This window comes from Streptomyces sp. NPDC034085 (assembly GCF_055575555.1).
This window is the reverse complement of record NZ_JBVISL010000002.1, coordinates 756598-869305: the sequence shown is the minus strand read 5'-3', so window position 1 is coordinate 869305 and position 112708 is coordinate 756598. Positions and strand designations below refer to the sequence as shown.

Genomic DNA, 112708 nt, shown 5'->3' with positions numbered 1-112708 from the left:
CGACACGGCCGAGTACGCGCAGCGGGTGCGCACGGAGGCGACGGACGCCCTGGCGGCGTCCGAGCGCGACGCGGCGCGGACCCGGGCGGACGCCCGGGAGGACGCGAACCGGATCCGCGGCGAGGCGGCGGAGTCCCTGGAGGCCTCGCGCGCCGAGGGCTCCCGGATCGTGGCCGAGGCGCAGGCGGAGGCCGAGCGGCTCACCGAGGAGACCCTGGCCGCGAACGCCGCCACCGTCGGCGACGCCCAGGCGGAGGCCGAGCGGCTCACCGCGGAGGCCGCCGAGGCGGCGGAAGCCGCCCGGGCCGAGGCCGCGGGCACCCTGGACGAGGCGCGCGCGGAGGCCAACCGGCTGCGCAGCGAGGCCGCGGAGCAGGCGGACCGGCTCATCACCGAGGCGGCGTCCGAGGCGGAGCGCCTCACCGAGGAGACCCGTGCGGCGAACGCCGCCATGGTCGGCGAGGCGGTGGCGGAGGCCGAGCGGCTGACGGCCGAGGCGGCGCGGGTCCTGGAGGAGGGCCGGGCGCGTGCGGAGGCCCTGAAGGCGCAGGCGGCCGACACCCTGGCCGCCGCCGAGCGGGACTCGGCGCGGATCCTGGTGGACTCCCGCGCGGAGGGCGACCGGCTCATCGAGGAGACCCGCGCGGCCAACGAGCGTACGGTCGGCGAGGCCGCGGCCGAGGCCGACCGGCTCGTCGCGGAGGCGGCGCGGACCCTGGACGAGGCCCGTGCGGAGGGCGGCCGGATCATCGGCGAGGCGACCGCCGAGGCGGAGCGCGTCACGGCCGCGGCGAACGAGACGCTGGCCACGGCCGAGCGGGACGCCGAGCAGACGCTGGACGAGGCGCGCGCCGAGGGCAACCGGCTGCGCACCGAGGCCGCGGAGCAGGCGGACCGGCTCATCACCGAGGCGGCGTCCGAGGCGGACAAGCTCACCGAGCAGACCCGCCGGGACAACGAGCGCACGGTCGGCGAGGCGGCCGCCGAGGCGGAGCGGCTGCGCGCGGAGGCGGCCGAGGCGCTGGCCTCGGCGCAGGAGCACGCGACGCGCACCCGGTCCGAGGCGGAACGGGTCAAGGCGGAGGCGGCCACCGAGGCGGAGCGCACCCGCACGGAGGCCCGTACGGAGTCCGAGCGGCTGCTGGACGAGGCCCGCGAGGAGGCCAACAAGCGCCGTACCGAGGCCGCGGAACAGGTGGACCGGCTCATCACGGAGGCCGCGGCCGAGGCCGACAAGCTCACGTCGGAGGCGGCCCGGCAGGCGCTGGCCGCCACCACGGCGGCCGAGGAGCAGGCCGACGCGATGGTCGACGCCGCCCGCAAGGAGGCGGCGCGCATCACGTCGGAGGCGACCGTCGAGGGCAACTCCACGGTGGAGAAGGCCCGTACGGACGCGGACGAGCTGCTGGTGGGGGCGCGTACGGACGCGGCCGCCATAAGGGAGCGGGCGGAGGAGCTGCGGGCCCGCGTCGAGTCCGAGGTGGAGGAGCTGCACGAGCGCGCCCGCCGGGAGTCGGCCGAGCAGATGAAGTCGGCCGGCGAGCGCGTGGACAAGCTGGTCCGCGCGGCGACCGAGCAGAGCGCGGAGGCGGAGGCGAAGGCCAAGGCGCTGGTGTCGGACGCGAGCAGCGAGGCGAGCAAGGTCCGCATCGCGGCCGTGCGCAAGGCCGAGACGCTGCTGAAGGAGGCCGAGCAGAAGAAGGCGGAGCTGGCCCGGCAGGCCGAGAGCGCCCTCGCGGAGGCGAAGGCGGAGGCGGAGCGGCTGGTCGAGGAGGGCCGTCGTGAGCTCGAGGTGCTGGTGCGCAGGCGCGAGGACATTCAGGCGGAGATCTCCCGTGTCCAGGACGTTCTTGAGGCGTTGGAATCATTCGAGGCACCTTCGGGTGGCGGAAAGCCCGTTGTGGGTGGTCAGGGCGCGGGGGGCGTGAAGGCCGGCGCAACAGCGGGTTCCACTCGTTCGGGTGGTAAGGCGTCAGAGGGGTAGTCAGAACACAGGATGTGTGCTTCTGAGGGAGGTCAGGCGAAGGAGTGACAAGCATTCCGTCGCCTTGCCACTCAAAAGGGGTGTCATTGTCCAGGGCAAACCCGGATTGACTCGATGACACGCCGCCCGGGCGCCTAGGATTCCCCTTAACACCTCACGTAGCACCTCATCGGTCTCATTCGACAGGAACCCCATGAGCGACACTTCCTCCCCCTTCGGCTTCGAGCTCGTGCGGCGTGGTTACGACCGCGGTCAGGTGGACGACCGCATTACCAAGCTGGTCTCCGACCGCGACAGCGCCCTTGGACGTATCAACTCTCTGGAAAAGCGGATCGAGGAGCTGCACCTCGAGACGCAGAACGCCCAGGCCCAGGTGAGCGACGCGGAGCCGTCGTACGCCGGTCTCGGCGCCCGGGTCGAGAAGATCCTGCGGCTGGCCGAGGAGGAGGCGAAGGACCTGCGCGAGGAGGCCCGTCGCGCGGCCGAGCAGCACCGTGAGCTGGCCGAGTCCGCTGCCCAGCAGGTCCGCAACGACGCCGAGTCGTTCGCGGCCGACCGCAAGTCGAAGGCGGAGGACGAGGGCGTCCGCATCGTCGAGAAGGCCAAGGGCGACGCCGCCACCCTGCGCGCCGAGGCCCAGAAGGACGCGGCCTCCAAGCGCGAGGAGGCCGACGCCCTGTTCGAGGAGACCCGCGCCAAGGCCGCCCAGGCCGCCGCGGACTTCGAGACCAACCTGGCCAAGCGCCGCGAGCAGTCCGAGCGCGACCTGGCCTCGCGTCAGCAGAAGGCGGAGAAGCGCCTCGCCGAGATCGAGCACCGCGCCGAACAGCTGCGCCTGGAGGCCGAGAAGCTCCGTACGGACGCCGAGCGCCGCGCCCGCCAGACGGTGGAGACCGCGCAGCGTCAGGCCGAGGACATCGTCGCCGACGCCAACGCCAAGGCGGACCGCATCCGCAGCGAGTCCGAGCGCGAGCTGGCGGCGCTGACCAACCGCCGCGACTCCATCAACGCCCAGCTGACGAACGTCCGCGAGATGCTGGCGACGCTGACGGGCGCGGCCGTGGCGGCCGCCGGCTCCCCGATCGACGACGAGCCGGTGAGCCGGGGCGTCCCGGCGCAGCAGAGCCGCTAGTACGCCCACGCGTACGCCGCGGTCCGCGCACGGGCAGCGGATCCGGCACATCAGGGGCCGTACACCGCCTTCTTGAGGTGGCGTACGGCCCCTGGCCGTTCTAGCGTGGCCGCATGATCGAGCTCGAGGGCCTCACGAAACGATTCGGCGCGAAGACCGCAGTGGACCATCTCGACTTCCGGGTCAGACCGGGGATGGTGACCGGCTTCCTCGGCCCCAACGGGGCGGGCAAGTCGACGACCATGCGCATGATGCTCGACCTCGACAGGCCCACCAGCGGGACGGTCCGCATCAACGGGAAGCACTACCGGGAGATGCCGGAACCGCTGAAGCACATCGGGGCGCTGCTCGACGCGAAGGCGATGCACGGCGGGAGAAGCGCCTACAACAACCTTCTCTGCCTGGCCCAGTCGAACCGGATCCCGCGGCGGCGGGTGGACGAAGTGCTGGATCTGGTCGGCCTGACGGCGGTGGCGGGGAAGAAGTCGAAAGGATTTTCGCTCGGAATGGGCCAGCGGCTGGGAATCGCCGCCGCGCTGCTGGGTGATCCGGAGATCCTGATGTTCGACGAACCGGTCAATGGTCTGGACCCGGAGGGAATTCTCTGGATCCGCAATCTCATGAAGGGCCTGGCCTCGGAAGGAAGAACGATCTTCGTGTCCTCCCACTTGATGAGCGAAATGGCCCTGACCGCGGACCATTTGATCGTCATCGGACGGGGAAAGCTCCTCGCCGACTTGTCGATGGCCGATTTCATCCAACAGAACTCCCGCAGTTACGTACGGCTGCGCTCACCGCAGCAGGAACGGCTCAAGGACGTGCTGCACGAGGCCGGGATCGACGCGATCAGCGTGCCCGCCACCGGCGTACTGGAGATCGACGGGGTCGGGCCCGAGCGGCTCGGCGAACTGGCCGCGCAGCACCGGATCGTGCTGCACGAACTCAGCCCGCAACGGGCGTCACTGGAGGAAGCGTTCATGCGCATGACGGCGGACTCAGTCGAGTACCACGCCCACGCGCCCGGCGCCCCCGTACCCGCGCCGGCGGGTCCCGCGTGGGGCACGGGCGTCGAGACCGGCCGCAAGGGCGGCGAGTGACCATGGCCTACGCCGCAGTCCTCCGGTCCGAGTGGACCAAGATCCGTACCGTCGCCTCCACCAGCTGGACCCTCGCCACCGCCCTGCTGGTCACCGTCGCCATCGGCGCCGGGCTGTGCGCGGTCGTCAACGCGACCTTCGACGACATGCCGGAGACGGCACGGGTCACCTTCGACGCCACGCAGATGAGCTTCTCCGGCATGCTCCTGGGCCAGCTGGCGGTGCTCGTCTTCGGCGCGATGGTGGTCGGCAGCGAGTACGGCACCGGCATGATCCGCACCTCCCTCGCGGCCGTGCCCCGCCGCGGCGCCCTGCTGCTGGGCAAGCTGACCGTGGCGACCGCCCTGGCCCTGGTGGTCGGCCTGGCCACCGGCTTCCTGTCCTTCTTCCTCGGCCAGGCCCTCCTCGGCGACCACGGCACCGGACTGGGCGGGGAGAACGTCCTGCGCGCGGTGACCGGCGTCGGCCTGTACCTGGCACTGCTCGCCGCGTTCGCCATCGGCGCGTCGATGATGCTGCGGAACTCGGCCGCCTCGATCTCGCTCCTGATCACGTTCGTCCTGATCCTGCCCATCGTCCTCAGCGTGGTCGACGCGACCCGCAAGATCGCCTCCTACCTGCCCAGCCAGGCCGGATCCGCGATCATGCAGACCGTGTCCGCCTCCGCGGACGGCCAGGACGTGCCCTACGGCCCGTGGGGCGGACTCGGGATCATGGCGCTGTGGTCGCTGGCCGCGGTGGCCGGCGGATACCTCACGCTGGTGAAGCGGGACGCCTGACAGGTCCGTCGTGAGACGGACGTCCCGCGTACTACGGGACATCCCCGGGTCGGATCTCAGGGGCAGCTCAGGGATCCGGCCCGGGAGGGAACCACGGGGGCCTCGATATCCTCTTAAGGCGTACGCGGGCGAGAGCCGTCCCGGCGGGCAAGGGGCAGAAGGATGATCGAGGCAGTCGGCCTGACCAAGCGCTTCGGCGCCAAGACCGCCGTCGACCGGTTGTCCTTCCAGGTCAAGCCGGGTCACGTCACGGGCTTCCTGGGGCCCAACGGCTCCGGCAAGTCCACCACCATGCGCATGATCCTCGGCCTGGACCGGCCCACCTCGGGCCGCGTCACCATCAACGGCCTCCCCTTCCGGGAGCTGCCGAACGCCCAGCGGCACGTCGGCGCCCTGCTCGACGCCAAGGCCGTGCACGGCGGCCGCAAGGCCCGTACGCACCTGCTGGCCATCGCCCAGCTCTCGGGGATCCCCGAGAAGCGGGTGGACGAGGTCCTCGGCGTGGTCGGCCTCAAGGACGCCGCCCGCCAGCGTGCGAAGGGCTTCTCGCTCGGCATGGGCCAGCGGCTCGGCATCGCGGCCGCCCTGCTCGGCGACCCGCAGGTGCTGCTCTTCGACGAGCCGGTCAACGGCCTCGACCCCGAGGGCATCCTCTGGGTCCGCAACCTCATGCGGCGGCTGGCCTCCGAGGGCCGCACCGTCTTCGTCTCCTCGCACCTGATGAGCGAGATGGCGCTGACCGCCGACCACCTGATCGTGATCGGCCGGGGCCGGCTGCTGGCCGACATGAGCACCCAGGACTTCATCACGCACAATTCGGCCGGATTCGCGCGGGTGCGCGCCGCCGGCGGGGACCCCGCGGGGCGCCGGACCCTGGGCGCCGCGCTGACGAAGGCCGGCGGCCGGGTCCTCCAGGAGCCGGACGGGGCGCTGCGCGTCACCGGGCTGGAGCTGCCCCGCGTCAGCGACGTCGCGCATGAGGCCGGCGTGCGGCTGTGGGAGCTGTCCCCGCACCGGGCCTCGCTGGAGGAGGCCTACATGCGGATGACCCAGTCGTCCGTCGAGTACACCTCCACCGAGGACCCCCGCGCCGAGCTGTGGGAGCCCGAGCCGCTGACCGTGCCGGAGTGGGAGGAGGCGGAGGAGGCTGCCGCCGTCCCCGCCGAGGCCGCCGCGAGTTTCTACGCCCCTCCGCCGCCCGGGTCCGGGAGGCCCTTCCTGATGCCGGGGAGCGCGGCGGACCTCGCCCGGGCCACCCCCGACGACAGCTCCGACACCGCGCCGGCCGACCTCGCGGGCGCGGCCACGACCATCCCCGAGGACCCCCGATGACCCCCACCCCCGCCGGCCCGCCCGCGGTGAGCGCGGAGCAGCCGGGGACGTACAGCTCGCCGCTGCCCACGCCGCGGCCGCACCTGGGCCACGCCGTGGCCTCGGAGTGGACCAAGCTGACCTCGGTGCGCTCCACCCTGTGGACGCTGGGCTCCCTCGTGGTCCTGGTCGTCGGCGTCGGCATGGTCGCCGTCCTGCAGACCTCGGCCCGCGACTACGAGAACATCCCCTTCACCGGTCCCGCCCTCTTCGGCCTGATGGCCGGCCAGGTGAGCGTGATCGTGCTCGGCGTGCTGACGATCTCCTCCGAGTACGGCACCGGCCTGATCCGCACCACCTTCACCGCCGCGCCCGAGCGGCTGCGCGTGCTCACCGCGAAGTACCTGGTGTTCGGCGCGGTCGCGTTCGCCGTCACGCTGTGCTCGGTGGCGTTCGTCGGCCTCTGGGCCGCCCTGCTGCACGGCGGGCCCGCCGCCGGGGCGCACGGCTCGCGCGAGTGGGCGGGCGCGCTGGCCGGCTCCCTGTACGTGACCCTGCTGGGCCTCCTCGCCCTCGCGGTCGGTGCGCTCGTACGGCACTCGGCGGGCGGGATCGCGGTCATGCTCGGCGTGGTGACCATGCCGCCGGTGCTCGGGGCGATACTGACCGCCTGGCCGGCCACCTCGGGTGTCGGCGGGCTGGTGCTGCGCTACAACGCCCCGGTGGGCCTGATCCAGCTCTTCGGGCTGCAGGGCGTCGACATGGAGGGGCAGGCAGCCCCCAGCGCGACGGCCCAGCTGCTGCTGCTGGTCGCGCTCACGGCGGGAGCGGTGGCCGCCTCGTACGCCGTGGTCCGCCGCCGCGACGTCTGACTTCCCACAGCCGCCTAGTAGCGGGGCGCGTTGCGGGACCGCTGCACCTTGGAGGTGCGGCGGTCCTTCGCGTTCCAGCAGGCCTTGTGCCAGTGCCGCCGGTCGTCCACTCCGCCGTACTCGGGCCACGCCACCACGTGCGGGGTACCCGAGGGGATCTCCTGGTCGCAGCCCGGGCAGCGGTAGCGCTTGCCCGCCGCGGCGGCCCCCGCGACCTGCCGGACCTTCCACTCTTCGCCCAGGTACTCCTCGGTGCGCTCCAGCCCGAACCGGTCGAAGCCGGCGCCGGGTCGTTCGTCCGGAGTCTCGCCGCCCCGGGGGCGGTTGTGGCGCGGTGACACGTATACCTCACGAAGGGGCGGGGGACGGTGACTTTCTCCCAGACTACGCGCAGCGAACCCGGGTACCCGCAGGGTGGCTGGTGGAGGCCCGCCTCCCGTGGGAACTGGCCCGACAATCTCAATAACTTTCCTGTCAGGCCGTGCCTTTGGCACGTGTCAGACGTTGTTGCCAGCAGACGTTGATGCCATCAACGAGTCGGTCCACCTGGGGGAGGCCGCGTCAGCCGCGAGGAGGCTAAGGGCGATGATGCGCGTAGGAGCGTTTGTACTGGCGGCCCAGTTCCCGGGCCAGGGGCAGGGGGAGGCGCTGCACCGGGCGGTGCGGACCGCCGAGGTGGCCGAGGAGGCGGGGCTGGACTCCGTCTGGCTCGCCGAGCACCACTTCGTCCCGTACGGGGTCTGCCCGTCGGCGGTGACCCTGGCGGCCCTGCTGCTCGGCCGGACCCGGCGGCTGCGCGTGGGCACGGCGGTCAGCGTGCTGCCGAACACGCATCCGGTGGCCCTCGGGGAGCAGGCGGCCCTGCTGCACGTCACCTCCGGCGGCCGGTTCACCCTCGGGGTGGGGCGCGGCGGGCCGTGGGTCGACCTGGAGGTGTTCGGGGCCGGGCTGGAGGCGTACGAGGAGGGCTTCCCCGAGGACCTGGACCTGCTCCGGCGCTGGCTGGCCGAGCCCCGGGTGGGGGCGGCCAGCGCGCGGCACGCCTTCCGGGAGGTGCCCGTCGTACCGAGCCCGGCCCACGCGCTGGACGGCGACGGGACAGGGCCGGAAGTGATCGTCGCCTGCACCTCCCCGGCGTCGGTGCGGCTGGCCGCGGAGCGCGGACTGCCGATGCTGCTGGGCATGCACTGCGGGGACGAGGAGAAGGCCGAGCAGGTCGCGCTGTGGCGGCGTACCGCGCTGGAGCACGGCCACCCGCCCGAGCTGGTGCGTGCGGCGGGGCACGTGTCGGCCGGGGTCTGCCAGCTGGCCGACCGCACGGCCGACGCCCGCGAGACCCTGCTGAAGGCGATGCCGGGCTGGTTCCGCCAGGGCCTGGACGCCCACGTGACGGTGGACGGCCGACGGCGCACGATGCGCGACCCGCACGCCTACACGGAACTGCTGTGCTCGCTGCACCCGGTGGGGAGCCCCGCAGTGGCCGCGGACAGGCTGGCGGCGACCGCGGAGCGGACGGGCATCACCCGCTTCGCCCTGCTGACGGAGGGCTCGGGCGACCTCGCCGCCACGGAGGACAACGTCAAACGCCTCGGCGCGGAGGTCCTTCCCCTGCTGGTGTGACCCCGGACGGGGCCTGGGGCTGCCGCTCCTGTGTCAGTCGCACCTCCCGCGACACGGAGCGGCAGCGCAGTACCGGTCCTGCTAGCAGTCCCGAAGTTCCGGGGACTGGTTGAGCAGCTGGCCGCGGATCGACGTGAACTTGGCCAGCCGGTCGTCCACCGAGGAATCCAGCGGGAACACCGCCAGCCGGTGACAGTTCTGGAATGCCAGGCGCACCCCGAAGTGCCGCTGCAGCGCACCGCGTATCGCGTCACTCGCGAGCGCGCGCAGCAGCTGCCCGCGCGCCTGCTCGTCCGGCGGCGGCGTCTGGTTGTCGGCGAACTCTCCGCCCTCAACCTCCAGCTGGGCCACCAACGAGCTGATCATCTCCCATGCGAAGGGCAGGGAGGTCCGGACGCAGTCGACGAAGGCGGCTTCGTCGACCTCGCCTCGCTCGGCCTGTTCGAGTAGGGCCGGTGAGACGTCGAGCGACATGGGTTCTCCTCTCGTGACCCCGGCAGTTTGGGCTGGCGGAGTCCTACGGGCAGGGAGGGAGGCGGCGACGCAGCGTGCACGCTCGACAACCTCCCGCTCACCACGGTAGGCGCCCACCGGGTGCCGCACCAGGAGAATGCGCATACAACGCGCCATCGGCGAACGGGGCTTTCAGGGGCGAATCGCGTGGAGGCCCGTCGGTCGAGTAGCGTTGCCGACCATGCGTCTCGTCATTGCCCGCTGCTCCGTCGACTACGCGGGCCGGCTCACCGCCCATCTGCCCTCGGCACCCCGTCTGATCCTCGTGAAGGCCGACGGCAGTGTCTCGATCCACGCGGACGACCGGGCGTACAAACCGCTCAACTGGATGTCGCCTCCGTGCACCCTCAAGGAGGGGAGCGGGGACGAGGCGAACGTCTGGACCGTGGTCAACAAGGCGGGCGAGAAGCTCATCATCACCATGGAGGAAGTCCTCCACGACTCCTCCCACGAGCTGGGCACCGACCCGGGCCTCATCAAGGACGGCGTCGAGGCGCACCTCCAGGAGCTGCTCGCCGACCGCATCGACACGCTGGGCGAGGGCTACACGCTGATCCGGCGCGAGTACATGACGGCGATCGGGCCGGTCGACATCCTGTGCCGGGACGCCTCCGGCGCGACGGTGGCGGTGGAGATCAAGCGGCGCGGGGAGATCGACGGCGTCGAGCAGCTGACCCGGTACCTGGAGCTGCTGAACCGCGACCCGCACCTGTCGCCGGTGCGGGGCGTGTTCGCGGCGCAGGAGATCAAGCCGCAGGCGCGGGTGCTGGCGCACGACCGGGGGATGGACTGCGTGGTCCTCGACTACGACGCCCTGCGCGGCATCGAGGACGACAAGCTCCGCCTGTTCTGATCCCTTCGAACGGCTCGTCGCCGCCCCGGTCCCCCGAACTCCGGCTCGGGGGACCGTTGTCGTACGCGTCCGCTGCGCGGGGCCTGCCCCTCCCCGCGGGGACGGCCGGCCGTGGGCGTCGGAGCGGCGTCAGATCGTCGTCGGGGACTGGGCCGCCGTCGGGGACTGGGCCTGCGACGAGGTCGTCGGGGTGGTCGGCACCGACGCGCTCGGCTCCGGGCTCGGCGAGGCCGGCGGTGACGTGACCGGGGGCTCCGGATCGGGTTCCGGCTTCGGGGTCGGCGGGGTCGGCTGCGGCGCCGGCGGGGTCGGGTGCGGCTGGTGCGGGCCCGGTGTGCGGGCCGGCGGGGGCGTCGGGTGGGTTGCGGTCCCACCCCCGCCCCCGCCCCGGGCCGGGTCGGCGGGAGCCGCCGGCGCGGCCGGATCGGGCGCCGGATCGTCTCCGCCGCTCCCCGGCACCTGCGGCGGGGCCACCGCCGGCGCGTCCGGGGTCGAGGACACGGCGGGCGCCGCCGGCTGCTCCGCCTCGTCCCCCGCGGTCAGCGCCAGGCCGACGACCGTGCCGAGCGCCACCACCGTCAGCGCCCCGGCGGCGGCCAGCAGCACCGTCTTGCGCCGCTGGGCCGGACCGGGCCCCGGACGGCCGGCCAGGGGCAGGGGCGCGGGCCCCGGAGCCGGCCGGAACGCGTCCGCGTACATCTGGGAGAGGGACGCCGGCGGCCCGGCCGCCGGCTTCCCGATCACCGGGGTCACCTGGGTGACGGCCTCCGACCCCCCGCGAGCCGGAGTCGGAGCCGCAGCCACAGCCGCAGCCGCGGCCGGCAGGGCCGGCGGGGGCTCCAGCCGCAGCGGCGGCGAGGTCTCCGCCCCCAGCGCCTCCCGGTCGGTGACGAGCGCCAGCGCCCGCCGCCCGGCGACGGTCCCCCGCTTGTCGGCGAGCGCCCCCCGCAGCCCGATCGAGGCCTCCAGCTCGGCCCGTGCCCGCTCCAGGCGCCCCTCGCACAGCGCGAGCACGCCCAGCTCGTGGTGGAAGTACGCCTGCTCGGCGACCTCCCCCGCCTTCCGCGCGGCCTCCGCACCCGAGCGCAGCACCCGCTCCCACGCCTCCCAGTACGGCGCCGCCGCGAGGGCCGGGGCGGCCGTGCGGGCCAGGAGTACGGCGGCCACCACGTCGGCGCCGGCCAGCGCGGCCAGCACCGCGTCCGCCTCCGCCGCGACCCGCTCCGGGGTCACCGAGGCGTGCCCGGTCCACCAGGCGTAGTGCCGGGCGGCGGTCCGGGCCTCCTCGGCGGCGCTCTCCCCGTACCCGGCCTCCTCCAGCTGCCGCGCGACCCCCTCCGCGAGCCGGTAGCGCGGCCCGACGGGGGTGATCAGCCCGCAGCCCAGCAGTTCCGCGACGGCGGCGTCGGCGTGCGTGTCCCCGACCAGCGCGGGCAGGTGGGCGTGGTGCGGGAGTTCCCCGCCGAGCGCGCAGGCGATGCGCAGGGCGGCCCGGGCCGACTCGCTCATGCGGGAGGCCAGCAGCTCGGCGGGGGCCGCGGCCTGCGCCAGGGTGGGCAGCGGCACGTGGGCCGGGTCGCGGGGGCGCTCCTCGAAGACCCCGGGCTCCTCGTCCTCGTCGTCGGCCGCGGTGCGGTTCAGCTCGTCGCGCTGGCGCAGCAGCGCGGCGGCCTGGACGAAGCGCAGCGGCAGGCCCTCGGAGGCGAACCGCAGGTCCTCCGCCCAGGCCGTCTCCTCGTCGGTCAGCGTCCTGCCGACACCGGCTTCGAGCAGCCGTACGCAGCCGGCCCGCCCGAGCCCGCCGAGGCGGACCTCCTCCAGGTGGGGGTCGTCGGACGCGGCCGCGGCGTCGGGGGTGGCGGCGAACAGGTAGGCGCATTCGGGGGTGGCGCGCAGCAGCTCGTCCAGGGCCGCGCCGCCCAGTTCCAGGTCGTCGAGGATGACGATCGCGCCGATCTCCGCCACCGACTCGAGGAGCCGCGTGCGGTCGGGGCGCTCGTCGCGGGTCTCGTACACGGTGGCGTAGAGGGTGTGGAGCAGCTCGGCGGGCTGCTGCTGACCGTGGCCGTTGAGCCGTACGACGCCGTCGGGCGCGAGGTCGGCGCAGGCGGCGGCGACCGCGTCGAGGAGGGCGGAGCGGCCGGATCCGGCGGGTCCGGTCAGCCGTACGGAGCGGCCGCGCCCCAGCAGCCGTACCAGCCGCTCCCGCTCCTCGGCGCGCTCCAGGAGCGGCAGGGCGGGAACGGGCGGCCCCGGCAGTGCGGGCGGACGCGCGGCGGCGGCACGGTCGGCCCGCGCGGCGGCGTCGCGCTTGGCGGGGCGGCGTGCCGCGTCCTCGCGGGCGCCGGGCCGCAGGGTCTCGATCTCGCTGCCGTCGACGGGGTTGACGGTGAGGGTGAACTCGCCGGTGGTCAGGGTCACCACGCGGGCCGGTGCCGGGGGCTGGGCCGCCGGCGCCCCGGCCGGGGACCGGCCCGCGGCCTGTTCGTCCTGGCCGGGCTGCCCCTGTGTACGGTCCATGACCAAGTCCCCCGATCGCGTCGCGCGCCGCCGCCGTCTTCGCCGTCTTCGTTGTGCCCGGCGCCCGCTCACGTCGTTGTCGCCACCGGTCCGGTTTCCGCCCGAACTTTAGATCGTGGCAGGTCCGGCCGGAACCGCAGGGGTGCCTTCACCACCGGACCGTTACGATTCCTGCCGATCCCCCGGCCGACCCTAATCCTTGCGGCCGGTCACGGCCACGGTCACACCGAGGCCGATCATCGCGAGCCCGCCGGCCCCGCCGACGAGGGAGAGCCTGGGCGGCGATCCGGCGAACCAGTCGCGGGTGGTGGCGGCGGCGAGTCCCCACGCGCTGTCGGACACGACGGCGATGAGGTTGAAGACCAGGCCGAGCAGGAGCATCTGGAGCACGACGTGCCCCCGCTCCCGGTCGGCGAACTGGGGCAGCACCGCGGCGAAGAAGACGAGGGTCTTGGGGTTGGCCACGCCGACCACGAAGCCCTCCCCCAGGGTCCGCAGGCCGCCGTGCGCCCGGGGGGCCGCCTCCGCGACGGCGGCATGCAGGGATCCGCGGCCGCGGAGGGCCTTGACGCCCAGGTACACGAGGTAGGCGGCGCCGGCCAGCTTCAGGGTGGTGAAGACGAGGACGGAGCGCTCGACGACGGTCCCGACGCCCAGGGCCACGGCCGCGACCAGTACGTAGCCTCCGAGGGTGTTCCCGGCCACGGTGGTCAGTGCGGCCCGGCGGCCCTGTGCGAGCGCCCGGCCGACGACGAAGAGCACGCTGGGGCCGGGGATCACGATCAGCAGGAAGGACATGGCCGCGAAGGCGAGCAGTCTGTCGGTGGACACCATGGGCCCATGTAAGCGGAGGGTGCACGGGGCCGCAGTCCCTTTTCGCCGGCCCCGCTCACACCCGGGGCAGGGTCTCCGCTTCCAGTCCGCCCTCGATCGCGAGGATGCGGTGCAGCCGGGTCGCGACGAGCAGCCGCTGCATCCGGTCGGGCACCCCGCGCAGGACCAGGCGCCGCCCGGTGCGGCCGGCCCGCCGGTGCGCGCCCATGATGACGCCGAGTCCCGTCGCGTCCCAGGAGTCGAGTCCGGTCAGGTCGAGCACGAGGTCGCCGTGGCCGTCGTCGAGGGCGGTGTGCAGGACCGTACGGGCGTCCGCCGCGCTGCGCACGTCGAGGCGGCCCCCGACAGCGAGTTCGGCGTGGTCGCCCCTGATGTGCATGTCTGCTCCCCGGCTTTACTGCGTACGTGTGGTCCGATTGGTCCGTGGTCGGCAACTCTCACTGCAACTGACTGCCGCGCGGGCGGTGAAGTTGCCGACCGTGAGCGAACCGATACCTAATTCACCCCGTAGGGTGCGGGGATTCGAACGGTCGTGCTCAGTGCTTGTAGAACCCCTGGCCGCTCTTGCGGCCGATGTCGCCGGCGTCGACCATGCGGCGCATCAGCTCCGGCGGCGCGAACTTCTCGTCCTGGCACTCGGTGTAGATGTTGCTGGTGGCGTGCAGCAGGATGTCGACGCCGGTCAGGTCGGCGGTGGCCAGCGGGCCCATGGCGTGGCCGAAGCCCAGCTTGCAGGCGGTGTCGATGTCCTCGGCGGTGGCCACGCCCGATTCGTACAGCTTCGCGGCTTCCACGACCAGCGCGGAGATCAGGCGCGTGGTGACGAAGCCGGCGACGTCGCGGTTGACGACGATGCAGGTCTTGCCGACGGACTCGGCGAAGGCGCGGGTGGTGGCGAGGGTTTCGTCGCTCGTCTTGTAACCGCGGACCAGCTCGCAGAGCTGCATCATCGGGACGGGCGAGAAGAAGTGGGCGCCGACGACGCGCTCGGGGTGCTCCGTCACGGCCGCGATCTTGGTGATCGGGATGGCGGAGGTGTTGGAGGCCAGGACGGCGTCCTCGCGCACGATCTTGTCGAGGGCGCGGAAGATCTCGTGCTTGACCTCGAGCTTCTCGAAGACGGCCTCGACGACGATGTCCACGTCGGCGACCGCGTCGAGGTCGGTGGTCGTGGTGATCCGGGCCAGGGCCGCCTCGGCGTCCTCGGCGGTCATCCTGCCCTTGGAGACGAACTTGTCGTACGAGGCCTTGATGCCGTCGGTGCCCCGGGTCAGCGCGGCGTCCGTGACGTCCCGCAGGACGACGTCCCAACCCGCCTGAGCGGAGACCTGAGCGATCCCGGAACCCATCAGTCCCGCGCCGATGACGGCGAGCTTCCCAGCCACTGCACACCCCTCGTTGTTCTCAGTACGACCCGGCCTCGTAGCCTCTCCGGCGGAGACTAGCGTCGTTGAGCGGCCGAGTGACCGCGAAGTAACACGCGTCACGTCTCAGATGACGGACATCACACCGGTACGGCCCACCAGGCGTGCGCAGCCTCACAGTTCACCCGCCGCCGGCCTCCCGTGGCGCTCCGCGGACTGCCGGGAAGCGGGCGGCTCCGCCCGGAACTCCCGGGGCGGGCCCGTCTACGCTGGCGGCATGGTGAACCTGACGCGCATCTACACCCGTACCGGCGACAAGGGCACGACCGCCCTGGGCGACATGAGCCGTACGCAGAAGACGGACCTGCGGATCTCCGCGTACGCGGACGCCAACGAGGCCAACGCCGCCATCGGGACGGCGATCGCGCTGGGCGCGCTGCCGGAGGAGGTCGTGAAGGTCCTGGTCCGCGTGCAGAACGACCTCTTCGACGTCGGAGCGGACCTGTGCACCCCGGTCGTCGCGGATCCCGAGTACCCGCCGCTGCGTGTGGAGCAGTTCTACGTGGACCGGCTGGAGGCGGACTGCGACGTCTTCAACGAGCGGCTGGAGAAGCTCCGCAGCTTCATCCTCCCGGGCGGCACCCCCGGCGCGGCCCTGCTGCACCAGGCCTGCACGGTGGTCCGCCGGGCGGAGCGCTCCACGTGGGCGGCGCTGGAGGTGCACGGCGAGGTGATGAACCCGCTGACGGCCACCTACCTGAACCGTCTCTCGGACCTCCTGTTCATCCTGGCCAGGACGGCCAACAAGGAGGTCGGCGACGTGCTCTGGGTGCCGGGCGGGGAGCGCTAGCGGACCCCTCTAGCGCCCGCTGCCGGCGGGTTCGGCGTCCTTGCCCGCCGGGGCCTTGCGCGGCCAGATCGAGTAGGTCGCGGCGATCAGGGCGTGGATGCCGAGCACCCGCAGGGCGGCGGACTGCCACGCCTGGAGCCCGCTGGTGTCGGCGGCAACGCCGACGTACCAGATGCCGGCCTGGAGCAGTCCGATCGCCACCAGGACGCCGGCCAGGGTCCGGGCCCACAGCTTCCACTCGTGGACCGCGCGGGCCTTGCCGTACCCGGCTCCGGGCGGCTTCGGGCCGCCGGCGAACCGGTGGGCGGCGTGCCGGTCGAGCCACTTCACGGTGTAGTGCCCGTAGCCGGCGGTGTAGCCGATGTAGAACGCCGCGAGGCCGTGCCTCCAGCCGGGCTCGCCGCCGTTCTTCAGGTCGACGAACGACACGACCAGCAGCACCAGCTCCAGCAGCGGCTCGCACAGCAGCACGGCGGCTCCCAGCCTGGGCATCCCGGCGAGGTAGCGCAGCGCCAGGCCGCCCGCCAGCAGAACCCAGAAGCCGACCTCGCAGGTGATGATCAGCCCGACGAGCATGACCCCTCCCCCTTTCCTCGCGCGGATTGCCTCCAGCCTTCCGGCCGCGGCGCCCCGCCGCGTCGTCTGCGGTGACGAGAGCGGGCTGCATCCTTCGATGTAGCGCCGTGTCCGCCCCCGTGGCGACGCCGCGCCGCCGCCGAGCGTGTTGGATGGGGGCGTGCTCCCGAAGATCCCCCGCCCGCACCGCGACGACGTCCTGCTCGCCGTGACCAGCGTGCTCGCCGGCCTGCTGCTGTGGGCGCTCGGCGTGCACAGCACGCCCGGCCGGCACGTGCTGCCCGACTGGGCGGTGCTGGTCCCGCTGCTGGTGCTCGGCTCCCTGGAGCTGCTGCGCCGCTCCATGCCGAACGTCACCCTGTCCGTCGGCACCGCCGCCGTGGTCGCGGACCAGTTCACCCTGGGCAGCATCGCCTCCGTCATCATCTTCACCGACCTGATGTACGCGGCCGTGGTCTACGGCAAGCCCGCGATGGCCCGGCGGCTGCCGGTCAGCACCGGTCTGATCACCGTGGCCGTCACCATCGGGTCCCTGGTGTGGCTGCGCACCCCGCAGGCCCTGCTCATCGGCGTGATCACCGGCATCGTGAGCTTCGGCCCGGCCCTGACCGGCGCCACCCTGCGCAACCACCGGGAGGCCGCCGAGGCCGCCCGGCTGCGCGCCGAGCAGACGGCGCTGCTGGCCGAGATGGACCGTACGCAGGCGGTGGCCGCCGAGCGCGCCCGGATGGCGCGGGAGCTGCACGACATGGTGGCCAACCACCTGTCGGCGATCGCCATCCACTCCACCGCCGCGCTGTCCATCGACGCGCCCGCCACCAGCCGCGAGGCGCTCGGGGTGATCCGGGAGAACAGCGTGCAGGGGCTGGCGGAGATGCGGCGGCTGATCGGGCTGCTGCGCGCTGCCGGGGCGGAGCAGGAAGCCGTCGCGGTGCCCTCCCTGGACGGCCTGGACGCCCTGCTGGGGCAGGCCCGCGCCAATGGTTCGGCGAGCGGGCTGGACTTCGTCCTGGCGGACGAGAGGGCTCCGGGGCCGCCGCTGCCGGCGCCGGTGGAGCTGGCGGCGTACCGGATCGTGCAGGAGTCGCTGACCAACGCCCTCAAGCACGCGGCCCCGGGCACGGTCCGGGTCCGGGTGGGGCACGGCGGCGGGCAGCTGCGGGTGGCGGTGGACTCCCCGTACGGGGAGCGGCCGGGCCCGCGCGCCCCGGGTTCCGGGGCGGGGCTGATCGGCATGCGGGAGCGCACGGAGCTGCTGGGCGGGACGTTCGCGGCGGGCGCGTCGGGCGCGGTGTGGCAGGTGCGGGCGGCTCTGCCCGCCGAGGAGAGGGCGGTGCGGTCGTGACCTTCAGGGTCGTCGTGGCGGAGGACCAGCGGGCGGTGCGGGCCGGCCTGGTTCTGATCCTGCGCAGTGCGGGTGACATCGAGGTGGTGGGCGAGGCCGCCGACGGCGAGGAGGCGGTACGGCTCGCGGAGGAGCTGCGGCCGGATCTCGTCCTCATGGACGTGCAGATGCCACGCCTGGACGGGGTGTCGGCGACCCGCCAGGTGGTGGAGCGGGGGCTCGCCGACGTGCTGGTGCTGACCACCTTCGACCTCGACGAGTACGTCTTCGGGGCGCTGCGGGCGGGGGCAGCGGGGTTCCTGCTGAAGGACGCGGAGGCCTCGGAGCTGATCGCGGCGGTGCGGACGGTGGGGCGCGGGGAGGGGTTGATCGCCCCGGCGGTGACCCGCCGTCTGATCGCCGAGTTCGCGGCTCCGAAGGCCGTGCGCGCCGCCCCGGTGCGGCCGGAGGCGGCCGCGGCGGTGGAGTCGCTGACGCGGCGCGAGCGGGAGGTGCTGGGGGCACTGGGCGAGGGGCTGTCGAACGCGGAGATCGCCGTACGGCTGGAGATGGCGGAGGCCACGGCGAAGACCCACGTCAGCAGGTTGCTGGGGAAGCTGGAGCTGCGCAGCCGGGTGCAAGCGGCCGTGCTGGCCCAGGAGTTGGGGATCCGGTCGGGCGGCGGAGGTGAGGTCTGGACCTCTTGACGCTTGGTCCAGACCTTTCTAGTCTCACGGCATCACTGTGGTGAGCGTGCCATGACAAAAGATCGCGCGAGGCGTGCTCACGGGCGGCGCAGGTCCCACCCCCATGTGCCAGGTCGGCCCCACGACCGGCACGGACCTACGGAGGAGCACCCTTGAGCACAGCACCCCCACGACGCAACCGTCTGTTCCGAAGGCTGGCCGCCACCGTGGCGGCCCTCGCCCTGCCCGTCGCCGGCCTCGTCGGCCTGGCCGGCCCGGCGCAGGCCGCCGCCTCGGCGACCGCGACCTTCACCAAGGTCTCCGACTGGGGTTCCGGCTTCGAGGGCAAGTGGACGGTGAAGAACACCGGCACCACCACCCTCAGCAGCTGGACCGTGGAGTGGGACTACCCGGCCGGCACCCGGGTCACCTCGGCCTGGGACGCCACCGTCACCAGCTCGGGCAACCACTGGACGGCCAAGAACGTCGGCTGGAACGGCACCCTCTCCCCCGGCGCCACCGTCAGCTTCGGCTTCAACGGAACCGGCTCCGGCGCCCCGGCCGGCTGCAAGGTCAACGGCGGATCCTGCGAGGGCGGCACCACCCCCGCCGACAACCCGCCCTCGGCCCCCGGCACCCCCACCGCGACCGGCGTCACCGAGAACGCGCTGACCCTGTCCTGGGCGGCGGCCACCGACGACAAGGGCGTCAAGAACTACGACGTCTACCGCAACGGCAGCAGGCTCACCACCGTCACCGGCACGACCTTCGCCGACAGCGGCCTGACCAAGGGCACCGCGTACACCTACGCGGTCACCGCCCGCGACACCGCCGACCAGACCGGCCCTTCCTCCGGCGAGCTGTCGGTGACCACCCCGGGCGGCACCACCGAGCCCCCGGACCCGGGCCCGGGCTCCAAGGTCAAGCTCGGCTACTTCACCGACTGGGGCGTCTACCAGCGCAACTACCACGTGAAGAACCTGGTGACCTCCGGCTCCGCGGCCAAGATCACCCACATCAACTACGCCTTCGGCAACGTGCAGAACGGCAAGTGCACCATCGGCGACGCCTACGCCGACTACGACAAGGCCTACACCGCCGACCAGAGCGTCGACGGGGTCGCCGACACCTGGGACCAGCCCCTGCGCGGCAACTTCAACCAGCTGCGCAAGCTGAAGGCCAAGTACCCCCACATCAAGATCCTCTACTCCTTCGGCGGCTGGACCTGGTCCGGCGGCTTCGGCCAGGCCGCGGCCAACCCCGCCGCCTTCGCCCAGTCCTGCCACGACCTGGTCGAGGACCCGCGCTGGGCGGACGTCTTCGACGGCATCGACATCGACTGGGAGTACCCGAACGCCTGCGGGCTGTCCTGCGACACCAGCGGGGCCGCCGCCTTCAAGAACCTGATGTCGGCCCTGCGCGCCAAGTTCGGCGGGTCCGCCCTGGTCACCGCGGCGATCTCGGCCGACGGCTCCAACGGCGGCAAGCTCGACCTCGCCGACTACGCGGGCGCCGCCCCGTACGTCGACTTCTACAACGTCATGACGTACGACTTCTTCGGCGCGTGGGACGCCAAGGGCCCGACCGCCCCGCACTCCCCGCTGACCTCCTACGCCGGCATCCCGATCGCCGGCTTCAACTCCGAGGCCGCCATCACCAAGCTCAAGGGCAAGGGCATCCCCGGATCCAAGCTCAACCTCGGCATCGGCTTCTACGGCCGCGGCTGGACCGGCGTCACCCAGGACGCACCCGGCGGCACCGCCACCGGACCGGCCCCCGGCGCCTACGAGCAGGGCATCGAGGACTACAAGGTGCTCAAGAGCAGCTGCCCGGCCACCGGCACCGTCGCCGGCACGGCCTACGCCAGGTGCGGCAGCAACTGGTGGAGCTACGACACCCCCGCCACCATCGCCGGCAAGATGACCTGGCTGAAGAACCAGGGCCTCAGGGGCGCCTTCTTCTGGGAGTTCAGCGGCGACACCGCGAACGGCGAACTGGCCGACGCCATCCACACCGGGCTGCGGTGACCGCGCGCGACCGGTCACAGACCTCCCGGTGAACACGGAAGCCGGGGAGGCGGGTCCGTCCCCCGCCTCCCCGGCTTCTCCCGTGCGCGACGCCCGGGGTCAGGCCACGTTCGCCCCCCCCGGACTTCGTCCGGGGGGGACGCCCGTCCAACGGGGTGAGGAATTTCAGGCGACATTCACCCTCCCCCAGACTTCGTCCGGGGGGACCCCCATCCAACGGGGTAAGGAATCTCAGGCGACATTCACCCGTTGGCCGGGCGGCGCGGCCTCCAGCCACGCCAGGAACCCGGTCAGCGCGTCCTCGCTCATCGCCAGCTCCAGGCGGGTCCCCCGGTGGGAACAGCCGAGCACGACGGCGTCGGACAGCAGGGCCAGCTCCTCCTCACCCTCGGGCGCGCGGCGCGCGAGGACCTCGATGGAGGAGCGCTCCAGCAGCCGGCGCGGCCGCGGGGAGTACGAGAACACCCGGAACCACTCGATCCGGTCACCGCTGTAGCGGGCGACCCCGTACACCCAGCCCTTGCCGGAGACGTCGGGCTCCTCGGCCACGCCCCAGCGCAGGCTGCAGTCGAAGGTCCCGCCGGACCGCTGGATGAGTCTGCGGCGCAGCCCGAACACGAAAAGGCCGATCACCACCAAGGCTACGACCAGGCCGCTCACAAGCAGAGCGAGGAGCATCTTCACCGACCTCCTCGCTCATCGAAGTACCGCACACGACCGTGCCCATCCCCGGACGGGTCCGAGGGCGGACCTACATCGCCTCAGCCGCGACCCGGTCCGGAAAATTCCGGACCCGACCGCGGCTGAGGTATCAAACTATTCGGTACGGGGCTCAGTGCCCCGCCACCGCGCGCAGCCGGACATCGGCGCGACGTTCGGCGGCCGCGTCGGCCTCCGACTTCGCGCGCTCCAGTGCCCGCTCCGCCCGCTGGACGTCGATCTCGTCCGCGAGCTCGGCGATCTCGGCCAGCAGGGACAGCTTGTTGTCCGCGAACGAGATGAATCCGCCGTGCACCGCGGCGACGACAGTGCCGCCCTCGCTGGTACGGATGGTCACCGGGCCCGATTCCAGCACACCGAGAAGCGGCTGGTGACCGGGCATGACGCCGATGTCGCCGGACGTGGTGCGGGCGACGACCAGGGTGGCCTCGCCGGACCATACATTGCGGTCCGCCGCGACCAGCTCGACGTGCAGCTCAGCAGCCAAGGTGGCTCCTCGGGTCACCACCCGGCGGGTCAGCCGGGTGTTGGGTCAAATTCTAATGGGCGTACGGAGAGGGACGGGACGCACCCGCCCCTCTCCGTCTAAAACGACGAACCGGGAGCGCTCCTCGCGGAGCGCTCCGGATCAGGAGACGCCCAGCTCCTTGGCGTTGGCCTTCAGGTCCTCGATGCCACCGCACATGAAGAACGCCTGCTCGGGGAAGTGGTCGTAGTCACCGTCGCAGATCGCGTTGAACGCGGTGATCGACTCGTCGAGCGGAACGTCCGAACCGTCCACACCGGTGAACTGCTTCGCCACGTGGGTGTTCTGCGACAGGAAGCGCTCGACGCGACGGGCACGGTGGACGACGAGCTTGTCCTCCTCGCCCAGCTCGTCGATACCGAGGATCGCGATGATGTCCTGGAGGTCCTTGTACTTCTGCAGGATCCCCTTGACGCGCATCGCGGCCGCGTAGTGGTCCGCCGCGATGTAGCGGGGGTCCAGGATGCGGGACGTGGAGTCCAGCGGGTCGACGGCCGGGTAGATGCCCTTCTCGGAGATCGGACGGGAGAGAACCGTCGTCGCGTCGAGGTGGGCGAAGGTGGTCGCCGGCGCCGGGTCGGTCAGGTCGTCCGCGGGGACGTAGATCGCCTGCATCGAGGTGATCGAGTGACCGCGGGTCGAGGTGATGCGCTCCTGGAGGAGACCCATCTCGTCGGCCAGGTTCGGCTGGTAGCCCACCGCGGAGGGCATGCGGCCGAGCAGGGTCGACACCTCGGAACCGGCCTGGGTGTACCGGAAGATGTTGTCGATGAAGAAGAGCACGTCCTGCTTCTGCACATCGCGGAAGTACTCCGCCATGGTCAGACCGGCCAGGGCGACGCGCAGACGGGTGCCCGGGGGCTCGTCCATCTGGCCGAAGACGAGCGCCGTCTTGTCGATGACGCCGGAGTCGCCCATCTCCTCGATGAGGTCGTTGCCCTCACGGGTACGCTCACCGACACCCGCGAACACCGACACACCGTCGTGGTTGTTGGCGACGCGGTAGATCATTTCCTGGATCAGAACGGTCTTGCCGACACCGGCACCACCGAACAGACCGATCTTTCCACCCTTGACGTACGGGGTGAGGAGGTCGATGACCTTGACGCCGGTCTCGAACATCTCGGTCTTCGACTCGAGCTCGTCGAAGCTCGGGGCCTTGCGGTGGATCGGCCAGCGCTCGGTCACCTCGGCGTTGGCCTCGGGGTAGTTGAGCACCTCACCCAGGGTGTTGAACACCTTGCCCTTGGTGAAGTCGCCGACGGGGACGGTGATGCCCTCGCCCGTGTCGGTCACCGGGGCCTGGCGGACCAGGCCGTCGGTGGGCTGCATCGAGATGGTGCGGACCATGCCGTCACCCAGGTGCTGGGCGACTTCCAGGGTCAGCGTCTTGAGCGCGCCGTCCTCGGCCGGGTCGGCGACCTGGACCTTCAGCGCGTTGTAGATGTCGGGCATCGCGTCGACGGGGAACTCCACGTCGACGACCGGGCCGATGACCCGGGCGACGCGGCCCGTGGCGGCGGCCGTCTCAACAGAGGTCGTCATTACTTGTCACTCCCCGCGGTCGCGTCGGCCATGGCGCTGGCGCCACCGACGATCTCGCTGATTTCCTGGGTGATTTCGGCCTGGCGGGCCGCGTTGGCAAGCCGGGAGAGGCTCTTGATGAGGTCCCCGGCGTTGTCGGTGGCCGACTTCATCGCGCGGCGGCGGGCGGCGTGCTCGGAAGCGGCCGACTGCAGCAGCGCGTTGTAGATCCGGCTCTCGACGTAGCGCGGCAGAAGGGCGTCGAGGACGTCCTCAGCCGACGGCTCGAACTCGAACAGCGGAAGGATCTCGCCCTTCGCACCGTCCTCCTCCGCAGCCTGGTCGAGGCTGAGCGGCAGCATCCGGCCGTCGACCGCGTTCTGCGTCATCATCGACACGAATTCCGTGTAGACGATGTGCAGCTCGTCGACGCCGCCCTCGGCCGTGTCCAGCTGGATGGCCTCGATCAGCGGCGCCGCGACGCGCTTGGCGTCGGCGTAGGCCGGGCTGTCGGTGAAGCCGGTCCACGAGTCCGTGACCTTGCGCTCACGGAAGCCGTAGTAGGCGACACCCTTGCGGCCGACGATGTAGCTGTCGACCTCCTTGCCCTCAGCGCGCAGCCGCTCGGTGAGCCGGTCGGCCTGCTTGATGGCGTTCGAGGAGTAGCCGCCGGCCAGACCGCGGTCGCTCGTGATGAGCACGATCGCGGCGCGGGTCGGCGCCTCGACCTCGGTGGTCAGGGCGTGCTTGGTGTTCGAACCGGTCGCCACCGCGGTCACCGCACGGGTGAGCTCGGTCGCGTACGGCATCGACGCCGCCACCTTGCGCTGCGCCTTGACGATGCGCGAGGCGGCGATCATCTCCATCGCCTTGGTGATCTTCTTGGTCGCCGTGATGGCACGGATGCGACGCTTGTAGACCCGGAGCTGCGCTCCCATGAGTCAGGTCCCTTCCGTCGTCACTTGGAGACGTTGACGGCCGGAACGTCCTCGCCCAGGAGCTTTCCGTCCGAGGTCTCGAACTGGCGCTTGAAGGCGGCGATCGCGTCGGCGATCGAGCCCAGCGTGTCGTCCGACATCTTGCCGCCGTCGGCGATGGAGGTCAGGAGGTCCTTGCGCTCGCGGCGCAGGTGCTCCAGCAGCTCCGACTCGAAGCGGCGGATGTCCTCGACCGGGACGTCGTCCATCTTGCCGGTGGTGCCGGCCCAGACGGAGACGACCTGCTCCTCGACGGGCATCGGCTGGTACTGGCCCTGCTTGAGCAGCTCGACCATGCGCTTGCCGCGCTCCAGCGAAGCCTTCGACGCGGCGTCCAGGTCGGAACCGAAGGCGGCGAACGCCTCCAGCTCGCGGTACTGGGCGAGGTCCACGCGCAGACGGCCGGAAACCTGCTTCATGGCCTTGTGCTGGGCGGAGCCACCGACGCGGGAGACCGAGATACCGACGTTCAGCGCCGGGCGCTGGCCCGCGTTGAACAGGTCGGACTCCAGGAAGCACTGGCCGTCGGTGATGGAGATGACGTTGGTCGGGATGAACGCCGAGACGTCGTTGGCCTTGGTCTCGACGATCGGCAGACCGGTCATCGAGCCGGCACCCATGTCGTCGGAGAGCTTCGCGCAGCGCTCCAGCAGGCGGGAGTGCAGGTAGAAGACGTCACCCGGGTAGGCCTCGCGGCCCGGCGGGCGGCGCAGCAGCAGCGACACGGCGCGGTAGGCGTCGGCCTGCTTCGACAGGTCGTCGAAGATGATCAGGACGTGCTTGCCGGCGTACATCCAGTGCTGGCCGATGGCGGAACCGGTGTACGGCGCCAGGTACTTGAAGCCGGCCGGGTCGGACGCCGGGGCGGCGACGATCGTCGTGTACTCGAGCGCGCCGGCCTCTTCCAGGGCGCCGCGAACGGACGCGATGGTCGAGCCCTTCTGGCCGATGGCGACGTAGATGCAGCGGACCTGCTTGTTCACGTCGCCCGAGCGCCAGTTGTCGCGCTGGTTGATGATCGTGTCGACGGCCAGAGCGGTCTTGCCGGTCTGACGGTCACCGATGATCAGCTGACGCTGGCCGCGGCCGATCGGCACCATCGCGTCGACGGCCTTGTAGCCGGTCTGCATGGGCTCGTGCACCGACTTGCGGACCATGACGCCCGGGGCCTGCAGCTCGAGGGCGCGGCGGCCTTCGGTCGCGATCTCGCCGAGGCCGTCGATCGGGTTGCCGAGCGGGTCGACAACGCGGCCGAGGTAGCCCTCGCCGACGCCTACGGAGAGGACCTCACCGGTGCGCTGCACCGGCTGACCCTCCTCGATACCGCTGAACTCGCCGAGGACGATCGCACCGATCTCGCGCTCCTCGAGGTTGAGGGCGAGACCGAGGGTGCCGTCCTCGAACTTCAGCAGCTCGTTCGCCATGGCGGAGGGCAGACCCTCCACCTTCGCGATGCCGTCGCCGGCAACGCTGACCGTTCCGACCTCCTCGCGCGAGGCCGCGTCCGGCTGGTACGACTGGACAAAAGTCTCCAGTGCGTCCCGGATCTCCTCCGGCCGGATCGTGAGCTCCGCCATCTGGGTTCCCTGCTCTCCTTGTTGGGCCTGAAGCTTCTTAGGGGTCTGGGGGTGACCCCCAGGAATCTTCTGCAAGTTCTGCACGGCCCAACCGGGCCGCTAGGAATGCTTTGTATCTGTTGGTGGCGGCTGGTCAGCCGGCCATGCGGCGCGACGCCTCGGCAAGGCGGTCCGCGATGGTGCCGTCGATGACCTCGTCGCCGACCCGCACCGAGATCCCGCCGAGGACCGCGGGGTCCACGTCGAGGTTCAGGTGCATCTGGCGGCCGTACAGCTTGGCCAGCACCGCGCCGAGACGCTGCTTCTGCACGTCGCTGAGCGGGACCGCGCTGGTCACGGTGGCGACCATGCGGTCACGGCGCTCGGCGGCGAGCTTGGAGAGGGACTCGAGTCCCGCCTCCAGGCTACGTCCACGCGGGTGCGTGACGAGACGGATCACCAGGCGCTCGGTGACGGCGTTCACCTTGCCGCCGAGCAGGCTGCGCAGCAGCTCGCTCTTGGCGGTGGCGGTGGCGGCCCGGTCGGTCAGCGCGGAACGCAGCCCGGTGCTCGAGGCGACGATCCGGCCGAAGCGGAACACCTCGTCCTCGACGTTGTCGAGCGCGTCACCCTGCTGGGCCGCCGTGAGGTCGGCGGTGGCCGCCAGCTCCTCCAGCGCGTCCACCAGGTCGCGGGACTGCGACCAGCGGGAGCGCACCATGCCGGACACCAGGTCGAGGGTCTCCCCGCCCACCTGGCCGGACAGCAGCCGGCCGACCAGCTCGGCCTTGGCCTCGCCGGACTGCGCCGGGTCCGTGATGACCCGACGCAGCGAGACCTCACGGTCGAGCAGCGCGGTGACGGCTGCCAGCTCACCGGCGAGCTTCGCCGCGTCGACGGACGTGTTGTCCGTCAGCGCGTCGAGACGCTCGCGCGCGGAGGCCAGCGCCTCGCGGCTCGCTCCGTTCATCGGGCCGCCTCGGCCTTCTCCTCAAGCTCGCTGAGGAAGCGGTCGATCGTGCGGCTCTGACGGGCGACGTCCTCGAGGGACTCGCCGACGAGCTTGCCGGCCAGGTCGGTGGCGAGCTTGCCCACGTCCTGACGCAGCGCCTGAGCGGCGGCCTTGCGGTCTGCCGCGATCTGGGCGTGACCGGCAGCGATGATCTCCTCACGCTGCCGCTGGCCCTCTGCGCGCAGTTCTTCCTTGAGCGCAGTGCCCTGCTCCAGCGCGTCCTGGCGCAGGCGCGCGGCCTCGTGCCGGGCCTCGGCGAGCTGGGCCTTGTACTGCTCCAGCACGCTCTGGGCCTCGGTCTGAGCGGCTTCGGCCTTCTCGATACCGCCCTCGATCTGCTCGCGGCGCTCGTCCAGAACCTTGTTGATGTTCGGGAGGAGCTTCTTCGCGAGGAAGCCGAAGACGATGACGAAGGCGATCAGACCGATGACGAGCTCGGGGATCGGCGGGATGAGAGGGTTTTCCATCTCAGCCGCGAGAACCATGAGGTTCACATCAGTGCCTTTCGTCTAGTGGGCTGTTCGTCGAGACCGAGGATCAGGAGCTCGGGTAGACGAACGGCATGACCAGACCGATCAGGGCGAGCGCCTCACAGAAGGCGAAGCCGAGGATCTGGTTGGCGCGGATCAGGCCGGCAGCCTCGGGCTGGCGGGCGAGGGCCTGGGTGCCGTTACCGAAGATGATGCCGACGCCGACGCCGGGGCCGATGGCCGCGAGACCGTAACCAACGGAGCTGAGGGAGCCGGTGACGGCGGCAAGGGTCTGGGACATGCCAGTTCTTCCTTCTCTTTCACGGACCGGTGGGGGTTGGCCACCGGACGAATACGGGGGGCTGAGCGGAGCGGGCCTGGCTCAGTGGTGCTCGGCGAGCGCGCCCTGGATGAAGCTGCAGGCCAGGAGGACGAAGACGTACGCCTGGACAGCCTGGATGAAGAGCTCGAAGGCGGTCATCACGATCACCATCACGAACGACACACCGGCGTAGGCGATGCCGATGCCGTTCAGCAGGTACCAGCTGGCGATCGTGAAGAGCAGCAGCAGGGTGTGACCGGCGAACATGTTCGCGAAGAGTCGGACCGCGTGGGTGAACGGGCGCACCAGGACGTTCGAGAAGAACTCGATGACCATGATGAGCGGCAGGACACCGCCGAGGCTCTTGTCGTAGCCCGTGAGGTTCTTCAGGCCGCCGACGAAGCCGTGGCGCTTGAAGGTGACCGACATCCAGACCAGGTAGACCATGATGGCCAGCACGGCCGGGTACGCGATGATCGAGGTCACGGGGAACTGCGCCACCGGGACGATCGACCAGACGTTCAGGATCCAGACGAAGAAGAACAGCGAGACCATGAAGGGGACGTACTTCTCGCCCTCCTTCTTGCCCAGCGTCTCGTAGACGATGCCGCGGCGCACGAAGTCGTAGCCGGCCTCGCCCACCATCTGGAGCTTGCCGGGGACGATCTTCGCCTTGCCGAAGGCGGCCCAGAAGAAGGCCACGATGATGATCGAGCCCAGGAGGGCCAGCAGCATCGGCTTGTTGAAGTAGGCATTGCTGCCGGCTTCGCCCCACAGCGGCTCGAAGAGGAACGAGTGCAGGCCCGGGCCGGGGAAGCCACATCCGCTGAAGATGTGACAGTCGGTCTCGAAGGCGAGGACCTGCGTCGGGTCAGCACTCACCGCGGGCTCCTTCAGCGTGGCGCATAGGTACGGCAACCTCGTTGTGTCGGCGCGGCGCGAAGCCGCGGTTCGGCACTGGACTGGTGTAACGGATGTGGGGGCGGCAGTCAGGCATCGAGCCTCGCGATGGAACAGGCGTCAGCTCAGATGCCCGCGCCCGCAGTGCCGCAGTTTGAACCGGACGATAGCAGCATCTCGAACGCACACTTATCCCGGCCCTACCCCTCACGACTTCGGCCCCGGGTTTTCGGGCTTTCGACCCTTGGTCGAGTCCGGCTCGACGTAGAGGATCTTCGCCTTCATGTGAGCACGCGTCTGTGCGCCGATCCACACCAGGGTGGCGACGATGAGCGTGATGGCGAACGCCCGGGGGTGGAACAGCGTCGTGTTCTTGAACACGGCGAGAAAGACGAAGAGCAGCAGGATCTGCGCGGCGTAGAGCATGAGGCCCATGGCCTGGAACAGATGCGGCAGGGATTTCGCCGTGCGCTGCAGGGCGATGAATCCGAGGCCCATGAACAGGATCACGACCGCGGTGGCGACGACGGATCCGACGGCACCCTTGCCACCGACGACCAGACCGCTGACGACGGCCGCGACGGCGCCGGCAACAGCGGTGGGTACGGCGGTTTGCAGCAGGGATCGGACGTCATCTGACCGCATGGCGGTTTGCTCCGCGTGGTGGTGGGGGCACGGACTCGTACGGGAACTCGTACGGGGACGAGCGTAAGCCCGGTCCGAGAGAGAGCCTCGGGCCAATGGACCGTCGCACTACGGTCCTTCGGCTCTGTCGCCGGGTTTAGTGAACGGTATCACAAACTATTTGATGAGAGCTTTACCTGTCCGGTGTGCTGACTGTCACACATGAGGGCTAACGCGCCCGTGTGTGCAGGACAAGCCCTCCCATTGTCTGGTAAAGGGCGCTGATGTCGGAATTGCGCTCGGGCCGTCAGCGGGACGATCCGGCCTTACGCCGGTCGGGGAGGCGCGAACGGGGGCCTACCGCGGTCGCGCCGTTGACGCCGGACACCCCGGCGGCCACGGGCCGCGCCGGCTCCGGCTCCGTACCGGCGTCCTCCCGCACGGCCGCCTCGGCCGCCCGCTCGGCGTGCCGGTAGCGCGGCGGGACCAGTCCCTCGGCCCAGCGCGGCGCCCGCGGGGTGAAGCGGGGTACGAGGAGCAGGACGAGGCCCAGCGCGCTCAGCGCGGCGATGGCGAGCACGATCCACATCGAGGCCGAATGCACCGAATAGGCCACCGTGCCGAATGCGATCAGGCCTGACCAGAAATACATGATGAGTACGGCGCGACTGTGGGAATGCCCGAGTTCCAGGAGCCGGTGGTGCAGGTGGCCGCGGTCCGCGGCGAAGGGCGACTGGCCGTTCCAGGTGCGCCGCACGATCGCCAGGACCAGGTCGGCCATGGGAATGGCGATGATGGTCAACGGCAGCAGCAGCGGAATGAAGACCGGCAGCATCGCGTGGGTCGCGTTGCGCTCGCCGCCGACGAAAAGGGCCATCGTGTCGGGATCGACCTGACCCGTGATCGAGATGGCCGACGCCGCGAGCACCAGGCCGATCAGCATGGAGCCGGAATCCCCCATGAAGATCCGGGCGGGGTGCATGTTGTGCGGCAGGAAGCCCAGGCACATGCCCATCAGGATCGCCGCGAAGAGGGTGGCCGGGGCCGCCGGCTCGATGCCGTAGCCGAACCAGATCCGGTAGGCGTAGAGGAAGAACGCGCCGGTGGCGATGCAGACCATGCCCGCCGCCAGGCCGTCGAGGCCGTCGACGAAGTTCACCGCGTTGATGGTGATCACCACGAGTGCGACGGTGAGCAGCGTGCCCTGCCACTGGGTGAGCGCAACCGTCCCGATGCCGGGAACCGGAATCCACAGGATGGTCAGACCCTGCATCACCATCACGCCCGCGGCGATCATCTGGGCGCCCAGCTTGATCAGTGCGTCGAGCTCGAACTTGTCGTCGAGGACGCCGACCAGCCAGATCAGGGCCGCCCCCGACAGCAGGGCGCGCGGCTCGTTCGACCGCTCGAAGACGCCGTTGAGGTTCTGCAGGTGGTCGGCGATCAGCAGCCCCGCGCACATGCCGCCGAACATCGCGATGCCGCCGAGCCGCGGAGTCGGCTCGCGGTGCACGTCGCGCGCACGGATCTCCGGCATCGCGCCGGCCGCGATCGCGAACTTCCGCACGGGCCCGGTCAGCAGGTAGGTCACCGCGACCGTGACGCAAAGCGTCAGCAGATATTCACGCACGGGCTGCCCCAGATGTATCGCCGGCCATCTCAGCCCCACACATTAGCCGCGATGTCACCGTGGACGAGGACGCACGGAGGCCCCGTTCCGGTTGCACTACGCCATGCTCGTCCCGGTTACGCCCCGTACGGGGGAAATCCACTGGTCAGGTCGGCCACGTCCGTACGCGTTCCCGCCGCCTCCCCGCGCAGCGCGGCGGCGAACAGGTCCGCGATCACGGCCATCTCCCGCTCCCCCATCCCCTGCGTGGTCACCGCCGCGGTGCCCAGGCGGATCCCGCGCTGGTCCCCGTACGGCAGCGCGCAGGTGTCGAGGACGATGCCCGCGGCGGCGAGCCGGCCGCGCGCCGTCGGGCCGTCGACGCCCAGCGGGGCGGGGTCGGCGCTGATGAGGTGGGTGTCGGTGCCGCCGGTCGTCACGGCGAACCCGCGCTGCTCCAGGGCCGCGGCCAGGGCGCGGGCGTTGGCGACGACCCGGTGGGCGTACCGGGCGAAGTCCGGGCCGGCCGCCTCCCCGAAGGCCACCGCCTTCGCGGCGATGGTGTGCATCTGGGCGCCGCCCTGGGTGAAGGGGAACACCGCCCGGTCGACCCGCTCCGCGAACTCGGCGCCGCACAGCAGCATGCCGCCGCGCGGGCCGCGCAGCACCTTGTGCGTGGTCGCGCAGACCACGTCCGCGTAGGGCACCGGGCTGGGCGCCGCCCCGCCCGCGACGAGGCCGATCGGATGCGCGGCGTCCGCGATGAGGCAGGCCCCGACCTCGTCGGCGATCTCGCGGAACGCCGAGTACTCCAGGTGGCGCGGGTAGGAGATCGACCCGCACACGATGGCCTTGGGGCGGTGCGTACGGGCGAGCTGCTGCACCTGCTCGTAGTCGACGAGCCCGCTCTCGGCGTCGACCCCGTAGCCGACGAAGTCGAACCAGCGGCCGGAGAAGTTGGCCGGTGAGCCGTGGGTGAGGTGTCCGCCGTGCGTCAGTCCCATGGCCAGGACGGTGTCCCCGGGCCGCAGCAGGGCCGCGTAGGCGGCCAGGACGGCGGAGGAACCGGAATGGGGCTGCACGTTGGCGTGCTCGACGCCGAAGAGCGCCTTGGCCCGCTCCACGGCGGTCCGCTCGGCGAGGTCCGCGTACTCGCACCCGCCGTGGTAGCGGGCGCCGGGGTACCCCTCGGCGTACTTGTTGGAGAGTACGGAGCCCAGGGCCGCGCGTACGGCGGGCGAGCTGAAGTTCTCGGCGGCGCTCATCTGCAAGGTGGCCGCCTGCCGCTGCCGCTCCCCTTCGAGGATGTCGGCCATCCGCGGGTCCTGCTGCCGCAGCAGCTCCGCCGCCCGCTCGGTGGTGACAGTCATGGCACGACTCCCGCGCAGTGGGTGTACCGGTACAGCCACTGTAGGCCGCGGCCGCCCGACACGCCCGGTACCCGGCCCCGGAGCCCGGGAGCGCGCCCGCACCGCGCGGTGCGCGGGGGCGTCGAAGAGGGGTCAGCGGGGGGCGGTGACGCCCGTCAGGGCCGTGACCACCGGGTCGAGCGCCTGGTTGATCTCGTCGCCGACCGACCGGAAGAAGGTGATCGGCGCGCCGTACGGGTCGTACACCTCGTCGGCGTCGGCGGACGGCGCCAGCAGCCATCCCCGCAGCGCCGCCGCGGCCCGGACCAGCGCCCGCGCCCGCTCCGCCATGCCGTCGTCCAGCGGCGGCAGCGTGGCCGGGTCTATGGCCCGTACGAGCCGGGTGAACTCCTTCAGCGTGAAGGTGCGCAGCCCCGCCGAGTGCCCCATGGAGATGACCTGCGCCCGGTGGTCCCGCGTGGCGGTGAGCACCAGGTCCGCGCGTATGACGTGCTCGTCCAGCAGCTCCCGCCCGGTGAAACCGGACGCGTCCGCCCCGAAGTCGGCGAGGACGGCTGCCGCGTTGGCCTCCATCGGAGCGCCCTCGTGGCCCCAGGTGCCCGCGCTCTCCACGATCAGTTCCGCGGCCGGGAGGCCCAGGGCGCCCAGGCGGTCGGACAGCGCGTGCCGCGTCAGCCGCTCGGTGATGGGCGAGCGGCACACATTGCCGGTGCTGACGTGGAGTATGCGGAACGACTGACTCGCTATGCCACGCCCCTCAGGGCTCACGGAGCCACCTCGAGGTCGGGTACGACCTCCCGCAGCTGTTCGGCGGTCAGGGCCCCCGCGCGCAGCAGGACGGGAACCTTCCCGGTGACGTCGACGATCGACGACGGCTCGGTGCTCGGCGTCGGACCGCCGTCCAGGTACACGGAGACGGAGTCGCCCAGCATCTCGCGCGCCGCGTCGCAGTCCGCCGGCGCCGGATGCCCCGACAGGTTCGCGGAGGAGACGGCCATCGGGCCGACCTCGGTCAGCAGCTCGATCGCGACCGGGTGCAGGGGCATCCGTACGGCGACCGTCCCCCGGGTCTCCCCCAGGTCCCACGCCAGCGACGGCTGGTGCTTGGCGACGAGCGTGAGGCCGCCCGGCCAGAAGGCGTCGACGAGCTCCCACGCCTGCTCCGAGAAGTCCGTGACCAGGCCGTGCAGGGTGTTCGGGGAGCCGATGAGGACGGGGGTGGGCATGTTGCGGCCGCGCCCCTTGGCGGCGAGCAGGTCGCCCACGGCCTCCGGGCTGAAGGCGTCCGCGCCGATCCCGTACAGGGTGTCGGTGGGCAGCACGACGAGCTCTCCGCGGCGTACGGCGGATGCCGCTTCGCGCAGACCCGTCTTACGGTCCGTCGCGTCGTTGCAGTCGTATCGCCGGGCCATCAGCGGATCTCCTCGTGCAGCGGGGTGGTGGCGGTGGGGGCGCTCGCGCGGCTCACGGCATGGCCTTGCGGGCGGTCGCGAAGCGCGGACGGTTGTTCAGGTCGGGGTGGTCGGCCGCGTCGGCCCAGCCCCGTTCGTCGGCGAAGATCCACGGCACCTGGCCGCCCTGGGTGTCGGCGTGCTCGATGACGACGATGCCGCCGGGCCGCAGCAGCCGGTGGGCGGTGCGCTCGATGCCGCGAATGGTGTCGAGGCCGTCCTCCCCGGAGAACAGCGCCATCTCGGGGTCGTGGTCGCGGGCCTCGGGGGCCACGTACTCCCACTCGGTGAGCGGGATGTAGGGCGGGTTGGAGATGACCAGGTCGACCTGTCCGTCCAGCTCGGGCAGCGCGCTGAGCGCGTCGCCCTGGTGGACGGTGACCCGGGAGCCCTCGGCGTTCTTACGGGTCCACCGCAGCGCGTCCTCGGACAGCTCCACGGCGTGCACGCGCGAGCGCGGCACCTCCTGCGCCATGGCCAGGGCGATGGCGCCGGACCCGGTGCACAGGTCCACGATCAGCGGCTCGACCACGTCCATGGCCCGGACGGCGTGTATGGCCCAGTCCACGACCGACTCGGTCTCGGGCCGGGGCACGAACACCCCGGGGCCGACCTGGAGCTCCAGGTACCGGAAGAAGGCCCGGCCGGTGATGTGCTGGAGCGGCTCGCGCGCCTCGCGGCGGGCGACGGCCTCCCAGTAGCGGGCGTCGAAGTCCGCGTCCTTGACGTGGTGCAGTTCCCCCCGCTTGACGCCGTGCACGAAGGCCGCGAGCTCCTCCGCGTCGAAACGCGGTGAGGGCACGCCGGCGGCGGCCAGCCGCTGGGTGGCCTGGGCCACCTCGGCAAGCAGCAAGTTCACGCTGGTCCTCCGGGCTGCTGTCGTACGGGGGGAATGCGAGGGTCAGTGCGCGGCCGCGAGCTTCGCCGCGGAGTCGGTGTCGACGCAGGCCTGGATGACCGCGTCGAGGTCGCCGTCGAGCACCTGGTCCAAGTTGTACGCCTTGAAACCGGTCCGGTGGTCCGAGATCCGGTTTTCCGGGTAGTTGTACGTACGGATCTTCTCGGAGCGGTCCACGGAGCGCACCTGGCTGCGGCGCACGTCGGAGGCCTCCTGCTCGGCGGCTTCCTGGGCGGCGGCCAGCAGGCGCGAGCGCAGGATGCGCATGGCCTGCTCCTTGTTCTGGAGCTGGCTCTTCTCGTTCTGGCAGGAGGCGACCACACCGGTCGGCAGGTGCGTGATGCGCACGGCCGAGTCGGTGGTGTTGACGGACTGGCCGCCGGGGCCCGAGGAGCGGTACACGTCGATGCGGAGGTCGTTCATGTTGATCTCGACCTCGACCTCCTCGGCCTCCGGGGTCACGAGCACGCCGGCGGCGGAGGTGTGGATGCGGCCCTGGGACTCGGTGGCCGGCACGCGCTGGACGCGGTGCACGCCGCCCTCGTACTTCAGGCGGGCCCACACGCCCTGGCCGGGCTCGGTGGCGCCGTTGCCGCCCTTGGTGCGGACGGAGACCTGGACGTCCTTGTAGCCGCCGAGCTCGGACTCGGTGGAGTCGATGATCTCGGTCTTCCAGCCCACGCGCTCGGCGTAGCGCAGGTACATGCGCAGCAGGTCACCGGCGAACAGGGCGGACTCGTCGCCGCCGGCGCCCGCCTTGATCTCCAGGAGCACGTCCTTGTCGTCGCTGGGGTCGCGCGGGACGAGCAGCAGGCGGAGCTTCTCGGTGAGCTCTTCGCGCTGGGCGCTCATCTCCTTGACCTCGGCGGCGAAGTCGGGGTCGTCGGCCGCCAGCTCCTTGGCCGTCTCGATGTCCTCGGCCGACTGCTTCCACGCACGGAAGGTCGCGACGATCGGGGTCAGCTCCGCGTAGCGCTTGTTCAGCTTGCGGGCGTTGGCCTGATCGGAGTGGACCGAAGGGTCGGCGAGCTTCTTCTCGAGGTCGGCGTGTTCGCCGACCAGATCCTCGACCGCTTCGAACATCGGGTGCTCCTGTGGTGAAAGTCAAAAATGGGCTGGGCTGGCGACACGACGACAAAGGCGCCGGTCCGGCCGCCCCCGCGTGGTCAGGGGGCGGCCGGTGACCGGCGCCTGGGTCGCGCTACTTCTTGGCCGCACCCTTGCCGAAGCGGGCCTCGAAGCGGGCCACGCGGCCACCGGTGTCGAGGATCTTCTGCTTGCCCGTGTAGAACGGGTGGCACTCGGAGCAGACCTCGGCACGGATGGTGCCCTCGGTCAGGGTGCTGCGGGTGGTGAACGACGCGCCACAGGTGCAGCTGACCTGGGTCTCGACGTACTCGGGGTGAACATCGCGCTTCAAGGTGTCTCCTAGTTTCGGGAGGGCGCCGGGTCGCAGGAGCCGAATTGCGCACTGCGTGAACCGGGGCCGACAGACCAGTCTGCCAGGACCGGGCCGCCTGTCAAAATTCCGGGAACGCTCCCCTCAACGGAGGGGGGCGCCCGTCTATTCCTGCGGGGTCCCGCCCGGCCCGGGCGGCCGGGTCACTGGACGATGGAGCCCGCGCTGCTCTTGTCACCGGCCGACTTCTCGGTGGCCTCGGCCGGGATCGGCCGGTCGGCCAGCAGGGAGTCCCAGACCAGCTTCGACCCGTTGGCCAGCGGGACCACCCGGTCCTTGTCCTCTGGGTCCGGCCCCACGGGCAGGGTGATCATGTGCATGTTCTCGGCGCTGATCCCCTGGAGGCCCTGGGCGAAGCCCATCAGGGACTTCACGTCGCCGAGGGCCTTGTCGGTGGTGATCGCCTTGGTGGCCGAGTCGGCGAGGCCGAACAGCTTCTTCGGGTTGTCGAACACCCCGATCCCCTTGACCTGCTTGATCAGCGCCTTGATGAAGGCCTGCTGGAGCTGGATCCGGCCCAGGTCGCCGCCGTCGCCGACGCTCTTGCGGGTGCGGACGAGGCCCAGGGACTGCTCGCCGTTCAGCTTGTGCGGGCCGGCCGGCAGGTCCAGGTGGCTGCCGTCGTCCTTGATCGGCTTGGTGGTCGTGAGCTGGACCCCGCCGAGGTTGTCGACGATCTTCTTGAAGCCGGTGAAGTCGACCTCGATGTAGTGGTCCATGCGGATCCCCGCCAGCTGCTCCACGGTCTTGACCGCGCAGGCGGGGCCGCCGACCGTGAAGGCCTCGTTGAACTGCGCCTTCCGCCGGCCGGGGTCGGTCTTGCCCTTGCCGGTGGCGCAGGCGGGCCGCGGGACCATCGCGTCGCGCGGGATCGAGACGATGGCGGCCTTCTGGTGGCCCTCGTAGAGGTGCACGATCATCGCGGTGTCGGAGCGGGCCGAGCCGCCGTCGTCCTGGCCGTACTCGCTGTTGGCGCCGTCGCGGGAGTCGGAGCCGAGGACGAGGATGTCCATGGAGCCGTTGTCGACGTCGGCCGGGCGGTCCTTGCCGAGGGCCTGGTCGATGTCGACGCTGTGCAGGTTGCCGTTGAGCTTGAAGTAGAACCAGCCGAGGCCGCCTCCGCCCAGCAGGACCACGCCGGCGGCGGTCCACGCGGCAAGGGTGAGGGCCTTGCGGCGCTGGCGGGGTTTCCGTCGGCGCCTGCCCGCGGCACGTCGGCCGCGGCCCCTGCTGTCCTCGCTCATGCTCTCCTCAGTCCTGGCTCCGTTGCCCGTCTTCCCTCACTCAGACGGACGAGCGCGTTCCAGGGTTCCACGCCCCCCGGTGCCGCTCGTACGCCGGGGGTGGACCGGCCCGGGTGGCGTGGAAGCGGTGCGACCCCTGGTGGGCCTGGGGTTCGAGAGCCGGAACCGGAGCCGCGTAGGGAGGGGTGCGGGTGGCGGGAGTGTGGCGAAGGTCGCACCACACAGCCGCGCCACACAGCCGCACAACGCAGCCGCCCCCGCCGCGGATGCGGCGGGGGCGGCTGCGTCAGGCGACCCGGTCAGTCGTCGTTCTTGCCGGCCGGGGTCGTCTTGGCGATCTGCATCAGGAACTCGGCGTTCGACTTCGTCTGCTTCATCTTGTCGAGCAGCAGCTCGATCGCCTGCTGCGAGTCGAGCGCGTGCAGCACCCGGCGCAGCTTCCAGACGATGGCGAGCTCCTCGCTGTTGAGGAGGATCTCCTCCTTGCGGGTGCCCGAGGGGTCGACGTCGACGGCCGGGAAGATGCGCTTGTCGGCGAGCTTGCGGTCGAGCTTGAGCTCCATGTTGCCGGTGCCCTTGAACTCCTCGAAGATCACCTCGTCCATGCGCGAGCCGGTGTCGACCAGCGCGGTGGCCAGGATGGTCAGCGAGCCGCCGTCCTCGATGTTGCGCGCGGCACCGAAGAAGCGCTTCGGCGGGTACAGCGCGGTCGAGTCGACACCACCGGACAGGATGCGGCCGGAGGCGGGGGCGGCGAGGTTGTACGCGCGTCCCAGACGGGTGATGGAGTCCAGCAGGACGACCACGTCGTGACCCAGCTCGACGAGGCGCTTGGCGCGCTCGATGGCCAGCTCGGCGACGGTGGTGTGGTCCTCGGCCGGGCGGTCGAAGGTCGAGGAGATGACCTCGCCCTTGACCGACCGCTGCATGTCGGTGACCTCTTCCGGACGCTCGTCGACCAGGACGACCATCAGGTGGCACTCGGGGTTGTTGGTGGTGATCGCGTTGGCGATCGCCTGCATGATCATGGTCTTGCCGGTCTTCGGCGGGGCCACGATCAGGCCTCGCTGACCCTTTCCGATCGGCGACACGAGGTCGATGATGCGGGTGGTCAGCACGCCCGGGTCGGTCTCCAGACGGAGCCGGTCCTGCGGGTAGAGCGGGGTCAGCTTCTGGAACTCCGGGCGGCCGCGGCCGGATTCGGGCGCCATGCCGTTGACGGAGTCCAGGCGCACGAGCGCGTTGAACTTCTCGCGGCGCTCGCCGTCCTTGGGCTGGCGGACCGCACCGGTGGTGTGGTCGCCCTTGCGCAGGCCGGCCTTGCGGACCTGGGCGAGGGAGACGTACACGTCGTTCGGGCCGGGCAGGTAGCCGGAGGTCCGGATGAACGCGTAGTTGTCGAGGATGTCGAGGATGCCCGCGACGGGGATCAGCACGTCGTCGTCGGCGACCTGCGGCTCGTTCGGCGCGAACTCGTCACGGCCGCGACGGCCACGGCGGTCGCGGTAGCGGCCGCGACGGCCGCGACGGCCGTCCTCGCCGTCGAAGTCGTCCTGCGGGCCGTTGTCCTGACGGTCCTGACGGCCCTGGCCGCGGCCGCCCTGCTGCTGGCGGTCGGCGCGGTCCTGGCGGTCGGCGCGGTCCTGGCGGTCGGCGCGGTCCTGGCGGCCGCCGCCCTGCTGCTGGCCCTGGCCGCCCTGGCCGCCCTGCTGCTGGCCCTGCTCGTCGGCCTTGGCGCCGCGGTCGCGACGGCCCTGCTGACGGTCACCGCGCTCGCCGCGCTCGCCGCGCTCGCCGCGCTCGCCGCGCTCACCCCGCTCGCCGCGGTCACGGCGGTCGCGGCGGGTACGGCCCTCGGCCTCCTGCACCTGGCCCTGGGGCTGTGCGGAGACGGCGGTGGCGGCCTCGGCCTTGGCCTCGGGCTGCGCGGCCGGGGCGGTCTCGGTCTTCTGCTCGACCTGCACGGCGGCGGTGGCCGAGGACTCGGGGCTGCCGGTGGGGGCGGTGGCCCGGCGGCGGCGGCGCTCGCCGATCGGGGCGTCATCGCTGGCCGGCTGGCCCGGGATCTCGATCTGCGCCTGCACGGCGGGCTTCTCCGCGGGCGCCGCGGCGGCGGCCTCACCCGTGCGGGCCTTGCTGGTGGCGCGGCGCTTCGGCTTGGCCTCGGCGGCGTCGGCGGCGGGGGCCGCGGCGGCGGCCTTGGGGGCGCTGCCGCCCTGCGCCTCCTTGATGACCTCGATCAGCTGGCTCTTGCGCATCCGCGCGGTGCCCCTGATTCCGAGGCCCGACGCGACCTGCTGCAGCTCGGCCAGGACCATGCCCTCGAGGCCGGTACCGGAGCGGCGGCGCTTGGGGGCGGCGCCCGCGGCGGGGGCACTGGTGTCGACGTTGGTGTCGGCAGCGCCCATCAGATCGGTGGTGTCGCTCACGAAGGGTCCTTCCCTGGAGCGGACGTCGGCCTGTCTGGCTCGGCGACCGGTTGTGCTGTCCGACAACGGCCCTAGGTGTGGACCGTGCCGGGGCGGTGGTCCGCCGGTAGAGATACGGCGGAGAGAAACGTGCATGGTTCCGGCGAGAAGCCCCCGAGCTGGAAGCGTGGGAATGTCACGCCGATTCCGGAGCGTGCCCGAAACTGCTGCCAGTGATCAAAGCAGTCGGGGAGGCTCCCGGAAGAAATGTGGTCCCGAATGGGGACACTGAGCACCGAGCCATGGCGGCTTCGGATGCGCACTTGAGATTAACACTACCGGATCCAACAGACATTCCCCCTCTCAATCACCGGCAATCGCCCCGCCCGGGGCGGACGGCCTGCCCGGCCGCCCGTCCCGGAGGGGCCGTGTCGCTAGGACACGGGCTGACCGCCCTGGGCGCCCAGCGGAAGGACGCTCGCGCCCGCGGCGTCGAGGGCGAGCCGGTTGGCCGCCCATCCCTCGCCCGCGAGCTGCGCGACCTTGTCGGCCGCGCCGTTGTCGACCAGCGCGAGGACCGTGGGGCCCGCGCCGGAGATGACCGCGGGGAAGCCGTCCGCCCGCAGTCGGTTGACGAGTGCCACGCTCTCCGGCATCGCCGGGGCCCGGTACTCCTGGTGCAGCCGGTCCTCGGTGGCGGGCAGCAGGAACTCGGGACGCCTGGTCAGGGCCTCCACGAGCAGGCCCGCGCGGCCCGCGTTCACGGCCGCGTCCACGTGCGGGACGGTGCGCGGCAGCAGCCCCCGGGCGGTCTCGGTCAGGACCGGCTTCGAGGGGACGAAGACCACCGGAACGATGGAATCCGCCGGGTCCATCCGGATCGCCTTGGCGCTGCCCCCCTCCATCCAGGCCAGGGTGAAGCCGCCGAGCAGGCAGGCGGCGACGTTGTCGGGGTGGCCCTCGATCTCGGTGGCGAGCTCCAGCAGCGCCGAGTCGTCGAGCTTGGCCTCACCGCCTATGGTCACGGCGCGGGCGGCGACGATGCCCGCGCAGATCGCGGCGGAGGAGGAGCCGAGGCCCCGGCCGTGCGGGATGCGGTTGGCGCAGACGACCTCGAGGCCGCGCGGCTGCCCGCCCAGCAGGTCGAAGGCGGTGCGCATGGAGCGTACGAGGAGGTGGCTCTCGTCCCGCGGCAGGGTGTCGGCGCCCTCGCCCGCGATGTCGATGTCCAGGCCGGAGTCGGCTACGCGGACGACGACGTCGTCATAGAGCCCCAGGGCCAGGCCGAAGGCGTCGAAGCCGGGGCCGAGGTTGGCGCTGCTGGCGGGGACGCGCACCCGTACGGCGGCGGCGCGGAACGCTGGACCTGCCATCGGTCGATGACACTCCTTGTGACTGTGCGGGATCCGGCTGCTGTGCGGGATCTTCGCTGCGAATGTACTGGAGAACGTACGACACCCGAAGGCCCTTGGGGCAGCACCGCGGTCATATGCGCGGTGGCGGATGTAAGTACAGCGTATCGAAGGAAGGTTCTCCCGCGACATAGGGCGCACAGGAGGCGCACGATGCGTGTCGCGTCCGTCGCCCGGATCGCGGGCCTTCCGGTGCCGTACGGCCCGGTTGCCGGATTCCGGATACCTGCGGAATCCGGCAACGGGGCGGGGGGCCCCGGGCCGGAGCCCGGGGGCCCTGAGGCCCTGGGGCCCCTGGGGCCCTGGGGTCAGACCAGGCCGAGGCGGACGGCCGCGGCCTCGGCGTCCACCGGGACGGTGACCGGCTGCGGAGCGCCGGCGACGGCCCAGTCCGGGTCCTTGAGGCCGTTGCCCGTGACGGTGCACACGATCGTCTGGCCCGGGTCGACCAGGCCGGCGTCCGCGGCCTTCAGCAGACCGGCGACCGACGCGGCCGAGGCGGGCTCGACGAACACGCCCTCCTGCGCCGCCAACAGGCGGTAGGCGGCCAGGATCTGGCGGTCCGTCACCTCGTCGATCAGGCCGCCCGACTCCTCGCGCGCGGCGAGCGCGTAGTCCCAGGAAGCCGGGTTGCCGATGCGGATCGCGGTGGCGATGGTGTGCGGCTCCTTGACGACCTCGCCGCGCACGATCGGCGCGGCGCCGGAAGCCTGGAAACCCCACACCCGCGGCGTACGGGAGGCCAGGCCGTCGGCCTTGTACTCCTTGAAGCCCTTCCAGTACGCCGTGATGTTGCCGGCGTTGCCGACGGGCAGCACGTGGATGTCGGGGGCGTCGCCGAGCGCGTCGACGATCTCGAACGCGGCCGTCTTCTGGCCCTCGATGCGCACCGGGTTGACCGAATTGACCAGGGCCACCGGGTAGTTGTCGGACAGCGCGCGGGCCAGGTCCAGGCAGTCGTCGAAGTTGCCGTCGACCTGGAGGATCTTGGCGCCGTGCACGAGGGCCTGGCCCATCTTGCCGAGCGCGATCTTGCCCCGCGGCACGAGGACGGCGGACACCATGCCGGCGCGCACCGCGTAGGCGGCGGCGGAGGCCGAGGTGTTGCCGGTGGAGGCGCAGATGACGGCCTTGGCGCCCTCCTCCTTGGCCTTGGTGATGGCCATGGTCATGCCCCGGTCCTTGAAGGAGCCGGTGGGGTTCGCGCCCTCGACCTTCAGGTGCACCTCGCAGCCGGTGCGCTCGGAGAGCACCTGCGCGGGGACGAGGGGAGTGCCGCCCTCGCGGAGCGTGACGACCGGCGTGGTGTCCGTCACCGGAAGCCGGTCGCGGTACTCCTCGATGATGCCGCGCCACTGGTGGGTGCGATTGCTGCTCATGGGTCCTTACTCCCCTTCAACACGCATGATGCTGGCCACACCGCGGACGGTGTCCAGCTTCCGCAGCGCCTCGACGGTCCCGGAGAGGGCGGCGTCGGGTGCGCGGTGGGTGACGACGACGAGGGAGGCCCCATTGCCGGCCCCGTCCTGGTGTCCTTGCTGGCGGACGGTGTCGATGGAGACCCCGTGCTCCGCGAAGGTCGTCGCCACCTGGGCGAGGACACCCGGCTTGTCCGCCACATCGAGGCTGATGTGGTAGCGCGTGACGACGTCCCCCATGGGGCTGACCGGCAGCTGGGTGTACGCCGACTCGCCGGGCCCCGTTGCCTCGGCGAGCTTGTTGCGGCAGACGGCGACGAGGTCGCCGAGGACCGCGGAGGCGGTCGGAGAGCCGCCCGCGCCGGGCCCGTAGAACATGAGCCGCCCGGCGGCCTCTGCTTCCACGAAGACGGCGTTGTATGCCTCGCGGACGGAGGCGAGCGGGTGGCTGAGCGGGATCATCGCCGGGTGCACGCGGGCGGTGACGGACTCGCCGTCCGCGGCGCGCTCCAGGATCGCCAGGAGCTTGATGGTGCAGCCCATGCGCTTGGCGGAGGCGAAGTCCGCGGCGCTGACCTCGGTCATGCCCTCGCGGTAGACGTCGTCGAAGCGGACCCGGGTGTGGAAGGCGATGCCGGCCAGGATCGCGGCCTTGGCGGCGGCGTCGTAGCCCTCGACGTCGGCGGTGGGGTCGGCTTCCGCGTACCCGAGGGCGGTGGCCTCGTCGAGCGCCTCCTGGTAGCCGGCGCCGGTCGAGTCCATCTTGTCGAGGATGAAGTTCGTGGTGCCGTTGACGATGCCCATCACCCGGTTGATCTTGTCGCCCGCGAGGGACTCGCGCATCGGGCGGACCAGCGGGATGGCGCCGGCGACGGCGGCCTCGTAGTACAGGTCCAGCCCGTGCTGCTCGGCCGCGGCGTGCAGGGCGGCGCCGTCCTGCGCGACCAGCGCCTTGTTGGCGGAGACGACGGAGATGCCGTGCTCGAAGGCGGTGGTGATCAGGGTGCGGGCGGGCTCGATCCCGCCGATGACCTCGATGGCCACGTCGATGTCGCCCCGTTTGAGGAGGGCGGTCGCGTCCGTGGTGACCAGCGAGGGGTCGATGCCCTCGCGCACCTTGGAGGGACGGCGCACGGCCACGCCGGCGAGTTCGACGGGCGCGCCGATCCTGGCTGCCAGATCGTCGGCGTGCGTCGTCATGATGCGCGCCACCTCTGAGCCGACCACTCCACAGCCCAGCAGCGCCACCTTCAGCGGACGCGTACGCATCATTCGACCTACGCCTTTCGATCTTTCTTCGCTCCCCGGCGCGCGGTTTGCGCGTCAGGTATGACCCAGTCTCACTCAATGGACAGAAGTTTCCATCCTCGGTCCATTGAGTGAGACGTGCACTGAGACGTCTATTTTGGGGGCTCGGGGGCCTTCCCCAGAAACATGGGGATCATCCGAGGTCGAGGGACAGGAGATCTTCTTCCGTCTCGCGCCGGACGATCACCCGTGCCTGCCCGTCGCGCACGGCGACGACGGGCGGGCGCAGGGCGTGGTTGTAGTTGCTGGCCATGGAGCGGCAGTACGCGCCCGTGGCCGGCACGGCGAGGAGGTCGCCCGGCGCCAGGTCGGCGGGCAGGAAGGCGTCCTTCACGACGATGTCACCGCTCTCGCAGTGCTTGCCGACGACGCGGACGAGCATCGGCTCGGCGTCGGATACGCGGGAGACCAGCGTGACCGAGTACTCGGCGTCGTACAGGGCCGTCCGGATGTTGTCGGACATGCCGCCGTCGACGGAGACGTACGTCCGCAGCCCCTCCAGCGGCTTGATGGTGCCGACCTCGTAGAGGGTGAAGGCGGTCGGGCCGACGATGGCCCGGCCGGGCTCGACGGAGATCCGCGGCGGGCGCAGGCCCGCGCTCTCGCACTCCCGCGCCACGATCTCGGTGAGCGCCTTGGCGATCTCGTGGGGCTCGCGCGGGTCGTCGGACGAGGTGTAGGCGATGCCGAGCCCGCCGCCGAGGTCGATCTCGGGGAGCTCGACGCCGTGCTCGTCGCGTACGGCGGCCAGCAGCCGGACCACCCGCTTGGCGGACACCTCGAAGCCGGCCATGTCGAAGATCTGGGAGCCGATGTGGGAGTGGACGCCGAGCAGCTCCAGGCTGTCGTGCCCGAGCACCCGCCGCACGGCCTCGGCGGCGGAGCCGTCGGCGACCGCGATCCCGAACTTCTGGTCCTCGTGCGCCGTGGCGATGAACTCGTGGGTGTGCGCCTCGACGCCGACCGTCACGCGGATCTGCACGGGCTGGCGCACGCCCAGCTCACGGGCGATGTGCGCGACGCGGGCGATCTCCTGGTAGGAGTCGAGCACGATGCGGCCCACGCCCGCCTGGACGGCGCGGCGGATCTCGGCCTCGGACTTGTTGTTGCCGTGGAAGGCGATCCGCGCGGGGGGCATCCCGGCGGCGAGGGCGGTCGCCAGCTCCCCGCCGGAGCAGACGTCGAGATTCAGCCCTTCTTCCTTCAGCCACTTCACGACGGCCTTGGAGAGGAACGCCTTCCCCGCGTAGAACACGTCGGCGTCCTTGCCGAAGGCGTGCGCCCAGGCGCGGCAGCGGGCCCGGAAGTCCGCTTCGTCGAGGAAGTAGGCGGGGGTCCCGAACTCCTCGGCGAGCCGCGTCACTTCGATGCCGCCGACGCACACCACACCGTCGTCGTCGCGCGTGACGGTCCGGGACCACACCTTCTCGTCGAGCGCGTTGAGGTCAGCGGGCGGCGGGGCGTAGTGGCCCTCGGGCAGGACGTCGGCGTGGCGGGGCCCGGCGGGGTGCGCGGAACGGCTCATCGGAATCTCTCTTCGGGGGTCTCAGTCACAGGAAGTCGGGGGCGTCCATGCCGAGCAGGGCCAGGCCGCCTGCCAGCACCGTTCCGGCGGCTTCGGCGAGGGCCAGCCGGGCGCGGTGGGCGGCCGAGGGTTTCTCGTCCCCCTGGGGCAGGACCAGGTGCTGGAAGTCGAGGAGCGCGTCGGCGACGGCGACGAGGTGCCGGGTGAGCCGCTCGGGCGCCTGGTGGTGCGCGGCAGCCTCCAGGACGAGGGGGTACTCGGCGAGCACGCGCAGCAGGGCGCGCCCGTCCGCGGCGTCCCCTGGCTCCGCCCGGAACCCGAGCCCGGCGGCGTTGGTCCTGAGGGCCCGGGCGCGGGCGTGGGCGTACCGCACCCGGAAGAACTCGCTGGACTCGTCCTGGACGAGCAGGCCGGGCGTGAAGGAGGGGGTCTCGCGGGCGGGTACGCAGAGCATGGCCCAGGCGGCGGCGTCCGCCCCGTACGCCGCGACGACGTCGCCGTCGCGGCGGGCGACGGGCGCGACGCGGGGCGCGGGTGCGCCCGCGATCCCCTGGCTCTCCTCGATCCTGCGCACGGCCGGCCGGACGACGCTCCCGCGGAGGTCGGCGCCGGGTGCGTACCCGTACCTGTCGCCGCGCGCCCGGATCTCGCGTACGAGCGCGGCGGCGGAGACGGGAGCGAGGGTGAAGTTCAGGAACCCGGGCCCGGTGATCTCCACGCTCTCGATCCCGGACTCGTCGGCGAGCAGCCTGCCCGCGAGCACCCGGGCGACCTCACGGGGCTCCCGCCGGGCGCTCTTCGCCACCTGGAGGGCGACGGGGCTGGCGTACTCCCCCGCTCCCCCGGGGCGGGTCCGCTCGACCACCACCCGCTCGGGCACGTCCCCGGCCAGCTCCCCGTCCTCGACGGCGCGGCGCACGGCACGTACGACGGCGTGAGAGAGGTCGGCGGGGATCACGGAACCCAGCCTAGGGGAGAAGCCCCTTCCCCATGCATCGGGTTTCGCCATGTGAACAGGGAGGCGCTCAGGCCCCCCTCCCGGCCCTCCCGGCCCGTCCTGCGGGGGCGCCCTTGCGCTCGACGAGGCGGCGTACGACGCGGACCAGCTCGGCGGGCTCGAACGGCTTGGCGACGAACGCGTCCACGCCGGCGGCGATCGCCGTCTCGACCTCGTGCTGCGTGCAGGCGCTGACGATGGCGACGGGCACGTGCCGCGTCCGCGGATCGGCCCGCAACCGCGCGGCGGCCCCGAACCCGTCCAGCCGGGGCATGACCACATCAAGAGTGATGGCATCGGGAGACACGCGATGCACGACGTCCAGACACTCGGCACCATCGCTCGCGGTCACGACCTCGAAGCCCTCCAGCTCGAGATTGACCTTGATCAGCTGCCGGATGACCTTGTTGTCGTCGACAACAAGCACCCGGCCCGAGGCGCCTGGCACAACTCGAGAGTAGGTCGCCCTAAGCCCCCGCGTCCGGGTTTTTGCCACTTCCACCCCCTCCGGGCGACCGACCTCCCCCTCCCGCCCAAATCCGTTCCTGATCACCCCGCGGGAGCTGGTAGTGTTCAACCCGTCGCCGCAACGCGAACGACACGCCCCCGTAGCTCAGGGGATAGAGCAACGGCCTCCGGAGCCGTGTGCGCAGGTTCGAATCCTGCCGGGGGCACTTCGCAGGAAGTGCCCAAAGACCCCGCCATCAGCGCCTCAGCTGAGACGGGGTCTTCGCGTATGCGCAGCCAACTGCCGTGCGGCGGCGGCGAGCCTTTCGGCAGCTTGCGTGTCCGCCCTGCCGTTCGGTACACAGGCGGCAGGGTCAAGCAGCCGCCGCCCGACTGGGATTGATCGGACGTCCAGCGGGGCCGCCGGGCGACCGCGGCCGGTCAGGCCGGGGGCTTGTCGCTGGGCGCGTCGCTGCCGGCCCAGACGTGCGGGGAGGCCGAGGTGGGTGAAGCCGTCGCTGCGGGTGTAGCCCGTGGCTTCGGGGTGCCGGTTCGCAACCATCCGAGTGCCCTCACGCCGAAGCGGCCGCAGGAAGCGGTCCGCCTCCGGCGTCGTCACGGTGAAGGCCAGCAGCACGGCGTCGTACTGCGCGTTCGAGTGGAGCCCGGCCCGCCGGTCGGTGGCCCGTTCCGGTACCCGCAGGCCCAGCACGCCCGCGGTCCACTCGGGGGTGGCGTTCTCTTCCCAGCAGCACGTCCGCCCTTCGGCTCTGCTCTTGGCGGGCTGCTGCAACCCGTACATGACCCACAGGAGCACGCCGAGAACGCAGAGGCCGGAGAAGTTCCTGGGGGTCAGGGGTGGGGGGTTTCCACGGGGTGGGGGGTCCTGGTGCGGGGGGTTGTCGTCAGGGTGAGGGCTGTGGCCGTGAGGGAGATGAGGCCGCCTGTGGTGAGGGACCAGCGGGGGCCCCAGTGTTCGGCCAGCCAGCCCGTCAGGAGGGCGCCCAGGGGGGTCGTGCCCTGGAAGATCAGCATGTAGAGGGCCATCACCCGGCCCCGGTAGGCGGGGTCCGAGCCGAGCTGGATGCGGTGGTTGGCCGCCTGGGCGAAGTACATCATCGCGAAGCCCGTCAGGGTCAGGAGCAGGCAGGCCGTCGGCAGGGTCGGGGCCAGGCCCGTGAGGGTTTCCGTGGCGCCGAAGGCCAGGGCGGAGCCCGTGACGACGGCGGTCGTGGGACGGGCGCGGCGGGACGAGGTGGCGAACGCCGCCAGCAGGGAGCCCGCCGCCAGGGAGCTGCTCAGCACTCCGAAGGCGGCGGAGCCGGTGTGGAACTCGGTCTTCGCCAGGAGGGGCAGCGTCAGCTGGAAGTTGAAGCCGGCCAGGCCCAGTGCGCCGATCAGGGCCAGGGGGAGGACCAGGTCCGGGCGCCGGGTCACGTAGCGGATGCCGTCCGCGATGCGGGGGTTCGCCGGGCGGGAGGGCGGGCCGTGGAGTTCCGCCGGCCGCATCAGCGCGAGGCCCGCCACCGCGCCGAGGTAGCTGCACGCGTTGATCAGGATCACCGGCCCGACGCCGAGGCGGGCGATGAGGAGGCCGGCGGCCGCGGGGCCCGCGACCCGCGCCGCGTTGAAGTATGCCCCGCTCAGCGCCGACGCGTTGGGCAGCAGCTCGCTGCCCACCATCTCCCCCACGAAGGCGATGCGGGTGGGCGCCTCCACGGAGTTGACCACGCCGAGGGCGAAGGCGAAGAGCCAGATGTGCCCCAGGCGGACCTCGCCGAGGAGCACCCACAGTCCCAGTACCAGGGCGAGGACCCCCGACGCCAGGTTGGCGAGCACCAGGATGCGGCGTTTGCTGTGGCGGTCGGCCAGCCTGCCCCCGTACAGGGTGAGCAGGAGCACCGGCGTGAACTGGAGGGCCGTCACGACGCCCAGGGCCGTGCCCGAGTTCCCGGACAGCTCCAGCACCAGCCAGTCCTGCGCGATCACCATCATCCAGGTGCAGGTCACCGAGAGCAGCTGGCCGAGGAAGAACAGCCGGAAGTTGCGCACGGAGAGGGAGTCGAAGGTGCGTTTCAGGGTGTGCACGGTCGGTCGTTTCCCTTCACCCCGTTCCCTCGATTCTCCTTGGCACCGCCGGACCGGCCACTCGTGGAGCGGTTCCGGTGGTCCGTACGAGGGGGACCGGCCGGGGTTGGTGGGTTCGGGGGGTGGGTGGCGGGTCGGGGGCGTGCGTAGGGTGGTTGCCGAGGCCGCTTCGTGCCGTTGACCAGGCGCTTTGCGGCGAGGGAGCGCAAGAGGATGGGGCGACGAGGATGCGTGAGCTTGCGGAGACGGCGCGGCAGTGGGCGGCCGAGGGGCGGGTGGCGTACCTGGCCCGGCCGGTGACCGAGCAGGGGTTCGGACCGCGGGACCCGGCCGGGGCGGTGCTCGTGGACGCCCGCGGGGAGTGCGTGGGGGCCCTGTACCGCGGGGTGTTCGACGCCGAGCTGGTCGCGGAGGCCGCCGCCCTGGGGGCCGGGGAGACCGCGCGGGTGTGCGAGGTGTCGGTCGGGGCCGGCGAGGCCGTGGACGCGAAGCTGACCTGCGGCGGGCAGGCCGAGGTGTTGCTCCAGCCCCTCGCGACGGTTCCGGCCGCGTGGTGGGAGCTGCTCGCCACCGGCGCCGGAGTGGCGCTCGTGACCCGGCTCAGCGAGGGGGCGGACGGCGCCGTCAGCGAGGTCGTACGGGCCGGGGAGGAGCCGTCCGACGACGCCCGGCGGCGGGCCGGGGAGCTACTGGGGACCCGGCGGCCCGGGCGGGACGCCCTGTACGGGGGCTCCGGGCTGGTGCTCGTCGAGGCGTACCCGTCGGCCCCGTACGTGGTGATCGGCGGGGCCGGGGAGCTGGCCGGGGTGATCGGCGCGCAGTCGGCGCTGCTCGGCTGGGAGTCGGTCACGGTGGAGACCGCGGCGCAGGCCGAGAAGGAACTGACCGCGCACAGGGACGCCGCCTGCCTGGTGATGCTGAGCCACGAGCCGGACTTCGACGTGCCGACCCTGCGGAGCGCCCTGTCCCTGGAGATCCCGTACGTCGGCGCGCTCGGCTCGCGGCGGACCACGGCGCGGCGCCGGGAGGGCCTGGTGGCCGCCGGGGTGGGAGAGAGCCGGCTGGCGCGGGTGCACGGGCCGATCGGGCTGGACCTGGGCGCGAAGACCCCGGCGGAGACGGCGCTGGCCATCTGCGCGGAGATCCTCGGGGTGCTCGGCGGCCGGGACGCCCGAGGACTGCGGGACTCCGACGGTCCGCTGCGCTGAGGAACCCGGCGGGCGAGGGTCCGGTCCCGTCGGGGCTCACCGCCCCGACGGGGAAGCCGGCGCACACCACCCGCTCCCGCCAGGGGAGCCGGTGCGCCATCGCCCGGCCCCTCGGGGGAGGCGGCGGCAGCAGGGCGCTCATTCGTTCGGCGTAGGGGTGGTGCGCGGGGTGCGGGTGGCGGAGGGGGGCCGTGGGGCGGGGGCGGAGGGCGGCGATTCGCGCGGATTCTTTCCGCTGCGCGGCGTGAAAAGGCAGCCAAAGCGGGAAAATGGGACCTATGGACATGATCCTGAGCGTGGACGCGATCCTGACCGACATCGCGTGGTTCTTCCTCGTCGGCATCGTCATCGCCGGCTTCGTGCTCGCCGGCTTCAAGCTGGGCCAGCGGGTGCGGGCGCAGGAGCCCCCGCCGCCCGAGCCCGAGAGCCAGCCGCACCTGCCCGCCGGTGGAGCGGTCCACGAGGTCCGCGAGGAGCGGGACCCGGTGGAGTTCCCCGACGGCGGGCTCAGGCCGCACGAGATGCAGGGCTACGGGAACTTCGGCTCCACCACCTCCAGCCATGCGGAGGAGGTCCGGGCCGAGCGCGAATCGGGCTACAAGCGCCCGGAGGGCCCGGGGCCGCACCCGCAGCCCGGCGCTCCCCCCGACGCGGGACGCGGCGCGCACTCCTGACCCGGCGCCGCGAGACCGGACGCCGGCCTCCGACCCGCGCCGCGCAGGCGCGGGTCGGAGGCCGGTCCGCGTGCCGACCGCGCCCGCACCGCGGGCCCGCCCGCGGCGTCACAGGTCGGTCCGCAGCCGCAGCACCTCCGGCGGGGGGTGCCGTAGCGCCGTGTGCCGGACCTCGGCCGCCAGCGGCGGGTCCAGCAGGGTGAACGGCACCTCGCCGAGCCCGATCGCGGTGACCGTACCCCCGGCGGGGGCGGCGCCCCCGCGCCCGGCGACGGCCGCCGCGAGCTCCGTACGCAGCACCGCCGGGAGCGGGCTCGACACCAGCGGGGCCTCGTCCTCCTCCCCCGGCAGGACCAGCACGAGCGCCAGCGGGCGGCGCGGGGTGCCGGTGTAGCCGATCACGGCGGCGTCGCGCACGTCCGTGTGCCGGAGCTTGCGCCAGGCGCGCCGGCCGGCCGGGTAGGGCTGGTCCAGGCGCTTCACGACCAGCCCCTCGATGCCGCTGGCGGGCAGGGTCTCGTACCAGGTCTCGGCCAGCTCCGGGTCCGTCGTCATCGGCACCGGCTGGAGCGGCGGGCCGAGCGGCAGCAGCAGGTCGACCAGGAGGGCCCGGCGCCGTTCGTAGGGCCGGCCGCGCACGTCCACCCCGGCCAGCTCCAGTACGTCGAACGCCGCGTACGACGCCGGCAGGCTCTGCGCGAGCGCGGCGGCCCGGGCCGCGCTGGCCGCCGCCGCCCGGCGCTGGACCAGGGCGAAGTCGGTGCGGCCCGCGTGCCAGACGACCACCTCCCCGTCCAGGACGGTCCCGGCGGGCAACTGCCGGGCAGCCGCCGCCAGATCCGGGAACGCACGGGTGACGGTCCGCCCGGAGCGGGCCTGGAGCACCACGTCCTCCTCGGTGCGCAGGACGACCATGCGGTGGCCGTCGAACTTCGGCTCGTACGCCAGGCCCGGCGCGCGCGGCAGGGTCCGTACGGCGGCGGCGAGCGCGACCCGCACGCGCGGGGTCACGGCAGGCTCCCGGCCCGTTCCGGGTCGGTGAGCGGGGCGAGGAGGTCGCCGTCGCGGGCCAGCCGGGGCGGGATGTCGTCGGCGAGGAACACCAGGTCGGAGGGGTCTCGGCAGGCTTCGACCTCTGCCCAGGAGACGGGCGCGGAGACGGTCGGCAGGGCCCGCGCGCGCAGCGTGTAGGGGGCGGCGGTGGTCTTGGCGGCGGCGTTCTGGCTGTGGTCGACGAAGACCTTGCCGGGGCGCAGCGCCTTGGCCATGCGGTGCACGACGAGGTCGGCGAGGTCGGCTTCGGCCTCCCGGGCGAGGGCCTTGGCGTACGCGGACGCGCGCGCGGAGGGCACCGGCTCCAGCGCCACGGCCAGGTGCAGGCCCTTGGAGCCGGAGGTCTTGGCGTAGGCGGTCAGCCCGTCGGCGGCAAGGCGTTCGCGCAGCCACAGGGCGGCGGCGCAGCACTCGACGACGGTGGCGGGCGGGCCGGGGTCGAGGTCGAGGACGAGCCGGTCGGCGACGGCGGGGGCGCCGGCCCGCCACTGGGGGGTGTGGAACTCCACGACGAGGTTGGCCGCCCACATCAGGGACGCCAGGTCGGACACGACCACCTGTTCGGCCCGCTCGTCCTCGGAGCGGGGTACGGGGGTGGTCCTCACCCAGTCGGGTGTGCCGGGCGGCGGATTCTTCGTGAAGAAGAGCTGGCCGTCCGGGCCGTCCGGGTAGCGCAGGAAGGACAGCGGGCGGTCGTGGACGTGCGCGAGGAGGGCGTCCGCGACGGTGGCGTAGTAGTGCAGCACCTCGCCCTTGGTGAAACCGGTGCTCGGATAGAGGACCTTCTCCAGGTTGCTGAGCGCGATGCGACGCCCCTCCACCATCGTGATCGGCGACATACGATGAGATTGCCACGAATCGGGAGGAACCGTGCGATCCATTTGGAACGGGGCGATTTCCTTCGGCCTGGTCAGCATTCCGATCAAGCTCGTGAACGCCACCGAGAGCCACTCGATCTCCTTCCGTCAGATCCACGTGACGGACGGCGGCCGGGTGCGCTACCGCAAGGTGTGCGAACTCGACGGGGAGGAAGTGTCCACCGCCGAGATCGGCAAGGGGTACGAGGAGGCGGACGGGTCGATCATCCCCATCACGGAGCAGGACCTGGCGCAGCTGCCGATCCCCACCGCGAAGACGATCGAGATCGTGTCGTTCGTGCCGTCCGACGAGATCGATCCGCTCCAGCTGGACGCCGCGTACTACCTCGCGGCCAACGGGGCCACGGCGGCCAAGCCGTACACCCTGCTGCGGGAGGCGCTCAAGCGCAGCCGCAGGGTGGCGATCGCCAAGTACGCGCTGCGCGGGCGTGAACGGCTGGGCATGCTGCGGGTCGTCGACGACGTGATCGCCATGCACGGGCTGTTGTGGCCGGACGAGATCAGGGCGCCGGAGGGGGTGGCCCCGGAGGCGTCGGTGTCCGTACGGGAGGCCGAACTGGATCTGGCCGACGCGCTGATGGCGACGCTGGGGGAAGTGGAGATGTCCTCCCTGCACGACGACTACCGCGAGGCCGTGGAGTCGATGATCGCGGCGAAGGCGGGCGGGGCGTTCGAGCCGACGGAGGCGGTGGTGGAGCCGGCCGGCGGTCAGGTGATCGACCTGATGGCGGCGCTGGAGAACAGCGTCCGGGCCGCCAAGGCCTCGCGGGGCGGCGGGGATGCCGGGGCTGCGGATGCGGGCGGTGCCGGGGGGCCTGCGGCGCAGGGTTCGGGGGCGGAGGTGACGCCGATCCGGCGGAAGGCGGCGGCCGCCGCGCCGAAGGCGGTGGGCGGGAAGAAGTCGACGGCGTCGGGAGCCCGGAAGACGGCGGCGGCCGCGAAGAAGACGGCCACGAAGTCCACGTCGACGGCTGCGACGGGCAAGGCGCGTTCCACCAAGTCGGCGTCGGGCGCCACGAAGTCCACCTCGGCGGCGACGAAGTCCGCGTCGGCCGGTACGAAGTCCACGTCGGCCGCCGCGAAGAAGACGGCGTCCGCCGGCACGGCGAAGAAGCCGGCACCGCGCAAGCGGAGCTCTGCCTGAGGGGGCTGGGGGCTGGCCGGGCGGGGGGTCAGGTCCATTCCGGGGTGGAGCGGGCCTGGGCGAAGAGGGCTTCCACGTCCGGGGGTTTGAGGGTCGCCGGTGTGGCCCGCAGGGTGGTGGCCAGGGTCGGGGGCTGGAGGACCAGGACGTCGCGCAGCGTCGGGGCCACCTCCACGCGGGAGGCGTCGGCGAGGACGAGGGCCGCGGTGACCGGCGCGGCCAGGACCCGGGCCGCGTGGGCGGCGGCGCGGCGGATCCAGCGGGGGTCGGGGCGGGGTTCGGCGCGGCCCACCGTGAGCAGCAGCTCCCCCACCTGGACGCGCTGGCGGCGGCCGGGGACCGTACGGAGGGCGAAGACGCCCGGCGGGCCGATGAGCAGGTGGTCCAGCAGCCCGAGGCCCGGCAGGGGGACGTCGTGCAGGGCCCGCCAGTCGGCCGCCTCCAGCAGGTCGAGCTCCGCGCCGGTGCGCTGCCGCGCCTGCAGTTCCTGCCGCATCCGGTGCCGGGCCCGGCTGCCGGGTGAGCCGTACGCCAGCTCGCCGAGCAGGGTCTCGCCGGGCCGGTTCGGGGCCAGGTCCCGGTCGGGCGGCAGGCTCAGGCGGCGCAGCTCGGCGGCGGTGGGCACCGGGGGCGGGCCGATGGTCCAGTCGCGGGTCAGGTACGGGCGCAGGGCCGCCAGTACCGCGTCGCGCTGGTCGTCCGCCAGGACGCTGATCCGGTTGGCCTGCCGGTCGTACCAGGCCACCGCCCGGCCGTCGGGCCGGTTGACGTAGAGCTGGCCGCGGCCGGCCCGGCCGCTCGGAAGGACCTTGAGTCCGTGCATCGGCCTCACCCCCGCCGTCCATGGGAGCAGGCGGCGCGGCCCCGGGCAATCCCTCGGTTGTGTAACAGCTCCGACGGGTCGCTGCTGCCTTCCTGTTACAAGGTCATCGCCCTACCGCAACGGCCGGGGCCTAGTTTTGTGCCGTCCGGCGCAGCGGGGCGCGGCCCGTGCCGCGTGCCGGTGTCCGTACCCGGGGCGCTGGTTCCGTGCCGGCCGGCGCCCGGACGCGATGCCGGGCCCCGTGCCGTGGGCCCCTGACCTGGCCCCGTGCCGTGGGCCCCTGACCTGGCCCCGTGCCCCGTGCCCCGTACCGAGGGAATGCCGTGAACACCGCCCGCCGCCGCACCATCGTTCGCGCCACCGCCGTGACCGCATGCGCCGGGGGCCTGCTGGCGCTGCCCACCGCCGCCGCGCTCGCCGAGGGGGCGCCGGCCGCCGCCGGGGCGCAGCGGACCCTGGTCAGCAGCATCTCCCTGGCGGACGGCCGGTCGACCGCGAAGGTGTACCGCCTCGCGAAGGACGCGTACCAGGCGGAGATCCTGCGCGCCGGTGCCACGGTGGCGACGCTGACCAGCAGGGACGGCGCGACGGGCACCGGTGCGGCCGGTGAGCTGCACGCCGCGCTGCGGCCCGACGGGCGGCTGTCCTCCTGGGTCGGTGACACCCGTCCCGAGGGCGGCTCCCACGCGGTGGCCGGCGCCGGCCACAAGACCGGGACGCGGCACGGCGGCGGGCAGGCCGGGACGGCGTCGGCGAACGGCGCCGCCGGCACGGTGGAGGCGCTGCGGCTGGGCACGGTGGCCGACGGGGCGGGCGACGGGGTGCTGCTGCTCGCTGCGGGCGGCGGGATCGCGGCGATCGGCGCCGCGGGGCTGGGCTTCGCGATGCTGCGGCGGGGGCGTACGGACTGCTGAGCCGGTGCCCTGGCCGGGCGGGGGGTGGGTGGCGGTGCCCTGGCCGGGCGGGGGATGCGGTGGGCCGCGGGGGCGGTCCGGGTGCCGGTGTCCTGGCGGGAGCCGGTGCCCTGGCCGGGCGGGGGGTGGGTGGCGGGGTGTCGTGGGCCGGGGTCGGGGGCGGGGTGGGGTGTCGTCCGGGACGGGCTTCGATGTTCGGCGCCTGTTCCGGGTCCGGTTGGTGTGCGGTGCCTCGCGCCGAATTCATCTCGTTTTAGTCCCGGACGACACCCCACCCCGCCCCCGCCCCCTCCGTGCGCAGCCACCTTCCTCCTAGCGGTACCCCCAGCCCCGCCTGTGTTTGAGGCGCGGGGCCGGGCAGCGCCCGGGGAACGGGGCCGTGAGGGGGTTACGTGCGGCGGCGTTTGGGCCAGGGCCAGTTGGGGCGGGGCTTCTCGCCCGTCGGGGAGAAGGTGTACTTCCACCCCTTCTGGAGTCCCAGCCGCTTCGTGTACCCCGACGGCACCCGCTCGTACAGCAGTACCGTCGGCGGCCCGCCGTCCGGCGCCGGGACCGGGATCTCGTACCACTTCGGCGGGTGCCCCGTCGGGCCGACGAGGATCGGGAGGATCCGGCCGTCCATGGGTCCGCCCTCGAAGGGGGTCGGTTCGCTTCTCACCCCACCAGTGTCACAGCAGGTGGGCCGCCTCGGAGACCACGGGGATCACGCGCCGCGCGAGGACGCCGACCGGGCCGTCCGCCGGCTCCAGGGCGAGGGCCGCGCGCGCGGCGCCGGCCGTTTCGGGGTCGGTGGCCGCCGTGGCCGTCAGGAGGGCGATGAACTGGTCCACCAGCCAGCCCCGCAGGGTGGCGGCCTCCGGCTGCTTGCCCTCGTCGATCCAGATCAGCGAGGCCGCCTCCACCGCCGTGATCCAGGTGCGGACCATCATCCGCAGCCGCGGGCCCGGGGACGGGACGTCCAGGTGGAGGAGGATCTGTTCGGCGGCCGCGCGGCGGATGCCGTCCACCGTGGCGGTGGTGCGGGAGGTCTCCACGACGCTGCCGCCCTGCAGGAGGGCGGCGAAGCCGGCGTCGTGTTCGTCGACGAACGCCAGGTACCGGTCCAGGACCCGGGACAGCCGCTGGGTCAGCGGGCCGGCCTGGGGTTCGGCGAAGCAGAGTTCGAGGACGTCCGCCGCCGAGCGCAGGGCGGCTTCGTACAGCTGCTGCTTGCCGCCCGGGAAGTAGCGGTAGACCAGCGGGCGCGAGACGCCCGCGGCCTCCGCGACGTCGTCGAGGGAGATCTCCTCCGGGGCACGGTGCGCGAACAGCGACAGCGCGGCGTCGAGGAGCTGGGCTCGCCGCTCCTCGACGCTCAGTCTGCGGTAGGCCCGTACGGTCATGCCCGCAGACTAGACGACCCGCCTACGCGAGGAGGCCGGAGCTGCGCCAGAGCCTGCGGCCGACTCCGCTCAGGACGCCGATGTCGTCGAGGAAGTCGGTGAGCCGCTTCGCGCCGCTCTGCATCACCTCGCGCCGGTGGCCGCTCGCCTTGACCTGGGCGACGGCTTCGCGCCGGTCGAGGCCGACGTTCTCGTACACGGTGGGGTTGACGAAGGCGACGGAGAAGACGCGGGCGGCCTCGCCGCAGCTGATCCGGGTGAGTTCGCGCTCCCAGCGGGGGGCCGTCAGCATCTGGCGGCGCAGTTCCTCGCGGGCGTACCGGACGTGCCGGGCCTCCTCGACGACGTGGATCCTGGTGACGCCGCGGACCAGGGGCTGGATGCGCTCGTCCGGGAAGGTCAGGCGCTGCATCCAGTCGAGGATCTCCTCGCCGAGGAGGGTGCAGGCGAAGGAACCGGGGGTGGTGGAGACCGTCTTGAGGATGCGGGCGAGGTTGTGGTTGAGCCGGGAGACGGGGTAGCCGGGGGCGCCCGCCTTCTGGATCATGCGGGCGAACATCATCGAGTGGCGGCACTCGTCGGCGATCTCGGTGAGCGCGTACCGGACGTGGTTGCTGGTCAGCGGCTTGTCGTAGATGTGCCGGACCAGGAGCTGCATGAGGATGATCTCGAACCAGATGCCCAGGGAGGCCAGGGACGCCGCCTCGTGGCGGGACAGGTCGATGCGCTGCTCCTCGCCCATCTTCTTCCACATCGGGGTGTCGTAGAGGGAGAGCAGCTCGGGCGGCCAGTAGTACTTCCCGTCGATCGGCGGGGCGTCCCAGTCGAGTTCCCGGTCCGGGTCGAAGGAGTGCTTGGCGGAGGATTCGAGGAGTCGCTGGGCGATCTGCTCGCGGTCCTTGAGGAGGCCGAGGGCGTCCCTCAGCGCGGCTCGTTCCGTCACGGTCGTCATGGCTTCGGGCACCTCGCGATCGGGTCACCTGCGGTCACCTCTTATAAGACTGCCTGTCAGCAAGGCCGTCAATCCCCCGGGCACGACTTGTTGACCCCGTGTCTACCAACGTGTGACGCTGCCAACTAACCGCTCCCGCACGGCAGTACGTGAGACGAGGAGGCGTCAGTGTCGACGCACGAGCTCTACACCCATGCCCCGGACGAGGGCGTCTGGCCGGTCCCCGCCGCCGGCGCGGCCCGCTTCAGCTGGGAGTACGACGGCGGCCGCGACCGCCTCCTCGCGCTGTACCAGAAGGGCAAGGACAAGCAGTGGGACGGCGCCAAGCGCATCGACTGGGACATCGAGGTGGACCCGTACGACCCGCTCGGCACCCCCGACGAGATGCTGACGCTCCACGGCACCCGGCACTGGGCCAGGATGAGCGAACGGGACAAGGGCGAGCTGCGCCGGCACTACAGCGCCTGGAACTTCAGCCAGTTCCTGCACGGCGAACAGGGCGCGATGGTGTGCGCGGCGCGCATCGTGGAATCCGTGCCCGACCTCGACGCGAAGTTCTACTCCGCCACCCAGACCATGGACGAGGCACGGCACGCCGAGATCTTCGGGCGCTTCCTGCACGAGAAGGTCGGGATGCTCTACCCGATCAACGACAGCCTCCAGGGGCTGCTGGGCGACACCCTGCGCGACTCCCGCTGGGACATGCCCTACCTCGGCATGCAGGTGCTCATCGAGGGGCTGGCGCTGGCCGCCTTCGGGATGATCCGCGACACCACCGACAAGCCGCTGCCGCAGCAGATCCTCGCGTACGTGATGCAGGACGAGGCCCGCCACGTGGCCTTCGGGCGGATGGCCCTGCGCGACTACTACAAGCAGCTGACGGACGCCGAACTGCGCGAGCGCGAGGAGTTCGTGATCGAGGGCTGCCACCTGATGCGCGACCGGCTGCGCGGAGTGGAGGTGCTGGAGAACTTCGGCGTCCCGAAGCGGGAGGCGGAGGAGTACACCGAGCAGTCGGAGTTCCTGCACCTGTTCCGCAAGCTGCTGTTCAGCCGGATCGTGCCGTGCGTCAAGGACATCGGGCTCTGGGGCGACCGGCTGCAGAAGGCGTACCTGGAGATGGGGGTCTTCGAGATGGGCGACTCCAACCTCGACCTGCTGATGACCCGGGACGAGGAGATCGCCGAGGCCCTCGACCGCGAGCGCTTCGCGGCCGAGGAGCGGGACCGGGCGGCGGAGGTGGAGGCCGCCGTCCAGGAGGGCGCGCAGGGCTAAGGGCCGTCAGGGGCCGCACGCGCGAGGTCAGCGCCCCGCCAGGGCCGCCTGCATCACCGCCCGCGCGATCGGGGCCGCGGCGCCGTTGCCGCTGATGTCCCCGCGCACCGCCGCCGCGTCCTCGACCACCACGGCGACCGCCACCGCCGGCTCCGGCGCGTCCTGCGCGCGGGCCCAGGCGATGAACCAGGCGTACGGGGTGCCGGCGTTGCCGACGCCGTGCTGCGCGGTACCGGTCTTGCCGCCGACCCGCGCCCCGGGGATCGCCGCGTTGCGGCCCGTACCGTCCTCCACCACCTTCACCATCAGCTCCTGCATGCGCAGCGCCGTGGCGGGGCTCATCGCCCGGCCCAGGGTCCGCCGGCTGGTCTGCCGCACCGGGGAACCGTCGTCCTGGGTCGTGCGCTCCACCAGGTAGGGGGCCTTCAGCTCGCCTCCGTTGGCCACGGCCGCCGCCACCATCGCCATCTGCAGCGGCGTGGCCTTGGTGTTGAACTGCCCGATCGAGGAGAGCGCCAGCTGGTCCGGGCTCATGTCGGTGTCGAAGTCCGACCGCGACACCCACGACGGCACCCGCAGCCCCTCGTCGTTGAACCCGAACCGGGTGGCCGCCTCCACCATCGCCCGCAGCCCGACCCGCACGCCGATCCTCGCCATCACCGTGTTGCAGGACCACTGCACCGCCTCCGCCATCGAGGCGTCCTCGCAGCCGGTCGCCGCGTTCGGCAGCAGGGTGCTGGTGCCGGGCAGCGGGTACGGGTCGGGCGTGCGGGTGGGCGCGTCCACGTCGGTGACCACCCCCGCGTCGAGGGCGGCCGCCGCCGTCACGATCTTGAAGGTGGAGCCGGGCGGATAGGTCTCGCGCAGCGCCCGGTTGAGCATCGGCTTGGCGGGGTCCGCGTTCAGCCGCTCCCAGGCCGCCTTGACCTTCGCACCGGTCCCGGAGAGCAGGCCCGGGTCGTACGAGGGGCTGCTGACCAGGGCCAGGATCCTGCCCGTGGCCGGCTCCAGGGCGGCGACCGCGCCCCGCTTGCCGCCGAGCCCCCGGTACGCGGCCTGCTGGACGGCGGCGCGCACGGTGGTCACGGCGTTGCCGCCGCCGGGGCGGCCGCGCGAGAGGTCGTACCAGAGCGGGAACGCGGAGAGCCCCGGGTCGGTGCCGGCGAGGACCGCGTCCTCGGCGCGCTCCACGAAGCTCGTCCCGTACGTCTGGGAGGAGAAGCCGGTGACGGGCGCGTAGAGCGGGCCGTCGGTGTAGGTCCGCTCGTAGCGCAACAGCTGGCCGCTGTCGCGCGAGCCGGTGACGGGCCTGCCGTCGACCAGGACGTCCCCGCGCGGTTCGGCGTAGCGCTCGATGGCGGGGCGCTTGTTGGCCGGGTTCGCCCCGTAGGCGGCCGACTCCCAGACCTGCACCCGGGCCACGTTGGCCAGCAGGGCGGCGAGCAGCAGCGCGCAGAAGTACGCGCACCAGCGGATGTAGCGGATCACGTGGCGAACTCCCCCGCTTCCGGTCGGGGTCTGCGGGCACTGTCGCTGAGCCGCACCAGCAGGGCGACGATGATCCAGTTGGTGACCACGGAGGAGCCGCCCTGCGCGAGGAAGGGCATGGCCATGCCGGTGAGCGGGATCAGGCCGGTGACGCCGCCCGCGATGACGAAGACCTGGAGGGCGACGATCGAGGCGAGCCCGGTGGCGAGCAGCCGCCCGAAGGGGTCGCGCAGCGCGAGTCCGGCGCGGAAGCCCCGGGAGACGAGGAGCCCGTAGAGCAGCAGGATCGCGGTGAGGCCGACGAGGCCGAGCTCCTCGCCGGCGGTGGCGAGCACGAAGTCCGACTTGGCGGCGAAGCCGATGAGGAAGGAATGGCCGTGCCCGAGGCCGGCGCCGAGCAGGCCGCCGGCGGCGAAGGCGAAGAGGGACTGGGCGAGCTGGCCGGGTCCGTCGCCGCGCTCGATGGAGGCGAAAGGATTCAGCCAGTCGTCCACGCGGCTGTGGACGTGCGGCTCGAAGGTCCCGACGGCGTACGCGCCGAGGGCGGCGAGCACCAGCCCGATGGCGATCCAGCCGATCCGCCCGGTGGCGGTGAACAGCATGATGACGAAGAGCCCGAAGAAGAGCAGCGAGGTCCCGAGGTCCCGCTCCAGGACGAGGACACCGACGCTGAGCAGCCAGATGGCCAGGATCGGCCCGAGTACCCGGCCGGGCAGGAGGCGCAGCTTCCAGAACAGCCGGCGGCCGGTGAGGGCGAGGGCGGTGCGGTTCGCGGCGAGGTAGGCGGCGAAGAAGAGCGCGAGCAGGATCTTGGCGAACTCCCCCGGCTGGAAGGAGAGCCCGGCGAAGCGGATCCAGATGTGGGCGCCGTTGACGGCCGGGAAGAAGACGGGGACGAGCATCAGCGCGAGGGCCGTGGTGACGGCCAGGTAGGCGTACCGCTGGAGCACCCGGTGGTCGCGCAGGAGGGTGAGGACGAGGACGAAGAGCACCACGCCGAGGGCCGACCACCGCAGCTGGTCCCCCGCCCCGGGCTCGCCCGGGGTGGCGAGATCGAGGCGCTGGATGAGGACCAGGCCGAGCCCGTTGAGCAGGACGGCGATCGGCAGCAGGAGCGGATCGGCGTACGGGGCCCTGAGCCGGACGGCGAGGTGCGCGAGCAGCGCGGCCCCGCCGAGGCCGGCGGCGTAGGTGGTGGCGGGGAGGGGGGTGGCGGCGCGCGTCGGGGTGGCGGTGGGGGCGTTCGCGGCGAGGTCGACGTAGAGGTGGCCCAGTACGGAGATCAGGACCGCGCCTGCGAGCAGGGTCAGCTCGATGCCGCGGCGCCGGGGCGCGCCGGAGTCGGGGGGCGGCGGCGGAGCGGGCTCCGTCACCTTCGCCGTCAGAGCGGTCATACGGGGAAACGTAGCAAGGTCGCGGCTGGTATGTCCGCTTATGTCATAGGGTGCCGAAGAGTCGTCAGAAACGGTCAGGAGCGACAGGAGTGAGGAGCCCCGGCGCATGGGACCTGTGGAATTCATCGTCCTCGCCTTCCCGGAGGAACAGCTGCGGGTCCCGGCGGTCGAGGCCGTGATGGGGCTGCGGAAGACGGGGGTGGTCCGGCTGATCGACGGGCTCGTCACGACGAAGACGGCGTCGGGGGAAGTACTGGCGGCGGAGTTCGACGAGTTCGTGGAGCTACGGGGCATCCTGGCCGGCCGCGACGTGGCGCGGCTGATCGGCCCGGAGGACGTGCACGAGGCGGCGGAGCTGCTGGACCGGGGCAGCTGCGCGCTGCTGCTGGTGGTCGAACACGTCTGGGCGCAGGACGCGGCGGTCTCCGTACGGGCGGCGGGCGGGCGCATCGTCGGCTCGGTCCGGATCCCGGCGGAGCGGGTGGGGGTGGCGTGATGTTCATCCGGCCGGTGGGCGTGACGGTCAGGGCGGCGAACCGCCCCTCGGGGCGCCCCCTCCTGCGGGGCCTGCTCAGGCGGGCGGCGGGCGCGGCGGAGTGGGCCCAGGCGGAGGACAGCGGCGAGGCGGTGGTGGAGGGGTTCGGGGACGAGTACGGGGACGAGTTCGGGGAGGGAGTCGGGGAGGAGGGGGTCGGGGAGGAGGGGGTCGGGGAGGAGCGTGGTCCGGACGCCTGGGGTGGGGAGGAGCCGGGTCCGGCGGCCACCGGCGGGGAGGAGCCCGCGCCGGCGGGAACCCCGCCCGGCACACCACCCCCGCCCGGCGGCCTGGTGGCGGAGCTGACCCAACTGGCCGACCTGACCCGGGAGGGCCTCCTGACGCGGGACGAGTTCACGCGGGCGAAGGCCCTGCTGCTGGGAAGCGGGGGACCGGGGGCGGAGTCCTAGCGGGGCCGGATCAGGGAGGGTGTGGGGGTTTCCCGTCAGTCCCATCGTCATTCCGTGTCGGGCCGGTCCCTCAAGGGCGCTCCCTTCGGTCGCGTCGCTTCGCGATGGCCTTCGGCCACCCTTGACCGACCGACCCGCCCCGGAAAGCCGAAAGACTGCCGGGAAGCCCCCGGAAGAACGGTCACCAGGGACACGCCCGAGGAGCGGGTCTCTCAGGGACGAGGCGAGGGGTCAGGGCTCATGCCCCCGGGCATCCGGGCCCGTTTTCCCATGCCCAGGACTGGAGCCCGGCCCAACCCGCACCAAACAGCGATCAGAGCAGCCCGGCAAGCACCCAGACGCACCAGATCGCTACGCGCTCCTCCCGTCTCAGCGACTGGCGGCCGTCGGGGGCTGATACCTGCACCTGACGTTGATCAGGAGCTCGATCCGGGCCGCCAGGCGCGACAGATCGCTGCCCACTCCTCATGGTGCGGCGACCGGCGGTCGGTTCGCCTACGGGCAGACATGCGTGGACCACCGAATACGGCTCGGATCTAGGATGGCCGCAGACGGACAACCGGGGGGAAGCATGCGTGTAGGGGTGTATCTCGCTCATCCGAGGCCGGGGAGCTTCAACCATGCGCTGTTCGAGGCCGTGGTGGAGGAGCTGAGCGGTCGTGGGGCCGAGGTCGTGGCGCACGACCTCTGTGCTGAGGGTTTCGACCCATGCCTGTCCGACGGGGAGACGGGGACGGTCGAGTCGGCCGATGCCAAGGACGGTCAGCTGGCCCGGCACCGGGCCGAGGTGGCCGGACTGGATGCCCTGGTGTTCGTCCACCCGAACTGGTGGGGCATGCCGCCCGCCGTCCTCACGGGCTGGGTGCAAAGGGTCCTCGCGCCCGGCGTCGCCTACAAGCTCGACACCGCGGACGGCGAACCCGCCGGTCTCCTGAAAGCGGGCAAGGCCCTCGTGCTGAACACCTCCGACACCCCGGCGGACCGGGAAGAGAGCGAGTTCGGCGATCCCCTGCACAACATCTGGTCGGCATGCGTCCTGCCGTACGTGGGGGCCACGGACGTCCGCCGCGTCGTCTTTCGGACCGTCACCGACTCATCCGACGAGGAGCGCACCGCCTGGCTCACCGAAGCCCGCCGACAGGCAGCCGCCCTCTTGACCTCCGCCTGACGCTGCTCGGACCGCCATGGGGAACGGGTACCAGCCCCAGACGGCCGCCGGACGCCGAACAAGGAGAAGCGCGTAGCGATCTGACGCGCCCATGCGCTGCCGTCGCTGCTCTGGTCGTCGTGCGGTGCGGGCATGGCCCGGCCCCTCGCCTCGTCCCTGACGGGCCCGCTCCTGGGACCTCTCCCCAGTGACCGTTCTTTTGGGGGGTTCCCGGCAGTCTTTCGGCTTTCCGGGGCGGGGCGGCCTGTCAAGGGTGGCCGAAGGCCATCGCGAAGCGACGCGAGCGCAGCGAGCGCCCTTGACGGGCCGGCACGTCACGGAACGACGATGGGACTGACGGGAACCCCCCAAACCCTCTCTGAGGCGGCCCAGGGGGATACCGCTCCGCCCCCGCCCCACTCCCCCACCCCCCAACCAGGTGACCTCCCCCGACCCACCACGGTCGGTCGAAGGTCCGGGTGGGTGGGCGTGGCAGCATCGGGCGGCGGAGGTGATTACATGACAAAACGACTGCTGCGGATCGCCTGTCTGGCCGCCGTCTTCGTCGCCGCGGGCTCCCCGCCCACCGCCCAGGCCGACCCCGCCCCCCGCACCGGCCCCGCCGCCGGCCCCGCCGCCGAAGTCCCCCGCACCGCGTCCGCCCCCCAACTCGGGGATCTGCTCACCCGTTTGCAGCGCCTCTACCAGGGGGCCGAGGAAGCCACCGAGGCCTACAACGCCGCCGAGGTCGCCCTCAAGGCGCGGCAGGACGAGGAGCAGCGGCTCGCCGCCCGGCTCGGCAAGGCGCGCTCCGCGCTCGACTCCGAGCGGGCCACCGCCGGGCGGCTCGCCCGGGAGCAGTACCAGGGGGCCCGCGGCGGCTCCCTCTCCCCGTACCTGCGGTTGCTGCTCTCCGGCGACCCCCAGCAGGCCGTCGACCAGCGCCGGCTGGCCGCCCGCGAGGGTGCCCGGCGGGCCGCGGTCGTGGCGCGGCTGGAGCGGAGCCGGGCGCAGGCGGGGGCGCTGGCCGGTGCGGCCCGCAAGGCCCTGGACGACCAGGCGGCCCTCGCCGCGGAGCAGCGGCGGGCCCAGCGGGAGGTCACGGGCCGGCTCAAGGAGGTGGAGCGGCTGCTGGCGGCGCTCACCCCCGAGGAGCTGGCCGGGCTCGGGGCCCGCGAGGCGGCCGTGACCGCGGGGGCGCAGCGCACCCTGGTGGACTCCGGGCGGCTGCCCGCCCGTACGGGTACGCCCACCGCCGCCGGCGGGGCCGCCCTGCGGTACGCGGCGGCGCAGATCGGCAAGCCGTACGTGTGGGGCGCGGAGGGCCCGGGCTCCTTCGACTGCTCGGGGCTGACCTCGCGGGCCTGGGAGCACGCCGGGCGGTCCATCCCGCGGACCAGCCAGGAGCAGTGGGCGCAGCTGACCCGGGTACCGCTGGACCAGTTGCGCCCGGGCGATCTGGTGGTCTACTTCCCGAAGGCCACCCACGTGGCCCTGTACCTCGGGGACGGCAAGGTGATCCAGGCGCCCCGCCCGGGGGCCACCGTGAAGGTCTCGCCGATCGCGGCGAACCCGCTCCTCGGGGCGGTCCGCCCGGATCCGGACGCGAAACCGCTCGCGGAGTTCACCCCGCCGCCGCTGCCCGAGGCCGCGGCGGCGGGGGACGACACGGGCTACTCGTCGGAGGATGCGCCGGACGGGGCACCCACGGCCGACGACACCTCCGCCAGGTAGTCGGCGGTGTCCTCGGGGTCGTAGAAGTACGCGTCGAAGTCGGCCGGGTTGTCGAAGCCGTTGGCGAACCGGTCCGCCACGGGCTGGAGCTGCCCGGCCGCGCCGATCAGGTTCAGCACGTGCTCCGGCGGGACGCCCAGCATGGCGTTCGTCCACTGGGTCACCGGCTTGCCGGTGGTGAACCAGTACTTGTCGAAGGTGGCCTTCATCCACGCCTCGTCGAACGGCTTGTCCCCGTGCATGAGGATCGAGGAGAGGTACGAGGCCGCGCACTTGGCCGCGGAGTTGGAGCCCTGCCCGGTGATCGGGTCGTTCGCGACGACCACGTCCGCGACGCCCAGGACCAGGCCGCCGCCGGGCAGGCGGCCGATCGGGTTGCGGACCACCGGTGCGTAGCGGCCGGCGAGGGTGCCGCCCGCGTCCGTGAGCTCGACCTTCGTCGCCCGCGCGTACTCCCAGGGCGTGTACTCCTCCATGAGCGACAGGGTCAGCGCCAGGTGCTCGCCGGGGTCGTTGACGCCCTTGAAGACGTCCAGCGGGCCGCCCGGCAGGCCCTCCCAGAACAGGATGTCGGCGCGCCCGGACGTCGTCAGGGTCGGCATGACGAACAGCTCGCCGACGCCCGGGACCAGGTTGCAGCGCACGGCCTCGGTCTGCGGGTGCTCGGGGCGCGGCCCGAGCCCGTGCACGTACGAGACGGCCAGCGCGCGCTGCGGGGCGTCGTACGGGGAGCGTGCCGCGTCCCGCTCGAACATCGACACCAGTTCGCCCTTGCCGGCGGCGACGAGCACGAGGTCGTACGTACGGGCGAAGAAGTCGAGGTCGGCGACGGACGCGCCGTGGATGACCAGCTGGCCGCCGCGCTGGGTGAAGGTGTCGAGCCAGCCCGCCATCTTCACCCGCTGGTCCACGGACTGCGCGTACGCCTTGAGGCGGCCGAGCCAGTCGACGGCGCGGGAGCCGTCGGGTGCGGCCACGGAGACGCCCAGGCCCTGGATCTTGGGAGCCTGCTGCTCCCAGAAGTCCAGCTGGAGGTCCCGCTCGTGCCGGAGCGCCGTGTCGAACATGCACTGCGTGGACATGACCCGTCCGGTGCGGATCTCGTCCGCGGTCCGGTTGGACATGAGGGTGATCTCGTACCCCTTCGCCTGGAGGCCGAGGGCGAGCTGGAGACCGGACTGGCCGGCCCCGACGACGAGTATCTTGCGCATCTCACGTTCTCGATTCGGGGAGGGTTCTTCGGGACGTGCGGAGGCCGCGCGCGGGGCCCGTGCGGGGGCGCCGTGCGTGCGTGCGGAGGGCGCACCCGTGCGGGCGTGCCTTCGCGGGCGGGCCTAGGCGGGCGTGGCGTCCAGGGCGTGGCCCACCAGGGTCAGCAGGGATTCCACGACCGTGGCCCGGCGCCGTGCGTCCATGATCACGACGGGGACGTGCGGCGGGATCGTGAGCGCCTCCCGCACGTCCTCCGCGTCGTAGGAGCGCGAGCCCTCGAAGTGGTTGACGGCGACCGCGTAGGGGAGCCCGCAGCTCTCGAAGTAGTCGAGCGCGGGGAAGCAGTCGCGCAGCCGGCGCGTGTCGGCCAGGACGAGACCGCCGATGGCACCGCGCACGAGGTCGTCCCACATGAACCAGAACCGCTCCTGGCCGGGGGTCCCGTACACGTAGAGCACGAGGTCGTCGTCGAGGGTGATGCGGCCGAAGTCCATGGCGACGGTGGTCGTGTTCTTGTCCGGGGTCCCGGTCAGGTCGTCGGTGGGGACGCTGGCCTGGGTCATCACCGCTTCGGTGCGCAGCGGGGCGATCTCGGAGAGGGAGGACACGAAGGTGGTCTTGCCGACGCCGAAGCCCCCGGCGACCAGCACCTTCACGGCGACGGGCGCGCGCGAGCGGTCGTACTGCCAGGGCTGGACGGGCTCGTCGTCCACGATCCCGGCGACGTCGGCGTCGTAGTCAGAGACGGCGGAGGCCACTGAGCACCCTTTCCAGCAGCGCGCGGTCGGGCCGGCCGGTGCCGTGGCCCGTGCCGTAGACGCGGATCCGGCCCTGGTCGGCGAGGTCGCTGACGAGGACCCGGACCACGCCGAGCGGCAGCTTCAGCAGTGCGGATATCTCGGCGATGGTGCGCATCCGGCGGCACACCTCGACTATGGCGCGCATCTCGGGCATGCGGTCGGGCGTCTTGGCCGGGCCGCTGTCGAGGGTGGCGACGAACGTCTCCACCAGCAGGACCTGCGGGAAGCGGGTGCGGCCGCCCGTGAGGGAGTACGGGCGGACGCGGGCGGGGCGGCGGTCGGCGCCGCGTATCGGCAGCCGGTCGGAGGCCGTACTCCTCACGGGGTTTTCTCCATCGACTGGCGCAGCTCACTGCGGACTTCGGGGGTCAGGACGTGGCCGGCGCGGCCGACGAACAGGGCCATGTGGTAGGCGACGACGCTCATGTCGCAGTCGGGCGTGGCGTGCACGCCGAGCAGGGAGCCGTCGCTGATGGACATGACGAAGACGGAGCCGTTCTCCATGGCCACCATCGTCTGCTTGACGGTGCCGAACTCCATGAGGGCGGCCGCACCGGTGGTGAGGCTGCCGAGGCCGGACACGATGGTGGCGAGGTCGGCCGAGGCGCCGCGGGGGCCCCGGGGCCGGTGTTCCCGCGCGGATTCCGCGGCCGGCTCGGAGGACAGCAGCAGCAGCCCGTCCGAGGACACGACGGCCACGGAGTTGACCCCGGGCACCTCCTCGACCAGGTCGGTCAGCAGCCACTGCAGGTTGCGGGCCTGGGTGCTCAGTCCGTACGTACTGGGCGCGGTCATGTGCGTGCCTCCTGTGCGGTGTCCCCCTGGTCGGTGTGCCCCTGCCCCCGGCCCTGCGGGTCCTGGTGGTCCTGGGCGAGTTCCGCCGCGACGACCCGGCGCCCGTCCTGGGCGCCCTGGTAGAACCCGCCGAGGCGGCGGCGCAGTTCCTCGGCGTCGACCTTGCGCGGCTCGGGGCGGGCCGCGGTGGGGCTTGCGATGCCGGGGGCCGCCACGGAGCGCGGGGTCCGCTTGGGGAGGCCCTTGGCGGTGACGGTTCCGGTGGCGGGCTCGGCCATGGGCTCGGGGTGGCTGCCCTGGCGGGGGACGAAGCCGTCCCCCGCGTCGGCGGCCCGCCGGTGGCCGGACTGGTCGGCGTCGAGTGCCGCGTCCGGGTGTCCTTCGTGGTGTACGGGTGCACCGGCTGCGGTGTCGTGTTCGCCGGCGGCGTCTCCCGGGGCGGGGTCGGCCGCCGTGAAGGCCTCCGCGTCGGCTTCGGCCACGACCCGGGCGAGGAGCTCCTCCTCGGGACCGGCCCCGGCCGGCGTCGCCCCGGCTGCGGGGGCCTCCTCGGAGGCGGCGGTGAAGACCTGGTCGGCCGGGGGCGGCTGCGCGTCGTCGAAGGCCTCGGCCAGGGTGACCACCTTGGCGGGCTCCGCGTCGGCGTCCTCGGACTCCGGCGGGGCCGCGGCGGGCGCGGCTCCGAAGGCCTCCGCCACCAGGGAGCCGGCGTCGAAGGACTCGTACGCCTCGGACTCGAAGGAGTCGGAGTCGTCCGCGGAGTCGTCCGCGCCGGAAGGCACGGAGGAGCCGGCGGACCCGGAGCCGTGCGCCTCGGGCGCCTCGGCGCCCTGCGCCCCGCCCGCGGCCGCCTCGTCCGGCTCGGCGTCGAAGGCCTCGGCGAGCGTGACCACCTTGGCCGGCTCGGCCTCCGCGGCGGCCGGTTCGGCCGCGGCAGCCGGCTGCGCCTGCGCGTCCTGCTCGGCCACGGGCGTCCGCAGCCGCGGCGGGAGGGTGTTCTCGTTGGCCTCGGCGATCACTCCGGGCAGCTGGATCGCGGTGGCGCCCGGCGTGGCCAGGGTGTGGACCGGCGAGGCCGGCGGGCCGTCCGGCAGCAGCGCCCCGGGGATGACGACCAGGGCCTCCAGGCCGCCGTGCCGGCCGGCGCGCAGCTCGGCGCTCACCCCGTGGCGTGCGGCGAGCCGCCCGGCGACGTAGAGGCCGAGTCCCAGGCCGTGTTCGGCCTCGGGTTCCTCGTCGTAGGCGTCGGGGGTGGACAGGCGGGTGTTCAGGGAGGCGAGCCGGTCCTCGGTGACGCCGATGCCCTCGTCCATGACGGACAGGACGACGTCGCCGGAGTCGCTCAGCCGGCCGGACACCTTCACCTTGGCGTCGGGCGGGGAGAAGGTCGTGGCGTTCTCGAGGAGTTCCGCGAGGACGTGCGAGATGTCGTCGGCGGCGTGTCCGGCGACCTGGGTGTAGGAGGGCATGGCGGCGAGGTCGACGCGCTCGTAGCGCTCGATCTCGCTGACGGCGGCCCGCATGACGTCGACCAGGGGCACGGGCAGGCTCTGGCCGTGGCCGTGTTCCTGCCCGGCGAGGACCAGCAGGTTCTCGTTGTGGCGGCGCATGACCGTCGCCAGGTGGTCCAGCTTGAAGAGGGTGGCGAGCCGGTCGGGGTCGCCTTCCCTGGACTCCAGCTCCTCGATGACGGCGAGCTGGCGCTCGACGAGGCCGAGGGTGCGCAGGGAGAGCGAGACGGAGGTCGTGGACATGATGCGGCGGTGCTCCTCCAGCCCCGCGCGCAGCTGTGCCAGCTCCTGTTCCAGGGCCTCGCGGCCGGAGGAGAGGGCCTCGTTGCGGCCGATGAGGCGGCGCCGGTCGGCGTCGAGCCCGGCGACCCTGGTGTGCAGGGCGACCGTCTGGTCCCGTACCGCGTTGAGGTGGCGTACGACCTCGGCGAACTCGTCGTTGCGGCCGGTGAAGCGGACCGGGTCCTGCGAGCCCTCGGGGGTGGCGAGCCGCTCCGCGCCGCGGCGCAGCACCGACAGCGGCCGGGTGAGGGAGCGGGCGACGGCGGTGGAGAAGCCGATGACGAAGAGGAAGAGGACGCCGAGTGCGGCGACCAGCAGTTCCAGCCGGGTGACGTCGTCGTCGCGCAGGGTGGTGAAGGCGGTGGCCCGCTCGCCGGCGAGGGTGGACTCCACCGAGCGCATCCGGTCGATGCGGGCGGTGAGGGCGGTGCCCAGGGCGCCCGCGTCGGTGGCCCTGCGGTCGGCCGGGGTCAGCGTGGGCCGCTCGGTGAGCCGCTTGAGGTGGTCGTCGGCCGCCTTGACCTCGGGGCCGGTGACGGTGGCGGCGAGGGTCTGGCGTACGGCGGGCCGGGCGGCGCGCGCGAAGTCGTCGAGGGCGGCCTGTTCGCGGACGCGGGAGCGCTGCGCGGCGCTGGTGAGCTCGTCGGCGACGGCGGCGTTCGGGGGCTGCTCACCGCGGGGGACGGCCAGGGCGGCGAGCAGCAGTCCGCGGGTGGCGGAGGCCTGGTCCACGGCCTGGCCCAGGGGGGCCATGGGCCGGGTGACGGCCAGGGCGGCCTCGGCGCGGGGCGGGGTGAGCTCGGCGAGGCGGTCGCCGGGCGCGAGGAGTTCGGTGAGGAGTCCCGCGTAGGCCTGGTGGGCGGCGAGGGCGCTGCCCTTGCCGTCGACGGCTTCCGCGCGGACGGCCTTGACCTTGCCGAGCGCGCGGGCGAGTTCCTCGTCGGCCTCCGGCTGGAGTTCGGTGATCTGCCGGTCGGTGCGCGCGGTGCGCTCGTCGACGGCGGCCTTGGCGTTGCCCGGCCGGCCCTTGGCCGCGTACTCGACGACGGCGTCGCGCTCGTCGCCGAGGAGGTGGGCGAGGGTGAGGGCGTGCCGGGTCTGTTCCGCGAGGGTGACCAGGCGCTGGGAGTCGTTCAGTTCCCTCGTGGCGGAAACGACGGCGGGGGTGCCTGCCGCGAGGACGGTGAGTCCGGCGACTGCTACTCCGATGACCAGCCTGCTGCGGACGCGTACGCGCCGTCCTGCGTTGGCGGGTCCGTCGGCGCTGGCGGTGCCGTTCTTCCGAGACCGCTTCTTCTGCACCGGTGCTCGCAATCCTGTACGTGTGCTCGTGCTCGTCTACTCGTGTGGCCGAGGTAACGGCCGGTCAACAAGTAAACGCCCCCTGCCCCCTCGTACCGCCTCAGACCTTCGCAGTGTGTTGGGAGGAGAGCCGCACATCGCCCACCCGGCCACTCGAAGGAGTGAACATCACGGAGGAGTGGCCGACCAACTCGGGCACCGCGTGTCAGGGGCCCGCCGTGGACGGGTGGTTGAAAGAACGCGGCGGGCTTTGGCAGTATGCCCGCCCACATCTCGCGGGGAGCGGGTGGGCGGGGGCGTCCGGCGGTCCGCCCCACCCCACCGGTATTGGTATGGACCTTCCGGGCTTTCCGGGGCCCCGCCGGGCAGAATGCCCGCATGCGCATCGACCTGGCCTCGGAACCCGGCAACCCGGAACACCCCAATGAAGACTGGGTGTCGGCGTCGGCACCTGCGTCGGGAGGCGGCGTCGTGGTCGTCCTGGACGGGGTCACCCCGCCGCGCGGGGACGACGGATGCGTGCACGGAGTGCCGTGGTTCTCCACCCGGCTCGGCGGCCGATTGACCGAACTGTCCGGATCGCGGCGGGACATGCCCCTGGAGGGGGTGCTGGCCCGGGCGATCGCGGAGACCGCCGACGCGCACCGCGGGACCTGTGACCTTTCTCACGTCCGCACGCCGCAGGCGACGGTCGTCATGGTCCGGTGGGACGAGGCGTACGTGGAGCACCTCGTGCTCTCCGACTCCGTGCTCCTGCTCCGCGGACCCGGGGGCGCGGTCACCCCGGTGCTCGACGACCGGCTGGACCGGGTGCCGGGCGAGGTGCGCGGCTCGGTGGCGGCGACCGACGCGCTGCGCAACGCGGACGGGGGCTTCTTCACGGCGGCCGCCGACCCGGCGGTCGCGGCCCGGGCCGTGACCGGACGCACCCCGCGCTCCGAGGTGCGGGCGGTGGCCGCGCTGACGGACGGGGCGAGCCGCTGGACGGACACGTTCGGGGAGGGCGACTGGGCGGCCTGCCTGGACGTGCTGCGCAAGGAGGGCGCGCAGGGGCTGATCGGGCGGGTCCGGGCCGCCGAGTCGGATCCGCTGCGCCGGCCGGGCCGGTACAAGCGGCACGACGACGCCTCGGCGGTGTACGCCGAGCTCTGAGCGGCGTCCGGGTGGCCGTCGGCCCGGCTACTCCTCGCCGGAGTTCAGCTGGTTGAGCAGTCTGGCCAGTTCGGCCACCTCGCCCCGGTCCCAGTCGGCCAGCTTGCGCATGTACTGCTCGCGCCGGGCTCCCCGTACGCGCAGGAAGCGGGTGCGGCCCTCCTCCGTCAGTCCGACGAGGAAGGCGCGGCCGTCGGCGGGGTCCGGCTCGCGGGCCACCAGGCCGAGGACCTCCAGGGCGCGCAGCTGGCGGCTCATGGTGGCCTTGCCGACGCCGAAGTAGGCGGCCAGCTCGGTGGCCCGCTGGCGGCCGGCGGCCTCCAGCCGGACCAGCAGCCCGTACGCGGCGGGCTCCAGCTCGGGGTGCAGGGCGCGGGCCATCTCGCCGGAGGAGGCGCGGGCGCGCCGCAGGAAGACGGACAGCTCCCGCTCCAGGGCGAGGAACTCCTGGTCTTCACTGCCGTGCACGTGCCGCTCCCATCGGTGGCGGGGCGCCCCGGGGCACCCCTGTTCGGGACCAGTATTTCGCAGCGCGCACGCCGAAGGCCCGGGGCCCCGCCGACAGGGGCCCCGGGCTGCCGGCGAACCGGTGTGTGCGCCGGTCAGGCGGCTTCGGTGTAGGACACCACCGCGGGGGCGAGGGCCAGCTCCAGCACCTGGCGCACGTCCGTCACCGGGTGCACCTCCAGCCCCTCCAGCACCTCGGCCGGGACGTCGTCCAGGTCGGCCTCGTTGCGCTTCGGGATGATCACGGTGGTCAGCCCGGCGCGGTGCGCGGCGAGCAGCTTCTGCTTGACGCCGCCGATCGGCAGCACCCGCCCGGTCAGCGAGACCTCGCCCGTCATCGCCACGTCCGTGCGGACCTGGCGGCCGGACAGCAGGGACGCCAGCGCGGTGGTCATGGTGATGCCGGCGCTCGGCCCGTCCTTGGGGACGGCGCCGGCCGGGAAGTGGATGTGCACGCCCCGGTCCTTCAGGTCGGCGACCGGCAGCTCCAGCTCCGCGCCGTGCGAGCGCAGGAAGCTGAGGGCGATCTGCGCCGACTCCTTCATCACGTCGCCCAGCTGGCCGGTGAGGGTGAGCCCGGCGGCGCCGGTCTCCGGGTCGGCGAGGGACGCCTCGACGTACAGGACGTCGCCGCCGGCCCCGGTCACGGCGAGGCCGGTGGCCACGCCGGGCACCGCGGTGCGCCGCTCCGCCGGGTCCTGCGCGGACTCCGGGACGTGGTGCGGCCGGCCGATGAGGCCGCGCAGCTCGCCCGCGCCGATGGTGAAGGGGAACGCGCGCTCGCCCAGCTCGTGCTGGGCGGCCACCTTGCGCAGGAGCCGGGCGATGGACCGCTCCAGGGTGCGCACGCCCGCCTCGCGGGTGTACTCGCCGGCGAGCCTGCGCAGCGCCTCGTCCTCCAGGACCACTTCCCCGGTGGTCAGCCCGGCGCGCTCCAGCTGGCGGGGCAGGAGGTGGTCGCGGGCGATGACGATCTTCTCGTCCTCGGTGTACCCGTCGAGGCGCACGATGTCCATGCGGTCGGCCAGGGCCTCGGGGATGGCCTCCAGGACGTTGGCCGTGGCGAGGAAGACCACGTCGCTGAGGTCCAGCTCCACCTCCAGGTAGTGGTCCCGGAAGGTGTGGTTCTGCGCGGGGTCCAGGACCTCCAGCAGGGCGGCCGCGGGGTCGCCGCGGAAGTCGGAGCCGACCTTGTCGATCTCGTCGAGGAGCACGACCGGGTTCATGGACCCGGCCTCCTTGATCGCCCGGACGATCCGGCCGGGCAGCGCGCCGACGTACGTGCGCCGGTGGCCGCGGATCTCGGCCTCGTCGCGGACGCCGCCGAGGGCGACGCGGACGAACGTGCGGCCCATGGCGTGGGCCACGCTCTCGCCCAGCGAGGTCTTGCCGACGCCGGGCGGCCCCACGAGGGCGAGCACGGCCCCGCCGCGCCGCCCGCCGATGACGCCCATCCCCCGTTCGCCGCGCCGCTTGCGCACGGCGAGGTACTCGGTGATGCGGTCCTTCACGTCGCTCAGCCCGGCGTGCTCGGCGTCGAGCACGGCCCGCGCGCCCCGGATGTCGTACGCGTCCTCGGTGCGCTCGTTCCAGGGCAGCTCCAGCACGGTGTCCAGCCAGGTGCGGATCCAGGAGCCCTCGGGGCTCTGGTCGCTGGCCCGCTCCAGCTTGTCGACCTCCTTGAGCGCGGCTTCCCGCACCTTCTCGGGCAGGTCGGCCGCCTCGACGCGGGCGCGGTAGTCGTCGGACTCCTCGCCCTCCTTCTCCCCGCCCAGTTCGCGCAGCTCCTTGCGGACGGCCTCCAGCTGGCGGCGGAGCAGGAACTCCCGCTGCTGCTTGTCGACGCCGTCCTGGACGTCCTTGGCGATGGCCTCGGCGACGTCCTGCTCGGCGAGGTGGTCGCTGAGCGCCTTGACGGCGAGCCGGAGCCGGGCGACGGGGTCGATGGCCTCCAGCAGCTCCACCTTCTGAGCCACGGTCAGGAAGGGCGAGTAGCCGGAGTTGTCGGCGAGGGCGGAGACCCCCTCGATCTGCTGCACCCGGTCCACGACCTGCCAGGCGCCGCGCTTCTTGAGCCAGCTGGTGGCGAGCGCCTTGTACTCCTTGACGAGCTCGGCGACCGACCCGGGCAGCGGGTCGGGCACCTGTTCGTCGACGGTCTCCCCCTCCACCCAGAGCGCGGCCCCGGGCCCGGTGGTGCCGGCGCCGATCCGGACGCGGCCGCGGCCGCGGATCAGCGCCCCGGGATCCCCGTCGGAGAGCCGCCCGACCTGCTCGACGGTCCCGAGCACGCCGATGCCGGCGTACGTCCCGTCGACCCGCGGCACGAGCAGCACCTGGGGCTTCCCGCTCCCGGCCGCCGCCTGCGCCGCCTCGACGGCTGCGCGCACCTCGGCGTCGGACAGGTCCAGGGGAACGACCATCCCGGGCAGCACGACCTCATCGTCGAGCGGCAGTACGGGCAGGGTGAGCGTTACGGACGTCGAAGCCATGATCTTCCCTCCGGCAGTGAAGTTGAGCTATGCCGACTCAATGCATCTGCGCCACCCTGTGTTCCCCGACGCCCGTTCGCCGGGGGCGAACATCACGGATGGCCCTCTGCCCCACCCGCACCATGACGCCATGACAGACACACGACACACCGTCAGCTCGGGCTCCCCCCTGGAACCCCGGATCGGCTTCTCGCGCGCGGTGCGGGCGGGACAGTACGTGGCGGTGGCGGGCACGGCGCCGATCGGGGACGACGGGGGCACCGTCGGCCCGGGCGACGTCCACGCCCAGACGGTGCGCTGCCTGGACATCGCCGAGCGGGCCCTGAAGGAGGCCGGCGCCTCGCTGGCCGACGTCGTACGGACCCGGATCCTGCTGACCGACATCACCCGGTGGGAGGAGGCGGCCCGGGCCCACGGCGAGCGCTTCGCCGGCATCCGCCCGGTGACGACCTTCATGGAGGTGTCCCGCTTCATCGACCCGGCCTGGCTGGTGGAGGTCGAGGTCGACGCCGTGACCGCCGCCTAGGAAGCGGCGAGCCGGATGTCCCCGGAGCTGGTGCGCACCGCGATGCGGGAGGGGGCGTCCGGGGAGTCGCCGAGGGTGACGTCCCGTTCGCCCGAGCCGGTGCTGACCGACAGCCGGTACGGGGCCTGCGGCGCCGTCAGGGTGACGTCGCCCGAGCTGGTGGTGAAGGACACCGAGGCCGGGGCCTTCGCGAAGCCGACCGTCGAGTCCCCCGAGCTCGAACGGAACTCGAACTCCGGGCCGGACAGGTCGGCGGCCCTGAGGTCTCCGGAGGAGGTACGGACCCTCAGCGGGCCCGTGATCCGCTCCGCCCGCACGTCGCCGGAGGAGGAGTCCAGCTCGGCGGCCGCCACACCCGTCACCGTGATGTCGCCGCTGCTGCTGCCGGCCTTGACCTTCACCGCAGCCGGCACCTCCAGCCGGTAGTCGACCCAGCAGGAGTCCCCGTCGCCCCCGCAGCCGTCGGTGAAGCTGAGCACGCCGCCCGAGACCCGCTGCTCCGGCACGGGCGCCGTGTCGCCCCGGTAGTGCGCGACGCGGCGGACGGTGACCCCGGGGCCGCTGCCCGCGGTGATCTCGACGGAGCCCCGGCGAAGGCCCGTCAGCTCCACGGCCGTGACCGCTTCCGTCACCGTCGTGTCGGCCCCGGCGGTCTTCAGCCTCGCGTCCTCCACCAGGGAGCAGCCGGACAGGAGCAGGGCCGCGGCGGTGGCGGCGAGGGCGGTGCGGGTGAGGTGAGGTGCCATGCCGCCGAGTCTGCCGACCCCGGGGCGGGCCGCGCGCTGGTGCAGGTATCCGAAAGGGGGGTGGGGCTAGCCCCACCCCACCTTCAGGGACCGGCCACCACGGGCCGCAGCTCCGAGGGCAGGCCCCACTCGCTCCACGAGCCGTCGTACACCGACAGTCCCTCGTACCCGGCGAGGGTCGCCCCCAGCGCGAGCACGCAGGCCGTCACCCCCGAGCCGCAGCTGAAGCAGAGCCGCTCGCGTTCCCCGGCCAACGCCTCGAAGGCCGCGCGGAGTTCCCGGGCGGGCCGCATCCGCCCGTCCGGCCCCTGGAGTTCGCCGAACGGCAGGTTCAGCGCGCCCGGCATGTGCCCGCTGCGCAGCCCCGGCCGGGGCTCGGGGGCGGTGCCGGCGAAGCGCTCGCGGGTGCGGGCGTCGAGCACGGCGGCGGCCGGATCGGCCAGGGCCGCCGAGACGGCGGCGGAGTCCACCAGCAGCCCCGCGCGGGGCCGGGCGGTGAAGGACCCGCGGGGGCCGTCGTACGCCGCCGGCCGCGCCTCGACGGGCAGCCCGGCGGCGGCCCACGCGGGCAGGCCCCCGTCCAGCACGGCCGCCCGGTCGAACCCCGCCGCGCGCAGCATCCACCAGGCGCGGGCGCTGGAGTAGACCCCGGCGGCGTCGTACACGACCACGGTGTCCCCGTCGCCGACCCCGAGGGCCCGCAGCGCCTCGGTGAAGTCCTCCGGGGAGGGCATCGTGTGCGGGGACGCCGCCGCGTGGTCGGAGAGGGCTCCGTCGAGGTCGAAGGGGCGTGCGGCGGGGATCCTCGCGGGGGCTCCGCGGTGGGCCCCGACGGAGGCGTCGAAGACCACGACGTCTCCGAGCCGGGCGGCCAGCCAGTGCGCCCCGACGAGGGGGCCGGGTATGTCGGTTGCGGGCACGGGGACCTCCGGGGGGGGCGGGACGGAACGACCCCCCCATGGTGCCCCTCCTCCTGCCTTCGGGCCCGGGGTGAGCTCGCGACGCCGCTGCGCGGAACGGTCCCCGACCCGCCCTTCGCCCGTTCCCCGGGCCCTGCCCGGACCCGCGCCTCAAACGCCGGCGAGGCTGGTTGTGCCGACGCCGGTCATGCGCCTGCGGACCGTTTCCCGGGGGCCGGCCCCCGGACCCCCGCGCCTCAAACGCCGGCGAGGCTGGATTGGGCTGCGACACGGAGCCCCCGCCCAACGGGCCAACCCCGGCGGATGGCACAGCGGTCAGTCGCAGGAGCCTCCGCGGGCGTACAGCGCCACGCGGGCGCCGTGGGTCTGCGTCACCCAGCAGCGCTCGAACGCTCCCGCCGCCAGCGCCTCCCGCTTCGCCGCCTCCGCCGGGTACGGGTCCAGCGGCTGGTCCGCCGGGTCCATCAGGGCGATCACCCTCGGGGAGGCCAGCACCGCCTCCCGGATGCCCTCCGGCGGCAGCTCGGTGCCCTGGAGGGTGCGGGAGTCCCCCGGGGAGCGGGCCAGCGCCACGTCCCGCAGGGCCCCGTACACCGCCGGCGAGGACAGCAGCCACTCCCGCCGCCGTGAGGGCATGAACAGCACCGCGTCCCCCGCCCGCCCCCGCTCCCGCACCACCGCGGCCACCGCCAGCGCGTCGTCCTTGCGCGCCTCCGGGGTCCGCAGCCACGCCGACCACACCCCGAGCGGCACCACCAGCACCCCCGCCAGCACCCACGGCCACCACCCCCGCGCCCGCGCCCGCGCGAACCGCGCCCCCGCGAGCACCGCCAAGCCGGCCAGGGCGTACAGGACGTACCGGTCGACGTACCACGGGTGCACCAGCGAGACCACCATCAGCACCCCCGGCGGCAGCAGGGCGAGCGGCACGGCGAGCGGCACGGCGGCCCGGACCGGCTCCCGGTCCGCGGCGCCCCGCACCAGCAGCCCGACCCCCGCCACCAGCACCCCGTACGCCGCCCAGTCCTGCCACGACGGCCGCCCGAGCCAGCCCAGCTGCGCCTGCGCCTGCCGGGCGCTCACCCAGGCCAGCGGCAGCAGCCCGACGGCGACCGCCCCGGCCGCCCACCGCCAGCCCCGCGCCCTCCACGCGGCGAACGCGTGCGCCGGCAGGGCGAGTACGGCGAACTCGTGCAGCCAGCAGCCCAGCAGGAGCACCCCCGCGTAGGCCGCCCACCGCTCGCGCAGCATCAGGTACGTCGCCCACACCACGGCCGCCGCGACCAGTGCGTACGAGCGCCCCTCCTGGGCGTACATCTGCACGGGCGGGAGCACGGCGTAGGCGGTGCCGGCGATCAGTGCGGCCCGCTCGCCCGCCAGCCGGTGGGCCACCGCGGCCACGCCGGCGGCGGCGAGGGCCGTGCCGGCGACGGACGGCAGCCGCAGCGCCCACAGGCCGCCGTCCCACACGGCGAAGACGCCGTGCATCAGCAGGTAGTAGAGCCCGTGGACGGCGTCGACCCGGCCGAGCAGTTCCGCCAGGCCGCCGAGGGGCCGGTGCGCGACCTGCCAGGTGGTGGACTCGTCGCGCCACATGCTGCCGCCACCGCCGCCGCGCGGCAGCCCCCACAGCCCGAGGAGCAGGGCGGTCAGCGGGGGCAGCACGCGCCAGGGGGTGATGCGGCGGATGACGGCCTCCGGGGTGCTTTCCGTTGCGGTGCGGGCACTCCATACTCGGGGTTCGGCCGGAGTACCTGCGGAGGTGGGTGTGCGAGCGATCCGAGCGGGCGGTGTCGCGGCGGCGGTGCTGCTGGGCGTGGTGCTGGCCGGGTGCGGTGGCGGCGGCTCCGGCGGGACGCCCGAGGCGACGGCGGCGCCGACGGCCACGGCCTCCGCGTCCGCATCCCCCTCCGCCTCGGCCCCGCCACCGCCGGCGACCACGGCACCCCCGGCGCCCGACCCCGACGCGACCCCCGCTCCCGATGCCCGGACCCTGGTCCGCGTCACCCGCAGCGGCGGGTTCGCCGGTCAGACCCGCACCGTCGTCGTCAACGGCGCCGGCTCCTGGACCCTTCTGGACGGCCGGGCCCGTGACCTGCGGTCCGGGCGGCTCTCCCCCGCCGCCCTGGAGGCCCTGCGCACCGCCCTGCGGGAGGCGGACTTCGCGCACCTGCCCCGCGTGGCGACGGCCGATCCGCCGGTCTACGACGGGTTCACGTACGCCTTCGTGCACGGCGGTTTCGAGGTGTCCGCCGACCAGACGGCGCTGGCGCCGGGGCTCCGGAAGGTGCTGGAGGCGCTTCCGGGATTCGACGCGACGGGATGAATCTATGATTCCGGTTAACCTCCGGTCCTGTCCGAACCCCGCATAGCCGCAGGCCGGTGCCTCCTCTACGCTGCACCCCATCACGCGGGATCTTCAGGGGCGGGACATGGAACTGACACACAGCACCCACAACGGCGCCGCGGCCACACCAGGTGCCCAGCGGCGCGTGCTCGTGGTCGAGGACGACCGCACCATCGCCGACGCCATCGCGGCCCGGCTGCGGGCCGAGGGCTTCCAGGTGCAGACGGCGTACGACGGGCCGGCCGCGGTCGCGGCCGCCGAGAGCTGGCAGCCCGAGCTGCTGGTGCTGGACGTCATGCTGCCCGGCTTCGACGGGCTGGAGGTCTGCCGCCGGGTCCAGGCGCAGCGCCCGGTCCCGGTGCTGATGCTCACGGCCCGGGACGACGAGACCGACATGCTGGTCGGCCTCGGGGTCGGGGCCGACGACTACATGACGAAGCCGTTCTCCATGCGCGAGCTGGCCGCGCGGGTCCACGTACTGCTGCGCCGGGTCGAGCGGGCCACGTTGGCCGCGACCGCTCCGCGCGGGGCGACACTGCGGCTGGGCGACCTGGAGATCGACCACGCGCAGCGCAGGGTGCGGGTGCAGGCGGAGGACGTGCACCTGACGCCGACCGAGTTCGACCTGCTGGTGTGCCTGGCGGGGACGCCGCGGGCGGTGCTGTCGCGCGAGCAGCTGCTGGCGGAGGTGTGGGACTGGGCCGACGCGTCCGGGACCCGTACGGTCGACAGCCACATCAAGGCCCTGCGCCGGAAGATCGGCGCGGACCGGATCCGTACCGTCCACGGCGTCGGGTACGCCCTGGAGACCCCGGCGCAGGCGTGAGCGGGCCGCAGCGCGGGCCCGGGCTGCGGCCCTACTCGCCGTTCTCGATCAAGACGAAGCTGGGCATGCTCGTCGTGGTCTCGGTGTTCATCACGACGGGGCTGCTGATGGTGGCCCTGCGCACGGCCACGGAGCTGCGGTTCATCACCGTCTTCTCCGTGATCGCCTCGATGCTGATCACGCAGTTCGTGGCGCACGGTCTGACGGCCCCGCTGGACGAGATGACGACGGTGGCCCGGGCGATCTCCCACGGCGACTACACGCGCCGGGTACGCGGCGCGGGCCGCCGCGACGAGCTCGGCGATCTGGCGTCGACGATCAACCGGATGGCCGACGATCTGGAGGCCGAGGACAGGCACCGTCGAGAACTGGTCGCGAACGTCTCGCACGAGCTGCGCACGCCGATCGCGGCGCTGCGGGCGGTGCTGGAGAACGTGGTGGACGGGGTCTCGCAGGCCGATCCGGAGACCATGCGGACCATGCTGAAGCAGGCCGAGCGGCTGGGCCGGCTGGTGGACACGCTGCTGGACCTGTCCCGGGTGGACAACGGGGTGGTGCCGCTGAAGGCGCGCCGTTTCGAGGTGTGGCCGTACCTGTCGGGGGTGCTGAAGGAGTCGGGGCTGGCGGCCGCGGGGCGGCCGGGGCTGGCGTCCGGTTCGGGCGGGCACACCCGCAACGACGTCCACCTGCACCTGGACGTGCACCCGCCGGAGCTCACCGCGTACGCGGATGCGGAGCGGCTGCACCAGGTGGTGGCGAACCTGATCGACAACGCGGTCAAGCACAGCCCGGCACACGGCCGGGTGACGGTTCGCGCCCGGGTCGGGGAGGCGCCGGGGAGCCTGGCGCTGGAGGTGGTCGACGAGGGTCCGGGGATCCCGGAGTCCGAGCGCCACCGGGTCTTCGAGCGGTTCAACCGGGGTTCCGCCGGAGGCGGGGACGGGGGCGGCGACGGGGGCACCGGGCTGGGCCTGGCGATCGCCCGCTGGGCCGTCGGCCTGCACGGGGGGCACATCGGCGTGGCCGAATCGTCACGGGGCTGCCGGATCCTCGTCACCCTTCCGGGCAGCTCGCAGGTGCCGTCTTGACGTAGGGTTCGAGTGGGAAGGACATGATCTCGGCCACACGTGCCCGGGGTCGTCAGGGGTGCGAGGCCTAGGGGGTCGCAACCTGGCTGTCCCCTACCCGAACCACGCTTGTTTCCCGCCATTCCGATGGGTGAAACCCGCCGTTCGGTGTGACCTGCGCGACGGAAGTCCCGCCCGGCCTGCATCCCACGCCCTGGGAGGCGTAGCCTTTATCCCCGCTGTCCATACCTTGTGAAGCGGAAGAGGGCGGTTGCCGCCGTGTCGCCACAGTCCCCCAGTAACCCGAGCACCACGACCGACGCAGCAGAGGGCGGGAAGAACCCCGCCTCAGGCTTCGGCGCGAATGAGTGGCTCGTCGACGAGATCTATCAGCAGTACCTCCAGGACCCGAATTCGGTCGACCGGGCCTGGTGGGACTTCTTCGCCGACTACAAGCCGGGGGGCGCTGCCGCTCCGGTGAAGGCCGATGAACCCAGCAGGACCCCGACGACGGACGGCGCCTCCGCACAGGCCGCCACCGCCACCGCCGGGGTCCCGAAGGCCGTGGACGCCGCCGCGGGGGCGGCGCCCTCCGCCGCGGGCGTCGGCTCCACCGGAGCCGCTGCCGCCGCGCCGAACGCCGCCGCCGCGCCCACACCTGTGTCAGCTCCTGCCCCTGCTCCTGCCACCCCCTCTGGTGCCCCTGCTGTGACTGTCACCTCCCAGGCCCCGGCCGCCGCACCGGCCGCGCCCGCCCCCTCCGCTCCCGCAGCCCCCAAGCAGGCCGCGCCCGCCACCGAGGCCCCCGCGGGCCCCGAGCTGGTGACGCTCCGCGGCCCGGCTGCCGCCGTGGCGAAGAACATGAACGCCTCCCTCGATGTGCCGACGGCCACGTCCGTCCGCGCCGTCCCGGTGAAGCTGCTGTTCGACAACCGCATCGTCATCAACAACCACCTCAAGCGCGCCCGGGGCGGGAAGATCTCCTTCACCCACCTCATCGGCTACGCGATGGTGCAGGCCATCAAGGCCATGCCGTCCATGAACTACTCCTTCGCGGAGAAGGACGGCAAGCCGACCCTGGTCAAGCCGGAGCACGTGAACTTCGGCCTCGCGATCGACCTGGTGAAGGCCAACGGCGACCGCCAGCTCGTCGTCGCCGGCATCAAGAAGGCCGAGACCCTCAACTTCTTCGAGTTCTGGCAGGCCTACGAGGACATCGTGCGCCGCGCCCGCGTCGGCAAGCTGACGATGGACGACTTCACCGGCGTCACCGTCTCGCTGACCAACCCCGGCGGCCTGGGCACCGTCCACTCCGTGCCCCGCCTGATGCCCGGACAGTCGGTCATCATGGGCGTCGGCTCCATGGACTACCCCGCCGAGTTCCAGGGCACCTCGCAGGACACCCTGAACAAGCTGGGCATCTCCAAGGTCATGACCCTGACGTCGACCTACGACCACCGGGTCATCCAGGGCGCGGCCTCCGGCGAGTTCCTGCGCATCGTCGCGAACCTGCTCCTCGGCGAGGACGGCTTCTACGACTCCGTCTTCGAGTCGCTGCGGATCCCGTACGAGCCGGTCCGCTGGAACCGCGACATCGACGCCTCGCACGACGACGACGTCACCAAGGCCGCCCGCGTCTTCGAGCTGATCCACTCCTACCGGGTCCGCGGCCACGTCATGGCCGACACCGACCCGCTGGAGTACAAGCAGCGCAAGCACCCCGACCTCGACATCACCGAGCACGGGCTCACCCTGTGGGACCTGGAGCGCGAGTTCGCGGTCGGCGGCTTCTCCGGCAAGTCGATGATGAAGCTGCGCGACATCCTCGGCGTGCTGCGCGACTCGTACTGCCGCACCACCGGCGTCGAGTTCATGCACATCCAGGACCCGAAGCAGCGCCGCTGGATCCAGGACCGCATCGAGCGCCCGCACACCAAGCCGGAGCGCGAGGAGCAGCTGCGCATCCTGCGCCGCCTGAACGCCGCCGAGGCGTTCGAGACCTTCCTGCAGACGAAGTACGTCGGCCAGAAGCGGTTCTCGCTGGAGGGCGGCGAGTCCGTCATCCCGCTGCTCGACGCCGTCATCGACTCGGCCGCCGAGGCCCGCCTCGAAGAGGTCGTCATCGGCATGGCCCACCGCGGCCGCCTGAACGTCCTGGCGAACATCGTCGGCAAGTCGTACGCGCAGATCTTCCGCGAGTTCGAGGGCAACCTCGACCCGAAGTCCATGCACGGCTCCGGCGACGTCAAGTACCACCTGGGCGCCGAGGGCACCTTCACCGGCCTGGACGGCGAGCAGATCAAGGTCTCGCTCGTCGCCAACCCCTCCCACCTGGAGGCGGTCGACCCGGTCCTGGAGGGTGTCGCCCGCGCCAAGCAGGACGTCATCAACAAGGGCGGCACGGACTTCACGGTCCTTCCGCTGGCCCTGCACGGTGACGCGGCCTTCGCCGGCCAGGGCGTGGTCGCCGAGACGCTGAACATGTCGCAGCTGCGCGGCTACCGCACCGGCGGCACCGTCCACGTCGTGATCAACAACCAGGTCGGCTTCACCGCCGCCCCGGAGTCCTCGCGTTCCTCGATGTACGCGACCGACGTGGCCCGCATGATCGAGGCGCCGATCTTCCACGTGAACGGCGACGACCCGGAGGCCGTGGTCCGCGTCGCGCGGCTCGCCTTCGAGTTCCGCCAGGCGTTCAACAAGGACGTGGTCATCGACCTCATCTGCTACCGCCGCCGCGGCCACAACGAGTCCGACAACCCGGCGTTCACGCAGCCGCTGATGTACGACCTGATCGACAAGAAGCGCTCGGTGCGCAAGCTGTACACCGAGTCCCTCATCGGTCGCGGCGACATCACGCTGGAAGAGGCCGAGCAGGCGCTCCAGGACTTCCAGGGCCAGCTGGAGAAGGTCTTCGCGGAGGTCCGCGAGGCCGCCACGCAGCCCGCGGTCTCCGCTCCGGCCCCGGCCGCGCAGGGCGAGTTCCCGGTCGCCGTGAACACGGCGATCTCGCAGGACGTCGTCAAGCGCATCGCCGAGTCCCAGGTCAACATCCCCGAGGGCGTCACCGTCCACCCGCGTCTGCTGCCCCAGCTGCAGCGCCGCGCGGCGATGATCGACGACGGCACCATCGACTGGGGCATGGGCGAGACCCTGGCCTTCGGCTCGCTGCTGATGGAGGGCACCCCGGTCCGGCTGTCCGGCCAGGACTCCCGCCGCGGCACGTTCGGCCAGCGCCACGCGGTCCTCATCGACCGGGAGACCGGCGAGGACTACACCCCGCTGCTGTACCTGTCGGACGACCAGGCCCGCTACAACGTCTACGACTCGCTGCTCTCGGAGTACGCGGCCATGGGCTTCGAGTACGGCTACTCGCTGGCCCGTCCGGACGCGCTGGTGCTGTGGGAGGCCCAGTTCGGTGACTTCGTCAACGGCGCGCAGACCGTCGTCGACGAGTTCATCTCCTCGGCCGAGCAGAAGTGGGGCCAGACCTCCGGCGTCACGCTGCTGCTGCCGCACGGCTACGAGGGCCAGGGCCCGGACCACTCGTCCGCGCGCCCCGAGCGCTTCCTGCAGATGTGCGCGCAGGACAACATGACGGTCGCGATGCCGACCCTGCCGTCGAACTACTTCCACCTGCTGCGCTGGCAGGTCCACAACCCGCACCACAAGCCGCTGATCGTCTTCACCCCGAAGTCGATGCTGCGCCTGAAGGCGGCGGCGTCGAAGGCGGAGGAGTTCACGAGCGGTTCCTTCCGTCCGGTCATCGGCGACAGCACGGTGGACCCGAACGCGGTCCGCAAGGTCGTCTTCTGCGCGGGCAAGGTCTACTACGACCTGGAGGCCGAGCGGGAGAAGCGCGGCATCACGGACACCGCGATCATCCGCATCGAGCGGCTGTACCCGCTGCCGGGCGCCGAACTCCAGGCGGAGATCGCCAAGTTCCCGAACGCGGCGAAGTACATCTGGGCGCAGGAGGAGCCGGCGAACCAGGGTGCGTGGCCGTTCATCGCGCTGAACCTGATCGACCACCTCGACCTGGCGGTCGGCGCCGACATCCCGGCGGGCGAGCGGCTGCGCCGCGTCTCGCGCCCGCACGGCTCGTCGCCGGCGGTGGGTTCCGCCAAGCGGCACCAGGCGGAGCAGCAGCTGCTGATGGACGAGGTCTTCGAGGCCTAGTCGCCAACGCGACCTGCACATGACGGAAGGCCCGGCCCCCACCTGGGGGCCGGGCCTTCCTGCGTGGCGCAGCAAAACCCGGCCTCGCCGGCGGGGCTGAAGTGTCGCGGGGTGCCCGGCCAGGGCTACGGCTGGGGTTCGAAGTCCCAGTAGGGGCGGGTCTGCTGGCGGGCGGAGACCGTGTGGACGTGCTGCGGGCCCAGGGTGCGGGTGAGGGCCTTCAGGCCGGCCTCCTCGTGCCGGGAGGCCTCCGCGTCCTCGCGGACCGCGCGGAGGTCCGCCGCCAGGGCGATCCGGGCGCTCAGCGTCATCGGGTGGTCCGGGCCCAGGACGTGCGCGCAGCCGCGCAGGTTCTCCCGGCTGAGGTCCAGCGCCGCTTCCAGGCGGCCGGTGATGTTGCGGTGGCCGGTGGCGTTGAGGGCGCAGCCCAGGGTCCAGGGGTGCCGGTCGCCCAGGGCGCCCCGCATGCCGACCAGGGCCTGTTCGGCCAGGTTCAGGGCCTCCGTCCGCTCGCCCTGGGCGCGCAGCACCAGGGCCAGGTTGCCGACCGTGCCGATGCTGTACGGGTGGGCGAGGCCGAGCTGCGACTGGTAGCCGCGTACGACCTCCTCGGAGATCCGGCGGGCCTCCTCGATGTCCCCGTACTCGCGCAGGTAGGTCGCGTAGTCGGAGGCGACCATCAGGGTCCAGGGGAACTCCGCGCCGAACACCCGGGTGGAGCGCTCCAGGACGCTGCGCAGCCGGGATCCGGCGCCGGGGATGTCGCCGGTGCGGCGCAGGCACTGGCCGAGGTTGTGTTCGGCGCGCAGGGTCTGGGGGTGGTTGGTGCCGAGGACCTGCACGTGCAGTTTGAGGCCCTGCTCCTGGCGGGCCAGGGCCTCGCGGTAGCGGCCCATCAGGCGCAGGCCCATGGCGCAGCCGATGCCGGAGGAGAGGGTGGCGATGTGCCGGACCCGCAGGACGCGTTCGCGGCGGCGCAGGGTGTCCAGGTCGGTGTCGTAGGCCTCCTGGTAGCGGCCGAGGAGGCGCAGGACGACGGCGACGTTGTTCTGGGCGCCGAGGGTGGTGGAGTCGTCCTCGCCGAGGAGTTCGCGGTAGGTGGCGAAGGCGTGCTCCAGCAGTTCCCGGGCCCGGTCGAACTTGGCCGTGCTGAGCAGGACCCCGGCGTAGGTGCTGGTGGCGCGCAGGGTCTCCAGGTCGCGGTCGCCGCGTTCGGCGAGGAGGCGGTCGGCGACGGAGCGGGCGAGGGTCTCGGCCCGGCGGAAGTGGCCGAGCATGCGCAGGGCGCCGCCGTAGTGGTAGCTGAGCTCGCGGACCTGGTCGTGGTCGTCGCCGAGCATGGCGCGCCAGATGGCGTCGGTCTGTTCGGACAGCCGCAGGCAGGTGCGGTACTCGCCGGCGAGGATCAGGTAGCGCAGGCAGTGCAGCAGGAAGTTCTGGATGCGCGGGTTGCTGCTGGTGAGCACCCCGGCGTGGTCGAGGTGCGGGATGAGTTCGGCGTAGCGGGGCCAGAGGCGGGAGTCGGCGGGGCGGCCCGGGTCGGCGGCGGCGAGGACGCGGCGGACGGCGCGGGAGAGCCGGCCGGCTTCGTCCTCGGCGAGGTTCTCGCGGACGATGTTGTGGACCATGCGGTGCAGTTGGACGGTCTCCAGGCCGCCGCCCTCCTCGACGGAGAGGTCGGAGTACTCCAGGCGGACCACGGAGAACTGGACGAGCTTGTTGAGGGCCGCGTTCCAGCGGATCTGGTCGCCCAGGATCCCGGCGAGGTGCTCGGGGACGCCTTCGGCGGGGAACTCGCGCAGCAGGCGCAGCGGGACCCGCCCCGGGGCGAAGAAGACGAACAGCCGCAGCAGCGCGAGGGCGTCGGGGAAGTTGTCCCGTACGTTGTTGAGGAGTATCGCCAGCGCGGTCGGGAAGGGCAGCGGGTAGTCGTCGGAGAGGGTGACGGCCTCGTGGGAGTCGAGCCGGTGCTGGAGCAGGTCGAGGTACTCGCCGACGCCGAGGGGTGAGTCGGCGAGCCAGCCGGCCGTCTGGTCGAGGGCGAGGGGGTAGTCCTCCAGCGCTTCGGCGAGCTGGTCGGCCTCGTCCCGGGTCAGGCGCTGGGCGCGGCGGCGGATGAAGGTGACGGACTCGGGGCGGGCGTAGAGGGGGACTTCCACGAGGCTGGTGTGCCGGGCGGCCCATTCGCGGTTGCGGGAGGTGATGATGACGTCGCCGGCGCCCGAGGGCAGCAGGTCGGTGAGGTCGTCGGGGTGGTCGCAGCCGTCGAAGACCAGCAGCCAGCGGTGGTACGGGGATCCGCGCCGCAGCGCCTCCAGCACGGCCCGGATCTGCTCGCCGTAGCTGCCCGATCCGAGCGGCAGGCCGAGCTCGGGGGCCAGGTCGGCGAGCCGCTCGCGCAGGGTGGGCCGGTCCTCGGCGGGCACCCACCACACCACGTCGTACTCGGAGGCGAAGCGGTACGCGTACTCGGTGGCGACCTGCGTCTTGCCGACTCCGGAGAGCCCCAGCAGGGTGACGGTGGAGGCGCCGGGCGGGGCCTCGGTGAGGGCGTCGCGGAGCCGGCCGATGACGTCGTTGCGGCCGGTGAAGCGGGGGTTGCGGCGCGGGACGCGGCCCCAGACCTCGGGCGGGTCGTTGGGGAAGCGGGGGCCGCGGCGGCCGCTCTCGGTGCCGATCCGGTCGGTGGGCAGCTCCAGCCGGCGCAGGACGCGGTACTCCGCCTCGTAGGCGTCCAGGCCCCACAGGTCGGTCTTCTCCAGCGCGGCCACGGCACTGGGCAGCGGCGCGTCGGTGAGGCAGACCGCGGCGAACCGGTCGGGGTGGGCCTCGGTGACGGTGCGCAGGGCCGCGTTCCACTCCTCGTCGGTGTAGGTGCCGGCGGAGAAGTAGCGCTCGCTGAGCACCACGAGGACCTTGCCGCCCGCCCGGGCCAGGTCGTCGAGGGCCGCGGTGAGGCCGGGGCCGGTCTGCGGGTCCCAGCGCTGGAGGGCGACGCGGTGCCCGTGCTCCTCCAGCCGGTGGGCGATCCACACCGCCCAGGGCCGGTTGAAGCCCGCGAAGCTGATGACGAAGCGCTGCGCCGGGGCGGCTCCGTCGCGGTCGTGACGCATGGCGGTACCGGTCATGCGGCCGTCTCCCTGGGGTCCGTGCGGTGGACGGGGTGCGGTGCGGTGCGCTTGAAGGTACCGCAGCGGACGGGGCGTCATACCCCCACGAACGGGGCGAGTTCGGGGTGCGCCTCGCACCAGGCGCGGCGTTCGCGCTCCAGGGTGCGGCGGGCGGTGGCGTGCTGGTCGCCGGGCGGTGGGGTGGCGTCCATGGCCCGCTCGGCGGCGGCCATGCCGTCGACGAACTCCCGCCCGGTGACGGTGAGCGCGGGGTGCGCCCGCAGGGCGGGCAGGACGGCGGCGACCTGGGCGCGGACCCGGGCGTGCTGGGCCCAGGCGCCGCGGGCCCCGTACAGGGCGGCGTGCTGCCAGTACCCGGCGAGGGCCAGGTGGGCGTAGGCCCCGTGCAGCAGCCCCTCCAGCGGGCGGGGGTCCCGGCGCCAGGGCGCCCAGTGGCGGGGGGTGCGGTCGGCGGTGTGCAGGGTGAGGACGTCGGTGAGGGCGGTGAGCTTGCCGTGCTGCACCTCGTGGACCAGGGTCGCGGCCAGGGCGGGCGGGGCCTGCGCGCGGGCCAGTACGGAGCCGGCGGCGGCGGGCAGGGTGGCGCCGCTGGAGCGGGCGCCGCCGGCCAGCGGGACCACGGAGCGCAGCAGCTGGCCGATCTCCTCGGCGCGCGCGGAGTCGTAGCGGCCCAGCAGGGTGAGGGCGCCGGACCACTGGATGTCCCAGCGCTTGTGGCCCTTGGGGGTGAGCCGGCGGGCCGCCCGGACGGGGAGGGCGCCGGTGGCGGGGTCCGGCGGCGCGACCCGGTAGGGGTCGAGGTCGTCGAGGGCCGTCGGGCCGCCGCCGGGCAGGGCGTGCAGCGGGACGACGTCGGCGGTGGCCCAGGAGCGTTCGGTCAGGGCGAGCCGGCCGGGCCGCTGGGGGCGCAGCAGGCCCAGGGTGGGCAGGACGAGGCGGCCGTTGACGGGGCGCAGGGTGGCCTTGAAGCCGATCCCGGCGCGCAGCGCGGCCGCGACGGCGAGCGTCCCGAGGTGGCCGAGGTCGGGCGGCGGGCCCTCGGGGGCGTGCAGGCGGCGCAGGGTCTCCTCGGCCCAGACGCCGGTGGCGGGGTAGTGCAGTACGTCGTGCACGGCGTCCGGGTCCTGGCGTTCGGCCTCTTCGAGCAGCGCCCAGTACTCGGCGGCCTCCGGGCCGGGGGCGGCGTCGAGTACGGCCCGCAGCAGGAGCAGCCGCTTGGAGCGGCGCACGTCGCGCACGAGGCGGCTGCCCTCGGCGGAGGGCTCGGTGGAGGCGAGGGCGCGCAGGGTGTGGGAGCTGACGGAGAACGGGGTGAGGTCGGCGGGAGCGGCCGGCGGCGGGGAGGCGTCGGGACCGGTGCGGGGGGCGGGGAGGCCGGTGGTGGTGCCGGAGCCGGGGCCTGTGCCGGTGGTGGTGCCGGGGCCTGTGCCGGTGGTGGCGCCCGTCGGGGCGCCGGTCGTGCCGGTGCTGGTGCCGTCGGTCATGATGCGGCCCGCCCGGTGGTGGTGGCGGCCTCGTGCAGGGCGCGGGCGATGTGCCGGATGACGGCCTGGAGGTCGGCGCAGTACACCGACGGCTGGCGGAAGCCCTCCCCCGCCCGGTAGCGGTGCGGGTAGTGCCCGCCGCCGCACACCTCGACCAGCTCGCATGCCCGGCAGCCGGCCGCGAGGGCGTCCCGGCCGAGCTGGCGGGCGGCGAAGCCGGGGTGGTCGAGCAGCTCGTCGAAGCTGTGGCCCTCCAGGGTCATCCCGGTCGCGGCGGCCCCTTCGTAGGCGGACTTCAGCGAATCGGCCTGTTCGATGCTGCCGTCGGTCTCGATGACGGCGGTGGTGACGGGCGCCAGGCCCAGGGTCTCGGTGGCGGCGGGCAGTCCGAGCAGCAGTGCGATGACCTCCTCGAAGATGCGGATCCGGGTGCGCCGCACCCCGTCGTGCCACCAGCGTTCGAAGACGGCGAGGAGCCAGTCCCCGTACGGGGTCCCGTGCCCGGGCCGGCCCGGCGGCGGGGTGCTCCAGTTGGCCAGCGGCAGCAGCAGGCCGATGCTCGGCGGGGCGAAGGCGAGCAGGGACTCGTACGTCTCCACCGGGTCCTGGGCGATGTCCACCACGCACAGCACCCCCGCGTAGCTCTCGGGATGCCGGGCCAGGAGCCGCAGCCCGCGGGCGGCGGCGTCGAAGCCGGGCCGGCCGGCGTGGTCGACGCGGCGCCCGTTGTGGGCGGGCAGGCCGCCGTCGAGGCTGACGCCGACCCGGATCCCGGCCGTGGCCAGCTCGGCGAGCCGGGCGGAGGTCAGCAGGGTGCCGTTGGTCTGGACGCCGGCGGTGACCCGCGTGCGGGGCGCGCGCCGGGCCACGGCGGCGCGTACCGCCTCGACGGGGGCGGCCAGGGCGGAGGGCGCCGCGAGGAGGGGTTCGCCGCCGTGCAGGACGAGGTCGACGCGGGACAGGTCGTGGGCGGCGGCGTGCTCCGCGATCCGCTCGGCGGCGCGCAGGGCGGTGGCGGGGGCCATGGCGGCGGGGCGGGTGCGCCAGCTCCGGTCGGCCATCTCGTAGACGTAGCAGTAGGTGCAGGCGAGGTTGCAGCGGCTGTGCGTCTTGAGCACGAACTGGCGGATCGGCTGCGGCCGGTGGCCGGCGGCGCGCAGGCCGGCGACGTCGAGCCGGGCGTACGGCCAGCGGGCGTGGCGTGCGTGACCTGCGAGGGTCCGGTGCGCGGGCAGCGTGGGACCGCTCGTGATCGCTTGGCTCATCGCCTGTACCTCTCGCTGCGGACGGTCCATCCCTGCCCTCCGCGCGGGCCCGGCTAACGGCGGAAAGTGGTCAACTCCGACACGCGGCGGGGCCGTCAGGCGACCCCCGAGTCGAACGCGTTGAGGATTTCCGCGGGGTGCGTGACCCGGTCCACCAGGCCGGCGATGACCTCGGCGAGCACGGGGTGGTCGATGCCGCGCAGCGCGGCCAGGTCGATTCCGGAGAGGTCCGGGAGCCCGGGCCGCGGCCCGGGGCACGGGCCGGTCGGTGGCGCTGCCGTTTCCTGACGTCCGGTCACCATGGGCTGCCCGTCCCCTTGTCGTGTGCGGTGTGCTCTGCCGGTGTGCGGTGTGCGGTGTGCTTCGCCGGTGTGCGGTGTGTGCGTGTGCCGGGCCCGGGGGTGGTGGTCCTGCGGTCCACCACCCTTTCCCTGCGCCCGGCGGGGGGAAACGGCTCAGGGACCCGCCTCCAGGGCCCGCATGCGGTCCAGGACGGCCCGGGCCCGCTCGCCGTCCGGCAGGCCCTGGCGCTGCCAGAGCTCCAGGGCCGCGCGGTACGCGTCCAGGGCGGCGCGGGGGCGGGCGAGCCGCTCCAGCACCTCGCCGCGCAACTCCTGGACCCGGGCGGCGAGCTGGAGCGCCGGGCGGGCGTCGCGGGCGGCCCGGTCGGCGTCACGGGGGGCCTGGTCGGCCTCCAACGCGGCGCGCCAGGCCCGGCGGTAGGAGTCCGCCGCCCGGTCGAGGCGGTCGGCGGTGCGGGTGTGGGCGTGGATCTCCTGCTGCACGTCGCCGTGCTCCCGCCAGGCACGGGCCCGCTCCAGCGGGAGGTGGCCCTGCCGCCCGGCCAGCTCCAGCAGGTACTCCGCCTCCCGGAGGTCGACCAGGTCGCCCTCGTAGGCGTGCCGCAGCCGCAGCCCGGTGGCCAGCCGCATCAGCCGGTACGCCGCCCCGGGGTCGGACTGGGGCACCGCGGCGCGGCTCTCGCGCAGCACCCGTACGGCGGTGGAGGCGAAGGGACGCCCGTCCGCGGCCCGCGCCCGGTCCAGGAGTACGTCGCCCCACTCGGGCAGCAGCTCCCGGAAGGCCTCCCCGTCCCGGGGGATCAGCCGCCGGGCCCGGCCGTACGCCTCGGCCGCCTCCTCCAGGGCCGCCGGGTCCGCGTCGCGCGCGTACCGCGCCCGGTGCACCCGGGCCAGGCCCAGCAGAGCGGCCAGCCGCAGCCCGGACTCCCCGGTGGCCTCCTCCAGGGCCCGCGCCAGCTGCCCGGCCGCCTCATCCAGCCGGGCGGGCAGGTACCGCAGCGCCCCGGCCAGCTCCACCCGGACCCGCACGACGAGCCGCCGCCGCGCCGCGCCGGCCGGCCGCACCGGGCCCCACGCGGGCCCGCCGAAGCCGCCCCCGGGCGCGGCCCCCGCCCCGGATCCGGCGGCGGAACCGGACCCCGGGCCCGCGCCGGCTGCCGACCCCGCCCGCGCACCCGGGCCGGAACCCGTTTCCGGTCCTGCGGCGAAACCCGACACCGCCCCCGGGCCGGGTCCGGCGGTGGGCCCGGAACCGTGGTCGGGAGGAGGCGTGGCCGGGGCTTCGGCTCCGGGTACGCCGGCCCCGGGGCCGGAGCCGGAAGCCCGATCCGAAGCCCCCTCAGCCCCCGGGCCGGAAGCCGGAGCGGGGCCGTGCCCGGAGCCGGCCCAAGCACCCGGACCCGCACCCGACCCGGAAGCCTGGTCGGGGACCGGGTCCGACGCCCCGGAGGCCCGACCCGCGGCGGCAGCCGGCCCGGACCTGGATCCCGGACCAGCGTCGGAGCCGGAAGCCAGACCTGCCGGTGCAGTCGGGCCGGAGCCGGAAGCCCGGCCGGGGAACCCCTCCGCCCCTGGGCCGGAGGCCGGAGCGGGGTCGTGCCCGGAGCCGGCCCGGCCGGCCGAAGCACCCGGACCGGCATCCGACCCGGGAGCCTCGTCGGGGGCGCGGCCCGACACCGCCCCGGAGGCCCGGCCCGCGGCGGCAGCCGGCCCGGACCCGGACCCCGGACGCGCGTCGGAGCCGGAAGCCGGACCCGCGGGCGCAGCCGGGCCGGGGCTGGGATCGGAGCCGGAGCCCGAAACGGCCGTTCCCGCCGCGGGGTGCGGGTCGCCCGGACCCGCTGCCCCGTCGGTGTCCGACCCGGGGTCGGCACCCGAGGCCGAGCCGGAGTCGGCGGCCGGACCCGGGCCGACACCGCCCCCGGGGACCGGCTGAACGGCGGAGTCCGGTCCGGAACGGTCCGCCCCTGCGGCAGGGCCCGGTTCCGCCGGGCCGGACTCCGGCCCCGGAGCAGGGCCCCCGCCCCCACCCGCGACCGGGGCGGAGCCCCCGGCGGGGTCGCGCCCCGGGCCGGGGCTCGGCGGCGGGGGGAGGAGGGTCGTCAGGGCCGTTGTCAGGGTGGTGGCCGCCTGTTCCGCCAGGGCGGTGCGTTCGGCCGGGTCCGGGGTGCGCGGGAGCAGGGCCACCAGTACGCGCCCCAGGGCCAGCAGCAGTTCGGGGTCCGCCGCCCCGCTCCCGGAGGCCAGCGGCTCCAGCGCCGCCCGCGCCTCGCGCAGCGGGCCGGCGTCGTCGCGCAGCGCGCTCAGCCGGATCAGGGTCCGGGCCCGGTGCACGCCGCAGTCGCGGCGCAGCTCCGGTCCGGCGGCCGCCGCGCCCGCGGCCGCGAACTCCCGGTCGGCGGCGGTCAGCAGCTCCGGCGCGGGGCCCGCGGCCACCGCCCGCTCGTACAGCACCCGCCCCATCGCGGCCCGGCCGGCGGCGGTGCGCAGCCCGGTGGCGGCCCGTTCGGCCTCGTCGAGGAGTTCGGGGTCGCGTTGGACGGCCCACAGCCCCAGCAGCACCCCGGCGAGTTCGGTCTCGGCCTCCTCGGGCGGGTCTCCCGCTCCGGGCGGGGCGGCCACGGCCCGGCGCAGCAGGGCGGCGGCCTCGTACAGGGGCCCGGCGTCCGCGTCGGCCGTGCGCGCCGCGAGCCGTTCCCGGGCCGCGCGGAGCGCCCGGGCACGGCCGGCCGGCGGGTCGGCGACCGCCACCGGTGCCGGCGGGGGCGCCGGGATCTCCTCGGGCGGGCCCGGCAGGTAGCGGCGTACGACCTTCGCCGAGACCTGCGCGAAGGCCTGCGGGAGCCGCCCCGGCGGCACCCGGCCCCCCTCCGGCGCGGCGTCCGGCCCGGTCGCCGGCGCGGTGGCCGGGTCCGGGTCCGCGTCCGAGTCCAGGTCCGCGTCCGGGCCGGCGTCCGCCGGCTCCCCGGTGAGCTGTGCGACGGCCAGCGCGGGGAAGTTGCGCACGCCCCGGCCGAAGTGCGCCTGTACGTACTCCGAGCAGTGCTTGAGGACCAGCGCGGCCTCGTCCCGCCCCAGCGGCCCCAGCAGCACCTCCTGCACCCCCGGCACGAACTCGTACCACTGCCCGGGGGTTTCCCCGCTGCGCCGCAGCAGCCCGCCGAGCAGGACCTCCGCCAGGTCGGAGGGCTCCGAGTCGGGCAGCATCGTGCGCTGCACCAGCCGCATCACGGGCAGGGTCAGCGGCGCCGCCGACAGGTACACGGCGAGCTGGACGGCGCCGGGCGCGGCCGAGGAGCGGAAGCGGCGCACCAGTTCGTGCGGCGGCCGGCCGGTGGGCGGCAGCGGGACGGGGGCGGCGGGGTGGCGGGCGAGCACCCGGCCCACCTCGGCGGGGACGGGCCCGGTGCCGAGCCCGGCGACGAGCCGTGCCCAGGCCCCGAGGGCGGTGGCGTTCGGCGGGAGCACGGGCACGGTGAGGCCGCCGGTGGGCCGGCCGGGCCGGGGCGGCCGCTCGGGCCGGAAACGCAGCCGCGGCCCGCCGCCCGGGCCGGCGCCGCCCGCGCCCGGGCCCCCGGCGGTGGCGGCCCGTTCCAGCACTCCGCGTTCCGTCGGCAGCCAGCTGCGGCTCCACAGCCGCTGCGGCAGGGGCTGGACGACCGCGCACGGCGCGCACTCGGCCCACCGGTGCAGCAGCCGCTGCGCTTCGCCCTCCCGCCACACCGGCCCGGCGCAGTCGGAGACGACGATGGTCAGGGCCCGCCCGGTGGGGTCGCGGAGCTGGTCCCCGGAGCGCAGGCCGGGGCCGGGCGCGGGGCCGCGGCCGACGGCGGCGGTGCCGTCCGCGAGCCGGTGCAGGTGGTGGGCCTGGACGTCGCGGAAGGCGCCGAGGCGTTCGCAGACCGCCCGGAGTTCCTCGAACATCTCCTGCCAGACCGCCATGGAGGGGGAGGCGTCCATCACCAGCCGTACGGTCGCCTCGCGGCGGCTCTCCGGCCGGAACACCGGGATGACCAGTCCGAGGGCGCGGGCACTGGCCTCGACGGTGGCGGCCTCGTCGAGCACGGTACGGGTGGGGCGGCCGGGGGGCCGGTGCCGCTGGAGGGCGCGCAGGGCCCGCTGGATCTCCAGGATCCGGGGCAGCGCGGCCGCCCCGGGCACCCGTACGGGGACGGCGCCCGCGACCGGGATCCCGGCGGCCGCGCCGGTGTCGGGGGCGGGCCGCTGCCCGGCGGGGTAGAGCCGGACCGGGTCCTCGACCTCCGGTTCCTCCCGCTCCGGCTCCGCCGGCGGTTCCGCGGCGGGCTCGGCGGCACTCGACGGCCCGGGCGGACCCGGCGGTTCCTCCGGCGCGGCGGAGCCGGACGCCGGGCCGGCGCCCGCTGCCCCGGCGGCGGCGATGCGGGTGCGCCCGGCCAGCCACAGCGCGTCGGCCAGCTCCTCGGCGGACGGATCGAGCCCGGCGGCGCGCAGCAGCCCGGCCAGGGCGCGGAGCTCGGCGGCTCCTTCCGGCGCGGCGGGCCCGGCGGCACCGCCCGGGCCGGCACCGCCGGGGTCGACGGGTTCCTGGGGCACTCCGGCTCACCTCGGGCGGTCGAGGCGCTGGATGAGCAGGTCCGCGAGGTCGTCCCGGCTCGGCGGGGCGGCGTAGTGGGTGAGGTAGATGGCGTTCAGCAGCTGGTCGGCGGCCACCAGCTCCGAGCGGGAGCGGCTGAGGAACTCCCGGATCAGGTCCGCGCCCAGCCGGGCGGCCTCCTCGCCGAGGTGGGCGCGGACCATGGTGGCGAGCCGCTTCTCCCCGGGCTGCCCGAGCCGCAGCTGGATGCAGCGGCGCAGCAGGGCGGCGGGAAAGTCCCGTTCGCCGTTGCTGGTCAGGATGATGAACGGGAAGGCCCGGCAGCGCACCCGGCCGTCCCGGACGGTGACCTTCGCCCCGTCGTCGGTGAGCACCTGCACCTCGGGCTCGGAGTCGGCGACCCGTTCCAGCTCGGGCAGGGTGAACTCGCCTTCCTCCAGGACGTTCAGCAGGTCGTTGGGCAGGTCGATGTCGCTCTTGTCGAGCTCGTCGACGAGCAGGACCCGCGGGCGTGCGGCGGGCAGCAGCGCGGTGCCCAGCGGGCCGAGCCGGATGTACCTGCCGATGCCGGGCACGCCGCCGCTCCCCGCCCCGCCGGCCCCCGTCCCGCCCGCGCCGGCGGCGATCTGGACGTCCTGGAGCCGGGCGAGGGCGTCGTAACGGTAGAGGCCCTCCTGGAGCACGGTCCGCGACACCACCGGCCAGCGCAGCACCCGGCCGAGTTTCAGCTCGTGGGCGACGGCGTGCGCGAGGGTGGACTTGCCGGTGCCGGGGTAGCCGGTGACCAGCAGCGGCCTGCGCAGGTAGAGGGCGGCGTTGACGGCCTCCAGTTCCTCGGGCTCGGGCCGGTGCAGCTCGGCGGCCTGCCGGTGGGCGCCGAGGCGGCGCGCCACGTTCCCGTCGGCGGCCGCGGCGGGCCCGCCGGGCTCCACGACGGGACCGCCGTCGAAGTCCCGCCACGGGGGCGGGTCGGGCAGGGCCGCGATTCCGTCGTGGGGGTCGCCCACGCCCCGGTAGATGAGCCATTCCTCGTTCACGGCCGCTCCCTCCCACGAAGCCCGCAACGCCCGTACCATCCGTACCGCCCGGGCCCCGCTCCACCGGCGACGCCCGTACCGCCCGCACCACCCGGGCCCCGCTCTACCGGCTTCCCCGCCCGGCCCCCGCCCGGCCCGGGCCCCCGCCTCACAGGTCCCCTTGCAGCGGCTCGTCCTCGGGCAGCGCCCGCGCCGGGTCGTCCCAGACGAGGACCAGCCCGGCCGCCCAGTAGGCGTCGGGATCCGCCCCGTACGCCCGCTGGCGCAGGGCCTGGAGGCGCCGCGGCAGCACCGCGCCCCGGCCCGCCTCGGCCAGCTCCTCGCGCAGCCCCCGGTGGAAGGGGGCGCAGGACACCGCCGGGTCCGCCGGGGGCCTGCGGCACAGCACCACCCCGTAGCCGGCGTCCCGTACGGCGTGCAGCGCGCCCCGCGTCGGTTCGGTGCCCGCCGCCCGGCAGAGGACCGGCACGGCGGTGTCCACCAGCCCCTCCAGCCACCCCGGCGAGGGGCTGCGCGGCCGGCCCCGCAGGCAGTCGGCGCGCTGGGCCAGCAGCGGGCCCGCCTGCACGCGTTCCCACCGCCCGGCCGAGACGGCGTCCCCGCCGAAACGGAACACCACCGGCCGCTGCACCCCGACCGGCGTCCCGCCCGACACCGCCCACTCGTCCACCGCGAGCCCGAACAGCTCGGGAGCGACGGCGACTTCGAGGAGCGCGGCGCTCTCGTGCGTGTCGCACCGCCGGAACCCCTCGGCGAGCGGGGCGCGCAGTGCCTCGGGCAGGGCCGGCGCGGTGGCCCGTACGCCCGCGGCCACGGGGGTGACCCGGCCGGGCCGGGCCGGGCCGGCCAGGACGGACACCCGCCAGTCGTAGACGTCCTCCCAGCCGTGCGCCCAGGCCTCCAGCAGCACCGAGGGCCCGTCGGGGAGCACGTGGGCCCGTCGGGCGGGGCCGTGCGCCTCCCGGCCGGCGGCGGCGCGCCGGCGCCGGTCCCGTTCGGCCAGGCCCCGCTCGTGCCGCTCGCCCAGTTCCCGGCGCAGCGGACGCCACAGCCGCTCCGCGGTGGCCCGTACCCAGTCCCACAGCTCCTCGTCCGCGCCCGGGGCCGGCGGCTCGCGGTAGTCGGCGACGCTCACGGCGGTCGCGTACCGGAGCATCGCGGCGGCCTCGCCGCCCGCGCCCGGCGGGTCGTGCAGGAGCCCGAGGCCGTCGCGCCAGCTGAGCGGGGCGGGCAGGGTCGTGTCGGGCTCCTCGCCGCGGGCCTGTTCGGCGAGTTCCCGCACGGCCTCGGAGGAGGTGGGCGGCGGGAGTTCGGCGAGCAGCCCGCACAGGGTGGTGCGTTCGCCGGGGGTGAGCCGGCCGCGGCCGCCGTAGGGGTCCGCTTCCCCGGCGGGCAGCTCGTCGTGCACGTCGGTCCAGGTGCGGCGGCTGTCGAGGTCGCTCAGGTGGCGGTCGTAGTGGTAGAGGTCATGGGCCTGCATGACCCTGTGGTAGAGCCCGGGCTGGCCGGCCGCCCCCACGGGCAGGGTCCGCAGCTGGGCCACGGACACGGCGAGTCCGCCGCCGCCCGCGTGGCGGCGGGCCTTGACGATCCCGACGACCTCCCCGCGCGCCAGGTCGACCACGGGCCCGCCGGACATGCCGGCCTCGATCTCGTCGTCGTCGCCGAGGCGGATCGCGGCTCCGCCGGCGGCGATGCCGCGCAGCCGGGTGGTGCGGCCGGTGATCTCGCGGATGCCGAGTTCCTCGGTGCAGCCGAAGTACGCGGCCTCGTCGAGGCGGGGCCGGGCCCGGTCGGTCAGCCACACGCAGGCGTGGGTGACGGGCGCGAGCACCCGGACCAGCGCCAGGTCGGGCAGGTCCCACAGGGCGCGCCGCCCGGGCCGGCGCTCGTCGAGCCGTTCGGGCAGTACGCACTCGACACGGCCGGCGACCGTGCCGGTGGCGCCGTCCCCGCCGGAGGAGAAGGTGATGCCGACCTCGCGTCCGGCCAGCCGCACGGCAGCACCCCCTTCGCCGACCACGTGCGCGCACGTCAGGACCCAGCCGGGGGCGATGAAGAACCCGCTCCCCCAGGTCGGCCCCGTCCCAGGGCTCTCATACCCGTCCGCAGGCGCGTGGACGCGTACGGTGGCGGCACGGACCAGGGGCTCCAGGAGCTCGAAGGCGCGCGCGGAGCCGGCCGTGCGCCCTTCCGGCATCCCCAGACCCCCGTCGCCCGCTCGCCCCGTGAGAGGGCGTCCACCGTAGCGCCGGCGGCCCCGCGGGCGGGAGGGTCTCGCGGGTAAGCCGATTATCCTGGCGGGAAACACCCCCATCACCACACGGCACGGAGCCCGACTTGTACTTCACCGATCGCGGCATCGAGGAGCTGGAGAAGCGGCGCGGCGAGGAGGAGGTCACCTTCGAGTGGCTCGCCGAGCAGCTCCGCACGTTCGTGGACCTCAACCCGGACTTCGAGGTCCCGGTGGAACGCCTGGCGACCTGGCTGGCCCGCCTGGACGACGACGAGGACGAGGACGAGTAGTCCCGGCAGCGCCCACACGGCCCGAGGGCCGGACGGAACACGGCCGAGGGGCCCGACCGCACGCGGTCGGGCCCCTCGGCGCACACGGCCCGCACGCCTGGCCGGAACGTCCCACCGCGAGACCGAACTCCTGAAAGACGGGCCCGGGATCGGCTGTACATGTCACTGTTTCCGCACACAGGACCGTACGCAGTACCAGTTGTCCTCTTCCCGAGGTGCAACGGATCCGGAGAGGCACCCATGAACCACGCGGCAGACGAGCTCGAACCGTCCCGGCTCCAGAAGGCGGTCGAGACGATCGCCATCACGCCGGAGGCGGCCACCAAGCTCGTGGACGGTTACCGTGCGACCTTCCGGAAGAAGTTCGAGCGGGAGCCCGAGAGCCTCGAGGACAAGCGCAGGATCGCGGCCAAGATCACCGGCCGGTACTCCAAACTCGCGGCGGCCGCCGGAGCGGTCACCGCGGCCCCGAGCGTGATTCCGGGGGTCGGGACGGCGGTCGCGGTCCTGGGGGGCGGTGTCACCGACGCCGCCATGGTCCTGAAGCTCCAGGTCGACATGTGCATGTGCCTGGTCGAGGTGTACGAGACCGAGCTGAGCGGCGAGGACAAGAAGCACCTCGCCTTCTTGCTCGCGTTGGCGGGCTCGGCCGAACAGATGGCGGCGAAGGGCGGCAAGGCGGCGGTCCAGAAGGTCGCCGAGAAGCTGGTGTACCAGTACCTGCGGGGCCCCGCTCTGATCACGATCAAGCAATTGTTCAAGCGGGTGTCCATCACCTTCACCCAGAAGGCGATGGCGAAGGCGATACCGGCCGGCGTGGGTGTCGCTTTCAGCAGCTCGACGAACTACGTCCTGACGACGGTGGTGGGCAAGGCCGCCGTGGCCGTGCTGGCCAAGGACGTGAAGTAGCACCGCCGTACCGCATCCGACCCTCCCGCCTGCCGCCCGGCGAGAGCCCAACGGCCCGGCCGCGGGGAGCGGTCGGGCCGTTGTGGTGTGCGCTCTGATCAGCAGCGCAGCAGATTCCTCGGGCGCCCAAGATCAGGCGGCCTTGGTCTCCCAGAAGATGCGGTCGATCTCGGCGATGAGGTCGAGGGCCTTCTGGCCGGTCGCCGGGTCGTTCGACGCCTTGGCGGCCGAGAGGGCCTTCAGGGTGTCGTTGACCAGGGTGTGGAGCTGCGGGTACTTCTCGAAGTGCGGCGGCTTGAAGTAGTCGCTCCACAGCACGGAGACGTGGTGCTTCGCGAGCTCGGCGCGCTGCTCCTTGATGGTGATGGCGCGCGCGCGGAAGTCCGCGTCGTCGTTGGCCTGGTACTTCTCCTGGACTGCCTTGACGGACTCGGCCTCGATACGGGCCTGGGCCGGGTCGTACACGCCGCAGGGCAGGTCGCAGTGGGCGGAGACCTTCACCTTGGGGGCGAAGAAGCGGGAAAGCATGGAGTGGGTCCTCCTCGTGATCGTCTTCTCAAGGGTGGAGATTACTCGCTGAGAATCCGGAAATCGCGGGCGCCCCCATGGGCTTAGGACAAAAGTCCAGTGACGGCCGGGTAGCGGTGAGCGAACGTACGGCGGCATACGGCAGCATGCGGGGAGGACGAGGAGGCCGGAGATGGCGGAGAGCGGGCGGGCGCGGGTGCGCGTCGGGATCAGCGAGGTGACGGGGCCGTCGATGGTGCCGACGCTGCTGCACGGGGACAGGCTGGTGGTGCGGTACGGGGCGCCGGTCCGGCCGGGTGGCGTGGTGGTGTTCCGGCATCCGCTCCAGCAGGACCTGCTGGTGGTCAAACGGGCGGCCGAGCGCCGCCCGGGCGGCTGGTGGATGCTCGGGGACAACCCGTTCAACGAGACGGGGGACAGCACGGACTACGGCGCGGTCCCCGATGAGCTGGTGCTGGCGGTGGCCGTGCTGCGGCTGCGGCCGCGCCCGGCGGGTCAGCGCTCGCTGAGGGCGCGGCTGTCCTGGGCCGTGTCGGCGGTGCGGCTGCTGCGCGCGGACGCCTCGGCCTCCAGCCGCTTGCGGGCGCGGTAGGCGGCGACGTTGGCCCGGGTGGCGCACCGGTCGGAGCAGTAGCGCCGGGAGCGGTTGGTGGAGGTGTCGAGGTAGGCGTTGCGGCAGGGCGGCGCCTGGCACAGGCCGAGGCGGTCGGGACCGTGCTCGGTGAGGGCGAAGGCGAGCCCCATCGAGGCCATGGCGGCGTAGCCTGCGGAGGCGTTGGAGGGGTGCTCGGCCAGGTGGATGTGCCAGTCGGGGCTGCCGTCGTCGCGGACGGTGTCGTGGCCGGTGACCTGGGGGCTGACCGGGAACTCCATGAGGAGGGAGTTCAGCAGGTCGACGGCGAGGACGTGGTCGCCGCCGTCGGCGGCCTCGAAGACGGCGCGCAGCCGGCCGCGGACGTTGCGGAAGCGGGTGACGTCGGTGTCGGTGACCCGGCGGGCCATCTGCACGCTGGCCCCGAAGAGGGCGCGGACGTCGTCCACGGAGGTGAGGGCGTCCTTGTTGCGGGCCGGCTCCTCGGTGTTGACCAGGCGCACGGCGAAGTCCGAGTAATGGGCCAGTTCCACGTGGAGTCCTTATGGCTGCGGAGGAGTGTCTGCACGGGCCGCGTAACGGCTGTTATCGCTTCGAGGGTATTACGCGTGGAGGGGTTCCGGAGAGCCGACGCTACAACTGGCCCGTTCCGTACGACGGACCGGCCCGGCGACCGGGGGCTGCGGGTGGAACGTGTCCGGGTACGCCGCAGGGGCGGTACGGAAACCCGTACCGCCCCTGCGCCGGCGCACCGCGCTACAGCACCTTGGACAGGAACGCCTTCGTCCGGTCGTGCTGCGGGTTGCCCAGCACCTCGCGCGGGTGGCCGGACTCGACCACCACGCCGCCGTCCATGAAGACGAGGTTGTCGCCGACCTCGCGGGCGAAGCCCATCTCGTGGGTCACCACGATCATGGTCATGCCCGACTCGGCCAGGTCCCGCATGACGTCGAGGACGTCACCGACCAGCTCCGGGTCCAGGGCCGAGGTGGGCTCGTCGAAGAGCATCAGCTTCGGCTCCATGGCCAGCGCGCGGGCGATCGCCACGCGCTGCTGCTGGCCGCCGGAGAGCTGGGTGGGGTAGTTCCCGCCCTTGTCGCCGAGGCCGACGCGGTCGAGGAGGCGTACGGCGCGCTCGCGGGCCACCGCCTTGCTCTCGCCCTTGACCATGACCGGGGCTTCCATGACGTTCTCTATGGCGGTCATGTGCGGGAAGAGGTTGAAGCGCTGGAAGACCATGCCGATGTCCCGGCGCTGGGCCGCGACCTCGCTGTCCCTCAGCTCGTAGAGCTTGTCGCCCTTCTGCTTGTAGCCCACCAGCTGGCCGTCGACCGAGAGCCGGCCGGCGTTGATGCGCTCCAGGTGGTTGATGCAGCGCAGGAAGGTGGACTTGCCGGAGCCGGACGGGCCGACCAGGCAGAAGACCTCGCGGGGGGCGACCTCGAGGTCGATCCCGCGCAGGATGTGGGCGGCGCCGTACGACTTGTGGACGCCTTCGGCCTTGACCATCGGCTGGGCGGTCACTTCGCCACCTCCGTACGGCGGAACATGTTCAGGTTTGCCTTGAGCCGTTCGAAGGGGGTCGGCGGCAGGCTCCGCAGCGAGCCGCGTGCGTAGCGGCGCTCCAGGTAGTACTGGCCGACGCTGAAGACGCTGGTCAGCGCCAGGTACCAGATGGAGGCCACGAAGTACATCTCGATGACCGCGCCGGCGGTGCTGCCGATGTTGGAGCTGGCCCGCAGGAGTTCGGTGTACTGCACCGCCGAGACCAGGGAGGAGGTCTTCAGCATGTTGATGAACTCGTTGCCGGTCGGCGGGATGATCACGCGCATGGCCTGCGGGAGCACGACGCGGCGCATGGTCTGCGTCTGGGTCATGCCGAGCGCGTGCGAGGCCTCGCTCTGGCCCTCGTCGACGGACTGGATGCCCGCGCGGACGATCTCCGCCATGTAGGCGCCCTCGTTCAGGCCGAGGCCCAGCAGGGCGACCATGAACGGCGTCATGACGTCGACGGTCTCGTTCTTGTAGATCGGGCCCAGGTTGATGTACTGGAAGATCAGCGGGAGGCTGAACCAGACCAGCAGCTGCACGTAGACCGGGGTGCCGCGGAAGAACCAGATGTAGAGCCAGGACACGAAGCTCGTGACCGGGTTCTTCGACAGCCGCATCACGGCGAAGAGGATGCCGAGCGCCAGGCCGAGCGCCATGGCCGAGATGCTGATGATGACGGTGTTGCCGAGGCCGGTGAGGACCGCGGGGTCGAACAGCTTGTCGCCGACCGTCCCCCAGATGATCTTGCCCTGGGAGAAGGCGTAGACGAGCCACGCGAGCAGTACGGCGACGACCACGGCGCTGATCCAGCGACCGTAGTGCCGTACGGGGATGGCCTTGATCGCCTCGTAGGGGGTGCCCGAGGCGCCGGGGCCGGCCGGAGTTGCGGCCGGACCCTTGTCGATCTTGTCAGTCACAATGACTGCCCTTCAGTGGAGCGCTCGGTCTTACTTTCCTGCGTTGACCGTGGCGGACTGCACGGCGCTGTCCTTCACGTTCCACTTCTCCAGGACCTTGGCGTAGGAGCCGTCCTTGATGATGGCGTCGAGGGCTTCCTTGAGGGCGTCGCGCAGCTGGGTGTTCTCCTTGGAGACCGCGATGCCGAAGAGGCCGACGTCGGCCTGCTGGCCGCCGACCTCGAAGTCGTTGCCGCCGCCCGAGGTCTTCGCCGTGTAGGCGGTGACCGGGAAGTCGTTCAGGTCGGCGACGGCGCCGCCGGCCTTGACGCGGGTCTGGGCCTCGGCGTCGGTGTCGAAGGCCTCGATGGTGAGCTTCTTGTCACCGCACTTCTCGGCCTGCGCCTTGAAGGTGTCCTCGTACGTGGTGCCGCGCTGGACGGCGACCGTCTTGCCGCACAGGTCGTCGAGGGACTTGATGTTGTCCGGGTTGCCCTTCTTGACCAGGAGCGAGACGCCGGAGGAGAAGTAGTCGACGAAGTCGACGCCCTTGCCGATCTTCTGGCCCTTGTCGTCGAGGCCTTCCTGGCGCTTCTTGTTGTCCGTGATCGAGGACATCGCGATGTCCTGGCGGCCGGTCTCCAGGGAGGTGATCAGGCCGTCGAAGGTGCCGGAGGTGAACTGGAACTTCACACCGAGCTGCTTGCCGAGCGCCTCGGCGATGTCGGGGTCGACACCGACGATCTTCCCGCCGTCGACGAACTCCATCGGCGCGTAGGCCGTGTCCGAACCGACCTTGACGACACCGGCGTCCTGGATCTTCTTCGGGAGCTTCGAGAACAGCGGGGCGCTGTTGTCGGTCTTGCCCGACGGGGTCGAGGAGCCGTTGCCCTCGGTCTGGTCGCCACATCCGGTGAGAATCAGGGCGCCGGCGACCGCGATCGCGCCGACCGCGGCGATCCGGGACCGGGCGGCGGTCGTACGACGGGTGGTGCTTGCGGTCATGAGCTGGTTCCTCCGACAGGGGTGGAAAAGCATCCGAGAGAAGGCCGGGCACGCACCATCGAGTGTCGCGACCTTGTGTGATTACGGCATCTTGCCATTCGGACTGACGCATTCAGGCTGCTCGTCAGGTCAAAATCAGATAACGGGCGCGGCCGACTAGCCAACAGGACTGCGGGCAAGGCCTCCCGGAGCCGCACAAACCCCCGTGACCTGCCGTTTTCGCCTCACTATTTGCGGGACGTCTCGCCTGCTGGACAGAGAGCTTTGGACTTTTAGCCAAAACCGGGACAAGGGGCCTACGATCAGTCCGGAATCGACTCGTCTGGCCGAGTGTTCTTCGGGTAGAACAGATCCTTACACCCCTCATCCGGGGCTCAGGGCGCGCGTGCGGCGCGCCCGCGCGTACGAACCTCCCCTCCGCGGAGACGGTCCAACCGTCGATGCGGAGTACGGACGCGGTGCCCGCCCACCCCTTAACCAGGAGTGGCCACCCTCAACGATTCAAAGGACTTAAGGGGTCACACGAAGTGGCAGCGGAGATCGTCAACCCTCGCAGCGACAGTGCGACGGACAACAACCCCGATGCGGTGTTCGCGCTGCACCGGGGCGGCAAGATGGCCATCCAGGCCACGGTCCCGGTGAACGACAAGGACGACCTGTCCCTGGCGTACACCCCCGGCGTGGCGAAGGTGTGCACCGCCATCGCCGAGCAGCCGGAGCTCGTGAACGAGTACACCTGGAAGTCGAACGTGGTCGCCGTCGTCACCGACGGTACGGCCGTGCTCGGCCTCGGTGACATCGGTCCCGAGGCCTCCCTCCCCGTCATGGAGGGCAAGGCGATTCTTTTCAAGCAGTTCGGCGGCGTGGACGCGGTTCCGATCGCGCTCGCGACCAAGGACACGGACGAGATCATCGAGACGGTCATCCGTCTCGCGCCGTCCTTCGGCGGGGTGAACCTGGAGGACATCTCCGCTCCCCGCTGCTTCGAGATCGAGCGCCGCCTCCAGGAGGCGCTGGACATCCCGATCTTCCACGACGACCAGCACGGCACGGCCATCGTGACGCTGGCCGCCCTGCGCAACGCCGCGAAGCTCACCGGTCGCACCCTCGGCGACCTGCGGGCCGTCATCGCGGGCGCCGGCGCGGCGGGCATCGCGATCGCCAAGATCCTGGTCGACGCGGGCATCGGCGACGTCTGCGTCGCCGACCGCAAGGGCGTCGTCTCCTCGGAGCGCACCGACCTGACGGACGTCAAGGCGGAGATCGCGGGCCTGACCAACAAGAGCGGCCTGAACGGCACGCTCGAAGAGGCCCTCGCGGGCGCGGACGTCTTCATCGGCGTCTCCGGCGGCACGGTGGGCGAGGAGGCGGTGGCCTCGATGGCGAAGGACTCCTTCGTCTTCGCCATGGCCAACCCGAACCCGGAGGTGCACCCCGACATCGCGCACAAGTACGCGGCTGTCGTGGCCACCGGCCGCTCGGACTTCCCGAACCAGATCAACAACGTGCTGGCCTTCCCGGGCATCTTCGCGGGCGCCCTCAAGGTGCGCGCGACCCGGATCACCGAGGGCATGAAGATCGCCGCCGCCGACGCCATCGCCGGTGTCGTGGGTGACGAGCTCGCCGCCGACTACGTGATCCCCTCGCCGTTCGACGAGCGCGTCGCCGAGGCCGTCACGGCCGCGGTCGCCGCGGCGGCGAAGGCCGACGGGGTGGCCCGCCTGGCCTGAGCGCCATGCTGAGCTGTACGGGTGAGGCCCGGCCGGATCGATTCCGGCCGGGCCTCTTCGCGTGCGCGTCGTCCTCTCGCAGGAACGCACCCTCCCCGCCCCCGAACCGGGAGGGGTCGTTCCGCCCCCCTTGCCGGGCGCGCGAGAGAACGCGGGAACGCAAAGCGAGAACGCGACGAGAATGACAGGCTCATGGCGAGCGCGCCGCATGGCTTGAATCCTACCCTCATCCTCGGTCGCTCTTGACGTTCCGGTTAGTCCCATGCGCGCGGCAAACCACCTGGTACGGGCGGTAGTTGAGGATCGAACCAGTGGTTCCATTCCGGCTCGCCGGTGATCAAGCACCTCTGGTCAGACCGGCCTACCGACCGGTAGCCTCTGGCGCCATGTTCGCTGCCTATGCCGCCCGAATCGACCGTGACCAGCCGCTGAACGGCCTCGTGCTGGGTGAACGCCCGGCACCCGGGGCCCGCCCCGGCTGGGTGACCGTCAACGTCCGAGCCGCCTCGCTCAACCACCACGACCTGTGGTCGCTGCGCGGAGTCGGCCTCGGCGAGGACAAACTGCCCATGATCCTCGGCTGCGACGCCGCCGGGACCGACCAGGACGGCAACGAGGTCGTCCTGCACTCCGTGATCGGCCAGAGCGGGCACGGGGTCGGCCCGGACGAGCCCCGCTCCATCCTGACCGAGCGCTACCAGGGCACCTTCGCCGAGCAGGTGACCGTCCCGGCCTGGAACGTGCTGCGCAAGCCCGCCGAGCTCTCCTTCGAGGAGGCCGCCTGCCTGCCGACGGCCTGGCTGACGGCGTACCGGATGCTGTTCACCAACGCCGGGGTCCGTCCCGGCGACTCGGTCCTCGTGCAGGGCGCGGGCGGCGGCGTCGCCACCGCCGCGATCGTCCTCGGCAAGGCGGCCGGCCTGCGGATGTTCGCCACCAGCCGCGACGAGGCCAAGCGCAAGCGGGCCGTGGAGCTCGGGGCGGTGGAGGCGTACGAGCCGGGCGCGCGGCTCCCGCTCCGGGTGGACGCCGTCATCGAGACGGTGGGCGCGGCCACCTGGTCGCACTCGGTCAAGTGCCTGCGCCCCGGCGGCACCCTCGTGATCTCCGGCGCGACCAGCGGCGGCAACCCGCCGCAGGGCGAGCTGCACCGGATCTTCTTCCTGGAGCTGAAGGTGGTCGGCTCGACCATGGGCACCAAGGACGAGCTGGAGGACCTGCTGTCCTTCTGCGCCGCCACCGGCGTGCGGCCGGTCATCGACCAGGTGCTGCCGCTGGACCGGGCGCGCGAGGGCTTCGAGAAGCTGGAGTCGGGCGACCTCTTCGGAAAGGTCGTGCTCACGGTCTGACCTCCGCGCTCGTCAACCAGGGTTGACACCCCTCCCGTGTCAACCTACATTGACGTGCATGACCGAAGCGACCGACCTCGCCGAACGGGCAGGTGACCGGGATCCGCGCGTGGGCCTGCGCGCCGTGGCCGCCCTCCGCAGGCTGCTGGAGCAGCTGGAGGCCGTACAGGTGCGCAGCGCCCGCGCGCAGGGCTGGTCCTGGCAGGAGATCGCGGCCGAGCTGGGCGTCAGCCGGCAGGCCGTGCACAAGAAACACGGGAGGCTGTGATGTTCGAACGATTCACCCTCGACGCGCGCCACGCGGTGACGGGCGCGGTCGACCGGGCCCGGGCGGCCGGCGCCGCCACCGTCACCGAGGAGCACCTGCTGCTGTCCCTGCTGGCCGGGGGCGCCCTGGACCGCCTGGACGTGGACGGCGCGGCCGTCACCGCCGCCCTGGAGGCGGCCCGCCGCCGGGGCGGGATGTCCCGGGCGGACGAGGAGGCCCTCGCGGGGCTGGGCATCGACCTCGCGCAGATCGTCTCCCGGATCGAGGAGAGCCACGGCGCGGGCGTCCTCGCGGCCCCCGCACCCCGCAGGCGCACCCTGACGGCGACCCTGCGCACCGCCCTGGGCCGCCCCGGCCCGGACCGGCGCCACGTCCCCCTCACCCAGGGCGCGAAGAAGACCCTGGAGCAGTCCCTGCGCATCGCCCTGGGCCGGGGCGACCGCCACATCGGCACCCCGCACCTGCTGCTGGCCCTGATCTCCCGCCCCGGCACGGTCTCGGAGGTCCTGGCGGACCACGGCGTCACCTACGCCTCGGCGGAGACGGCCCTCGCGGCCTAGATTCCCGGGCGCAGTCCGGCGGCGATGCGGGCGGCGGCCGCCGCCAGGTGGGCGCGGGCCTCGGCGAGCTGCGCGGGAGTCACGCCGTGGTCGCGGGCCGCGTCGCGGACGTCGTCGCGGAAACGGTCCAGCAGCCGGTCCAGGTCCCGCGCCGGGTCGGAGGTGGGCGCCAGGTCCTCCGCCCACGCCGAGCCCGAGGGCCCGGGGGCGCTCGGCGCCTCGGCGGCGGGGCCGGCACCGGCCGCGTTCCCGCCCAGCCAGGCTCCGGCCAGGCTGCCCAGCACCCCGCTGGACCTGGCGAACTGCTCCTGGAGCTGCGCGGCGATGCGCTGCACCTCCTCACGGGCCCGCTCCTGGGCCTCCTTGGCCTGGCGGCGGGCCTGCTGGGCCTCCTCGCGGGCCCGGCGGCTCTCGTCCTTCGCGCGGCGCGCCTGCTCCTTCCACTCCTGCTTCGCCTTGCGGAGCTCCTCCTTGGCGGCCTTCCAGGACTCGTCCTCGACGTGCGTCGCCGTCGCGGAGGCCGCGGCCCGCATCTCGCGGCGCAGGTCGCCCGCGGCGCCGCGTACGTCGTCGCGCATCTCCGCGGCCAGTTCGGAGACGGAGTCGCGGATCTCCAGCTCCAGGTCGGCCAGCTCCCCGACCCGGTCGGCCAGCTCGGCACGACCCGCCTCGGTGATGGAGTACACCTTGCGCCCGCCCTCGGTGGCGTACGTGACCAGCCCCTCGGCCTCCAGCTTGGCGAGCCGCGGGTACACGGTGCCCGCGGACGGCGCGTACAGCCCCTGGAAGCGCTCCTCCAGCAGCCGGATCACCTCGTACCCGTGGCGGGGCGCCTCGTCCAGCAGCTTGAGGAGGTAGAGGCGGAGGCGTCCGTGGGCGAAGACGGGCGGCATGTCAGAGCACCTTCTTGTCGAGCTGGAGGGGAGCGGCGTCGGCCTGCGGGCGGCTCAGCAGGGCGATGGCCCCGGAGACGGTGGTGGCGCGCAGGGTGCCGGTGCCGGCGCCGAGGGTGCCGGTGATCCGCTTGGCCCCGAACTGGCCGGTGACGCGCAGGTCCCCGAAGCCGTTGGAGACGCTGCCGGTGGCGGTGTTGGCCTCGACCCTGGCGTCGGCGGGGTGCGGAAGGCGGATCGCCACCTGGCCGGATACGGAGTTGAGCAGGATGTCCACCGGCGTGGGGGCGGCCGGGTCGGGGACGAGGTCGATGAGCATGTCGCCGCTGACCGAGTCGGCCCGTACGCTGCCGGCCGCGCCGTCGACCACCGTCAGACCGCCGGAGACGGAGTGGAAGCCGAGCTCACCGGTGACGGACTGGACCTCGACGCTGCCCGAGACGGTGTTCGCCCGGACCCGGCCGGAGAGCCCCACCAGGGTGGCGTCGCCGGAGACCCCGTGGACCTCGGTGCCGCCGGCGATCCCGGAGACGAACGCGACGGCGCTGACGGTGCCGAGCTGGACGCGGGTGGCGGCGGGAACGGTGAGCGTGACGGTGACGCTGCGCTCCCAGGCCTTGCGGCCGTCCTTGGAAGCCCCCGACCAGGCCTTCCAGGGCTTGCCCTCGAACCACTTCTTGAAGCCCTGGGAACCGTTCCAGGGGAGGTCCTCGTACGAGAGGGTGAGCGTGCCGCCCTCCTGGACCACGTGCAGCGGCGGCCCGTCGACCTCGGCGACCTCCAGCCGGGCCGGGCCCTCCTCGGCGGCGACCACGTTCACCGTGCCGCCGACGACGCGCACGCGCAGGTCGTGCACCGGCTGCTCGAAGGTGAGCTTCTGCGGTGCGGCGACGGACCAGGTCATCTGCTCTGCCATGGTGCTGCTCCTCCTCGGGGGCTGGTGCACGCAACATATCGCGTCTCACAACACGATATATCGCGGCCCCCGTAAGTCAAGCACCTCAGGGGCCTGTGGCGTGCCGCTGCACGAAGCCTCCCCGGGCTCTGCCCGGACCCGCGCCGGCGGGGCTGGGTTGGGCACTCAACGGAGGGGTCGGGGGCGGGGTGGGGTGTCGTCCGGGACTAAAACGAGATGAATTCGGCGCGCGGTACCGCTCCCCTACGGGATCCGGAACAGGCGCCGAACATCGAAGCCCGTCCCGGACGACACCCCACCCCGCCCCCGACCCCGGCCCACGACACCCCCGCACCAGGGCACCCACACCCCGCCCAACAGGCCAACACCGGCACCCACACCCCGCCCGGCAAGGGCAAGGGCAAGGGCAAGGGCCAGGACTACGCCACCAGCAGCGAGCTCCCCCGCCGCCGCAGCCACGCGCGGTACGGCGGGGTGCGCAGGGCCGCCTCGCGGTACGCGTCGCGGAGGTCGGCGAAGACCTCCTCGTGCTCCCCCGGCCGGGTCGCCAGCAGCAGCCGTACCGCCAGCGGGTCCCCCGACAGCGGCCGGATGGCCATGTCGTCCCGCGGCCCGGACGTCGGCTGGCACGGCGCCACCGCCTCACCGGAGACGATCAGCGAGGTCGCCGTGTGGTAGTCGGCGTGCAGCACGGGCGGATCGACCCCCGCTCCCGCGAACACCCTCCGCAACCCGTCCCACTCCCCGTCGACGGAGGGGTCGACGGTCCACCGGTCCCGGGCCAGGTCCTGTAACGCCACCACCGGTGAGCGCGCGGCCGGATGGTCCCGGGACATGGAGACGAACTGCGGTTCGCGCTCCATGAGCACCCGCAGTTCCAGCCCGGCCGGCACCCGCAGCGGACTGCC

The 112708-nt window shown here is 73.0% G+C and carries 101 protein-coding genes and 1 tRNA gene (2 of these 102 running past the window's edge); 35 read left to right on the top strand and 67 right to left on the bottom strand.

Going from position 1 to position 112708, the window contains the following annotated elements:
* The 6 genes from scy to ACZ501_RS09380 form a co-directional block, all read left to right on the top strand.
* Positions 1-1984 carry the final stretch of a polarized growth protein Scy gene (scy, locus tag ACZ501_RS09405; RefSeq protein ID WP_468793607.1) on the top strand. It extends 2606 nt beyond the left edge of the window, so the window shows 1984 of its 4590 coding nt (coding positions 2607-4590); the start codon falls outside the window, past its left edge; its stop codon occupies positions 1982-1984.
* Positions 1985-2177: 193 nt separating this feature from the next.
* On the top strand, positions 2178-3116 hold the full coding sequence (locus tag ACZ501_RS09400; RefSeq protein WP_361598958.1) for a coiled-coil domain-containing protein: 939 nt from the start codon (positions 2178-2180) through the stop codon (positions 3114-3116).
* A 113-nt stretch (positions 3117-3229) separates the two neighbouring features.
* The gene (locus ACZ501_RS09395) at positions 3230-4213 is read left to right on the top strand and encodes an ABC transporter ATP-binding protein (protein ID WP_468793604.1); all 984 of its coding nucleotides are present in this window, start codon (positions 3230-3232) and stop codon (positions 4211-4213) included.
* Between the two features lie 2 nt (positions 4214-4215).
* Complete coding sequence (locus ACZ501_RS09390) at positions 4216-4992, top strand: ABC transporter permease (RefSeq protein WP_361598952.1); 777 nt, start codon at positions 4216-4218, stop codon at positions 4990-4992.
* 162 nt (positions 4993-5154) lie between these two features.
* Positions 5155-6324 carry an ABC transporter ATP-binding protein gene (locus ACZ501_RS09385; RefSeq protein ID WP_361598949.1) on the top strand — a complete coding sequence of 390 codons (1170 nt, stop codon included), beginning with the start codon at positions 5155-5157 and terminating at the stop codon, positions 6322-6324.
* On the top strand, positions 6321-7175 hold the full coding sequence (locus ACZ501_RS09380) for an ABC transporter permease (protein ID WP_361598946.1): 855 nt from the start codon (positions 6321-6323) through the stop codon (positions 7173-7175). Before ACZ501_RS09385 ends, ACZ501_RS09380 begins: the two co-directional genes overlap by 4 nt.
* 14 nt (positions 7176-7189) lie before the next feature.
* Here ACZ501_RS09380 and ACZ501_RS09375 read toward each other — a convergent pair whose 3' ends face one another.
* Positions 7190-7516, bottom strand: a complete 327-nt coding sequence (locus tag ACZ501_RS09375) for an ATP/GTP-binding protein (protein WP_361598943.1) — start codon at positions 7514-7516, stop codon at positions 7190-7192.
* Positions 7517-7763: 247 nt separating this feature from the next.
* On the opposite strand from ACZ501_RS09375, the gene ACZ501_RS09370 reads away from it, so the two are divergent.
* Positions 7764-8795 (top strand): LLM class flavin-dependent oxidoreductase, encoded by a 1032-nt coding sequence (locus tag ACZ501_RS09370; RefSeq protein ID WP_468793843.1) that lies wholly within the window; start codon positions 7764-7766, stop codon positions 8793-8795.
* An 81-nt stretch (positions 8796-8876) separates the two neighbouring features.
* Here ACZ501_RS09370 and ACZ501_RS09365 read toward each other — a convergent pair whose 3' ends face one another.
* Positions 8877-9269: an SCO5389 family protein gene (locus ACZ501_RS09365; protein ID WP_361598940.1), complete on the bottom strand. Its 393-nt coding sequence runs from the start codon at positions 9267-9269 to the stop codon at positions 8877-8879.
* A gap of 220 nt (positions 9270-9489) precedes the next feature.
* On the opposite strand from ACZ501_RS09365, the gene nucS reads away from it, so the two are divergent.
* Entirely contained in the window at positions 9490-10161 is a 672-nt protein-coding gene (gene nucS / locus ACZ501_RS09360) for an endonuclease NucS (protein ID WP_361598937.1), read from the top strand.
* A gap of 129 nt (positions 10162-10290) precedes the next feature.
* Here the strand turns inward: nucS and ACZ501_RS09355 are convergent, their stop codons facing one another.
* The 4 genes from ACZ501_RS09355 to ACZ501_RS09340 form a co-directional block, all read right to left on the bottom strand.
* On the bottom strand, positions 10291-12681 hold the full coding sequence (locus tag ACZ501_RS09355; RefSeq protein ID WP_468793601.1) for an ATP-binding protein: 2391 nt from the start codon (positions 12679-12681) through the stop codon (positions 10291-10293).
* A 192-nt stretch (positions 12682-12873) separates the two neighbouring features.
* Positions 12874-13515, bottom strand: a complete 642-nt coding sequence (locus tag ACZ501_RS09350; RefSeq protein WP_468793598.1) for a LysE family translocator — start codon at positions 13513-13515, stop codon at positions 12874-12876.
* 55 nt (positions 13516-13570) lie between these two features.
* On the bottom strand, positions 13571-13894 hold the full coding sequence (locus ACZ501_RS09345; RefSeq protein WP_267032613.1) for an STAS domain-containing protein: 324 nt from the start codon (positions 13892-13894) through the stop codon (positions 13571-13573).
* 157 nt (positions 13895-14051) lie between these two features.
* Positions 14052-14900 carry a 3-hydroxyacyl-CoA dehydrogenase family protein gene (locus tag ACZ501_RS09340; RefSeq protein WP_361598927.1) on the bottom strand — a complete coding sequence of 283 codons (849 nt, stop codon included), beginning with the start codon at positions 14898-14900 and terminating at the stop codon, positions 14052-14054.
* A gap of 256 nt (positions 14901-15156) precedes the next feature.
* Between ACZ501_RS09340 and ACZ501_RS09335 the strand changes: the two genes are divergently transcribed.
* Positions 15157-15729: a cob(I)yrinic acid a,c-diamide adenosyltransferase gene (locus tag ACZ501_RS09335; protein ID WP_468793595.1), complete on the top strand. Its 573-nt coding sequence runs from the start codon at positions 15157-15159 to the stop codon at positions 15727-15729.
* 9 nt (positions 15730-15738) lie between these two features.
* On the opposite strand, the gene ACZ501_RS09330 is transcribed toward ACZ501_RS09335, so the two are convergent.
* On the bottom strand, positions 15739-16305 hold the full coding sequence (locus tag ACZ501_RS09330; RefSeq protein ID WP_468793592.1) for a hypothetical protein: 567 nt from the start codon (positions 16303-16305) through the stop codon (positions 15739-15741).
* Positions 16306-16453: 148 nt separating this feature from the next.
* Between ACZ501_RS09330 and ACZ501_RS09325 the strand changes: the two genes are divergently transcribed.
* The 3 genes from ACZ501_RS09325 (at position 16454) to ACZ501_RS09315 (ending at position 20342) form a co-directional block, all read left to right on the top strand.
* The gene (locus ACZ501_RS09325) at positions 16454-17650 is read left to right on the top strand and encodes a sensor histidine kinase (protein ID WP_468793840.1); all 1197 of its coding nucleotides are present in this window, start codon (positions 16454-16456) and stop codon (positions 17648-17650) included.
* Positions 17647-18336, top strand: coding sequence for a response regulator (locus ACZ501_RS09320; RefSeq protein ID WP_468793589.1), 690 nt, complete (start codon positions 17647-17649; stop codon positions 18334-18336). Before ACZ501_RS09325 ends, ACZ501_RS09320 begins: the two co-directional genes overlap by 4 nt.
* Before the next feature lie 152 nt (positions 18337-18488).
* Entirely contained in the window at positions 18489-20342 is a 1854-nt protein-coding gene (locus ACZ501_RS09315; protein ID WP_468793586.1) for a glycosyl hydrolase family 18 protein, read from the top strand.
* A 231-nt stretch (positions 20343-20573) separates the two neighbouring features.
* Here ACZ501_RS09315 and ACZ501_RS09310 read toward each other — a convergent pair whose 3' ends face one another.
* The 25 genes from ACZ501_RS09310 to ACZ501_RS09190 all read right to left on the bottom strand — a co-directional run bounded on the left by ACZ501_RS09310 (position 20574) and on the right by ACZ501_RS09190 (position 46574).
* Positions 20574-21020: a DUF2550 domain-containing protein gene (locus ACZ501_RS09310; protein ID WP_361598912.1), complete on the bottom strand. Its 447-nt coding sequence runs from the start codon at positions 21018-21020 to the stop codon at positions 20574-20576.
* Positions 21021-21174: 154 nt separating this feature from the next.
* Positions 21175-21549 carry a F0F1 ATP synthase subunit epsilon gene (locus ACZ501_RS09305; RefSeq protein WP_007266595.1) on the bottom strand — a complete coding sequence of 125 codons (375 nt, stop codon included), beginning with the start codon at positions 21547-21549 and terminating at the stop codon, positions 21175-21177.
* Between the two features lie 141 nt (positions 21550-21690).
* Positions 21691-23133, bottom strand: a complete 1443-nt coding sequence (gene atpD / locus ACZ501_RS09300) for a F0F1 ATP synthase subunit beta (protein WP_361598909.1) — start codon at positions 23131-23133, stop codon at positions 21691-21693.
* Positions 23133-24050 (bottom strand): F0F1 ATP synthase subunit gamma, encoded by a 918-nt coding sequence (locus tag ACZ501_RS09295; protein ID WP_361598906.1) that lies wholly within the window; start codon positions 24048-24050, stop codon positions 23133-23135. Before ACZ501_RS09295 ends, atpD begins: the two co-directional genes overlap by 1 nt.
* 20 nt (positions 24051-24070) lie before the next feature.
* Positions 24071-25666 carry a F0F1 ATP synthase subunit alpha gene (atpA, locus tag ACZ501_RS09290; RefSeq protein ID WP_079429789.1) on the bottom strand — a complete coding sequence of 532 codons (1596 nt, stop codon included), beginning with the start codon at positions 25664-25666 and terminating at the stop codon, positions 24071-24073.
* A gap of 133 nt (positions 25667-25799) precedes the next feature.
* Positions 25800-26615: a F0F1 ATP synthase subunit delta gene (locus ACZ501_RS09285; protein WP_361598902.1), complete on the bottom strand. Its 816-nt coding sequence runs from the start codon at positions 26613-26615 to the stop codon at positions 25800-25802.
* Positions 26612-27142, bottom strand: coding sequence for a F0F1 ATP synthase subunit B (locus ACZ501_RS09280; RefSeq protein ID WP_361598899.1), 531 nt, complete (start codon positions 27140-27142; stop codon positions 26612-26614). Before ACZ501_RS09280 ends, ACZ501_RS09285 begins: the two co-directional genes overlap by 4 nt.
* A gap of 52 nt (positions 27143-27194) precedes the next feature.
* The gene (gene atpE / locus ACZ501_RS09275) at positions 27195-27428 is read right to left on the bottom strand and encodes an ATP synthase F0 subunit C (protein WP_007266589.1); all 234 of its coding nucleotides are present in this window, start codon (positions 27426-27428) and stop codon (positions 27195-27197) included.
* 81 nt (positions 27429-27509) lie between these two features.
* On the bottom strand, positions 27510-28346 hold the full coding sequence (atpB, locus tag ACZ501_RS09270; RefSeq protein WP_361598988.1) for a F0F1 ATP synthase subunit A: 837 nt from the start codon (positions 28344-28346) through the stop codon (positions 27510-27512).
* Positions 28347-28556: 210 nt separating this feature from the next.
* The gene (locus tag ACZ501_RS09265) at positions 28557-28994 is read right to left on the bottom strand and encodes a hypothetical protein (protein WP_468793583.1); all 438 of its coding nucleotides are present in this window, start codon (positions 28992-28994) and stop codon (positions 28557-28559) included.
* A gap of 286 nt (positions 28995-29280) precedes the next feature.
* On the bottom strand, positions 29281-30615 hold the full coding sequence (locus ACZ501_RS09260; protein ID WP_361598985.1) for an MraY family glycosyltransferase: 1335 nt from the start codon (positions 30613-30615) through the stop codon (positions 29281-29283).
* 104 nt (positions 30616-30719) lie between these two features.
* Complete coding sequence (locus ACZ501_RS09255) at positions 30720-31952, bottom strand: serine hydroxymethyltransferase (protein ID WP_361598893.1); 1233 nt, start codon at positions 31950-31952, stop codon at positions 30720-30722.
* Between the two features lie 132 nt (positions 31953-32084).
* Positions 32085-32720 (bottom strand): arsenate reductase/protein-tyrosine-phosphatase family protein, encoded by a 636-nt coding sequence (locus ACZ501_RS09250; RefSeq protein WP_361598890.1) that lies wholly within the window; start codon positions 32718-32720, stop codon positions 32085-32087.
* Entirely contained in the window at positions 32717-33364 is a 648-nt protein-coding gene (locus tag ACZ501_RS09245) for an L-threonylcarbamoyladenylate synthase (RefSeq protein ID WP_361598887.1), read from the bottom strand. The genes ACZ501_RS09250 and ACZ501_RS09245 overlap by 4 nt, the downstream gene beginning before the upstream one ends.
* Positions 33365-33416: 52 nt before the next feature.
* Entirely contained in the window at positions 33417-34262 is an 846-nt protein-coding gene (gene prmC, locus ACZ501_RS09240) for a peptide chain release factor N(5)-glutamine methyltransferase (RefSeq protein ID WP_202199703.1), read from the bottom strand.
* Between the two features lie 42 nt (positions 34263-34304).
* Positions 34305-35384 carry a peptide chain release factor 1 gene (gene prfA, locus ACZ501_RS09235; RefSeq protein ID WP_361598883.1) on the bottom strand — a complete coding sequence of 360 codons (1080 nt, stop codon included), beginning with the start codon at positions 35382-35384 and terminating at the stop codon, positions 34305-34307.
* A 118-nt stretch (positions 35385-35502) separates the two neighbouring features.
* Complete coding sequence (rpmE, locus tag ACZ501_RS09230; RefSeq protein WP_007266580.1) at positions 35503-35721, bottom strand: 50S ribosomal protein L31; 219 nt, start codon at positions 35719-35721, stop codon at positions 35503-35505.
* Between the two features lie 182 nt (positions 35722-35903).
* Positions 35904-37004: an LCP family protein gene (locus tag ACZ501_RS09225; RefSeq protein ID WP_361598879.1), complete on the bottom strand. Its 1101-nt coding sequence runs from the start codon at positions 37002-37004 to the stop codon at positions 35904-35906.
* Between the two features lie 299 nt (positions 37005-37303).
* Complete coding sequence (gene rho, locus ACZ501_RS09220; RefSeq protein WP_468793580.1) at positions 37304-39433, bottom strand: transcription termination factor Rho; 2130 nt, start codon at positions 39431-39433, stop codon at positions 37304-37306.
* A 413-nt stretch (positions 39434-39846) separates the two neighbouring features.
* Positions 39847-40785, bottom strand: coding sequence for a homoserine kinase (gene thrB, locus ACZ501_RS09215; RefSeq protein ID WP_361598873.1), 939 nt, complete (start codon positions 40783-40785; stop codon positions 39847-39849).
* 347 nt (positions 40786-41132) lie between these two features.
* On the bottom strand, positions 41133-42203 hold the full coding sequence (gene thrC / locus ACZ501_RS09210) for a threonine synthase (RefSeq protein WP_361609551.1): 1071 nt from the start codon (positions 42201-42203) through the stop codon (positions 41133-41135).
* 6 nt (positions 42204-42209) lie between these two features.
* A complete protein-coding gene (locus tag ACZ501_RS09205) occupies positions 42210-43514 on the bottom strand; it encodes a homoserine dehydrogenase (protein ID WP_361609553.1) in 1305 nt (434 codons plus the stop codon).
* 169 nt (positions 43515-43683) lie between these two features.
* A complete protein-coding gene (lysA, locus tag ACZ501_RS09200; protein WP_361609555.1) occupies positions 43684-45075 on the bottom strand; it encodes a diaminopimelate decarboxylase in 1392 nt (463 codons plus the stop codon).
* A gap of 25 nt (positions 45076-45100) precedes the next feature.
* A complete protein-coding gene (nrtL, locus tag ACZ501_RS09195; protein WP_468793577.1) occupies positions 45101-46033 on the bottom strand; it encodes an ArgS-related anticodon-binding protein NrtL in 933 nt (310 codons plus the stop codon).
* Positions 46034-46100: 67 nt separating this feature from the next.
* Entirely contained in the window at positions 46101-46574 is a 474-nt protein-coding gene (locus tag ACZ501_RS09190; protein ID WP_468793574.1) for a response regulator, read from the bottom strand.
* A gap of 100 nt (positions 46575-46674) precedes the next feature.
* Between ACZ501_RS09190 and ACZ501_RS09185 the strand changes: the two genes are divergently transcribed.
* Positions 46675-46746: transfer RNA gene (locus ACZ501_RS09185), tRNA-Arg, on the top strand.
* A 38-nt stretch (positions 46747-46784) separates the two neighbouring features.
* Here the strand turns inward: ACZ501_RS09185 and ACZ501_RS09180 are convergent.
* Positions 46785-47336, bottom strand: coding sequence for a hypothetical protein (locus ACZ501_RS09180; protein ID WP_468793571.1), 552 nt, complete (start codon positions 47334-47336; stop codon positions 46785-46787).
* 35 nt (positions 47337-47371) lie between these two features.
* The gene (locus tag ACZ501_RS09175; protein WP_468793568.1) at positions 47372-48607 is read right to left on the bottom strand and encodes an MFS transporter; all 1236 of its coding nucleotides are present in this window, start codon (positions 48605-48607) and stop codon (positions 47372-47374) included.
* Between the two features lie 227 nt (positions 48608-48834).
* Between ACZ501_RS09175 and ACZ501_RS09170 the strand changes: the two genes are divergently transcribed.
* Positions 48835-49815: an XdhC family protein gene (locus ACZ501_RS09170; RefSeq protein ID WP_468793565.1), complete on the top strand. Its 981-nt coding sequence runs from the start codon at positions 48835-48837 to the stop codon at positions 49813-49815.
* Between the two features lie 278 nt (positions 49816-50093).
* Complete coding sequence (locus ACZ501_RS09165; RefSeq protein WP_362461528.1) at positions 50094-50489, top strand: DUF6479 family protein; 396 nt, start codon at positions 50094-50096, stop codon at positions 50487-50489.
* 108 nt (positions 50490-50597) lie between these two features.
* On the opposite strand, the gene ACZ501_RS09160 is transcribed toward ACZ501_RS09165, so the two are convergent.
* Together ACZ501_RS09160 and ligD are read right to left on the bottom strand one after the other, a co-directional pair.
* Positions 50598-51500: an ATP-dependent DNA ligase gene (locus tag ACZ501_RS09160; RefSeq protein ID WP_468793562.1), complete on the bottom strand. Its 903-nt coding sequence runs from the start codon at positions 51498-51500 to the stop codon at positions 50598-50600.
* Positions 51497-52381 (bottom strand): non-homologous end-joining DNA ligase, encoded by an 885-nt coding sequence (gene ligD, locus ACZ501_RS09155; RefSeq protein WP_361610767.1) that lies wholly within the window; start codon positions 52379-52381, stop codon positions 51497-51499. The genes ACZ501_RS09160 and ligD overlap by 4 nt, the downstream gene beginning before the upstream one ends.
* A 31-nt stretch (positions 52382-52412) precedes the next feature.
* Here ligD and ku point away from each other — a divergent pair, with 31 nt between their 5' ends.
* Complete coding sequence (gene ku / locus ACZ501_RS09150; RefSeq protein WP_468793560.1) at positions 52413-53564, top strand: non-homologous end joining protein Ku; 1152 nt, start codon at positions 52413-52415, stop codon at positions 53562-53564.
* 28 nt (positions 53565-53592) lie between these two features.
* Here ku and ACZ501_RS09145 read toward each other — a convergent pair whose 3' ends face one another.
* Positions 53593-54387, bottom strand: coding sequence for a nuclease-related domain-containing protein (locus ACZ501_RS09145; protein ID WP_468793557.1), 795 nt, complete (start codon positions 54385-54387; stop codon positions 53593-53595).
* 323 nt (positions 54388-54710) lie between these two features.
* Between ACZ501_RS09145 and ACZ501_RS09140 the strand changes: the two genes are divergently transcribed.
* The gene (locus tag ACZ501_RS09140; protein WP_468793554.1) at positions 54711-55301 is read left to right on the top strand and encodes a hypothetical protein; all 591 of its coding nucleotides are present in this window, start codon (positions 54711-54713) and stop codon (positions 55299-55301) included.
* Between the two features lie 388 nt (positions 55302-55689).
* Here ACZ501_RS09140 and ACZ501_RS09135 read toward each other — a convergent pair whose 3' ends face one another.
* From ACZ501_RS09135 to ACZ501_RS09125, 3 genes are read right to left on the bottom strand one after another with little or no spacing between them, the layout of a single operon-like run.
* On the bottom strand, positions 55690-55959 hold the full coding sequence (locus ACZ501_RS09135; protein ID WP_361605245.1) for a hypothetical protein: 270 nt from the start codon (positions 55957-55959) through the stop codon (positions 55690-55692).
* Between the two features lie 10 nt (positions 55960-55969).
* Positions 55970-56683 carry a TetR/AcrR family transcriptional regulator gene (locus tag ACZ501_RS09130; RefSeq protein WP_362465405.1) on the bottom strand — a complete coding sequence of 238 codons (714 nt, stop codon included), beginning with the start codon at positions 56681-56683 and terminating at the stop codon, positions 55970-55972.
* A gap of 22 nt (positions 56684-56705) precedes the next feature.
* Positions 56706-57635, bottom strand: coding sequence for an AurF N-oxygenase family protein (locus ACZ501_RS09125; RefSeq protein WP_361605239.1), 930 nt, complete (start codon positions 57633-57635; stop codon positions 56706-56708).
* A gap of 168 nt (positions 57636-57803) precedes the next feature.
* Here ACZ501_RS09125 and ACZ501_RS09120 point away from each other — a divergent pair, with 168 nt between their 5' ends.
* Complete coding sequence (locus tag ACZ501_RS09120) at positions 57804-58910, top strand: ferritin-like domain-containing protein (RefSeq protein WP_361605236.1); 1107 nt, start codon at positions 57804-57806, stop codon at positions 58908-58910.
* A 27-nt stretch (positions 58911-58937) separates the two neighbouring features.
* Here the strand turns inward: ACZ501_RS09120 and ACZ501_RS09115 are convergent, their stop codons facing one another.
* Together ACZ501_RS09115 and ACZ501_RS09110 are read right to left on the bottom strand one after the other, a co-directional pair.
* Complete coding sequence (locus ACZ501_RS09115; protein WP_361605233.1) at positions 58938-60398, bottom strand: penicillin-binding transpeptidase domain-containing protein; 1461 nt, start codon at positions 60396-60398, stop codon at positions 58938-58940.
* Positions 60395-61792: an FtsW/RodA/SpoVE family cell cycle protein gene (locus tag ACZ501_RS09110; RefSeq protein ID WP_362465414.1), complete on the bottom strand. Its 1398-nt coding sequence runs from the start codon at positions 61790-61792 to the stop codon at positions 60395-60397. The genes ACZ501_RS09115 and ACZ501_RS09110 overlap by 4 nt, the downstream gene beginning before the upstream one ends.
* 106 nt (positions 61793-61898) lie before the next feature.
* Here ACZ501_RS09110 and ACZ501_RS09105 point away from each other — a divergent pair, with 106 nt between their 5' ends.
* The 4 genes from ACZ501_RS09105 (at position 61899) to ACZ501_RS09090 (ending at position 65618) form a co-directional block, all read left to right on the top strand.
* Positions 61899-62288 carry a DUF6325 family protein gene (locus ACZ501_RS09105; RefSeq protein ID WP_362465417.1) on the top strand — a complete coding sequence of 130 codons (390 nt, stop codon included), beginning with the start codon at positions 61899-61901 and terminating at the stop codon, positions 62286-62288.
* Complete coding sequence (locus tag ACZ501_RS09100) at positions 62288-62737, top strand: hypothetical protein (RefSeq protein WP_468793551.1); 450 nt, start codon at positions 62288-62290, stop codon at positions 62735-62737. The genes ACZ501_RS09105 and ACZ501_RS09100 overlap by 1 nt, the downstream gene beginning before the upstream one ends.
* 571 nt (positions 62738-63308) lie before the next feature.
* On the top strand, positions 63309-63905 hold the full coding sequence (locus ACZ501_RS09095; RefSeq protein ID WP_468793548.1) for an NAD(P)H-dependent oxidoreductase: 597 nt from the start codon (positions 63309-63311) through the stop codon (positions 63903-63905).
* Positions 63906-64403: 498 nt separating this feature from the next.
* The gene (locus tag ACZ501_RS09090; RefSeq protein ID WP_468793545.1) at positions 64404-65618 is read left to right on the top strand and encodes a C40 family peptidase; all 1215 of its coding nucleotides are present in this window, start codon (positions 64404-64406) and stop codon (positions 65616-65618) included.
* Here ACZ501_RS09090 and ACZ501_RS09085 read toward each other — a convergent pair.
* From ACZ501_RS09085 to ACZ501_RS09065, 5 genes are all read right to left on the bottom strand, one after another.
* Positions 65558-66829 carry a styrene monooxygenase/indole monooxygenase family protein gene (locus tag ACZ501_RS09085; protein WP_468793542.1) on the bottom strand — a complete coding sequence of 424 codons (1272 nt, stop codon included), beginning with the start codon at positions 66827-66829 and terminating at the stop codon, positions 65558-65560. The genes ACZ501_RS09090 and ACZ501_RS09085 overlap by 61 nt on opposite strands.
* A gap of 123 nt (positions 66830-66952) precedes the next feature.
* Positions 66953-67588, bottom strand: coding sequence for a GTP-binding protein (locus tag ACZ501_RS09080; RefSeq protein ID WP_361605212.1), 636 nt, complete (start codon positions 67586-67588; stop codon positions 66953-66955).
* Entirely contained in the window at positions 67569-67952 is a 384-nt protein-coding gene (locus ACZ501_RS09075; RefSeq protein ID WP_361605209.1) for a DUF742 domain-containing protein, read from the bottom strand. The genes ACZ501_RS09080 and ACZ501_RS09075 overlap by 20 nt, the downstream gene beginning before the upstream one ends.
* On the bottom strand, positions 67949-68425 hold the full coding sequence (locus ACZ501_RS09070) for a roadblock/LC7 domain-containing protein (protein WP_361605206.1): 477 nt from the start codon (positions 68423-68425) through the stop codon (positions 67949-67951). The genes ACZ501_RS09075 and ACZ501_RS09070 overlap by 4 nt, the downstream gene beginning before the upstream one ends.
* Positions 68422-71520 carry a sensor histidine kinase gene (locus ACZ501_RS09065; protein WP_468793539.1) on the bottom strand — a complete coding sequence of 1033 codons (3099 nt, stop codon included), beginning with the start codon at positions 71518-71520 and terminating at the stop codon, positions 68422-68424. The genes ACZ501_RS09070 and ACZ501_RS09065 overlap by 4 nt, the downstream gene beginning before the upstream one ends.
* A 378-nt stretch (positions 71521-71898) precedes the next feature.
* Here ACZ501_RS09065 and ACZ501_RS09060 point away from each other — a divergent pair, with 378 nt between their 5' ends.
* Complete coding sequence (locus ACZ501_RS09060; RefSeq protein ID WP_361605200.1) at positions 71899-72672, top strand: protein phosphatase 2C domain-containing protein; 774 nt, start codon at positions 71899-71901, stop codon at positions 72670-72672.
* Between the two features lie 27 nt (positions 72673-72699).
* Here the strand turns inward: ACZ501_RS09060 and ACZ501_RS09055 are convergent, their stop codons facing one another.
* Positions 72700-73140: a MarR family winged helix-turn-helix transcriptional regulator gene (locus ACZ501_RS09055; protein WP_267032692.1), complete on the bottom strand. Its 441-nt coding sequence runs from the start codon at positions 73138-73140 to the stop codon at positions 72700-72702.
* 134 nt (positions 73141-73274) lie between these two features.
* Positions 73275-75671 (bottom strand): endopeptidase La, encoded by a 2397-nt coding sequence (gene lon / locus ACZ501_RS09050; protein ID WP_361605196.1) that lies wholly within the window; start codon positions 75669-75671, stop codon positions 73275-73277.
* Positions 75672-75801: 130 nt separating this feature from the next.
* Here lon and ACZ501_RS09045 point away from each other — a divergent pair, with 130 nt between their 5' ends.
* Complete coding sequence (locus ACZ501_RS09045) at positions 75802-76197, top strand: RidA family protein (protein ID WP_361605193.1); 396 nt, start codon at positions 75802-75804, stop codon at positions 76195-76197.
* On the opposite strand, the gene ACZ501_RS09040 is transcribed toward ACZ501_RS09045, so the two are convergent.
* From ACZ501_RS09040 to ACZ501_RS09030, 3 genes are all read right to left on the bottom strand, one after another.
* Complete coding sequence (locus tag ACZ501_RS09040) at positions 76194-76943, bottom strand: DUF4097 family beta strand repeat-containing protein (protein WP_468793536.1); 750 nt, start codon at positions 76941-76943, stop codon at positions 76194-76196. The two genes, ACZ501_RS09045 and ACZ501_RS09040, sit on opposite strands and share 4 nt — an antisense overlap.
* Positions 76944-77026: 83 nt before the next feature.
* Positions 77027-77863, bottom strand: a complete 837-nt coding sequence (locus tag ACZ501_RS09035; protein WP_361611628.1) for a sulfurtransferase — start codon at positions 77861-77863, stop codon at positions 77027-77029.
* A 315-nt stretch (positions 77864-78178) separates the two neighbouring features.
* Positions 78179-79528, bottom strand: a complete 1350-nt coding sequence (locus tag ACZ501_RS09030; RefSeq protein WP_468793533.1) for a glycosyltransferase family 39 protein — start codon at positions 79526-79528, stop codon at positions 78179-78181.
* A gap of 103 nt (positions 79529-79631) precedes the next feature.
* Here ACZ501_RS09030 and ACZ501_RS09025 point away from each other — a divergent pair, with 103 nt between their 5' ends.
* From ACZ501_RS09025 to ACZ501_RS09010, 4 genes are all read left to right on the top strand, one after another.
* Positions 79632-80189 (top strand): hypothetical protein, encoded by a 558-nt coding sequence (locus ACZ501_RS09025; RefSeq protein ID WP_468793530.1) that lies wholly within the window; start codon positions 79632-79634, stop codon positions 80187-80189.
* A 106-nt stretch (positions 80190-80295) separates the two neighbouring features.
* A complete protein-coding gene (locus ACZ501_RS09020; RefSeq protein WP_361607436.1) occupies positions 80296-81036 on the top strand; it encodes a response regulator transcription factor in 741 nt (246 codons plus the stop codon).
* A gap of 65 nt (positions 81037-81101) precedes the next feature.
* The gene (locus ACZ501_RS09015) at positions 81102-82124 is read left to right on the top strand and encodes a HAMP domain-containing sensor histidine kinase (protein WP_362465762.1); all 1023 of its coding nucleotides are present in this window, start codon (positions 81102-81104) and stop codon (positions 82122-82124) included.
* 258 nt (positions 82125-82382) lie between these two features.
* Positions 82383-86282 carry a multifunctional oxoglutarate decarboxylase/oxoglutarate dehydrogenase thiamine pyrophosphate-binding subunit/dihydrolipoyllysine-residue succinyltransferase subunit gene (locus tag ACZ501_RS09010; RefSeq protein WP_361607431.1) on the top strand — a complete coding sequence of 1300 codons (3900 nt, stop codon included), beginning with the start codon at positions 82383-82385 and terminating at the stop codon, positions 86280-86282.
* 125 nt (positions 86283-86407) lie between these two features.
* On the opposite strand, the gene fxsT is transcribed toward ACZ501_RS09010, so the two are convergent.
* The 7 genes from fxsT to ACZ501_RS08975 form a co-directional block, all read right to left on the bottom strand.
* Entirely contained in the window at positions 86408-89410 is a 3003-nt protein-coding gene (gene fxsT, locus ACZ501_RS09005) for an FxSxx-COOH system tetratricopeptide repeat protein (RefSeq protein WP_361607428.1), read from the bottom strand.
* A gap of 77 nt (positions 89411-89487) precedes the next feature.
* Complete coding sequence (locus ACZ501_RS09000) at positions 89488-90897, bottom strand: HEXXH motif domain-containing protein (RefSeq protein WP_468793528.1); 1410 nt, start codon at positions 90895-90897, stop codon at positions 89488-89490.
* Positions 90894-92162, bottom strand: coding sequence for an FxsB family cyclophane-forming radical SAM/SPASM peptide maturase (locus ACZ501_RS08995; RefSeq protein ID WP_468793526.1), 1269 nt, complete (start codon positions 92160-92162; stop codon positions 90894-90896). The genes ACZ501_RS09000 and ACZ501_RS08995 overlap by 4 nt, the downstream gene beginning before the upstream one ends.
* A gap of 95 nt (positions 92163-92257) precedes the next feature.
* Positions 92258-92464 carry an FxSxx-COOH cyclophane-containing RiPP peptide gene (gene fxsA / locus ACZ501_RS08990; protein ID WP_361607419.1) on the bottom strand — a complete coding sequence of 69 codons (207 nt, stop codon included), beginning with the start codon at positions 92462-92464 and terminating at the stop codon, positions 92258-92260.
* Between the two features lie 153 nt (positions 92465-92617).
* On the bottom strand, positions 92618-97039 hold the full coding sequence (locus ACZ501_RS08985) for an SAV_2336 N-terminal domain-related protein (protein ID WP_468793524.1): 4422 nt from the start codon (positions 97037-97039) through the stop codon (positions 92618-92620).
* 6 nt (positions 97040-97045) lie between these two features.
* Positions 97046-98116 (bottom strand): AAA family ATPase, encoded by a 1071-nt coding sequence (locus ACZ501_RS08980; RefSeq protein ID WP_468793522.1) that lies wholly within the window; start codon positions 98114-98116, stop codon positions 97046-97048.
* 109 nt (positions 98117-98225) lie between these two features.
* Positions 98226-100277: a VMAP-C domain-containing protein gene (locus ACZ501_RS08975; protein WP_468793520.1), complete on the bottom strand. Its 2052-nt coding sequence runs from the start codon at positions 100275-100277 to the stop codon at positions 98226-98228.
* A 140-nt stretch (positions 100278-100417) separates the two neighbouring features.
* On the opposite strand from ACZ501_RS08975, the gene ACZ501_RS08970 reads away from it, so the two are divergent.
* Positions 100418-100603 carry a DUF6104 family protein gene (locus ACZ501_RS08970; protein ID WP_018102711.1) on the top strand — a complete coding sequence of 62 codons (186 nt, stop codon included), beginning with the start codon at positions 100418-100420 and terminating at the stop codon, positions 100601-100603.
* 240 nt (positions 100604-100843) lie between these two features.
* Positions 100844-101512 carry a hypothetical protein gene (locus ACZ501_RS08965; protein ID WP_468793517.1) on the top strand — a complete coding sequence of 223 codons (669 nt, stop codon included), beginning with the start codon at positions 100844-100846 and terminating at the stop codon, positions 101510-101512.
* A 132-nt stretch (positions 101513-101644) separates the two neighbouring features.
* On the opposite strand, the gene sodN is transcribed toward ACZ501_RS08965, so the two are convergent.
* On the bottom strand, positions 101645-102040 hold the full coding sequence (gene sodN / locus ACZ501_RS08960) for a superoxide dismutase, Ni (protein WP_361602888.1): 396 nt from the start codon (positions 102038-102040) through the stop codon (positions 101645-101647).
* 172 nt (positions 102041-102212) lie between these two features.
* Here sodN and sodX point away from each other — a divergent pair, with 172 nt between their 5' ends.
* A complete protein-coding gene (gene sodX / locus ACZ501_RS08955; protein WP_361602891.1) occupies positions 102213-102632 on the top strand; it encodes a nickel-type superoxide dismutase maturation protease in 420 nt (139 codons plus the stop codon).
* Here sodX and ACZ501_RS08950 read toward each other — a convergent pair.
* The 4 genes from ACZ501_RS08950 to ACZ501_RS08935 form a co-directional block, all read right to left on the bottom strand.
* A complete protein-coding gene (locus ACZ501_RS08950) occupies positions 102536-103165 on the bottom strand; it encodes a CGNR zinc finger domain-containing protein (protein WP_361602894.1) in 630 nt (209 codons plus the stop codon). The two genes, sodX and ACZ501_RS08950, sit on opposite strands and share 97 nt — an antisense overlap.
* A 223-nt stretch (positions 103166-103388) precedes the next feature.
* On the bottom strand, positions 103389-104141 hold the full coding sequence (locus ACZ501_RS08945; RefSeq protein WP_361602915.1) for an amino acid ABC transporter ATP-binding protein: 753 nt from the start codon (positions 104139-104141) through the stop codon (positions 103389-103391).
* An 11-nt stretch (positions 104142-104152) separates the two neighbouring features.
* Entirely contained in the window at positions 104153-105100 is a 948-nt protein-coding gene (locus ACZ501_RS08940) for an amino acid ABC transporter permease (protein ID WP_361602897.1), read from the bottom strand.
* 30 nt (positions 105101-105130) lie between these two features.
* On the bottom strand, positions 105131-106084 hold the full coding sequence (locus tag ACZ501_RS08935; RefSeq protein WP_361602900.1) for an ABC transporter substrate-binding protein: 954 nt from the start codon (positions 106082-106084) through the stop codon (positions 105131-105133).
* A 527-nt stretch (positions 106085-106611) separates the two neighbouring features.
* On the opposite strand from ACZ501_RS08935, the gene ACZ501_RS08930 reads away from it, so the two are divergent.
* The 4 genes from ACZ501_RS08930 to ACZ501_RS08915 all read left to right on the top strand — a co-directional run bounded on the left by ACZ501_RS08930 (position 106612) and on the right by ACZ501_RS08915 (position 109991).
* On the top strand, positions 106612-107814 hold the full coding sequence (locus ACZ501_RS08930) for an NAD(P)-dependent malic enzyme (RefSeq protein ID WP_361602903.1): 1203 nt from the start codon (positions 106612-106614) through the stop codon (positions 107812-107814).
* A gap of 386 nt (positions 107815-108200) precedes the next feature.
* A complete protein-coding gene (locus ACZ501_RS08925; RefSeq protein WP_362466113.1) occupies positions 108201-109163 on the top strand; it encodes a zinc-binding dehydrogenase in 963 nt (320 codons plus the stop codon).
* 58 nt (positions 109164-109221) lie between these two features.
* The gene (locus ACZ501_RS08920; RefSeq protein WP_042818984.1) at positions 109222-109431 is read left to right on the top strand and encodes a helix-turn-helix domain-containing protein; all 210 of its coding nucleotides are present in this window, start codon (positions 109222-109224) and stop codon (positions 109429-109431) included.
* Positions 109431-109991: a Clp protease N-terminal domain-containing protein gene (locus ACZ501_RS08915; protein ID WP_361602912.1), complete on the top strand. Its 561-nt coding sequence runs from the start codon at positions 109431-109433 to the stop codon at positions 109989-109991. The genes ACZ501_RS08920 and ACZ501_RS08915 overlap by 1 nt, the downstream gene beginning before the upstream one ends.
* Here the strand turns inward: ACZ501_RS08915 and ACZ501_RS08910 are convergent.
* From ACZ501_RS08910 to ACZ501_RS08900, 3 genes are all read right to left on the bottom strand, one after another.
* Positions 109988-110884 (bottom strand): PadR family transcriptional regulator, encoded by an 897-nt coding sequence (locus tag ACZ501_RS08910; protein WP_361608691.1) that lies wholly within the window; start codon positions 110882-110884, stop codon positions 109988-109990. The two genes, ACZ501_RS08915 and ACZ501_RS08910, sit on opposite strands and share 4 nt — an antisense overlap.
* Position 110885: 1 nt before the next feature.
* On the bottom strand, positions 110886-111800 hold the full coding sequence (locus ACZ501_RS08905) for a DUF4097 family beta strand repeat-containing protein (RefSeq protein ID WP_361608693.1): 915 nt from the start codon (positions 111798-111800) through the stop codon (positions 110886-110888).
* A 419-nt stretch (positions 111801-112219) separates the two neighbouring features.
* Positions 112220-112708: the 3' portion of a LysR family transcriptional regulator gene (locus ACZ501_RS08900; RefSeq protein WP_361608695.1), read on the bottom strand. The gene runs 444 nt beyond the window's last position; 489 of the gene's 933 nt are visible here — the last part of the coding sequence; its start codon lies beyond the right edge, outside the window; the stop codon is at positions 112220-112222.

Bases quoted from the DNA above. Each gene is read 5' to 3' on its own strand.
- ACZ501_RS09265 (WP_468793583.1), bottom strand. From the start codon at position 28,994: ATGCGGTCAGATGACGTCCGATCCCTGCTGCAAACCGCCGTACCCACC.
- ACZ501_RS09125 (WP_361605239.1), bottom strand. From the start codon at position 57,635: ATGACGACCGTGACGGAACGAGCCGCGCTGAGGGACGCCCTCGGCCTC.
- ACZ501_RS09335 (WP_468793595.1), top strand. From the start codon at position 15,157: ATGGTGAACCTGACGCGCATCTACACCCGTACCGGCGACAAGGGCACG.
- ACZ501_RS09060 (WP_361605200.1), top strand. From the start codon at position 71,899: ATGCGCATCGACCTGGCCTCGGAACCCGGCAACCCGGAACACCCCAAT.
- ACZ501_RS08910 (WP_361608691.1), bottom strand. From the start codon at position 110,884: ATGCCGCCCGTCTTCGCCCACGGACGCCTCCGCCTCTACCTCCTCAAG.
- ACZ501_RS09355 (WP_468793601.1), bottom strand. From the start codon at position 12,681: ATGGACCGTACACAGGGGCAGCCCGGCCAGGACGAACAGGCCGCGGGC.
- fxsT (WP_361607428.1), bottom strand. From the start codon at position 89,410: ATGACCGGTACCGCCATGCGTCACGACCGCGACGGAGCCGCCCCGGCG.
- atpA (WP_079429789.1), bottom strand. From the start codon at position 25,666: ATGGCGGAGCTCACGATCCGGCCGGAGGAGATCCGGGACGCACTGGAG.
- ACZ501_RS09020 (WP_361607436.1), top strand. From the start codon at position 80,296: ATGGAACTGACACACAGCACCCACAACGGCGCCGCGGCCACACCAGGT.
- ACZ501_RS09330 (WP_468793592.1), bottom strand. From the start codon at position 16,305: ATGCTCGTCGGGCTGATCATCACCTGCGAGGTCGGCTTCTGGGTTCTG.
- ACZ501_RS09310 (WP_361598912.1), bottom strand. From the start codon at position 21,020: ATGCTCCTCGCTCTGCTTGTGAGCGGCCTGGTCGTAGCCTTGGTGGTG.
- ACZ501_RS09085 (WP_468793542.1), bottom strand. From the start codon at position 66,829: ATGCGCAAGATACTCGTCGTCGGGGCCGGCCAGTCCGGTCTCCAGCTC.
- ACZ501_RS09385 (WP_361598949.1), top strand. From the start codon at position 5,155: ATGATCGAGGCAGTCGGCCTGACCAAGCGCTTCGGCGCCAAGACCGCC.
- ACZ501_RS09350 (WP_468793598.1), bottom strand. From the start codon at position 13,515: ATGGTGTCCACCGACAGACTGCTCGCCTTCGCGGCCATGTCCTTCCTG.
- ACZ501_RS09295 (WP_361598906.1), bottom strand. From the start codon at position 24,050: ATGGGAGCGCAGCTCCGGGTCTACAAGCGTCGCATCCGTGCCATCACG.
- thrC (WP_361609551.1), bottom strand. From the start codon at position 42,203: ATGAGCAGCAATCGCACCCACCAGTGGCGCGGCATCATCGAGGAGTAC.
- lysA (WP_361609555.1), bottom strand. From the start codon at position 45,075: ATGAGCCGTTCCGCGCACCCCGCCGGGCCCCGCCACGCCGACGTCCTG.
- ACZ501_RS09070 (WP_361605206.1), bottom strand. From the start codon at position 68,425: ATGACCGCGCCCAGTACGTACGGACTGAGCACCCAGGCCCGCAACCTG.
- ACZ501_RS08965 (WP_468793517.1), top strand. From the start codon at position 100,844: ATGAACCACGCGGCAGACGAGCTCGAACCGTCCCGGCTCCAGAAGGCG.
- ACZ501_RS09040 (WP_468793536.1), bottom strand. From the start codon at position 76,943: ATGGCACCTCACCTCACCCGCACCGCCCTCGCCGCCACCGCCGCGGCC.
- atpD (WP_361598909.1), bottom strand. From the start codon at position 23,133: ATGACGACCTCTGTTGAGACGGCCGCCGCCACGGGCCGCGTCGCCCGG.
- ACZ501_RS09370 (WP_468793843.1), top strand. From the start codon at position 7,764: ATGCGCGTAGGAGCGTTTGTACTGGCGGCCCAGTTCCCGGGCCAGGGG.
- lon (WP_361605196.1), bottom strand. From the start codon at position 75,671: ATGGCTTCGACGTCCGTAACGCTCACCCTGCCCGTACTGCCGCTCGAC.
- ACZ501_RS08980 (WP_468793522.1), bottom strand. From the start codon at position 98,116: ATGGTACGGGCGTTGCGGGCTTCGTGGGAGGGAGCGGCCGTGAACGAG.
- ligD (WP_361610767.1), bottom strand. From the start codon at position 52,381: ATGTCGCCGATCACGATGGTGGAGGGGCGTCGCATCGCGCTCAGCAAC.
- ACZ501_RS08905 (WP_361608693.1), bottom strand. From the start codon at position 111,800: ATGGCAGAGCAGATGACCTGGTCCGTCGCCGCACCGCAGAAGCTCACC.
- ACZ501_RS09225 (WP_361598879.1), bottom strand. From the start codon at position 37,004: ATGAGCGAGGACAGCAGGGGCCGCGGCCGACGTGCCGCGGGCAGGCGC.
- ACZ501_RS09390 (WP_361598952.1), top strand. From the start codon at position 4,216: ATGGCCTACGCCGCAGTCCTCCGGTCCGAGTGGACCAAGATCCGTACC.
- ACZ501_RS09095 (WP_468793548.1), top strand. From the start codon at position 63,309: ATGCGTGTAGGGGTGTATCTCGCTCATCCGAGGCCGGGGAGCTTCAAC.
- ACZ501_RS09380 (WP_361598946.1), top strand. From the start codon at position 6,321: ATGACCCCCACCCCCGCCGGCCCGCCCGCGGTGAGCGCGGAGCAGCCG.
- ACZ501_RS08915 (WP_361602912.1), top strand. From the start codon at position 109,431: ATGTTCGAACGATTCACCCTCGACGCGCGCCACGCGGTGACGGGCGCG.
- nucS (WP_361598937.1), top strand. From the start codon at position 9,490: ATGCGTCTCGTCATTGCCCGCTGCTCCGTCGACTACGCGGGCCGGCTC.
- prfA (WP_361598883.1), bottom strand. From the start codon at position 35,384: ATGTTCGAAGCGGTCGAGGATCTGGTCGGCGAACACGCCGACCTCGAG.
- ACZ501_RS08995 (WP_468793526.1), bottom strand. From the start codon at position 92,162: ATGAGCCAAGCGATCACGAGCGGTCCCACGCTGCCCGCGCACCGGACC.
- ACZ501_RS09130 (WP_362465405.1), bottom strand. From the start codon at position 56,683: ATGACCGTACGGGCCTACCGCAGACTGAGCGTCGAGGAGCGGCGAGCC.
- ACZ501_RS09015 (WP_362465762.1), top strand. From the start codon at position 81,102: ATGCTCGTCGTGGTCTCGGTGTTCATCACGACGGGGCTGCTGATGGTG.
- ACZ501_RS09285 (WP_361598902.1), bottom strand. From the start codon at position 26,615: ATGAACGGAGCGAGCCGCGAGGCGCTGGCCTCCGCGCGCGAGCGTCTC.
- ACZ501_RS09280 (WP_361598899.1), bottom strand. From the start codon at position 27,142: ATGGTTCTCGCGGCTGAGATGGAAAACCCTCTCATCCCGCCGATCCCC.
- ACZ501_RS09145 (WP_468793557.1), bottom strand. From the start codon at position 54,387: ATGCACGGACTCAAGGTCCTTCCGAGCGGCCGGGCCGGCCGCGGCCAG.
- ACZ501_RS09165 (WP_362461528.1), top strand. From the start codon at position 50,094: ATGGACATGATCCTGAGCGTGGACGCGATCCTGACCGACATCGCGTGG.
- ACZ501_RS09105 (WP_362465417.1), top strand. From the start codon at position 61,899: ATGGGACCTGTGGAATTCATCGTCCTCGCCTTCCCGGAGGAACAGCTG.
- ACZ501_RS09090 (WP_468793545.1), top strand. From the start codon at position 64,404: ATGACAAAACGACTGCTGCGGATCGCCTGTCTGGCCGCCGTCTTCGTC.
- sodX (WP_361602891.1), top strand. From the start codon at position 102,213: ATGGCGGAGAGCGGGCGGGCGCGGGTGCGCGTCGGGATCAGCGAGGTG.
- ACZ501_RS09205 (WP_361609553.1), bottom strand. From the start codon at position 43,514: ATGATGCGTACGCGTCCGCTGAAGGTGGCGCTGCTGGGCTGTGGAGTG.
- ACZ501_RS08935 (WP_361602900.1), bottom strand. From the start codon at position 106,084: ATGACCGCAAGCACCACCCGTCGTACGACCGCCGCCCGGTCCCGGATC.
- thrB (WP_361598873.1), bottom strand. From the start codon at position 40,785: ATGGCAGGTCCAGCGTTCCGCGCCGCCGCCGTACGGGTGCGCGTCCCC.
- ACZ501_RS09365 (WP_361598940.1), bottom strand. From the start codon at position 9,269: ATGTCGCTCGACGTCTCACCGGCCCTACTCGAACAGGCCGAGCGAGGC.
- ACZ501_RS09400 (WP_361598958.1), top strand. From the start codon at position 2,178: ATGAGCGACACTTCCTCCCCCTTCGGCTTCGAGCTCGTGCGGCGTGGT.
- ACZ501_RS09100 (WP_468793551.1), top strand. From the start codon at position 62,288: ATGTTCATCCGGCCGGTGGGCGTGACGGTCAGGGCGGCGAACCGCCCC.
- sodN (WP_361602888.1), bottom strand. From the start codon at position 102,040: ATGCTTTCCCGCTTCTTCGCCCCCAAGGTGAAGGTCTCCGCCCACTGC.
- ACZ501_RS09045 (WP_361605193.1), top strand. From the start codon at position 75,802: ATGACAGACACACGACACACCGTCAGCTCGGGCTCCCCCCTGGAACCC.
- ACZ501_RS09110 (WP_362465414.1), bottom strand. From the start codon at position 61,792: ATGACCGCTCTGACGGCGAAGGTGACGGAGCCCGCTCCGCCGCCGCCC.
- ACZ501_RS09255 (WP_361598893.1), bottom strand. From the start codon at position 31,952: ATGACTGTCACCACCGAGCGGGCGGCGGAGCTGCTGCGGCAGCAGGAC.
- fxsA (WP_361607419.1), bottom strand. From the start codon at position 92,464: ATGGTGACCGGACGTCAGGAAACGGCAGCGCCACCGACCGGCCCGTGC.
- atpE (WP_007266589.1), bottom strand. From the start codon at position 27,428: ATGTCCCAGACCCTTGCCGCCGTCACCGGCTCCCTCAGCTCCGTTGGT.
- ACZ501_RS09395 (WP_468793604.1), top strand. From the start codon at position 3,230: ATGATCGAGCTCGAGGGCCTCACGAAACGATTCGGCGCGAAGACCGCA.
- ACZ501_RS09170 (WP_468793565.1), top strand. From the start codon at position 48,835: ATGCGTGAGCTTGCGGAGACGGCGCGGCAGTGGGCGGCCGAGGGGCGG.
- ACZ501_RS08945 (WP_361602915.1), bottom strand. From the start codon at position 104,141: ATGGTCAAGGCCGAAGGCGTCCACAAGTCGTACGGCGCCGCCCACATC.
- ACZ501_RS08975 (WP_468793520.1), bottom strand. From the start codon at position 100,277: ATGCCGGAAGGGCGCACGGCCGGCTCCGCGCGCGCCTTCGAGCTCCTG.
- ACZ501_RS09345 (WP_267032613.1), bottom strand. From the start codon at position 13,894: ATGCACATCAGGGGCGACCACGCCGAACTCGCTGTCGGGGGCCGCCTC.
- ACZ501_RS08920 (WP_042818984.1), top strand. From the start codon at position 109,222: ATGACCGAAGCGACCGACCTCGCCGAACGGGCAGGTGACCGGGATCCG.
- ACZ501_RS09000 (WP_468793528.1), bottom strand. From the start codon at position 90,897: ATGACCGACGGCACCAGCACCGGCACGACCGGCGCCCCGACGGGCGCC.
- ACZ501_RS08925 (WP_362466113.1), top strand. From the start codon at position 108,201: ATGTTCGCTGCCTATGCCGCCCGAATCGACCGTGACCAGCCGCTGAAC.
- ACZ501_RS09245 (WP_361598887.1), bottom strand. From the start codon at position 33,364: ATGGCCCGGCGATACGACTGCAACGACGCGACGGACCGTAAGACGGGT.